The organism is Streptomyces sp. NPDC046303 (assembly GCF_055588085.1).
Window position 1 is genome coordinate 1 of record NZ_JBVJFA010000015.1, and the last position, 110,539, is coordinate 110,539.

Annotated in this window: 104 protein-coding genes and 3 pseudogenes (1 of these 107 cut by a window edge); 48 read left to right on the forward strand and 59 right to left on the reverse strand. The window is 72.3% G+C overall.

What is annotated here, in order from left to right; all coding sequences use genetic code 11:
- Window positions 1–203: 203 nt before the first annotated feature.
- Complete coding sequence (locus ACZ6I1_RS17350; protein ID WP_469287991.1) at window positions 204–437, reverse strand: hypothetical protein; 234 nt, start codon at window positions 435–437, stop codon at window positions 204–206.
- A 348-nt stretch (window positions 438–785) separates the two neighbouring features.
- On the opposite strand from ACZ6I1_RS17350, the gene ACZ6I1_RS17355 reads away from it, so the two are divergent.
- Both ACZ6I1_RS17355 and ACZ6I1_RS17360 read left to right on the forward strand, forming a co-directional pair.
- The gene (locus tag ACZ6I1_RS17355) at window positions 786–1,997 is read left to right on the forward strand and encodes a pyridoxal phosphate-dependent aminotransferase (RefSeq protein WP_469287992.1); all 1,212 of its coding nucleotides are present in this window, start codon (window positions 786–788) and stop codon (window positions 1,995–1,997) included.
- 100 nt (window positions 1,998–2,097) lie between these two features.
- On the forward strand, window positions 2,098–2,496 hold the full coding sequence (locus tag ACZ6I1_RS17360; RefSeq protein WP_469287994.1) for an SCO4983 family protein: 399 nt from the start codon (window positions 2,098–2,100) through the stop codon (window positions 2,494–2,496).
- A gap of 85 nt (window positions 2,497–2,581) precedes the next feature.
- Here the strand turns inward: ACZ6I1_RS17360 and ACZ6I1_RS17365 are convergent, their stop codons facing one another.
- The gene (locus tag ACZ6I1_RS17365) at window positions 2,582–3,013 is read right to left on the reverse strand and encodes a hypothetical protein (RefSeq protein ID WP_469287995.1); all 432 of its coding nucleotides are present in this window, start codon (window positions 3,011–3,013) and stop codon (window positions 2,582–2,584) included.
- Between the two features lie 137 nt (window positions 3,014–3,150).
- On the opposite strand from ACZ6I1_RS17365, the gene ACZ6I1_RS17370 reads away from it, so the two are divergent.
- The 4 genes from ACZ6I1_RS17370 (at window position 3,151) to ACZ6I1_RS17385 (ending at window position 7,760) form a co-directional block, all read left to right on the forward strand.
- Window positions 3,151–4,242, forward strand: a complete 1,092-nt coding sequence (locus ACZ6I1_RS17370) for a hypothetical protein (RefSeq protein WP_469287997.1) — start codon at window positions 3,151–3,153, stop codon at window positions 4,240–4,242.
- Window positions 4,239–5,459: a toxic anion resistance protein gene (locus ACZ6I1_RS17375; RefSeq protein WP_469287998.1), complete on the forward strand. Its 1,221-nt coding sequence runs from the start codon at window positions 4,239–4,241 to the stop codon at window positions 5,457–5,459. Before ACZ6I1_RS17370 ends, ACZ6I1_RS17375 begins: the two co-directional genes overlap by 4 nt.
- 95 nt (window positions 5,460–5,554) lie before the next feature.
- Complete coding sequence (locus ACZ6I1_RS17380) at window positions 5,555–7,153, forward strand: substrate-binding and vWA domain-containing protein (protein WP_469288287.1); 1,599 nt, start codon at window positions 5,555–5,557, stop codon at window positions 7,151–7,153.
- A complete protein-coding gene (locus tag ACZ6I1_RS17385) occupies window positions 7,140–7,760 on the forward strand; it encodes a hypothetical protein (RefSeq protein ID WP_469288000.1) in 621 nt (206 codons plus the stop codon). The genes ACZ6I1_RS17380 and ACZ6I1_RS17385 overlap by 14 nt, the downstream gene beginning before the upstream one ends.
- A 117-nt stretch (window positions 7,761–7,877) precedes the next feature.
- Here the strand turns inward: ACZ6I1_RS17385 and ACZ6I1_RS17390 are convergent, their stop codons facing one another.
- Window positions 7,878–9,701, reverse strand: coding sequence for a phosphoenolpyruvate carboxykinase (GTP) (locus ACZ6I1_RS17390; protein ID WP_469288002.1), 1,824 nt, complete (start codon window positions 9,699–9,701; stop codon window positions 7,878–7,880).
- A 218-nt stretch (window positions 9,702–9,919) separates the two neighbouring features.
- Here ACZ6I1_RS17390 and trhA point away from each other — a divergent pair, with 218 nt between their 5' ends.
- Complete coding sequence (gene trhA, locus ACZ6I1_RS17395; RefSeq protein ID WP_469288004.1) at window positions 9,920–10,621, forward strand: PAQR family membrane homeostasis protein TrhA; 702 nt, start codon at window positions 9,920–9,922, stop codon at window positions 10,619–10,621.
- 91 nt (window positions 10,622–10,712) lie between these two features.
- On the opposite strand, the gene ACZ6I1_RS17400 is transcribed toward trhA, so the two are convergent.
- The 6 genes from ACZ6I1_RS17400 to ACZ6I1_RS17425 form a co-directional block, all read right to left on the reverse strand.
- A complete protein-coding gene (locus tag ACZ6I1_RS17400) occupies window positions 10,713–13,130 on the reverse strand; it encodes a galactose oxidase-like domain-containing protein (protein WP_469288006.1) in 2,418 nt (805 codons plus the stop codon).
- Between the two features lie 23 nt (window positions 13,131–13,153).
- Window positions 13,154–14,356, reverse strand: coding sequence for a glycosyltransferase (locus ACZ6I1_RS17405; RefSeq protein ID WP_469288008.1), 1,203 nt, complete (start codon window positions 14,354–14,356; stop codon window positions 13,154–13,156).
- Between the two features lie 6 nt (window positions 14,357–14,362).
- The gene (locus ACZ6I1_RS17410; RefSeq protein ID WP_469288009.1) at window positions 14,363–16,111 is read right to left on the reverse strand and encodes a glycosyltransferase family 39 protein; all 1,749 of its coding nucleotides are present in this window, start codon (window positions 16,109–16,111) and stop codon (window positions 14,363–14,365) included.
- Window positions 16,108–17,385: a glycosyltransferase gene (locus ACZ6I1_RS17415; protein ID WP_469288011.1), complete on the reverse strand. Its 1,278-nt coding sequence runs from the start codon at window positions 17,383–17,385 to the stop codon at window positions 16,108–16,110. The genes ACZ6I1_RS17410 and ACZ6I1_RS17415 overlap by 4 nt, the downstream gene beginning before the upstream one ends.
- A gap of 261 nt (window positions 17,386–17,646) precedes the next feature.
- The gene (locus tag ACZ6I1_RS17420; protein WP_469288013.1) at window positions 17,647–19,701 is read right to left on the reverse strand and encodes a thioredoxin domain-containing protein; all 2,055 of its coding nucleotides are present in this window, start codon (window positions 19,699–19,701) and stop codon (window positions 17,647–17,649) included.
- Between the two features lie 27 nt (window positions 19,702–19,728).
- Complete coding sequence (locus tag ACZ6I1_RS17425; protein ID WP_469288015.1) at window positions 19,729–20,499, reverse strand: DUF4344 domain-containing metallopeptidase; 771 nt, start codon at window positions 20,497–20,499, stop codon at window positions 19,729–19,731.
- 170 nt (window positions 20,500–20,669) lie between these two features.
- Between ACZ6I1_RS17425 and ACZ6I1_RS17430 the strand changes: the two genes are divergently transcribed.
- Complete coding sequence (locus ACZ6I1_RS17430) at window positions 20,670–23,891, forward strand: tetratricopeptide repeat protein (protein WP_469288017.1); 3,222 nt, start codon at window positions 20,670–20,672, stop codon at window positions 23,889–23,891.
- A 158-nt stretch (window positions 23,892–24,049) separates the two neighbouring features.
- Here the strand turns inward: ACZ6I1_RS17430 and ACZ6I1_RS17435 are convergent, their stop codons facing one another.
- A complete protein-coding gene (locus ACZ6I1_RS17435; RefSeq protein ID WP_469288019.1) occupies window positions 24,050–24,274 on the reverse strand; it encodes a hypothetical protein in 225 nt (74 codons plus the stop codon).
- 2 nt (window positions 24,275–24,276) lie between these two features.
- Entirely contained in the window at window positions 24,277–25,158 is an 882-nt protein-coding gene (mca, locus tag ACZ6I1_RS17440) for a mycothiol conjugate amidase Mca (RefSeq protein WP_469288021.1), read from the reverse strand.
- 200 nt (window positions 25,159–25,358) lie between these two features.
- Here mca and ACZ6I1_RS17445 point away from each other — a divergent pair, with 200 nt between their 5' ends.
- Both ACZ6I1_RS17445 and greA read left to right on the forward strand, forming a co-directional pair.
- On the forward strand, window positions 25,359–25,766 hold the full coding sequence (locus tag ACZ6I1_RS17445; protein WP_469288023.1) for a DUF4307 domain-containing protein: 408 nt from the start codon (window positions 25,359–25,361) through the stop codon (window positions 25,764–25,766).
- Window positions 25,767–25,899: 133 nt separating this feature from the next.
- Window positions 25,900–26,397 (forward strand): transcription elongation factor GreA, encoded by a 498-nt coding sequence (gene greA / locus ACZ6I1_RS17450; protein ID WP_030765152.1) that lies wholly within the window; start codon window positions 25,900–25,902, stop codon window positions 26,395–26,397.
- Between the two features lie 80 nt (window positions 26,398–26,477).
- Here the strand turns inward: greA and ACZ6I1_RS17455 are convergent, their stop codons facing one another.
- From ACZ6I1_RS17455 to ilvA, 3 genes are all read right to left on the reverse strand, one after another.
- Window positions 26,478–27,317, reverse strand: a complete 840-nt coding sequence (locus ACZ6I1_RS17455) for an ABC transporter permease (RefSeq protein WP_469288289.1) — start codon at window positions 27,315–27,317, stop codon at window positions 26,478–26,480.
- A gap of 50 nt (window positions 27,318–27,367) precedes the next feature.
- Window positions 27,368–28,390: an ATP-binding cassette domain-containing protein gene (locus tag ACZ6I1_RS17460; RefSeq protein WP_469288026.1), complete on the reverse strand. Its 1,023-nt coding sequence runs from the start codon at window positions 28,388–28,390 to the stop codon at window positions 27,368–27,370.
- 180 nt (window positions 28,391–28,570) lie between these two features.
- Window positions 28,571–29,803, reverse strand: a complete 1,233-nt coding sequence (gene ilvA / locus ACZ6I1_RS17465; protein WP_469288028.1) for a threonine ammonia-lyase — start codon at window positions 29,801–29,803, stop codon at window positions 28,571–28,573.
- 282 nt (window positions 29,804–30,085) lie between these two features.
- Here ilvA and ACZ6I1_RS17470 point away from each other — a divergent pair, with 282 nt between their 5' ends.
- Genes ACZ6I1_RS17470 through ACZ6I1_RS17480 form a run of 3 tightly spaced genes read left to right on the forward strand, consistent with a single transcriptional unit; the run spans window position 30,086 to window position 31,325 of the window.
- Window positions 30,086–30,607: a MarR family winged helix-turn-helix transcriptional regulator gene (locus ACZ6I1_RS17470; protein WP_469288030.1), complete on the forward strand. Its 522-nt coding sequence runs from the start codon at window positions 30,086–30,088 to the stop codon at window positions 30,605–30,607.
- Between the two features lie 59 nt (window positions 30,608–30,666).
- On the forward strand, window positions 30,667–31,074 hold the full coding sequence (locus tag ACZ6I1_RS17475) for a sigma factor-like helix-turn-helix DNA-binding protein (protein WP_469288032.1): 408 nt from the start codon (window positions 30,667–30,669) through the stop codon (window positions 31,072–31,074).
- The gene (locus ACZ6I1_RS17480) at window positions 31,071–31,325 is read left to right on the forward strand and encodes a hypothetical protein (RefSeq protein WP_469288034.1); all 255 of its coding nucleotides are present in this window, start codon (window positions 31,071–31,073) and stop codon (window positions 31,323–31,325) included. Before ACZ6I1_RS17475 ends, ACZ6I1_RS17480 begins: the two co-directional genes overlap by 4 nt.
- A 102-nt stretch (window positions 31,326–31,427) precedes the next feature.
- On the opposite strand, the gene ACZ6I1_RS17485 is transcribed toward ACZ6I1_RS17480, so the two are convergent.
- Window positions 31,428–32,585 (reverse strand): cystathionine gamma-synthase, encoded by a 1,158-nt coding sequence (locus tag ACZ6I1_RS17485; RefSeq protein ID WP_469288035.1) that lies wholly within the window; start codon window positions 32,583–32,585, stop codon window positions 31,428–31,430.
- A 97-nt stretch (window positions 32,586–32,682) separates the two neighbouring features.
- Here ACZ6I1_RS17485 and ACZ6I1_RS17490 point away from each other — a divergent pair, with 97 nt between their 5' ends.
- From ACZ6I1_RS17490 to ACZ6I1_RS17505, 4 genes are all read left to right on the forward strand, one after another.
- The gene (locus ACZ6I1_RS17490) at window positions 32,683–33,789 is read left to right on the forward strand and encodes a hypothetical protein (protein WP_469288037.1); all 1,107 of its coding nucleotides are present in this window, start codon (window positions 32,683–32,685) and stop codon (window positions 33,787–33,789) included.
- A gap of 118 nt (window positions 33,790–33,907) precedes the next feature.
- Window positions 33,908–34,576 carry a peptide-methionine (S)-S-oxide reductase MsrA gene (gene msrA / locus ACZ6I1_RS17495; protein WP_469288039.1) on the forward strand — a complete coding sequence of 223 codons (669 nt, stop codon included), beginning with the start codon at window positions 33,908–33,910 and terminating at the stop codon, window positions 34,574–34,576.
- On the forward strand, window positions 34,573–35,190 hold the full coding sequence (locus ACZ6I1_RS17500; protein ID WP_469288041.1) for a DUF3885 domain-containing protein: 618 nt from the start codon (window positions 34,573–34,575) through the stop codon (window positions 35,188–35,190). The genes msrA and ACZ6I1_RS17500 overlap by 4 nt, the downstream gene beginning before the upstream one ends.
- A 163-nt stretch (window positions 35,191–35,353) precedes the next feature.
- On the forward strand, window positions 35,354–35,722 hold the full coding sequence (locus ACZ6I1_RS17505; protein ID WP_469288043.1) for a DUF6247 family protein: 369 nt from the start codon (window positions 35,354–35,356) through the stop codon (window positions 35,720–35,722).
- Window positions 35,723–35,744: 22 nt separating this feature from the next.
- Here the strand turns inward: ACZ6I1_RS17505 and ACZ6I1_RS17510 are convergent, their stop codons facing one another.
- Complete coding sequence (locus ACZ6I1_RS17510) at window positions 35,745–36,791, reverse strand: NAD(P)-dependent alcohol dehydrogenase (RefSeq protein WP_469288045.1); 1,047 nt, start codon at window positions 36,789–36,791, stop codon at window positions 35,745–35,747.
- A 162-nt stretch (window positions 36,792–36,953) separates the two neighbouring features.
- On the opposite strand from ACZ6I1_RS17510, the gene ACZ6I1_RS17515 reads away from it, so the two are divergent.
- A complete protein-coding gene (locus tag ACZ6I1_RS17515; RefSeq protein ID WP_469288046.1) occupies window positions 36,954–37,889 on the forward strand; it encodes a helix-turn-helix transcriptional regulator in 936 nt (311 codons plus the stop codon).
- On the opposite strand, the gene ACZ6I1_RS17520 is transcribed toward ACZ6I1_RS17515, so the two are convergent.
- From ACZ6I1_RS17520 to ACZ6I1_RS17530, 3 genes are all read right to left on the reverse strand, one after another.
- Window positions 37,879–38,841 carry a GNAT family N-acetyltransferase gene (locus ACZ6I1_RS17520; RefSeq protein ID WP_469288048.1) on the reverse strand — a complete coding sequence of 321 codons (963 nt, stop codon included), beginning with the start codon at window positions 38,839–38,841 and terminating at the stop codon, window positions 37,879–37,881. The two genes, ACZ6I1_RS17515 and ACZ6I1_RS17520, sit on opposite strands and share 11 nt — an antisense overlap.
- A 152-nt stretch (window positions 38,842–38,993) precedes the next feature.
- Window positions 38,994–40,262, reverse strand: coding sequence for a L,D-transpeptidase (locus tag ACZ6I1_RS17525; protein ID WP_469288050.1), 1,269 nt, complete (start codon window positions 40,260–40,262; stop codon window positions 38,994–38,996).
- A gap of 133 nt (window positions 40,263–40,395) precedes the next feature.
- Window positions 40,396–40,698 (reverse strand): hypothetical protein, encoded by a 303-nt coding sequence (locus ACZ6I1_RS17530; protein WP_469288051.1) that lies wholly within the window; start codon window positions 40,696–40,698, stop codon window positions 40,396–40,398.
- 146 nt (window positions 40,699–40,844) lie between these two features.
- Here ACZ6I1_RS17530 and ACZ6I1_RS17535 point away from each other — a divergent pair, with 146 nt between their 5' ends.
- A complete protein-coding gene (locus ACZ6I1_RS17535) occupies window positions 40,845–41,171 on the forward strand; it encodes a hypothetical protein (protein ID WP_469288053.1) in 327 nt (108 codons plus the stop codon).
- Window positions 41,172–41,236: 65 nt separating this feature from the next.
- Here the strand turns inward: ACZ6I1_RS17535 and hutH are convergent, their stop codons facing one another.
- From hutH to ACZ6I1_RS17560, 5 genes are all read right to left on the reverse strand, one after another.
- Entirely contained in the window at window positions 41,237–42,778 is a 1,542-nt protein-coding gene (gene hutH, locus ACZ6I1_RS17540) for a histidine ammonia-lyase (protein WP_469288291.1), read from the reverse strand.
- 98 nt (window positions 42,779–42,876) lie between these two features.
- Window positions 42,877–43,992: a GGDEF domain-containing protein gene (locus ACZ6I1_RS17545; protein WP_469288055.1), complete on the reverse strand. Its 1,116-nt coding sequence runs from the start codon at window positions 43,990–43,992 to the stop codon at window positions 42,877–42,879.
- Between the two features lie 100 nt (window positions 43,993–44,092).
- Window positions 44,093–44,893: an enoyl-CoA hydratase/isomerase family protein gene (locus tag ACZ6I1_RS17550; RefSeq protein WP_469288057.1), complete on the reverse strand. Its 801-nt coding sequence runs from the start codon at window positions 44,891–44,893 to the stop codon at window positions 44,093–44,095.
- 105 nt (window positions 44,894–44,998) lie between these two features.
- Window positions 44,999–46,150, reverse strand: a complete 1,152-nt coding sequence (locus tag ACZ6I1_RS17555; RefSeq protein WP_469288059.1) for an adenylate/guanylate cyclase domain-containing protein — start codon at window positions 46,148–46,150, stop codon at window positions 44,999–45,001.
- 130 nt (window positions 46,151–46,280) lie between these two features.
- Entirely contained in the window at window positions 46,281–47,144 is an 864-nt protein-coding gene (locus tag ACZ6I1_RS17560; protein ID WP_469288062.1) for a biotin--[acetyl-CoA-carboxylase] ligase, read from the reverse strand.
- Window positions 47,145–47,286: 142 nt separating this feature from the next.
- Between ACZ6I1_RS17560 and ACZ6I1_RS17565 the strand changes: the two are divergent.
- From ACZ6I1_RS17565 to ACZ6I1_RS17585, 5 genes and pseudogenes are all read left to right on the forward strand, one after another.
- A pseudogene (locus tag ACZ6I1_RS17565) lies at window positions 47,287–47,892 on the forward strand (RNA-guided endonuclease InsQ/TnpB family protein); the annotation flags it as partial.
- 49 nt (window positions 47,893–47,941) lie between these two features.
- Complete coding sequence (locus tag ACZ6I1_RS17570) at window positions 47,942–49,534, forward strand: acyl-CoA carboxylase subunit beta (RefSeq protein WP_469288064.1); 1,593 nt, start codon at window positions 47,942–47,944, stop codon at window positions 49,532–49,534.
- Between the two features lie 18 nt (window positions 49,535–49,552).
- Window positions 49,553–49,762 carry an acyl-CoA carboxylase epsilon subunit gene (locus ACZ6I1_RS17575; protein WP_469288066.1) on the forward strand — a complete coding sequence of 70 codons (210 nt, stop codon included), beginning with the start codon at window positions 49,553–49,555 and terminating at the stop codon, window positions 49,760–49,762.
- Window positions 49,763–49,854: 92 nt separating this feature from the next.
- Window positions 49,855–49,986, forward strand: coding sequence for a morphogenic membrane protein MmpB (mmpB, locus tag ACZ6I1_RS17580; RefSeq protein ID WP_469288068.1), 132 nt, complete (start codon window positions 49,855–49,857; stop codon window positions 49,984–49,986).
- Between the two features lie 43 nt (window positions 49,987–50,029).
- Window positions 50,030–50,635 carry a nucleoside triphosphate pyrophosphatase gene (locus ACZ6I1_RS17585; protein ID WP_469288069.1) on the forward strand — a complete coding sequence of 202 codons (606 nt, stop codon included), beginning with the start codon at window positions 50,030–50,032 and terminating at the stop codon, window positions 50,633–50,635.
- On the opposite strand, the gene ACZ6I1_RS17590 is transcribed toward ACZ6I1_RS17585, so the two are convergent.
- Window positions 50,616–51,086, reverse strand: a complete 471-nt coding sequence (locus ACZ6I1_RS17590; protein WP_469288071.1) for a hypothetical protein — start codon at window positions 51,084–51,086, stop codon at window positions 50,616–50,618. The genes ACZ6I1_RS17585 and ACZ6I1_RS17590 overlap by 20 nt on opposite strands.
- A 375-nt stretch (window positions 51,087–51,461) precedes the next feature.
- Between ACZ6I1_RS17590 and ACZ6I1_RS17595 the strand changes: the two genes are divergently transcribed.
- Window positions 51,462–53,222, forward strand: coding sequence for an acetyl/propionyl/methylcrotonyl-CoA carboxylase subunit alpha (locus tag ACZ6I1_RS17595; RefSeq protein ID WP_469288073.1), 1,761 nt, complete (start codon window positions 51,462–51,464; stop codon window positions 53,220–53,222).
- Window positions 53,223–53,351: 129 nt separating this feature from the next.
- Here the strand turns inward: ACZ6I1_RS17595 and ACZ6I1_RS17600 are convergent, their stop codons facing one another.
- Both ACZ6I1_RS17600 and ACZ6I1_RS17605 read right to left on the reverse strand, forming a co-directional pair.
- Entirely contained in the window at window positions 53,352–54,305 is a 954-nt protein-coding gene (locus tag ACZ6I1_RS17600; protein ID WP_469288075.1) for a DeoR/GlpR family DNA-binding transcription regulator, read from the reverse strand.
- A 175-nt stretch (window positions 54,306–54,480) separates the two neighbouring features.
- Window positions 54,481–55,920 (reverse strand): NAD(P)H-quinone dehydrogenase, encoded by a 1,440-nt coding sequence (locus tag ACZ6I1_RS17605; protein WP_469288077.1) that lies wholly within the window; start codon window positions 55,918–55,920, stop codon window positions 54,481–54,483.
- 197 nt (window positions 55,921–56,117) lie between these two features.
- Between ACZ6I1_RS17605 and ACZ6I1_RS17610 the strand changes: the two genes are divergently transcribed.
- The 5 genes from ACZ6I1_RS17610 to ACZ6I1_RS17630 all read left to right on the forward strand — a co-directional run bounded on the left by ACZ6I1_RS17610 (window position 56,118) and on the right by ACZ6I1_RS17630 (window position 60,425).
- Window positions 56,118–56,555: a gamma-glutamylcyclotransferase family protein gene (locus ACZ6I1_RS17610; RefSeq protein ID WP_069921661.1), complete on the forward strand. Its 438-nt coding sequence runs from the start codon at window positions 56,118–56,120 to the stop codon at window positions 56,553–56,555.
- Between the two features lie 156 nt (window positions 56,556–56,711).
- A complete protein-coding gene (locus tag ACZ6I1_RS17615; protein ID WP_362598392.1) occupies window positions 56,712–57,518 on the forward strand; it encodes a purine-nucleoside phosphorylase in 807 nt (268 codons plus the stop codon).
- Between the two features lie 92 nt (window positions 57,519–57,610).
- A complete protein-coding gene (locus ACZ6I1_RS17620) occupies window positions 57,611–59,215 on the forward strand; it encodes a phospho-sugar mutase (protein WP_469288293.1) in 1,605 nt (534 codons plus the stop codon).
- 276 nt (window positions 59,216–59,491) lie between these two features.
- Window positions 59,492–60,142 carry an RNA polymerase sigma factor gene (locus ACZ6I1_RS17625; RefSeq protein WP_469288079.1) on the forward strand — a complete coding sequence of 217 codons (651 nt, stop codon included), beginning with the start codon at window positions 59,492–59,494 and terminating at the stop codon, window positions 60,140–60,142.
- Window positions 60,114–60,425 carry a hypothetical protein gene (locus tag ACZ6I1_RS17630; RefSeq protein ID WP_469288081.1) on the forward strand — a complete coding sequence of 104 codons (312 nt, stop codon included), beginning with the start codon at window positions 60,114–60,116 and terminating at the stop codon, window positions 60,423–60,425. Before ACZ6I1_RS17625 ends, ACZ6I1_RS17630 begins: the two co-directional genes overlap by 29 nt.
- A gap of 70 nt (window positions 60,426–60,495) precedes the next feature.
- Here the strand turns inward: ACZ6I1_RS17630 and ACZ6I1_RS17635 are convergent, their stop codons facing one another.
- The 3 genes from ACZ6I1_RS17635 to afsQ1 are packed head-to-tail and all read right to left on the reverse strand — an operon-like array spanning window position 60,496 to window position 63,267.
- Window positions 60,496–61,125 (reverse strand): hypothetical protein, encoded by a 630-nt coding sequence (locus ACZ6I1_RS17635; protein WP_469288082.1) that lies wholly within the window; start codon window positions 61,123–61,125, stop codon window positions 60,496–60,498.
- A complete protein-coding gene (locus ACZ6I1_RS17640) occupies window positions 61,109–62,593 on the reverse strand; it encodes an ATP-binding protein (protein WP_469288084.1) in 1,485 nt (494 codons plus the stop codon). Before ACZ6I1_RS17640 ends, ACZ6I1_RS17635 begins: the two co-directional genes overlap by 17 nt.
- Window positions 62,590–63,267, reverse strand: a complete 678-nt coding sequence (afsQ1, locus tag ACZ6I1_RS17645) for a two-component system response regulator AfsQ1 (protein ID WP_063754818.1) — start codon at window positions 63,265–63,267, stop codon at window positions 62,590–62,592. Before afsQ1 ends, ACZ6I1_RS17640 begins: the two co-directional genes overlap by 4 nt.
- Before the next feature lie 194 nt (window positions 63,268–63,461).
- Here afsQ1 and ACZ6I1_RS17650 point away from each other — a divergent pair, with 194 nt between their 5' ends.
- Window positions 63,462–64,157 carry a SigE family RNA polymerase sigma factor gene (locus ACZ6I1_RS17650; protein WP_469288086.1) on the forward strand — a complete coding sequence of 232 codons (696 nt, stop codon included), beginning with the start codon at window positions 63,462–63,464 and terminating at the stop codon, window positions 64,155–64,157.
- A gap of 374 nt (window positions 64,158–64,531) precedes the next feature.
- Here the strand turns inward: ACZ6I1_RS17650 and ACZ6I1_RS17655 are convergent, their stop codons facing one another.
- The gene (locus ACZ6I1_RS17655; protein WP_469288295.1) at window positions 64,532–65,230 is read right to left on the reverse strand and encodes a uridine kinase family protein; all 699 of its coding nucleotides are present in this window, start codon (window positions 65,228–65,230) and stop codon (window positions 64,532–64,534) included.
- Between the two features lie 52 nt (window positions 65,231–65,282).
- Here ACZ6I1_RS17655 and ACZ6I1_RS17660 point away from each other — a divergent pair, with 52 nt between their 5' ends.
- On the forward strand, window positions 65,283–65,627 hold the full coding sequence (locus ACZ6I1_RS17660) for a hypothetical protein (protein WP_469288088.1): 345 nt from the start codon (window positions 65,283–65,285) through the stop codon (window positions 65,625–65,627).
- A gap of 78 nt (window positions 65,628–65,705) precedes the next feature.
- Here the strand turns inward: ACZ6I1_RS17660 and ACZ6I1_RS17665 are convergent, their stop codons facing one another.
- From ACZ6I1_RS17665 to deoC, 3 genes are read right to left on the reverse strand one after another with little or no spacing between them, the layout of a single operon-like run.
- On the reverse strand, window positions 65,706–66,602 hold the full coding sequence (locus ACZ6I1_RS17665; RefSeq protein ID WP_469288090.1) for an aldehyde dehydrogenase family protein: 897 nt from the start codon (window positions 66,600–66,602) through the stop codon (window positions 65,706–65,708).
- Window positions 66,595–68,031 carry an aldehyde dehydrogenase family protein gene (locus ACZ6I1_RS17670; protein ID WP_469288092.1) on the reverse strand — a complete coding sequence of 479 codons (1,437 nt, stop codon included), beginning with the start codon at window positions 68,029–68,031 and terminating at the stop codon, window positions 66,595–66,597. The genes ACZ6I1_RS17665 and ACZ6I1_RS17670 overlap by 8 nt, the downstream gene beginning before the upstream one ends.
- Before the next feature lie 5 nt (window positions 68,032–68,036).
- Window positions 68,037–68,999: a deoxyribose-phosphate aldolase gene (deoC, locus tag ACZ6I1_RS17675; protein ID WP_469288298.1), complete on the reverse strand. Its 963-nt coding sequence runs from the start codon at window positions 68,997–68,999 to the stop codon at window positions 68,037–68,039.
- Between the two features lie 254 nt (window positions 69,000–69,253).
- Here deoC and ACZ6I1_RS17680 point away from each other — a divergent pair, with 254 nt between their 5' ends.
- The 3 genes from ACZ6I1_RS17680 (at window position 69,254) to ACZ6I1_RS17690 (ending at window position 71,566) form a co-directional block, all read left to right on the forward strand.
- A complete protein-coding gene (locus tag ACZ6I1_RS17680; RefSeq protein ID WP_469288095.1) occupies window positions 69,254–70,204 on the forward strand; it encodes a hypothetical protein in 951 nt (316 codons plus the stop codon).
- Window positions 70,205–70,287: 83 nt separating this feature from the next.
- A complete protein-coding gene (locus ACZ6I1_RS17685; protein ID WP_469288096.1) occupies window positions 70,288–70,896 on the forward strand; it encodes a class F sortase in 609 nt (202 codons plus the stop codon).
- Window positions 70,897–70,921: 25 nt separating this feature from the next.
- Window positions 70,922–71,566 (forward strand): PH domain-containing protein, encoded by a 645-nt coding sequence (locus ACZ6I1_RS17690; RefSeq protein WP_469288098.1) that lies wholly within the window; start codon window positions 70,922–70,924, stop codon window positions 71,564–71,566.
- A gap of 57 nt (window positions 71,567–71,623) precedes the next feature.
- Here ACZ6I1_RS17690 and ACZ6I1_RS17695 read toward each other — a convergent pair whose 3' ends face one another.
- On the reverse strand, window positions 71,624–72,784 hold the full coding sequence (locus ACZ6I1_RS17695; protein WP_469288100.1) for a calcium-binding protein: 1,161 nt from the start codon (window positions 72,782–72,784) through the stop codon (window positions 71,624–71,626).
- Window positions 72,785–72,963: 179 nt separating this feature from the next.
- On the opposite strand from ACZ6I1_RS17695, the gene ACZ6I1_RS17700 reads away from it, so the two are divergent.
- The gene (locus tag ACZ6I1_RS17700; RefSeq protein WP_469288102.1) at window positions 72,964–73,536 is read left to right on the forward strand and encodes a VanZ family protein; all 573 of its coding nucleotides are present in this window, start codon (window positions 72,964–72,966) and stop codon (window positions 73,534–73,536) included.
- A 38-nt stretch (window positions 73,537–73,574) separates the two neighbouring features.
- Entirely contained in the window at window positions 73,575–73,775 is a 201-nt protein-coding gene (locus ACZ6I1_RS17705) for a PspC domain-containing protein (RefSeq protein ID WP_469288104.1), read from the forward strand.
- Window positions 73,776–73,792: 17 nt separating this feature from the next.
- Here ACZ6I1_RS17705 and ACZ6I1_RS17710 read toward each other — a convergent pair whose 3' ends face one another.
- The 3 genes from ACZ6I1_RS17710 to ACZ6I1_RS17720 all read right to left on the reverse strand — a co-directional run bounded on the left by ACZ6I1_RS17710 (window position 73,793) and on the right by ACZ6I1_RS17720 (window position 76,245).
- Window positions 73,793–74,575 (reverse strand): hypothetical protein, encoded by a 783-nt coding sequence (locus ACZ6I1_RS17710; protein WP_469288105.1) that lies wholly within the window; start codon window positions 74,573–74,575, stop codon window positions 73,793–73,795.
- Window positions 74,576–74,708: 133 nt separating this feature from the next.
- The gene (locus ACZ6I1_RS17715) at window positions 74,709–74,957 is read right to left on the reverse strand and encodes a hypothetical protein (protein ID WP_469288107.1); all 249 of its coding nucleotides are present in this window, start codon (window positions 74,955–74,957) and stop codon (window positions 74,709–74,711) included.
- 139 nt (window positions 74,958–75,096) lie between these two features.
- Window positions 75,097–76,245 (reverse strand): adenosine deaminase, encoded by a 1,149-nt coding sequence (locus tag ACZ6I1_RS17720; protein ID WP_469288109.1) that lies wholly within the window; start codon window positions 76,243–76,245, stop codon window positions 75,097–75,099.
- A 113-nt stretch (window positions 76,246–76,358) separates the two neighbouring features.
- Between ACZ6I1_RS17720 and ACZ6I1_RS17725 the strand changes: the two genes are divergently transcribed.
- Window positions 76,359–77,081 carry an alpha/beta hydrolase gene (locus ACZ6I1_RS17725; protein ID WP_469288110.1) on the forward strand — a complete coding sequence of 241 codons (723 nt, stop codon included), beginning with the start codon at window positions 76,359–76,361 and terminating at the stop codon, window positions 77,079–77,081.
- A 67-nt stretch (window positions 77,082–77,148) separates the two neighbouring features.
- Window positions 77,149–77,517, forward strand: a complete 369-nt coding sequence (locus ACZ6I1_RS17730; RefSeq protein ID WP_469288112.1) for a cupin domain-containing protein — start codon at window positions 77,149–77,151, stop codon at window positions 77,515–77,517.
- Here ACZ6I1_RS17730 and ACZ6I1_RS17735 read toward each other — a convergent pair.
- Together ACZ6I1_RS17735 and ACZ6I1_RS17740 are read right to left on the reverse strand one after the other, a co-directional pair.
- The gene (locus ACZ6I1_RS17735) at window positions 77,496–78,749 is read right to left on the reverse strand and encodes an ATP-grasp domain-containing protein (protein ID WP_469288114.1); all 1,254 of its coding nucleotides are present in this window, start codon (window positions 78,747–78,749) and stop codon (window positions 77,496–77,498) included. The genes ACZ6I1_RS17730 and ACZ6I1_RS17735 overlap by 22 nt on opposite strands.
- Window positions 78,750–79,417: 668 nt before the next feature.
- Window positions 79,418–79,837: pseudogene (locus tag ACZ6I1_RS17740) on the reverse strand (hypothetical protein); the annotation flags it as partial.
- Here ACZ6I1_RS17740 and ACZ6I1_RS17745 point away from each other — a divergent pair.
- Window positions 79,773–79,949 carry a hypothetical protein gene (locus ACZ6I1_RS17745; RefSeq protein WP_469288300.1) on the forward strand — a complete coding sequence of 59 codons (177 nt, stop codon included), beginning with the start codon at window positions 79,773–79,775 and terminating at the stop codon, window positions 79,947–79,949. The pseudogene ACZ6I1_RS17740 and the gene ACZ6I1_RS17745 overlap by 65 nt on opposite strands.
- A gap of 33 nt (window positions 79,950–79,982) precedes the next feature.
- Here the strand turns inward: ACZ6I1_RS17745 and ACZ6I1_RS17750 are convergent, their stop codons facing one another.
- Window positions 79,983–80,900, reverse strand: coding sequence for a LysR family transcriptional regulator (locus ACZ6I1_RS17750; protein ID WP_469288116.1), 918 nt, complete (start codon window positions 80,898–80,900; stop codon window positions 79,983–79,985).
- Window positions 80,901–80,971: 71 nt separating this feature from the next.
- Here ACZ6I1_RS17750 and ACZ6I1_RS17755 point away from each other — a divergent pair, with 71 nt between their 5' ends.
- Window positions 80,972–81,622, forward strand: coding sequence for a maleylpyruvate isomerase family mycothiol-dependent enzyme (locus tag ACZ6I1_RS17755; protein WP_469288118.1), 651 nt, complete (start codon window positions 80,972–80,974; stop codon window positions 81,620–81,622).
- 6 nt (window positions 81,623–81,628) lie between these two features.
- Here the strand turns inward: ACZ6I1_RS17755 and ACZ6I1_RS17760 are convergent, their stop codons facing one another.
- On the reverse strand, window positions 81,629–82,591 hold the full coding sequence (locus ACZ6I1_RS17760; RefSeq protein ID WP_469288120.1) for a LysR family transcriptional regulator: 963 nt from the start codon (window positions 82,589–82,591) through the stop codon (window positions 81,629–81,631).
- 98 nt (window positions 82,592–82,689) lie between these two features.
- On the opposite strand from ACZ6I1_RS17760, the gene ACZ6I1_RS17765 reads away from it, so the two are divergent.
- The 3 genes from ACZ6I1_RS17765 to ACZ6I1_RS17775 all read left to right on the forward strand — a co-directional run bounded on the left by ACZ6I1_RS17765 (window position 82,690) and on the right by ACZ6I1_RS17775 (window position 85,872).
- Complete coding sequence (locus tag ACZ6I1_RS17765) at window positions 82,690–83,973, forward strand: MFS transporter (protein WP_469288122.1); 1,284 nt, start codon at window positions 82,690–82,692, stop codon at window positions 83,971–83,973.
- Between the two features lie 123 nt (window positions 83,974–84,096).
- Window positions 84,097–84,789 (forward strand): L,D-transpeptidase family protein, encoded by a 693-nt coding sequence (locus ACZ6I1_RS17770; protein WP_469288302.1) that lies wholly within the window; start codon window positions 84,097–84,099, stop codon window positions 84,787–84,789.
- Between the two features lie 84 nt (window positions 84,790–84,873).
- Window positions 84,874–85,872 carry a sigma-70 family RNA polymerase sigma factor gene (locus ACZ6I1_RS17775; protein ID WP_469288124.1) on the forward strand — a complete coding sequence of 333 codons (999 nt, stop codon included), beginning with the start codon at window positions 84,874–84,876 and terminating at the stop codon, window positions 85,870–85,872.
- Here the strand turns inward: ACZ6I1_RS17775 and ACZ6I1_RS17780 are convergent.
- The 13 genes and pseudogenes from ACZ6I1_RS17780 to ACZ6I1_RS17840 all read right to left on the reverse strand — a co-directional run bounded on the left by ACZ6I1_RS17780 (window position 85,768) and on the right by ACZ6I1_RS17840 (window position 101,830).
- Window positions 85,768–86,109 carry an STAS domain-containing protein gene (locus ACZ6I1_RS17780; RefSeq protein WP_469288126.1) on the reverse strand — a complete coding sequence of 114 codons (342 nt, stop codon included), beginning with the start codon at window positions 86,107–86,109 and terminating at the stop codon, window positions 85,768–85,770. The genes ACZ6I1_RS17775 and ACZ6I1_RS17780 overlap by 105 nt on opposite strands.
- A gap of 64 nt (window positions 86,110–86,173) precedes the next feature.
- Window positions 86,174–88,480, reverse strand: a complete 2,307-nt coding sequence (locus tag ACZ6I1_RS17785) for a hypothetical protein (protein ID WP_469288127.1) — start codon at window positions 88,478–88,480, stop codon at window positions 86,174–86,176.
- A gap of 439 nt (window positions 88,481–88,919) precedes the next feature.
- Window positions 88,920–90,197 carry a thymidine phosphorylase gene (locus ACZ6I1_RS17790; protein WP_469288129.1) on the reverse strand — a complete coding sequence of 426 codons (1,278 nt, stop codon included), beginning with the start codon at window positions 90,195–90,197 and terminating at the stop codon, window positions 88,920–88,922.
- Window positions 90,198–90,285: 88 nt separating this feature from the next.
- On the reverse strand, window positions 90,286–90,684 hold the full coding sequence (locus ACZ6I1_RS17795; RefSeq protein WP_469288131.1) for a cytidine deaminase: 399 nt from the start codon (window positions 90,682–90,684) through the stop codon (window positions 90,286–90,288).
- Complete coding sequence (locus ACZ6I1_RS17800; protein ID WP_469288133.1) at window positions 90,681–91,946, reverse strand: ABC transporter permease; 1,266 nt, start codon at window positions 91,944–91,946, stop codon at window positions 90,681–90,683. Before ACZ6I1_RS17800 ends, ACZ6I1_RS17795 begins: the two co-directional genes overlap by 4 nt.
- Complete coding sequence (locus tag ACZ6I1_RS17805) at window positions 91,943–93,058, reverse strand: ABC transporter permease (RefSeq protein ID WP_469288134.1); 1,116 nt, start codon at window positions 93,056–93,058, stop codon at window positions 91,943–91,945. Before ACZ6I1_RS17805 ends, ACZ6I1_RS17800 begins: the two co-directional genes overlap by 4 nt.
- The gene (locus ACZ6I1_RS17810; protein ID WP_469288304.1) at window positions 93,055–94,722 is read right to left on the reverse strand and encodes an ABC transporter ATP-binding protein; all 1,668 of its coding nucleotides are present in this window, start codon (window positions 94,720–94,722) and stop codon (window positions 93,055–93,057) included. Before ACZ6I1_RS17810 ends, ACZ6I1_RS17805 begins: the two co-directional genes overlap by 4 nt.
- A gap of 166 nt (window positions 94,723–94,888) precedes the next feature.
- On the reverse strand, window positions 94,889–95,941 hold the full coding sequence (locus tag ACZ6I1_RS17815) for a BMP family lipoprotein (protein ID WP_469288136.1): 1,053 nt from the start codon (window positions 95,939–95,941) through the stop codon (window positions 94,889–94,891).
- Between the two features lie 242 nt (window positions 95,942–96,183).
- The gene (locus tag ACZ6I1_RS17820; protein WP_469288306.1) at window positions 96,184–97,428 is read right to left on the reverse strand and encodes an amidohydrolase; all 1,245 of its coding nucleotides are present in this window, start codon (window positions 97,426–97,428) and stop codon (window positions 96,184–96,186) included.
- Window positions 97,429–97,565: 137 nt separating this feature from the next.
- Complete coding sequence (locus tag ACZ6I1_RS17825; RefSeq protein ID WP_469288138.1) at window positions 97,566–98,699, reverse strand: hypothetical protein; 1,134 nt, start codon at window positions 98,697–98,699, stop codon at window positions 97,566–97,568.
- Between the two features lie 63 nt (window positions 98,700–98,762).
- Window positions 98,763–99,671, reverse strand: coding sequence for an N-acetylneuraminate synthase family protein (locus ACZ6I1_RS17830; protein ID WP_469288308.1), 909 nt, complete (start codon window positions 99,669–99,671; stop codon window positions 98,763–98,765).
- 408 nt (window positions 99,672–100,079) lie between these two features.
- A pseudogene (locus ACZ6I1_RS17835) lies at window positions 100,080–100,454 on the reverse strand (acylneuraminate cytidylyltransferase family protein); the annotation flags it as partial.
- Entirely contained in the window at window positions 100,451–101,830 is a 1,380-nt protein-coding gene (locus ACZ6I1_RS17840) for a DUF6716 putative glycosyltransferase (protein WP_469288140.1), read from the reverse strand. The pseudogene ACZ6I1_RS17835 and the gene ACZ6I1_RS17840, both read right to left, overlap by 4 nt.
- A gap of 176 nt (window positions 101,831–102,006) precedes the next feature.
- Here ACZ6I1_RS17840 and ACZ6I1_RS17845 point away from each other — a divergent pair, with 176 nt between their 5' ends.
- Both ACZ6I1_RS17845 and ACZ6I1_RS17850 read left to right on the forward strand, forming a co-directional pair.
- Window positions 102,007–102,990, forward strand: coding sequence for a glycosyltransferase family 2 protein (locus ACZ6I1_RS17845; protein ID WP_469288142.1), 984 nt, complete (start codon window positions 102,007–102,009; stop codon window positions 102,988–102,990).
- Window positions 102,990–104,324 carry a polysialyltransferase family glycosyltransferase gene (locus ACZ6I1_RS17850; protein ID WP_469288144.1) on the forward strand — a complete coding sequence of 445 codons (1,335 nt, stop codon included), beginning with the start codon at window positions 102,990–102,992 and terminating at the stop codon, window positions 104,322–104,324. Before ACZ6I1_RS17845 ends, ACZ6I1_RS17850 begins: the two co-directional genes overlap by 1 nt.
- A 20-nt stretch (window positions 104,325–104,344) precedes the next feature.
- On the opposite strand, the gene leuE is transcribed toward ACZ6I1_RS17850, so the two are convergent.
- Together leuE and ACZ6I1_RS17860 are read right to left on the reverse strand one after the other, a co-directional pair.
- The gene (gene leuE, locus ACZ6I1_RS17855; protein WP_469288146.1) at window positions 104,345–104,995 is read right to left on the reverse strand and encodes a leucine efflux protein LeuE; all 651 of its coding nucleotides are present in this window, start codon (window positions 104,993–104,995) and stop codon (window positions 104,345–104,347) included.
- Between the two features lie 44 nt (window positions 104,996–105,039).
- Window positions 105,040–106,623: an acyl-CoA mutase large subunit family protein gene (locus tag ACZ6I1_RS17860; RefSeq protein ID WP_469288147.1), complete on the reverse strand. Its 1,584-nt coding sequence runs from the start codon at window positions 106,621–106,623 to the stop codon at window positions 105,040–105,042.
- Window positions 106,624–106,795: 172 nt separating this feature from the next.
- Here ACZ6I1_RS17860 and ACZ6I1_RS17865 point away from each other — a divergent pair, with 172 nt between their 5' ends.
- Window positions 106,796–107,662 (forward strand): L,D-transpeptidase family protein, encoded by an 867-nt coding sequence (locus ACZ6I1_RS17865; protein ID WP_469288149.1) that lies wholly within the window; start codon window positions 106,796–106,798, stop codon window positions 107,660–107,662.
- A gap of 174 nt (window positions 107,663–107,836) precedes the next feature.
- On the opposite strand, the gene ACZ6I1_RS17870 is transcribed toward ACZ6I1_RS17865, so the two are convergent.
- Both ACZ6I1_RS17870 and ACZ6I1_RS17875 read right to left on the reverse strand, forming a co-directional pair.
- Window positions 107,837–108,943, reverse strand: coding sequence for a hypothetical protein (locus tag ACZ6I1_RS17870; protein WP_469288150.1), 1,107 nt, complete (start codon window positions 108,941–108,943; stop codon window positions 107,837–107,839).
- On the reverse strand, window positions 108,943–109,707 hold the full coding sequence (locus tag ACZ6I1_RS17875; RefSeq protein ID WP_469288309.1) for an RNA polymerase sigma factor: 765 nt from the start codon (window positions 109,705–109,707) through the stop codon (window positions 108,943–108,945). Before ACZ6I1_RS17875 ends, ACZ6I1_RS17870 begins: the two co-directional genes overlap by 1 nt.
- Before the next feature lie 358 nt (window positions 109,708–110,065).
- On the opposite strand from ACZ6I1_RS17875, the gene ACZ6I1_RS17880 reads away from it, so the two are divergent.
- Window positions 110,066–110,539, forward strand: the 5' portion of a protein-coding gene (locus ACZ6I1_RS17880; protein WP_469288152.1) for a 2-oxo-4-hydroxy-4-carboxy-5-ureidoimidazoline decarboxylase. 132 nt of this gene lie beyond the right edge of the window; only the first 474 of its 606 coding nucleotides appear in the window; the start codon lies at window positions 110,066–110,068; its stop codon lies off the right edge, out of view.

Genomic DNA, 110,539 nt, shown 5'->3' on the forward strand with positions numbered 1-110,539 from the left:
CTTCCGATCTGTCAGTCCCACTGTCTCTCCGGGGCGGGCCGCCCTGTCAAGGGTGGCCGAAGGCCATCGCGCAGCGACGCGACGAAGGAGCGCCCTTGACAGGCCGTCCCGCCCCGGAGAGACAGTGGGACTGACGGGAAACCCCCAAACCCTCCCTGACCAGGATGGTGGGGATCAGGCTCCCCGAAGCCCCGCCCGTCCCCTCACAGGTACTCCCGGGCGAACTCCACCGCCCACTCCACCGCCGCCACCGGAACGCTGCCCGACTGGGGGTCGATGGTGAGACGGGCCGTCTCCCAGCCTTGGCCGTGCTCGCGGTGGATCGCGAAGCACCCCTGGCCCATGGCCGCCGGTCCGGAGACCAGGAACTCGATCGCCCGGTCGTCGCCATCCAGGCCGACCGTGGTGATCGCCATGTCACCGACTACCAACTCCATCGCGCAGCGCCCTTCGGTAGCCCTTTGCAGATCACCACCCTCCACCCCGCCACCAGCCCACCGCATGAGCTCCCGTACTCAGCCACCTACTCACCCCCCCCCCCAACAACGCGCCCGCACCCGCTCCACGCACCCCCACCCCCACCCCCACGTGACGAGCGCAACATCCCCACCCCCCGCCCACCCCCCGCCCCACCCATTCCGCAGGCCCGGACGCGACCCCGGCCCCCGATTCCAAGGGTGGACCGCATCGACACCCGACCATTACCCGAAACGGGACATATCCCTCGCCGCCGCTCCCGCCCAAATGGCGCGCCACGCCCGCACCCGGGCCCGTAAGCTCCCGTCATGCAGGTGATCCAGTCAACGAAACTCGCCAATGTCTGCTACGAGATCCGCGGCCCCGTGCTCGAAGAGGCGATGCGGCTCGAAGCAGCAGGTCATCGCATCCTCAAGCTCAACACCGGCAATCCCGCGGCCTTCGGTTTCGACTGCCCGCCGGAGATCCTTGAGGACATGCTCCGCAACCTGGGCAACGCCCACGGTTACGGGGACGCGAAGGGGCTGCTCTCCGCGCGCCGCGCGGTCATGCAGCACTACCAGACCAAGGGCATCGACCTGGACGTCGAGGACATCTACCTCGGCAACGGGGTCTCCGAGCTGATCCAGATGTCGATGCAGGCGCTGCTCGACGACGGCGACGAGGTCCTCGTCCCCGCGCCGGACTACCCGCTGTGGACCGCCTCCGTCTCGCTCGCCGGCGGCACGGCCGTGCACTACCGCTGCGACGAGCAGGCCGACTGGATGCCGGACCTCGCCGACATCGAGCGCAAGGTCACCGACCGCACGCGCGCCATCGTGATCATCAACCCGAACAATCCGACCGGCGCCGTCTACGACGACGAGATGCTGCGGGGGCTCACGGACATCGCGCGCCGCCACAACCTGGTCGTCTGCTCGGACGAGATCTACGACCGGATCCTGTACGACGGGGCGACGCACACCAACACCGCCGCCATCGCGCCGGACCTGCTCACCCTCACCTTCAACGGGCTGTCCAAGAACTACCGCGTCGCCGGCTACCGGTCCGGCTGGATGGCGGTCTGCGGCCCCAAGAAGAACGCCTCGTCGTACATCGAGGGCCTGACGATCCTGGCCAACATGCGCCTGTGCGCGAACATGCCCTCGCAGCACGCCGTCGCCACCGCCCTCGGCGGCCGGCAGTCGATCAACGACCTGGTGCTGCCCGGCGGGCGGCTGCTGGAGCAGCGCGACACGGCCTACGACCTGCTGACGCAGATCCCCGGCATCACCTGCGTGAAGCCCAAGGGCGCGCTGTACCTCTTCCCGAAGCTCGACCCCGCCGTCTACAAGATCAAGGACGACCGGCAGATGGTCCTCGACCTGCTGCGGGCCGAGAAGATCATGGTGGTGCACGGTACGGGCTTCAACTGGCCCGAGCCCGACCACTTCCGGATCGTGACGCTGCCGAACGCGAAGGACCTGGCGGACGCGGTGACCCGGATCGGGAACTTCCTGGACGGCTACGGCCAGCCGTAGCGGCCGTGCCCGATCCGACTCGAGTACGGACAGGATTCAGCTCAACTTTAGATTGATTCCAATGTAGGATGGTCTCCTGACCCACGCAGGAGGCCTCCTCATGTACGAGCCGAGCCGCACCAAGCCGGTCGTCCACCGCATGGGCGCCGCCCCGGCCGACTACCCGCACCGCAGCCGCAGCGAAGCCCTGGACGTCCAGCTCGCCGGGCATCTCGCGGCCCTGCTCGCCGTCACCGACGAGCTCGGCCTCGACGAGGCCGCCGACCGCATCGCCGCGCAGGTCGCGCGGCTGCGGGGGGCGCAGCCCGCCCGCGCGTCCGAGGCCCACGCCGACGCCGCCGACCGCACGGCCCTGCACCAGCGTGCGCACGACCTCGCCGCCCGTGCGCTCCTCGTCGCCGCGTCCCGCGCCGACACCACCGTGGCGATCCTCGCCGCCGAGCGCATGGACGCGCACGCCGCCGCCCTCACGTCCCAGGACCTGGCCGGCGCCCTCTGACGGCCCCGGTCCGGGGCCGCGGAGGCTCCGGACCGGGCGCCATGATTGCCATGATCATGACCCTGTGGGGCTCGGGCGGCGGAACTCACGGCTCCAGCTCGTCCGCCGCGACCGCGGCGGCGACCCCGCACCACGGGACGGTGGCCACCGGCCAGACCGGGCCGACCGCCTCGGCGCGTTCCGTGGCCCCCGGGAGCACGCCCGGGATCTTGACCAGGGCCTGCGCGGCCCGCGTACCGGGACCCGGGTGCTCCTGGTCGCGGAACTCCACCGTGACGACGTAGGAGCCGCGGCCCGTCAGCTCCACCGCGGCCACCACCCGCCGGCTGGCCGGATCGACCCGGCACGCGGTGACCCGCGCCTGCGGCTCCACCCGTACCTCCACCGCCTCGCCGGGCGACGGGCCGCCGCTGGCCCACACGTACAGCCCCAGCGGGGCGAACACCAGCAGTCCGGCCAGCGTCACCAGGCCGACCAGCCAGCCCTGCCACTTCAACGCGCTCGTGCTCACGCCCATGACCAGATCCTCCCGGTCTGCGGCCCCTCCCACCAGCATCCACGGGTTCACACAGCATTTCGAAGTGGGACCGCCTGGACACCTGACGTTCACTCAACTCCTCGCGGAATGTGGGTTTCCGCGAGCACGCTGCACTCGTGAGACGCATCCTGGGAATCGTCCTGGGCCTCCTGCTGATCGGCGGCGTCGTAGCTGTCGCCCTCGTCAACGGGCAGGACCCGGAAACGCCGGCAACGAAGACCGTGCGTGGCGTCATCGGCTCGGAGAAGTCCGAATTCTTCCGTGATCCGGACGTCGTCAAGGCCCTTGCCGCCAAGGGCTACACCGTGAAGGCGGAGACCTCGGGCTCCTGGGCGATGGACCAGCTCGCCCTCAAGGAGTTCGACTTCGCCTTCCCCGGCAGCAGCGAGCCCGCCAAGGAGGTCGAGGCCGCCGCCGGGGTCAAGGGCGCCCAGCAGACCAAGCCCTTCTACTCCCCGCTCGTCGTCATCGCCCGCGCCAACGCCGCCAAGGTCCTGGCCGACAACGGCCTCGCGAAGACGACCGGCAAGAACGCGGGGACCCTCCTGATGGGCCCCTTCCTCAAGGCCGCCGGCGAGGACCGCACCTGGCAGCAGCTGCCGGGCGCCTCCGCCCACGCCGAGCTGACCGGCACGGTGTTCATCAAGACCACCGACCCGTCCACCTCGAATTCCGGCGCCCTCTTCCTCGCCGCCGCCTCCCACGTGGCGAACGGCGGCACGATCGTCTCCGACGACGCCGGAGTCGCCCGTACCGCGCCCCTGATGCGCAAGCTGATCTCCGTACAGGGCGCTTTGGAACCGAGCACCGACGACCCGTTCCGGGCCTTCATCAGCGGCAGCGGCGAACCGCTCATCCTGGTGTACGAGTCCCAGGTGGCGGCCCTCCTGCTACAGAACCAGGATCCGGGCGACATGGTGGTCCTCTACCCGGACACCACCGTCAACACGGCGCACACCTTCGTCCCGCTCGGCGACCAGGCGGCCGAACTCGGCACGCTCCTCGCGACGGACCCCACGCTGCGCGAGCTGGCCCTGCGCCACGGGTTCCGCCCGCAGGACGGCGTGCCCGAGTTCACCGCCGCGACCGCCCCGCACGCCGGCTACCTCAACCCCGCGCTGACCGGCATCCGCCAGGTCGGCACACCCACCGTCAAGATCCTGATGGCGCTGGCAGCCCGCGCCAAGGGCCAGGGGGACACACCGTGACACCGACACCGACACCGACACCGCCACCGCCACCGACCGCCGGCGGAAACGACTCCCCGCTCGTCCTCACCGCGCCCGAGCCGGTCGCCCCCGTCCGCAAGGAACAGGCCTCCGGACTGGTACCGCTCCAGGAGGGCGTCCGCGAGGAAATGGCGCGCCGGGCCGGGGAGTACGTCGGCTCGCTCGCCGGGATCGACGCCCGCTCCCCCGAGTTCGCGCAGCGCATCGGCGAGATCGCCGGGCTCGGCGCCGCCGACATCCGCTCCGCCGCCCAGCAGTCCAACCGGATGCTGGACCAGGCCGTGCGCGCCCTCGGCTCCGACGGCGGCGGCGAGGCCCAGGCCCGGGTGGCCGGCTCCCTCGTCGAACTGCGCCGCACGGTCGAGGACCTCGACCCGCGGGACACGCCCGCCAAGGGCTTCGGCAAGCTGATCTCGAAGCTCCCGGGCGGCAACAGGTTCCGCGACCACGTGGCGAAGTACGCCTCCTCGCAGGCGACCTTGAACCGGATCGTGGGCGCGCTGCGCAGCGGGCAGGACGAGCTGCGCCGCGACAACGCGGCCCTGCACACGGAGCGGGCCCGCCTGTGGGAGACCATGGGCAAGCTCCAGGAGTGCGCGGTCCTCACCGAGGCCCTGGACTGCGCCGTCGGGCAGCGGATCGCCGAGGCCGAGCGCTCCGATCCGCAGGCGGCGGACGCGCTGCGCGCGGACCTGCTGTTCCCGGTCCGGCAGAAGCACCAGGACCTGCTGACCCAGCTGGCCGTGTGCGCCCAGGGGTACCTGGCCATGGACGTGGTCCGGCGCACCAACGACGAGCTGATCAAGGGCGTCGACCGGGCCGCGACCACCACCGTCTCCGCACTGCGGATCGCGGTGATGCTGGCCTCGGCCCTCGACAGCCAGCGCAAGGTCGTCGAGCAGGTCAACACCCTGCGCAGCACCACGGAGGACCTGATCCGGGGCAACGCGGAGATGCTGGCCACGCAGAGCGGCGAGATCCAGCGGATCGCGGCCGATCCGGCGGTGGGGGCGGAGACCCTGCGGACGGCGTTCGCGCAGATCTACCGGACGCTCGACGCGATCGACACGTTCAAGGTGCAGGCCACCGAGAACATGGCCGCGACCGTGGAGTCGTTGACGGGGGAGCTCCGGACGGCGTCGGCGTATCTTGCGCGGACGCGGAGTGTCGGGGCGCTGGAGGGTGGTGCCCAGTGAGGCGGCCGCTGCGCGGAGCTGCTCTCCGCCCCGCCCTTTCTCCGTTTCCTGGGGCTCCGCCCCAGACCCCGCGCCTCAAACTCCTCCAGCGACCGCTGGGAGGGGCCCCCAGGCGGGGCTGGATTCTCGTACTCGCCGCGCTCGTCGCTGCCACCGCCTGTACCGCCGGCGCACCGGACAGTCCCCACCCGTCCGCGTACGAGGAGGGCACCCTGCGGGTGTTGGCCTCCAGTGAGCTGGCGGACATGCAGCCGGTGCTGGAGCAGGCCGAGAAGGCCACGGGGGTCGCCGTGGAGCTGACCTGGTCGGGCACGCTCGATGCCGCCGAGCAGGTCGCGTCGGGGCAGGCCGACGGGAAGTACGACGCGATCTGGCTGTCCTCCAACGACTATCTGCGGCTGCGTCCCGAGGCGGCCGGGAAGCTCGCCAACGAGACCCCGGTGATGTCCTCGCCCGTCGCGCTCGGCGTGCGGCCGGAGGCGCTGGCCCGGCTCGGCTGGAAGCCCGAGGAGGTTACCTGGCCGGCGGTGCACGAGGCCGTCGCGGGCGGCAGGCTCAGTTACGGCATGACCGACCCGGTGCGTTCCAACTCCGGTTTCTCCGCGCTGGTTTCGGTGGCTTCCGGCCTGTCGGGGGCGCAGGCGGCGCTGACCGGCGCGGACGTGAAGGCTGCCGGGCCGCGGTTGAAGGAGTTTTTCGCCGGGCAGCGGCTGACCTCGGGTTCCTCCGGCTGGCTGGCCACCGCCTACGCCCAGCGCACGGACGTGGACGCGCTGGTGAATTACGAGTCGGTGCTGCTGTCGGCGAACCGGGACGGGAAGTCCCCGCTGACGGTGATCCGGCCGCGCGACGGCGTGGTCACCGCGCACTACCCGCTGACCCTGCTGACCTCGGCGCCGGCCGGGGCCCGCGAGTCGGGCCGGGCGCTGACGGAGTACCTGCGCGGCGCGCAGGCGCAGCAGGCGATCACGGAGAAGACCTTCCGCCGGCCGGTCGCGGCCGGGGTGGCGCCGGCCGCAGGGCTGGGGGCGGACAAGCGGCGCGAGCTGCCGTTCCCCGGTTCGCTGGCGGTCGCCGACGGGCTGCTGGCCTCGTACGAGAACGAGCTGCGCCGGCCGTCGCGGACGGTGTACGTGCTGGACACCTCGGGGTCGATGACCGAGGGGAACCGCATCGGGCGGCTGAAGGCGGCGCTCACGGAGCTGACGGGTACCGGGAGTTCGGGGACGGGTCAGCGGTTCCGGGACCGTGAGGAGGTGACGCTGCTGCCGTTCGGGTCCAAGGTGAAGAAGGTGCGGACGCACGTCGTGGAGCCCGGCAATCCGGGGCCGGCCCTGGACGCGATCCGGGGTGACGTGACGTCGCTGGAGCCGGAGGGGGGTACGGCGATCTACAGCAGTCTGGAGGCGGCGTACGAGCAGCTCGGCAAGGGCGGCGGGGACGCGTTCACCTCGATCGTGCTGATGACGGACGGCGAGAACACGGAGGGCGTCGGGGCGCAGCACTTCGATGCGTTCTACGCCGCGCTGCCCGAGGGGCGCAGGCACACGCCGGTGTTCGCGGTGCTGTTCGGGGATTCGGACCGCAAGGAGCTCACCCACATCACCGAGCTGACCGGCGGGCGGCTCTTCGACGCCACCGGCGGGAACGGTTCGCTGAACGGAGCCTTCGAGGAGATCCGTGGCTACCAGTAGAGCGCTCGGCGCGCGTCTTGTGCGCTATGTGGAGTCGAGGAAGAACCTGGCAGGCTCCGCGTGCGGGGTGGCCGGGCTGGGCCTGGGCTTCGCGGGGGTCGGGGGCTCGTACTGGCCGGTGGTGGTGGCCGGGCTGTACGGCGCGGGCGCGCTGATCGCCCCGCCGGAGCGGGTGGATCCGCCGCATTGTCCGGATGCCGTCGAGCAGTTGGGCGTCGTACGGGGGGACTTCGGGCGGCTGCGCGCGTACCTGGCCGAGGTGGACTTGCCGCCGGCGGCGGGCGGCAAGCTGGCGGAGCTGGTGGAGCTGTACGCGGCCCTGCTCGATCCGGGCTGGGTGGCCGGTGCCCTGGCCGCCGATCCGGAGGCGGTGCACGCGCTGTCCCGGGCGATCCGGCTGGATGTGCCGGAGTGCGTGGACACCTACAACCGGACGCGCTGGTGGACGCGGCTGACGCCGGGGGGCGAGTCGCCGGAGCGGCACCTGGAGCGGCAGCTGACGGTCCTGTACGACGAGGCGGAACGCGTGACGGCGGGCCTCCGTGAAGCAGAGGCCCGCCGTCAGCAGACGCACACGACCTATCTGGAGGAGCGCGGACGCTCCTGACCTGACGGGTCACGTGCTGCGGTGGGAACCGCTTGGTCGGGGGCTCCCACAGCGGTGGGACGCCGCTTGGTCGGGGGCTCCCACGTTCATAGGCCCTTCTTCAGGGCGTGTCCTGGCTCAGCCCAGGCGCTTGACGAGCGCGTGGTACTCGTCCCACAGCTCCTTGGGAGTGTGGTCGCCGTAGGTGTTCAGGTGCTCGGGGACCAGGGCGGCCTCCTCGCGCCAGACCTCCTTGTCGACGGTGAGGAGGAAGTCGAGGTCCTCGGCCGGGAGGTCCAGGCCCTCGAGGTCGAGGGAGTCCTTGGTCGGCAGGATGCCGATGGGGGTCTCGACGCCCTCGGCGGTGCCGTCGAGGCGGCCGACGATCCACTTCAGGACGCGGCTGTTCTCGCCGAAGCCGGGCCACACGAACTTGCCCGCGTCGTTCTTGCGGAACCAGTTCACGTAGTAGATCTTCGGGAGCTTGGACTGGTCCTTGTCGGCCGCGACCTTGACCCAGTGGGCCATGTAGTCGCCCATGTTGTAGCCGCAGAACGGCAGCATGGCGAACGGGTCGCGGCGCAGCTCGCCGACCTTGCCCTCGGCGGCGGCGGTCTTCTCGGAGGCGATGTTCGAGCCGATGAAGACGCCGTGGTTCCAGTCGAAGGACTCGGTGACCAGCGGCACGGCGGAGGCGCGGCGGCCGCCGAAGAGGATCGCGGAGATCGGGACGCCCTTGGGGTCCTCCCACTCGGGGGCGATCGTCGGGCACTGGGAGGCCGGGACGGCGAAGCGGGCGTTGGGGTGGGCGGCGGGGGTCTCCGAGTCCGGAGTCCAGTCGTTGCCCTTCCAGTCGATGAGGTGGGCGGGGGCCTCTTCGGTCATGCCCTCCCACCAGACGTCGGAGCCGTCGGGGGTGAGCGCGACGTTGGTGAAGACGGTGTTCGCGTACATCGTCTTCATGGCGTTGGCGTTGGTGTGCTCGCCGGTGCCGGGTGCGACGCCGAAGAAGCCGGCCTCGGGGTTGATCGCGTACAGGCGGCCGTCCTCGCCGAAGCGCATCCAGGCGATGTCGTCGCCGACGGTCTCGACCGTCCAGCCGGGGATCGTGGGCTCCAGCATGGCCAGGTTCGTCTTGCCGCAGGCGCTCGGGAAGGCGGCGGCGATGTACTTCGACTCGCCCTGCGGCGGGGTGAGCTTGAGGATCAGCATGTGCTCGGCGAGCCAGCCCTCGTCGCGGGCCATGACGGACGCGATGCGCAGGGCGTAGCACTTCTTGCCGAGCAGGGCGTTGCCGCCGTAGCCGGATCCGTAGGACCAGATCTCGCGGGTCTCGGGGAAGTGCGAGATGTACTTGGTGGTGTTGCACGGCCACGGCACGTCCGCCTGGCCCTCTTCCAGGGGGGCGCCGAGGGTGTGGACGGCCTTCACGAAGAAGCCGTCGGAGCCGAGCTCGTCCAGGACGGCCTTGCCCATGCGGGTCATGGTGCGCATCGCGACGGCGACGTAGGCGGAGTCGGTGATCTCGACGCCGATCGCGGAGAGCTCGGAGCCGAGGGGGCCCATGCAGAAGGGGACGACGTACATCGTCCGGCCCTTCATGGAGCCGCGGAAGATGCCGTTCTCGCCGGCGAAGATGTTCTTCATCTCCGCGGGGGCCTTCCAGTGGTTGGTCGGGCCCGCGTCCTCCTCCTTCTCGGAGCAGATGAAGGTCCGGTCTTCGACGCGCGCGACGTCGGAGGGGTCGGAGGCGGCGTAGTACGAGTTCGGGCGCTTCGTCTCGTCGAGCTTCTTGAACGTTCCCTTGGCGACGAGCTCCTCGCACAGGCGCTCGTACTCGCCCTCGGAGCCGTCGCACCAGACGACGCGGTCCGGCTGGGTGAGGGCTGCGATCTCGTCCACCCAGGAGATCAGCTCCTGGTGAGTCGTCGGGATGGTGGGAGCCGCGTTGTCGCGCGCCACGATTGCTCCTTGTTGAGGGGTTGTTTGGTGTAGGCCCCGTGGGGGCTGCGACCCGGACGCTTCGCGCTCCGCTCATCCGGTGTCGACCGCACTCATCTGATCATCCGGTGCATGTGCGCATATGTCCAGGGGGCCTCTCACGTGAGCATCGCCACGTCCGTCAATCTTCCGTAAAGAGGACTAACGGAAACCTACGGACCCGTAGGTAGCATGTGGCCATGACTTCTGACGCCGCCGTCCCGGCCGCCATCCCGGCCGCCATCCCGGCCGCCGTCCCGGCCGCTCCGGAGGACAAGCCGCTGATGCGCGGCTGGCTGCACCTCGGAATGTTCCCCGCCGTGGTGGTCGCGGGCCTCGTGCTCATGGCCTTCACCGACTCGACCCGGGCCCGCGTGGCCTGCGGGGTCTACATCCTCACGGCCTGCCTGCTGTTCGGTGTCAGCGCGGTCTACCACCGCGGCACCTGGGGCCCCAGGGGCGAGGCCATCCTCCGGCGGCTCGACCACGCCAACATCTTCCTGATCATCGCGGGCACGTACACCCCGCTGACGGTCCTGCTGCTCCCGCCCTCCACCGGGCGCACGCTGCTGTGGGCGGTGTGGCTCGCGGCCGCGGCCGGCATCGCCTTCCGCGTCTTCTGGGTCGGCGCCCCGCGCTGGCTGTACACCCCCTGCTACATCGCCATGGGCTGGGCCGCCGTCTTCTTCCTGCCCGACTTCATGCGCACCGGCGGCATCGCCGTGCTGGTCCTGGTGATCGTCGGCGGGCTGCTCTACAGCGCGGGCGGGGTCATCTACGGCATGAAGCGCCCCAACCCCTCCCCCCGCTTCTTCGGCTTCCACGAGGTCTTCCACTCCCTGACCCTCGCGGCGTTCGTCGCCCACTACGTGGGCATCTCCCTCGCGGCGTACTCGCACTGACGGCGCACGGCGGCGCCGCGTGCCGCCCGGGGCGGCAACCGGGCGGGGCCCGGCCGCACTTCGCGGCCGGGCCCCGCCGCTCCACCCGCCGTCAGCAGGTGTAGCCGTCCTTGTCCTGGTCCAGGCGCAGCGGGTCGCTGCCGTTGACCTTCATGCGCTGGGGGTACTGGTGGGCGGCCAGCCAGTCGCAGCGGGCCTTCGTCGTCTCCTTCACCTCTGCCGGGAAGCGGGTCGGGACGCACACACTGGCCGTCCCGTAGTGCCGGTCGCAGCCGGCCACGGTCGGGGCCACGGGTACGGAGTCCCGCTGGGACGGGTTCGCCTTCGGCGGCGCCAGTTCGCCGGCGAAGGTGTGCTCGTGCGCGGAGGGCCGCTCCGCCGTCGCCGCCAGCGCCGACGGTCCGCCCAGGTGCACCCAGGTCGCGATCGACGGGATGCCGTTCGCGTCGACGGCGAAGAGCATGTACCAGCCGGGCGGCGCCAGGTTGGGGTTGCTGGTCACGTTCAGGTCGATGTTGTTCCCGTCCACGGTCATCGGCAGGTCCACGAACCGCTGGTTCGGGTCCGAGGAGTGCGTGACCGCCGCCGGACGGATCAGCTCCGCCTTGGCGATCGGCCGGTTGACCGTGATCCGCTGCGTGTCCCCGTACACCCACTGCGTGTCGATCACCGAGGTGATCTGCGGGCGCGCCCCCTTGAACAGGTAGGGCGGGGTGTAGATCGACACGTTGTGGTTGTAGGTGCCGTTGCCCGGGTTGTCGCCCACCGACATGACCCGGCCGTCGGGCATCAGGAACGACGCCGAGTGGTAGGTCCGGGGGATCGGGTCGGTGGCCAGGCCCGCCTGGTAGGTGTTGGTGGCGGGGTCGAAGAACGAGGCCTCGAAGACGGGGTCGGCTCGGTCGTGCAGGGCGCCGCCGGTCTCCAGCACCTTGCCGTCGGGCAGCAGCACGGCGGACACGTACATCTTGCCCTCGGCCCCGGTCTGGGGCCGCTTGCCGGCGCCGGTGTCCACCAGGCCCAGCGGAATGTCCGGGCCGGCCGTGTAGGCCGGGCTCGGCTTCTTCAGGTCGATGATGTCGGTGATCCGGTTCGCCGCCGGGTTGGTCTCGTTGTTGCCGCCGCCGATGGTCAGGACCCGCTGGTCCTGCGCCGGGGGCAGCAGCACGCTCGCCGACTCGTCGCGCTGGTCCTTGTTGCGCAGGCCCGGCACGTCGGTGATGGTGTTGGCGTCGTAGTCGTAGATCGACGCGCCCGTGCCCGGGGTGCCGTTGCCGAAGGTGTGGCTGCCCGAGTAGAAGAGCCGCCCGTCCTGCATGAGGATCATCGACGGGTACAGGCCCCAGTACGACCAGGTCTGGTTGACCTCGTTCATCGGCAGCCACTTGTTCTGCGCCGCCGAGAACTTCTCCGCGGTCACGTTGCCCGTCGAGTCCTCCTTCAGACCGCCGAAGGAGATGACATCACCGTTGCCGAGGATCGTCGCCGACGGGTACCAGTGCCCGCCGTTCATGTCGTTGGTCTTCGTGTACTTCTCGGTCGCCGGGTCGAAGGTGTACGAGTCCTTCAGCCCCTGGTAGCCGATCGTGCCGTCGGCCGACGGGTACCCCTTGTTGCCGCTCATCACCAGCACCCGGCCGTCCGACAGCTGCACGTGGCCCGAGCAGAACATGTCGACGGGGGTCGGGATGGTCTTGAACGATCCGTTCGCCGGGTCGTAGACGGCCGAGGTGAAGGTGCCCGCGTTGAACTGGGCGATGTCGTTGCCCGAGCCCGCGATCAGCAGCACCTTGCCGTTCTTCAGGACCACCGCGTGCATCGAGCGCACCGGGTTCTTGGCCGGGATCACCTCCCACTTGCCCTTGGCGCACTGCTCCGCCGTGCCCGAACAGGTCGGCTGCGGCGGCACCGCGCCCACTTCCTCCACCGCGTAGTCGTCGGTGGTGAGGGTGCCCACCCCGTACACCGACAGCCCCCACGCGATCTTGTCGGTGCCGGGCGGGACGGCGGGCGTACGGACCTCCGTGCGCGCCCATCCCGCGCTGACCGGCGGATTCTGCAGGTCGGTCCAGTAGTGCCAGGCCCCGGTCGCGGCCTCCCGCCGGAACACCGTCACCGAGACGTCCGGGGTGTTCGACTTGTACCAGGCGGACAGGTCGTACTGCTTGCCGGGCGCCACGGTCGGCGCGCAGGTGGCGCTCTCGGTGACCAGTGCCTTGCGGTCGCCGTCCACCCGGCGGGTGAGGGAGACCTGCATCGCCTTGGTGCCGCTGTGCGCGTCGGGGACGGTGGTGAAGGCGAAGTCGTTGTCGCCCCAGCCGGATTTGGACCAGCAGGACGGCATGTCGGCGCCGGGGGCGCCGGCGGTCTCGAAACCGGGATTGGAGAGCAGATTGGGCGGTCCGGCCGTGGCCTGCTGCGGTGCGGTGAGCAGCAGGCCGGCGGTCAGCGCCCCGACGGCCAGCAGGGCGGCACGCCGCCCGGCCCTCCGCCGGATCTTCAGACGCATGGAAAGGTTCCCTTCTGTGCGGCTCAGCTCCTGGGGTGACGCCCTGCCGTGCGCGCGGTGCGCGGCAGGTAGACGAGCGCCTCGGTCGCCGCGAAGCGCAGGACGAAGGTGGTGACCAGCGCGAGGGCGGTGGCGGGGAGCACGTCCATGCCGAGCTGGGCGACGAGCACCGCGATGAGCGGGATCCGCAGCAGCAGATCGGCGTTGGCGAGCAGTGCGAAGCGGCCGATGCGGTCCGCCCAGTGGCGGTGGCGGCGGCGGTCGCGGAAGAGCAGGGTCTCGATGAGGAGGAAGTTCCACAGGACGCCGGCCTGGTTGGCGACGATCTCGGCCGGGAGGTAGTGCATCCCGGCCCGCGTCAGCAGCCAGAGCGCGGCCAGGTTCGGTACGAAGCCGGAGAGGCCGATCAGGCCGAAGCCGATCATCCTGGCCAGCGGGGTCGCTGAGCGCAGCGAGACCAGGTGCGCCAGGAAGCGCATGCCCTCGCGGGCGGTGGACTTCGATGCGCCGGAGTAGCGGTCCTGGAAGACGAAGGGCACCTCGGTGACCTTCGCGGGCCGGCAGCGCACCGCCAGTTCCAGCAGGATCTTGTAGCCGAGCGGTTGGAGGGCGTCGGCCGCCTTGGGCGCGGTGACCGCCGAGCGGCGCATCGCGAAGAAGCCGCTCATGGGGTCGCTGATGCCGCGCAGGGCGCGCGGGAAGAGCCCCTTGGTGAGCCAGGTCGCGCCGCGGGACACGGCGATGCGGTAGCCGCCGGCGAGTCCGGCCCGGCTGCCGCCGCTGATGTAGCGGGAGGCGACGACGAGTTCGGCGCCGGTGCGCATGCCCGCGCCGACGAGTTCGGGTACCAGGTGGGGCGGGTGCTGGAGGTCGGCGTCCATGACGACGATCCAGTCGGTGTCCGTCCGCTTCATCCCTTCGACGACGGCGCCGCCGAGCCCGCCCTCGGCGACCTCCCGGTGCAGGACGGACACCGGGAAGGGGTGGTCGGCGGCGGCCTTCTCGATGACGGCAGGGGTGTCGTCGGTGGAGTCGTCCACGAACAGCACCTCGCAGCGCAGCTGCTCGGGGTCGGGCAGTGCGTCACCGAGCCGGCGCAGCAGCTCCGCGATGTTCCCCGCCTCGTTGAAGGTCGGGATGATCAGGGTGACGCTGCCCGTCACCGCCTGCGGAAGGGTGAGATCTGGATCGATCGGGGCAGGGAGGGACCACAGGTCCTCGCTCATGGCGGCTCAGCTCCCACTCTGGCGGTCGGTGCGGCGGATCTCGATGCGGTCCTCGCCCGAGCCGAAGACGGCGACCACCGTCGAATGCTCCAGCGCGGCCTTCACGTTGGGCAGGTCCACCGCGTCACGGCGGACCGTGGGCGAGGAGACGACGTAGTCGATGTCCCGCCACCCGCGCGGCAGGGTCTTGGTGACGGCCGGGTCGAGGTCCGCCTTGTAGAACCAGATCGCGCCGAGCCCCGGTTCGAACCCGTGGTGCACCGCGTCCAGCCACAGCGCGTCGTCGAGCAGCACCCGGGTGCGTGCCGGATCCTCGACCCCGCTGCCGAGCCAGGCCGCGGCCTGCCGGTACGGGCCGTTCGCGTCGACCGTGAGCGCCGTGCGGTTGCCGTCGTACCAGCGCGGCAGTACGTACACGCAGGCCGCCGCGGCCAGTACGCCGATCAGCGCCCAGCGCGCGTACACCAGTTGCCTGCGCTCCCCCGGCGAGCGGCGGCGGCGCAGCACGGCGTGGGTGACGCTGGCCGCGCCCCCGGCCAGCACCAGGGCGAGGAACGGCACCGCCTGGATCACGTACATCGCCGGGAGGTAGCCGGAGGGCCGCATCGCGACGAGGGCGAGGATGACCGCGGCGAGCGCGGGTCCGGCGAGCGCGCGGGCGGTGACCGACCAGCGCAGGGTGGCCAGCAGCAGGACGGCGCCGGCCAGGCCGCCGAGCGGCAGGACGGTGTCGTAGTACAGCCAGGACCGCAGGACGCCGTTCGAGCCGGACCCGGGGTCGAGGATGAAGCCGGATCCCTCGCGGCCCATCTGGTAGGTGATCCCGTCGATCAGGGACACGTGCCCGGAGCCGGGCAGCAGCTCGCCGTTGAGCAGCGCGAACAGCGGGTAGGAGAAGCCGATCAGGGTGCAGGCGGTGATGGCTCCGGTCACGGCGAACTTGCGGGTGTCGCGGTGGCTGTGGCGCCACATCGTCACCAGCAGTGCCGGCAGCACCACCAGCATCGTCTCCTTGGTCAGGACGGCGGTGGCGGCCGCGAGCCCGGACCCGAAGTGGTGCCACAGGTGGCGGCTGGGGGACGCGGCGAGGCAGAAGGCCAGCAGGATCCACATCACCGCGAGGTTGTCGAGGAAGATCTCCCGCTGGAGCACGACCGAGAGCGGGGAGAGCCCGAAGAGGGCCATCGCCAGACCGGCCGCCCAGCGCGGCAGCCACAGCCGGCGCGCGAGGACGTAGATCAGCACCGAGCTGGCGGCCGAGACGGCCAGCATCGAGAACCGCATCGACGCGACGGTCATGGAGTCGGGGACGAAGAGCGAGGGCAGCCAGGTGAGCCCGGCGATCTGTATCCAGCCGAGCGGCGGGTGGTCGTACCAGTACGTGTAGTGGGCGAGGCCGTCGCCCTGCTGGACCGCCCACGCCTGGGCGAGGTAGGTCCCCTCGTCGTCGCTCAGGGTCGGGAAGGCGGTGATGTTCCAGCCCTGCACGAGGAGGATCACGAGCAGCAGGGCCCCGCACAGCAGCAGGTCCGGGCGGGAGGAGCGGAAGCGCACGTGCGGCCGGACGGGCAGCGCGGACGGGCGGGCGCCGGTACCGGTGGGCGGGGCGGCGACGCGGGAAGCGGTGGCGGTCGCCGTGGCGGTGGCAGTCGGGGTCGCGGTCGCAGTCGCGGTCGCGGTGGCGGTCGCCGTCGCGGTGGCGGTCGGGGCGCCGCCGGGCTGGGGATCAGTGGCCGTGGGCAGGGTCGCGGTCACCGGTGGCTGTCCTCTCGGATCGCGGTGGCCGGCGCGCCGGTCAGGTGCGCGCCGGTGTGGCTGGTCAGTTCCCACTCGTTGCGGCCGCGCTGCTCGCGCCAGACCGCACGGATCGCCGCGCCCGCGAGCATCACCTGGTAGAACGGGCCGCCGACGACGAGCTTGACGTAGTGCACGAAGCGGACGCGCAGTCCGTACTGGCGGCCGAAGTCGTGCAGGCCGACGATCTCGAAGACGAACGTCACCATCGCCGTGATCATGGGGAGGAAGGTGATGATCGCGATGCCGACCGGCACGTCGAGGAAGACCGCGACGGCGAAGTTGACCGGGATGATCACCCCGGAGGCGGCCTGCATGAACGGGGTCATCAGCGTGTAGCGGGCGAGCCAGCGCTGCCCGCGGCCGGGCAGCTGCTGCCAGTCCTTCTTGCGGTACACCTGGAGGAAGCCCTGGTTCCAGCGGGTGCGCTGCTTGAGCAGGCTGACCAGGGAGCCGGGCGTCTCCTCCCGGGTGACCATGTCGGAGTCGTACGCGACGACCACCTTCTTGCCGACCGAAGAGAGCCGCACCCCGAGGTCGCAGTCCTCGGCGAGGCAGTCCTGGTCCCAGCCGCCGGCCTCGCGGAGCACCTCGGTGCGTACGAAGACCGTGTTGCCGCCCAGGGGGATGAAGCCCTTCTCGGCGTGCAGGTGCAGCCGGGAGCGGAACCAGAAGAAGTACTCCAGGCAGTTGCGCAGGCTGTACCAGCTGGAGTGGAAGTTGATGAGCTGGACCCCGCCCTGGACCACGTCGGCTCCGGTGGAGCGGAAGGCGTGGTCGACGTGGGCGAGCAGCTCGGGATGGACCTGGTCCTCGGCGTCGAAGACCCCGACGATGTCGCCCCGGCAGGACGGGAGGGCGGTGTTGAGGGCCTTCGGTTTGTTCTTGGCCTCGTGGTGGTCGACGACGACCCTGACCCGGGCCGGTTCCTTCGCGGCGGCGCGTTCGGCGACGGCGGCGGTCTCGGGGTCGTCGTGCCCGACGATCACGATGATCTCGTAGTCGGTGTGGCTCGACTCCAGGAGCCGGTCGATGGTGTGCTCCAGCACCGCCTGCTCGTGGCGGGCGGGCAGCAGGAGCGAGAACGCCAGCCGGCTGCCGCCGTCGGGCCGGTCGAAGCGGGTGGACGCGAGCACTTCCGGCGTCCGCCAGGCGTGCATCTGCCACCAGAGCGTGAAGGCGGCAATCCCGAAAAGTGCCAGCGAAATGACAGAAATGAACACAGAGGTGTACAAATTGTCCCCCACAGACATGCCGCAACCCCCGGCGGCGATCGTCAAACCCCCCGGAGGCTCACGGCGGGCCCCCCGGCCCGCCGCCTCCGCTTCCCCCTTGCGCGCACCCCCCCGGTGCGCCATCCCGGTGTCTCTCCGAAACGGTGTCTCTCGAACGACCTGAGACTAGATAGTGAACATGACACTCAGGCGCTGTGTAGATAAAAAACGGGTTTCTGAACTGATATGCGAGTAACCGGAATTGACGGTACTCCGGCCACTTCAGGGACGAAACGTACCCAACTGCTCCGCCAACTCGACCGGATCCGTCGTAGGCCGCGCGCAGACGAAATGTCGACACACATACGCCGTCGGAAGGTCGTGCACGAGTGTGCGCTCGGCCAGGAGGGGGAACTCCCCGCCGCTGCCGTCCGCCGCGAGCGGCAGGCCGGTCGCCACGACCGCCCCGGGAGCCGTCCCCAGCAACGCCGTCCGGTGCAGCGCCGCCCGCGCCGGATCGTCCGGGTGCCCGACGACCGCCACCTCGCGCGGCCCGTCCAGCAGGGCCTCGGCCACCGAAAGCCCGTGCCCGATGAAGCGCGGGGCGCGCGGCCCGAGGGCGTGCACCACCCCGAGCGCCCGCTCGGCCGCCGTGCGGTGGGCCTGCGAGCCGGTGTGCGCGGCGTACGAGAGCAGGGCTCCGGCGGCCGCGGTCCAGCCGGACGGCGCGGCCGTGTCGGTGGGGTCCTGCGGCCGGCGGATCAGCTTCTCCGCGTCGTGCGCGGTGTCGTACAGCGAGCCGTCCTCGGCGGTGAACCGGTCCAGCACCAGGTCGACGAGGAATCCGGCGAACTCCAGCCAGACCCCCTCCCCGGTGACCGACGCCAGCGCGAGGAACCCTTCGGCCACGTCGCCGTAGTCCTCCAGCACGCCCGCGTTCGCACCCGCGTGACCGTCCTTGCTGGTCCGCGCCAGCCGGGCCCGGCCGTCCATGTGCACGCGCACCAGCAGGTCGGCCGCCTCGGTGGCCCGCTCGATCAGGTCCGGCCGCTCGAAGAACGCCCCGCACTCGGCGAGGGCGGCGATCGCGAGCCCGTTCCACGCGGCCACGACCTTGTCGTCCCGCCCGGGCGCGGGCCGCGTCTGGCGCGCCGCGAACAGCCGTGCCCGGATCGACGCGATCCGCTCGGCGTCGGCCCCCGGACCGTCCTGCGGCAGCTGCAGTACGGACTTCCCGTGCTCGAAGGTGCCCTCCTCGGTCACCGCGAAGTACCCGGCGGCCAGCTCCCCGTCGTCCTCCCCGAGTACCTCGCGCAGCTCGGCGGGGGTCCAGGCGTAGTACGCCCCTTCCACGTGCCTGCCGCTGGCCGGGTCCTCGCTGTCGGCGTCGAGCGCGGAGGCGTATCCGCCCTGGTCCGTGCGCAGCTCCCGGACCATGAAGTCGGCGGTCTCCAGCGCGACGCGGCGCGCGAGGCCGGAGCCGGTGGCCCGCCACAGGTGGGCGTAGACGCGGCAGAGCAGCGCGTTGTCGTACAGCATCTTCTCGAAGTGCGGCACGACCCACTCCCGGTCCACGGAGTACCGGGCGAACCCGCCGCCGAGCTGGTCGTAGATCCCGCCCCGGGCCATGGCCTCGCACGTGTCGGCGGCCATCTGCAGCGCCCCCTCGGACCCGGTCCGGGCATGGTGGCGCAGCAGGAACTCCAGCACCATGGACGGCGGGAACTTCGGAGCCCCGCCGAATCCGCCGCGCGTGGCGTCGTACTCCCGCGTCAGCGCGAGCAGCGCCTGCGCGAGCTCCTCGGGGCCGGGCGTGCCGGCCTTCCCGTAGTCCAACTGCCGCCCGGCCAGCTCCCGTACGATCCGCTGCGCCACCTCGGCGACCTCCTCGGGCCGCCCCACCCACGCGGTCCGCACGCCTTCGAGGACCTGCATGAAGGAGGGCATCCCGTGCCGCGGCTCGGGCGGGAAGTACGTCCCGAAGTAGAACGGCTCGGCGTCCGGCGTCATGAAGACCGTCATCGGCCAGCCGCCCTGCCCGGTGGCGGCCTGCACGGCCTCCATGTAGACGGCGTCGACGTCGGGGCGCTCCTCCCGGTCCACCTTGATGTTGACGAAGTGCTCGTTCATGTAGGCGGCGGCCAGCTCGTCCTCGAAGGACTCGTGCGCCATGACGTGACACCAGTGGCAGCTGCTGTACCCGACGCTGAGCATGACGGGCACGCCCCGCTCCCGCGCCTCGGCGAACGCCTCCGGCGACCACGGCCACCAGTCCACGGGGTTGTCGGCGTGCTGGAGCAGATACGGCGAGGTCTCGTTCGCGAGGCGGTTCGGCATGGGGACATCCTGCCGCAAGAGAGCAGATCAGCGCCGAAGGAGCGGGGCCAGGTCGCCGGTCCAGGTGTCGCGGGTGCGGGCCCAGGCAGCGGCGGTGCAGCCGGCGCGGGACGGGGTCACAAGGTCGGGGTGGCGGGCGGGGGCCGCGCCGAGGACCGCGCAGCGGTGGGACTCCGCGCGGACGGCGTCCGCGGCGTGCTCGTCAGCCGGGTCGGGAGCAGGGTCGTCGGCGGCGGACAGGTCGTAGGCCCGGGCCGCGGTCAGCAGGGCCTGCTCGCCGTCGGGCAGGCCGCCGCGCAGGAGCATCAGCTGGGCGAAGCGGTCGGCGGCGTCCTCTTCGGCGCGGTCGTCGCCGGGCCGCAGGTCCAGTGCGTCCACCAGGGCGTGGCCGGCCTCGTGGTACAGCGTCTCCCGGACCACCTCGGCGAGCCGTTCCTCCGGCCGGGGTTCCCCCGCCCGCTCGAACAGGGCGCGCTCTTCGGTCAGGTCGTCGTAGCAGAGCTCGATGCGGCGCCGCGCCGGGTCGTAGCCGCTGCCCTCGCCGGAGCAGGAGCGGGCGACGACGGTGACGCGGTGCGGGATGTCGACGTAGCCGTTGAGGTCGGCGAGGGCGGACTCGACCGTCCTCCAGGCCTTCAGGGTGCGCGAGTTGTGCTCGTCGCTCGCCACGGGCTGCTCATAGTGCAGCACGAAACCCCGGCCTGGGGCCTTGGCCTCGCATCCGGCGGCCCCGCACACGAGCAGCGCCCCCGCCGCGCATCCGGCAAGGACCGCGGCCGCTCGCCTCACGGCGGTCACGCGCGGGTCTTTCGTACCGTCACCGGGTCTCCCGTCCAAGCCGGCGAGGGAGGGCTTCCGCACGGGCGCGGAACGCCAACTCCCTCTGAACTAGCTCAGATTCTCTCGCGCTCGCGGGCGTCCCGGCGGACACTTGGGGCACGTTGCCGGAGCTCTCCGAGGGGATGCCGATGCGGGACAGCCATCGCAGTGAGGCCGAGCGGCTGTTGGAGCGGGCCGTGGACGAGGAGGTCCGGCGGGCGGCGGCGGGGGCGCCGGTGGACGGGGCGGCGCTGCTGGCCCGGGCCCGGGAGGCGCTGGACGCGCTCGCCGTGAGCGCGGCTCCGGAGTACGAGGCGTACGTACGGGCCCTGGACGAGGCGGCGGCCGGCGAGCAGTCGCTCGGCGAGGCCTTCAAGCAGGGCAGCACCTCAACCGCCCTGCTGGTCACGGCGGTTGCGGCTGCGGCGGCCGTCGGGGCGGACCTGGCGCTCGGGGTCGCGGCCGGAACGGCACTGGCGGCGGGGGCGGTCACGGGCGTCGCGGGGGCGGTCGCGACCGTGGCGAGGGTGACGGCCCTGCACCTGCCGGCGGCGAACCGGCGGGCCGGGGAACGCGGCCGTCCGGGCGGGCCCGAGCAGCTGAAGCTGCAGTGGCTGTCGGCCCTGGAGGTGCGCGGCGTACGGCCCTTCCTGGAGCAGCAGCGCGCGGTGACCGCGGCGGCCCGCGCGCCCCGTACGGCACCCCGGGCCGCCCCGCAGCTGCGCGGCACCGACCGCAGTGCGGAGGCGCGGCGGCGCAACGCGCTGGAGCAGTCCTTCGGGCAGCTTCCGCAGCCGGCCGGGCCGTTCGCGGGCCGCAAGGCGGAGCTGACGCGGATCGCCCAGTGGGTGCAGGCGGCCCGCGCCAGCACGGAGACCCGCCCGGTCGTGGTGGTGCTGCACGGGGAGCCGGGGGTGGGCCGGACGGCTCTGGCGCTGCGGGCGGCGCACGGGCTGCGGGACCAGTTCCGCGGCGCGTGCGTGGTGGACCTGCGGGGCGGCGGCCCGCCGCGGGGCGGGGCCCCGCTGTCCACGCGGGAGGCGCTGCTGCACCTGCTGAACCGGCTGGGCGCACCGCGCGAGCAGCTGCTGTTCCGGGACGGGGCTTCGGCGGAGCAGCAGGTGCGGCGGCTGGGCGAGCTGTACCACCAGCACCTCCAAGGCCTGCCGGTGACGGTGGTCCTCGACGACGCGGTGGACGCGGCGCAGGTGCGGACGCTGGTGCCGGAGCGGTCGGAGAGCCTGGTGCTGGTGACCGCGCGGGAGCCGCTGGAGCTGCCCGCGGACCTGGCGGCCTGGGTGCATCAGCTGCCGGTGGAGCCGCTGTCCGACGCGGACGCCGGGGAGCTGGTACGGGCGGCCGCCCCGGCCGGGGACGCGGACGCGGCCGCCGTGGTGGAGCGCAGCGGCGGGCTGCCGCTGGCGCTGCGGATGCTGACGCCGCTGGCCCGCGAGGGCCTGGTGCCCGGGGCCGGGCCGGGCCACCCGGTGGAGCGGGCGCTGCGGGCCGCCGTTGCCCGCCTGGACGGGCCGGCCCGGCTGCTGCTGCGGCGGCTGCCGCTGGCCGGGCGGGCCTCGCTCGGCGGTGCGGCCGCCGGCGCGCTGGCCGACGTACCCGAGCAGGCGGCGCTGCGGGCGCTGGAGGAGCTGTACGAGGCGGGGCTGATCGAGCGGGTGCGGGGCCAGCGGTTCCGGATGCACGACGCGGTGCGCGCGTACGCGGCGGAGCGGCTGGAGGCGGAGGAGGACCGGGCGCAGGCGGCGGCCGCGCACGAGCGGCTGATCCGCGTGTACGCGGAGCTGGCGGACTCGGTGATCCGGATGGTCGACGGGAAGATGTCGACGCGCGCCCACACCCTGGGCAGGGGCCCGGTCGGCGTGCACGGTTTCACCTCGCTGGACGCGGCCCTGCGCTGGCTGGACGACGAGTCGAGCTTCATCACGGCGGCGCTGCGGCACTCGGAGGGCGTGGACCAGCAGGCGGTACTGGACCTGCTGGGCGCGCTGTGCGACTTCTGCCTGCTGCGCGGGGACCTGTACCGGCTCGGTGAGATCAACGAGCTGACGCAGGCGGTCGAGGCCGGCCGGCAGGGGGACGGGCAGGGGCGGCTGGGGCGGTCGGTGCAGTGGCGCACCGGTATCGCGGCGCGGCAGCTGGGCGAGCTGGACAAGGCCCGCACGACGCTGACCTCGGTGGTGGACCAGTACAAGGAGGCCCGGCAGGAGGCGGGGGCGGGCATGGCCCTGATCTCGCTGGGCATCACCCTGCACCACCAGGGCAGCCTGCCGGAGGCCGCGGCCCGCATCCGGGAGGCGCTGGTGCTCCAGGAGCCGCCGGAGCTGGCGGGCGACCGCGCGTGGGGCCTGCACGCGCTGGCGGCCGTGGAGCGGGACCGGGCGCACTTGGCGGAGGCGATGGCGCTGCTGGAGCGGTCCCTGGAGCTGCACCGGGAGAGCGAGAGCGTGCACGGTGAGGCGTGGGCGCACTTCCAGCTGGGCCAGGTGTTCCTGCGGCTGGGGGACGTGAAGCGGGCGGAGGCGGAGCTGCGGCTGGCCCTGGACCTGTACGGGCGCACGCGCGACGACCGCGGTGAGGCGTGGGCGCTGACCCAGCTGGGCCGGGCCCGGGTCGTGGACGGGGATCCCGGGCCGGCCCTGGAGCGGCTGCGCGAGGCGCTGGTCCGGCACCGGGAGGCGGAGGACGCCCGCGGGGAGGCGTGGACGCTGTACTACCTCGGGCAGGCGCTGGAGGAGGGCGGCGAGCGCGATCAGGCGGTGCGGGAGCTGGAGCGGGCCCGGACGATGTTCTCGCGGATGCGCGACGTGTACGGGCTGGCGCACGCACGGCACCATTCGGGCCGGGTGACGCGCGACCAGCGGGCGGCGCAGACGGGGAACCTGAAGAACTCCGGCTTCGCGCGGCAGCTGCTGGTGGACGCGCGGGCGGACTTCCGGCGGATCGGGCTGGCGCACGGCGAGGCGTGGACCTGCCTGGAGCTGGCGGTGGTGGACGCGGGCAACGCCAAGTTGTCGCAGGCGCTGGGCCTGTGCGAGGAGGCGGTGCGGCTGTTCATCTCGTACGGGGACCGGCGCGGGGAGGACTGGGCGCGGTTCCTGCGGTGCACGATGCTGCCGCACGCCGACTTCGCGGCCGTCGCCGGGCCGGCGGCGGCGGAGGAGGCGCGGGCCGAGCTGGACCGGCTGGCCGGGTCTCCGCATCCGGCGCGCGACGGGCGGCTGGAGGACTGCCTGGAGACGTACGCGGTGGTCCTGGGCCGCGGCGTGGACCCGGCGGAGGACTGGCAGGCGTGGCGGCTCGGCCTGGTGCCGAACCTCCACTCGCGGGAGATCATGGGCGTCCCGCTGGCGTGACGACGCCGGCCGCACGCGGGCGCGGTTCGGGGGTGCTCCCCGGTGGCGCCGCGCGCGGCGGTGCGCCGCCCCGCCGGGTGTCCGGCGGGGCGGTGCGGCGGTGCGGCCGGTGCGGCTCTCGGCGCGGGGCCGGGGCGCCGGGGCGCCGGGGCGGGGCCCTACGGGGCCCGGGAGGCTTCCGCGTTCGCGGGGCCCGGCTCCGGGGCCTCCTGGAAGTCCACCCGTCCCATGTGCCGGTTCATCGACTTCATCAGGGCCCACACGCCGAGGGCGAGGGCCGCGAACACGAGGAACCCCAGGATGCCGGGGGTCACCTTGTTCTTGTCGAAGGTGTCACCCGCCAGCGGGAGGAGCTGGGTCAGTGCTGCCTGCGTAGCGCTCATAGCTACGCATTCTCCCGGATGCCCGCGAAGAGGTCGGACTCGGGGAGGGAAGTGTCGACGAGCGACTTCGCGAGCTCGTACTCCTCCGTGGGCCAGACCTCCTTCTGGATGTCCATGGGGACGCGGAACCAGCCGCCGTCCGGGTCGATCTGCGTGGCGTGGGCGACGAGCGCCTTGTCACGGATCTCGAAGAACTCCGCGCAGGGCACGTGGGTGGTCAGGGTCCGCTCGGTCCGCTCGAACTCCTTCCACCGCTCCAGCCACTCCCCGTACGGGGATTCCATGCCGCGCGAGAGCAGCGCCTCGTGCAGGGCGATGGTGCGCGGCTTGTTGAAGCCCTGGTTGTAGTAGAGCTTCTGCGGCTGGTAGGCGGGGCCGAACTCGGCCTCCGGGTACTTCTCGGTGTCGGCCGCTCCGTCGAAGGCCACCATCGAGATCTTGTGCGTCATGATGTGGTCGGGGTGCGGGTAGCCACCGTTCTCGTCGTACGTGGTGACGACCTGCGGCCGGAAGGCCCGGATCTTCTTCACCAGGCGGCCGGCCGCCTCGTCGACGTCCTCCAGCGCGAAGCAGCCCTCGGGCAGCGGGGGCAGCGGGTCGCCCTCGGGCAGCCCGGAGTCGACGTAGCCGAGCCACTCCTGCTGGACCCCGAGGATCTCGCGCGCCTCGTCCATTTCCTTGCGGCGTACCTCGTGGATGTTCTCCTCGATGTACTTGTCGCCCTGGAGCTTGGGGTTCAGCACGGAGCCGCGCTCGCCTCCGGTGCAGGTCACGACCAGAACCGGCACCCCCTCGGACACGTACTTGGCCATGGTGGCCGCGCCCTTGCTCGACTCGTCGTCGGGGTGGGCGTGGACGGCCATCAGTCGAAGCTGCTCGGTCAAGACGGGATCCTCTGCAATTCGGCGTGACAGTCGGCTTCTATATTGACTCCTCCTTCAGCAATCGGATGACGCGGGGGATTCCTGGCCCCGCACGCGAAGTGGGGCGGTTTCTTCCCGGCCCGGCGGCCGTGACATGCTCGAGTGACCAGGTGGCCGGGCGCGAAGGAGAAGGCCTCGGCCCGCACGGAGAGGAACGATCGATGAGCGCGGTGCGCGAAGGGCTGCCCGAGGGTCGTTACGGCCGGTCGGCGGACGAGCGTGCGGACCGCAAGCTCAAGATCGTCGGCTCCGTGCTGGGGGCCCTGCTGCTGGGTGTGGTCGGGTGGATCGGCTGGGACTACGTCGCGGGGCAGAGCGTCAGCGCCGAGGTGATCAAGTTCCAGGTGGTGTCCGACAACGAGGTGCAGGTGCACCTGGAGGTCCGCAAGGAGTCCTCGGTCACCGGGGTCTGCACGCTCAGTTCCCAGGACAAGCAGCACGCCGAGGTGGGCCGGGCGGACTTCACGTTCGCGCAGGCCGAGACGCGCGTGGACGAGGTCGTCTCGCTGAAGACCACCAGCCGCGCCACAATGATCGAGCTGGTGGGCTGCCAGCCGGCGCCCCGCTGAGCGCACGGTCCGGGACACGGAGAACGGGCAAACGGACTCGCGGGTCCTCCCCCTTTTCTTCCCGAATTGTTAGGCTCGTGGTTTCGTCCGCCGCTGGCGGCCTTGTAGTCCCCTGTACCGACGAGGAGCACCCGTGACCCAGACGAGCGAAAGCGTCACCTGGCTGACCCAGGCGGCGTACGACCAGCTGAAGGCAGAGCTGGACTACCTCTCTGGTCCCGCCCGCACGGAGATCGCCACGAAGATCGCAGCCGCCCGCGAGGAGGGCGACCTGCGGGAGAACGGCGGTTACCACGCGGCCAAGGAAGAGCAGGGCAAGCAGGAGCTCCGCGTTCGCCAGCTGACGCAGCTCCTGGAAAATGCCAAGGTCGGGACCGCGCCCGCGTCCGACGGCGTGGTGGCGCCCGGCACGCTGGTCAAGATCGCCTTCGATGGCGACGAGGACGACACCATGGAGTTCCTGCTGGCCTCGCGCGAGTACGCGTCCTCGGACTTCGAGACGTACTCGCCGCAGTCCCCGCTGGGCAGCGGTGTGATGGGCAAGGCGATCGGCGAGGACGCCGAGTACGAGCTGCCGAACGGCAAGAAGGCCTCCGTCAAGATCCTCGACGTCAAGCCCTTCACCGGCTGATCACCCCCCTCTGTTCACACGCCGATGCCCGGCCGGATCCTCCCGGCCGGGCATCGGTGCGTACGGGGCCGCGTACCGGCCTACGCGGTCGCCGAGCGGTACTTGCGGACCGCCAGGGTCCGGAAGACCACGATGATCAGCAGCGACCAGAGCACGGACGCCGGCACCGGGTGCTGCATCGGCCAGGCCGCCGGGGCCTCGTAACCCGGCGGGAGGTTGCCGAAGAGCTCGCGGGCCGCCTGGACGGTGGCGCTGAAGGGGTTCCACTCCGCGATGTGCCGCAGGAAGGTCGGCATGTTGTCGGAGGGGACGAAGGCGTTCGAGATGAACGTCAGCGGGAAGAGCCAGATCAGCCCGCCCGAGGTGGCCGCCTCCGGGGTGCGCACGGACAGGCCGATCAGGGCGCCGATCCAGGAGAAGGCGTACCCGAGCAGGAGCAGCAGCGCGAAGCCGGCGAGCACCTCGCCGATGTTCGTGTGGGTGCGCCAGCCGACGATCAGGGCCACGATCGCGAGGACCACGATGGTCAGCGCGGTCTGGACGAGGTCGGCGAGGGTGCGGCCGGTCAGGACCGCGCCGCGGGCCATGGGCAGGGAGCGGAAGCGGTCGATGAGGCCCTTGTGCATGTCGTCCGCGATGCCGGCGCCCGCGCCGGCGGTGGCGAAGGTGACGGTCTGCGCGAAGATGCCGGCCATCAGGAACTCGCGGTACGCGGCGGGCGACGTGTTGCCGCCGACGCTGATGGAGCCGCCGAAGACGTAGCTGAAGAGCACGACGAACATGACCGGCTGGATCACACCGAAGATGATCATCTCGGGGATCCGGGACATGCGGATCAGGTTGCGCTTGGCCATCACCAGGGAGTCGTTGACGCCCTGGACGAGGCCGCCGCGCGGGCGGGGCGCCGCGAGGTTCCGGATCGGGGCGGAGCCCGGGGAGCCGGGGGATCCCGGGGTCGGGGAGGTGAGGGTCACTTGGCCTTCTCCTTCCGTGCCGCCTTGCGGCCCTTGGCGTCGGCGGCGGGCGCGCCGTCGCCGTTCTCCTCGGCGGCCCGTTCGGCCGCGTGCCCGGTCAGGGAGATGAACACGTCGTCGAGGGTCGGGCGGCGCAGCCCGATGTCGTCGATCTCGATGCCCCGGGCGTCCAGCTCGCGGATGACCTCGGCGAGCAGCTTGGCGCCGCCCGACACGGGCACGGTCAGCTTGCGGGTGTGCTCCTCGACGGTGGTCCCGCCCTTGCCGAACGCGGCGAGCACCTCGCTCGCGCCGGCCATGTGGTCGCGCTCGTGGACGACGACCTCCACGCGCTCGCCGCCCGTACGGGCCTTGAGCTGGTCGGAGGTGCCGCGGGCGATGACCTTGCCGTGGTCGACCACGCAGATGTCGTGCGCGAGGTGGTCGGCCTCCTCCAGGTACTGGGTGGTCAGCAGCAGGGTGGTGCCGCCGGCGACCAGTTCCTGGATGATGCCCCACAGCTGCTGGCGGTTGCGGGGGTCGAGTCCGGTGGTCGGTTCGTCCATGAACATCACGGGCGGGCTCACGACGAGGGCGGCCGCGAGGTCCAGGCGCCTGCGCATGCCGCCGGAGTAGGTCTTGGCGATGCGGTCGGCGGCGTCGGAGAGGTTGAAGCGCTCGAGGAGTTCGTCGGCCCGGGCCTTCGCGGCCTTGGCCTTCATCTGGTAGAGCTGTCCGACCATCTGGAGGTTCTCGCGGCCGGTGAGGTACTCGTCGACGGCGGCGAACTGGCCGGACAGGCCTATGGCGCGGCGGACCTCGTTGGGATGGGTGAGGACGTCTATGCCGGCGACGACGGCCTTGCCGCTGTCGGGGCGGAGCAGGGTGGTCAGAACGCGTACGGTCGTGGTCTTGCCCGCGCCGTTGGGGCCGAGCAGACCCAGGACGGTGCCCTCGGGGACATCGAGGTCCACGCCGTCCAGTGCCCGTACGTCGCCGAAGGTCTTGACCAGGCCTTCGGCATAGATCGCGCCTGGCATATGGATTCTCCCAGTGTGAATCGGGCCAGCTGAAATCCGGTCATTCTCCGCAAGCCTAGGGGCGCCGGACGTCCCTCGCCCGGCCCAGCGGGGAAACACGGCTCCGCCTCCCCGCCACCCGGCGCACGTTATCGCGTTATCGCGTTATATCGTTATATCGTGAGTAGCCATAGTGCAGCGCTAGCTCATCACCGTGTACCCCGCGCTGTGCAGCGAGCGCGCGACCTCGGCGCAGTGCTCCGGGCCCTTCGTCTCCAGGTGCAGCTCCACCTCCACCTCCGTGAGCCCGAGCCGCGGGTCGGTCCGCACGTGGCTCACGTCCAATACGTTCGCATCGACCACTGACAGCACCCCCAGGAGCCCGGCCAGGGCCCCCGGCCGGTCCGCCACGCGCAGCCGCAGCGACAGGTACCGGCCCGCCGCCGCCATGCCGTGGCGCAGGATCCGCTGGAGCAGCAGCGGATCGACGTTCCCGCCCGACAGGACGGCCACCACCGGTCCCCCGCCGTACCGTTCGGGCTCGCTCAGCAGCGCGGCGACCGTGCTGCACCCGGCCGGCTCGACCACCAGCTTGGCCCGCTCCAGGCACAGCAGCAGGGCGCTGGAGAGCGCGTCCTCGGACACCGTGCGCACGTCGTCGAGGAGCTCGCCGATGATTTTGAAGGGCACGTCGCCGGGGCGGCCCACCTTGATGCCGTCCGCCATGGTGTTCGGGTTGTCGATCGACACCGGGTGCCCGACCTTCAGCGAGGGCGGGTACGCGGCCGCGCCCGCCGCCTGCACGCCGATCACCTTCACGTCGGGGCGCAGCGCCTTCACGGCGACCGCGACACCGGCCGCCAGACCGCCGCCGCCGATGCCGACGAGGATCGTCCGCACCTCGGGGCACTGCTCGAGGATCTCCAGGCCCACCGTGCCCTGGCCCGCGATGATGTCGCGGTGGTCGAAGGGGTGGATGAACACCGCGCCGGTGCGGTCCGCGTACTCCTGGGCGGCGGCCAGGGTCTCGTCGACGACGTGCCCGTGCATGCGCACCTCGGCGCCGTACTCCTGGGTCGCGGCGACCTTGGGCAGCGGCGCGCCGACGGGCATGAAGACCGTGGACCGGACCCCGAGCAGGGAGGAGGCCAGGGCCACGCCCTGGGCGTGGTTGCCGGCGCTGGCCGCCACGACGCCCGCGGCCCGCTGCTCGGGCCGCAGGCCGGCGATGCGCACGTACGCCCCGCGCAGCTTGAAGGAGCCGGTGCGCTGGAGGTTCTCGCACTTGAGGTGGACCGGGGAGCCGGTGAGCGAGGAGAGGTGCCGGCTGCCCTCCATCGCGGTCACCCGGGAAACGCCGGAGAGCATCTTCTGAGCCCCCCGGACGTCGTCGAGGATGACCTGCGGGACGGGCTCGGGCACGCGGTAGTTCATGCCGCCAGTCTCGCAGCCCGCGGGCGGGCGGGCGCAGCGCGGCGGAGGGGGCGCGGGCTGGGGCGCGCGCCGGGTGCGGGAGCGCCGGGCGAGGGCGCGGCGGCGGGTTCGGGAGCGGTGCGCGAGGGGTGCGAGAGGGGCGAAATCCCGCCATCCGGGACGGCCTCGGAGCGGCGGTGCGGACGGGCCGTACCAGTTCTCGTACGAGCCGTACGAGCCGCCGCACGGCCGCGTACGCTGTCCCCCATCCTTGTCGGACCCATGCGAAGAGAGCCCACGGCCATGCCTTCATCCCCGGCCAATTCCGATCTGCCCGCGGTGGGCGAAGCGCCTGCCGGAGCGGGTCTCCTGGACGCGCTCCAGCACCAGGTGGCGGTCTTCGCGCGGCGCGCCGAGCAGACCCGCCTGGGCGGTGTCGGCCAGGCCCGCAACTCGATGGACCGGGCGGCGTACCTGCTGCTGAACCGGCTCGACCTGGAGGGGCCGATGGGCGTCAAGGCGCTCGCCGCCGGCATGGGCATCGACTCGTCCACGGTGACCCGGCAGGTCGCGCCGCTGGTCGACGGCGGTCTGGTCAAGCGGACCTCGCACCCCGAGGACGGCCGGGCCGTGGTGCTCGCGCTGTCCCCGCGCGGACTGGCCCGGCTGGAGGAGGTGCGGTCCTCGCGGCGCGAGCTGATGGCGCGCGTGACGGAGGAGTGGACCGAGGCGGAGCGCGAGTCGTTCACGAAACTGCTGACCCGCTTCAACCTGTCGCTGTCGGAGCTGATGTCGGCCGTGGCCGACGCCGGGCCGGCGTCCTGAATCCTGACCCGGACCGGACTCTTGACCTGGACGGACCCGCTGCCCGCACTATGTGAGACATGCGGGCGGTTGACCAACGGGCGGGCTCCTACACGGAGTTCCAGGCCTTCGTCGCGGGCGCGGCGGGGCGGCTGCTGCACGTCGCGATCCTGCTGACCGGTGAACCGGAGCCCGCGCGGCGGCTGCTGGCGGGCGCCCTGGCCCGTACGTACGCGAACTGGCAGCGGCTGCGCGGGGACGACCCGTACGACTTCACCCGTCAGGAGCTGTGCACCGCCTTCGCCCGCACCGGCCGGCGCTACCAGGGCGGCCACGGGGTACTGGCGCGGCTGAGCCCGCCGGAGCGGCTCGTACTCGTCCTGCGGATCTACGAGGGGGTCGCCGAGGAGGTCGCCGCGGCCCAGCTGGGGCTGCCGGCCGAGCGGGTACGGGTGCTGTGCAACCGGGCCGTGGCGGAGCTGCGGTGAGCGGGTTCCCGGACCGGAAGGAAGAGCGGGTCAGGCGGCTCCTGGAGGGCCCGTACCCGACGGTCCCGGCGGGTCTGGCGGCGGGCGCGGCGGCCCGCGGCGACCGTCTGCTGCGGCGCCGCCGGGTGCTCCGCACGGTCGGCTGGGCGCTGCTGTTCGCGGCGGCGGTGGCCTTCGCGGTGTGGGCCGTGCTGACCCAGCCGTGGGCCACGCCGCCCGCCGGCATCTCGCCGCCCCTGGAGGGCTGGTAGCCCCGGGCCCGGGCGGAGGCGGGGGCGGCTGCGGCGCGACGAGCCGCAGCCCGCGGAGCCGCGGCCCGCGGAGCTGCGGCTTCGCCGCGCCGCCCGGCCGTGCTAGCCCAGGGCCTGGGTCAGGTCCGCGAGGAGGTCGTCGGCGTTCTCGATGCCCACCGACAGGCGGACCAGGTCACCGGGGACCTCGAGGGCCGAGCCCACCACCGACGCGTGCGTCATGCGGCCCGGGTGCTCGATCAGGGACTCGACGCCGCCGAGGGACTCGCCCAGCGTGAACAGCTTGGCGCGGTTGCAGACCTCGACCGCCGCCTCCTCGCCGCCGGCGACCCGGAAGGAGATCATCCCGCCGAAGTTGCGCATCTGCTTGGCGGCGATGTCGTGGCCCGGGTGCTCCGGCAGGCCCGGGTACAGGACCTGGGTGACCTTGGGGTGGCGGGTCAGCATCTCGGCGACCTTGCCCGCGTTCTCCGCGTGCCGGTCCATCCGTACGGCCAGGGTCTTGATGCCGCGCAGCACGATCCACGAGTCGAACGGCCCGGCGACCGCGCCCATGGCGTTCTGGTGGTAGGCCAGCTCCTCGCCCAGCGCCGCGTCGGCGGTGACCAGCGCGCCGCCGACCACGTCGGAGTGGCCGCCCATGTACTTGGTCAGCGAGTGCAGGACCACGTCCGCGCCCAGCGCGAGGGGCTGCTGGAGGTAGGGGGACGCGAAGGTGTTGTCCACGACCAGCCGGGCGCCGGCCGTGCGCGCGATGTCGGCGACCATGGCGATGTCGGTGATGCCGAGCAGCGGGTTCGAGGGGGTCTCGACCCAGATGAGCTTGGTCTTGGGGGTGAGGGCGGCGCGGACGGCGGCCGCGTCGGAGGTGTCGGCCACCGACCACTCCACGCCCCAGCGGGAGACGACCTTCGCGAACAGGCGGAAGGTGCCGCCGTAGGCGTCGTTCGGGATGACCACGTGGTCGCCCGGGGAGAGCATCGCCCGCAGCAGGCAGTCCTCGGCGGCGAGCCCGGACGCGAAGGCGAGCCCGCGCCGGCCGCCCTCCAGCGCCGCGAGGTTCTCCTCGAGGGCGGTGCGGGTGGGGTTGGCGCTGCGGCTGTACTCGTAGCCGCCGCGCAGCCCCCCGACGCCGTCCTGCTTGTACGTGGAAACCTGGTAGATCGGCGGTACGACCGCGCCGGTCAGCGGGTCCGCCGTATTGCCCGCGTGGATCGCGCGGGTCTCGAAGCTCTGGTGCTCGTGGCTGTCGTCGCTCATGGGCAGAGCCTAAGCCCCGCCTGGGGTTCGCTCCTCTCGTGGCCCGGCAATCGACCGCCATTGGCCTGCGGCCCCCTCGGTCTGGTTCGCTTGAGGCATGGAGATTCTGTGGTTCCTGTTCGCGATCCTCATGGTCGTGTTCGTCATCAGCCCGTACATACGGCGCAAGCGCGGCGGCATCCGGCTGGTCGCGCCCGGCAGCCCGGACGCCGCCGACCCCGCGAACTACGGATTCGAGCGGCAGGAGGATCTCGACATCCGGATCCCGGGGCCTGACCGGGACCTGATGGACGCCCTCGACCACGTCCGCAGCACCGGCCGGTGGGAGGCGGCCTCGCAGCTGCTCGCCGGGACCCCGAAGGACGGCGAACAGCGCTGGCAGCGCGTGCAGGCCTTCGGCGGAGCGGCGGCGCTGGAGCTCGTCCGGCAGCCCGGTGTGGGCGCGCCGTGGCTGAAGGCGTGGCGGCTGGAAGCGGAGAAGGACGCGGGCGGCGCGCAGGTGCACGCGGAACTGCTGGTGCAGCAGGCGTGGCGCAGCTCGGGCGGGGTCGGCTCGCAGGACCACCGGATCATCCTGGAGGAGGCGCGGGAGGCGTGCCGCAAGGCGGCGCTGCTGTCGCCGGGCGACCCCGTCCCGTACGTCACGGAGCTGGCGATCGCGCGGGGGCTCGCGTACTCGGAGGCGGAGTTCGACGCGCTGTGGGCGAAGGTCATCGACCGGGCGCCGGCGCACATGGGCGCGCACCTGGCGGCGCTGCACTACTGGTGCGGGAAGTGGCACGGCTCGCGGGAGCAGGCGGACGCCTTCTCGCACGCGGCGGCGGCCCGCGCCCCGCAGGGCTCGCTGCTGGCGGCGCTGCCGCTGTTCGCGGTGTACGAGAACCTGCCGGACGTGGTGATGATCGGCAGCTTCTACCAGAGCGCGGTCGTGAACCGGGCGGTGGAGGGCGCGCTGTACGCGGTCCACACGGCCCGCCCGGACGACCCGATGCTGGCGCACGTACGGCACCTGCTGCTGCTCTTCCTGGTCAACATGGAGCGCTGGGCGGAGGCCATGGAGCAGGTCCGGCACGTGGACGGCTACGTGGGAGCCCTGCCGTGGTCGGCCTCGGAGGACCCGGCGGCGCAGTACGCGGTGTACCGGGCGCTGGCGGTGGCGGGCTACGAGGCGAACGGCGGCTCCCCGGCGACCCTGCCGCACTGACGGGCCGACGCCTCGACGGGCCGGCAGGGCGACGGGTCTTACGAAACGGGAACGCGCCGCCGGGCCGGGAATCCCGGCCCGCCCTCCCCCGTTGTCACCCATACCAAGGAGGGAATCCATGTTCTCGTACCGCCGCACGCCCGAGCTCCCCACCCGCGAGGAGGCCCTGAAGGGCCGCTCCGAGCCTCTCTTCGGCCTGCCCGACAAGCACACCGTGCTGGGCAACCCGCTGGCCGGCCCGTATCCGGACGGCCTGGAGGTCGCCGACTTCGGGCTGGGCTGCTTCTGGGGCGCGGAGCGCAAGTTCTGGCAGACCCCCGGGGTGTGGACCACGCTGGCCGGCTACCAGGGCGGCTTCACCGAGAACCCGACGTACGAGGAGGTCTGCTCGGGCCAGACCGGCCACACGGAGGTCGTCCGCGTGGTCTTCGACCCGGCGCAGGTCTCGTACGCCACCCTCCTGAAGCTGTTCTGGGAGTCCCACGACCCGACCCAGGGCTTCCGGCAGGGCAACGACGTGGGCACCCAGTACCGCTCCGCGGTCTACACCCACTCCCCGGCCCACCAGCAGGCGGCGGAAGCCTCCCGCGAGGCCTACCAGCAGGTCCTGACCGCCTCGGGCCACGACCGGATCACCACGGCCATCCTCCCGGCAGCCGACCGCCCGTTCTGGCCGGCGGAGGCCTACCACCAGCAGTACCTCGACAAGAACCCCGGCGGCTACTGCGGCATCGGCGGCACGGGCGTCAGCTGCCCGATCGGCGTGGCCCCGGCCCCCGGCGCGTGAGACCGGCCCTCCCGGATCCGGCGCACCCGGACCCGGCACACGCCCGGCTGACCCGGCTCTGGCAGGAGCAGTGGGCTCCCGTCCCGCTGCTCCCGCACGAGCTGAAGTCCACGTACGCCGACCGCTGGGTGCGTTTCCACAGCCTCCCGGGATCGAAGCGCTACGCGCAGGACGAGGCGGAGTACGGCATCGTCCTGGAGCGGTACAACACGGTCCTCGACGAGCTGTTCGCGGGCGGCGAGGTGTATGTGGTGACCACCTCCTGGGCCTACCTGGGCGAGCGCACCGACCCGTGGCCACGGCGCCGTGCCCGCCACCCGGAGGGCACGCTGTGGACCACCCTGGAGGACACCTCCGACGCCGACCCCGACCACCACAGCCGCTGGTACTTCTACGCCGACCGCCGCGTGTGGCGGCGCGGCTGCCTGGACGGGCTGCTGCGGTCGGTGGCCGACGACGAGCTGGCCGGCGTCTTCGTGACCGACACCGCCGCTGCCCGCATCCACCACCCCTATGACGGCGGCGCGGACGTCATCCTCCCCACCCCCGGGGAACGGGACCGCCTGCGCGAGCGCCACTCCACCTGGCTCTCGGCCCACCCTCTGGGCTACTGAGCGGGGGCGGCGTGGGCGCACACGGCCCTCACCGCCGCCGGTCGCCCCGCCGCAACGCCCCGGCCTCCGGCCGCCCGCACGGCTCGCCCGTTCGGGTGGGGGCCGGCACATTGCGGTGGGTACGCTGGCGCCGGGGCCCAGGATCTCGCCCAGGGGAGCAACCGTGACCACGTCCGCCGCCGGGCAGCCGCTCATCCCGCAGCCGCCGGCCACGGTGACCGCGCTGCGGCAGGCCGTCGCGCAGATCGCCCCGGCGGCCCTGCCCGCGTTCACCCGCGAGCTGGACGAGGCCGCGGACCAGGCCCGGCACGGCTCCGACCTGGCCCCCTTGCAACGGTTCATCGCCCAATGGGCGGCATACGTACACATCCAGCGCCAACCCCACCTGGCCGAGCGGTTGCGGCACTGGGAGGACACGGCCGGCACCGGTGACGCCATCCAAGTACGGCGGGCCGCTGCCGAGATCGGCGGAATTCTCGACGCCGCGCACTCCGCTCTGGACCGCCCGCCGACGGCACCGCGGGCCCGGTGAGGGCGGCACACCGCGCAGCGGGTCAGATCGTCGCCGTGTCGATCACGAAGCGGTAGCGGACGTCGCTCGCCAGGACGCGTTCGTACGCCTCGTTGATGCGGTCGGCGGGGATCAGCTCGATCTCGGCGCCCAGGCCGTGCTCCGCGCAGAAGTCGAGCATTTCCTGGGTTTCGGCGATTCCGCCGATCATCGAGCCCGCGAGGGACTTGCGGCCGTCGATGACGGAGAAGAGGTTCAGCGAGACCGGCTCCTCCGGGGCGCCGACGTTCACCAGCGCGCCGTCGACCTTCAGCAGGCCGAGGTACGCGTCCAGGCCCAGCGGCGCGGAGACGGTGGACAGGATCAGGTCGAAGCGGCCGGCCAGCTCCTCGAAGGTGGTCTCGTCGCTGGTGGCGTAGTAGTGGGTGGCGCCCAGCCTGAGGCCGTCCTCCCGCTTGCGCAGGGACTGCGACAGGACGGTGACCTCCGCGCCCAGGGCCGCCGCTATCTTCACACCCATGTGCCCCAGCCCGCCCAGGCCGACGACGGCGACCTTCTTGCCGGGGCCCGCCTTCCAGTGGCGCAGCGGGGAGTACACGGTGATGCCCGCGCACAGCAGCGGGGCGGCGGCGTCCAGGGCGAGGCCGTCGGGGATGCGGACCGCGTAGTTCTCGTCGACGACGATGTGCGTGGAGTAACCGCCGTACGTGGGCTCGCCGTTCCTGTCGAGGGTGTTGTACGTGCCGGTCGCGCCCTCGACGCAGAACTGCTCCTCCCCGCGCACGCAGTAGGCGCACGCACGGCAGGAGTCGACGAACACGCCGACGCCCACCCGGTCCCCGACCGCGAACTTCGTGACGCCCGCCCCGGCTTCGGCCACGACACCGGCGATCTCGTGCCCGGGGACCATGGGATAGATGCCCTCGTGCCAGCCGTCCCGGACCTGGTGGATGTCGGAGTGGCAGACACCGGCGTACTTGATGTCGATCAGGACGTCGTGCTCGCCGACGGGGCGGCGCGGGACGGTGGTGCGCTCCAGCGGGGCCTTGGGGGCCGGGGCGGCGTACGCGGCGGTGACGGTGACGGACATGGCGTGGTGCTCCTCGGCGGTGACGCTGGTGTGATGCGTGCCAGCCTGCCGGTCCGGGCGCCCCCCGCCCAGCCCCCTGCCCAGCCTAGGACTGGTGAACCTACCCCTGGCGGGGTCAGGAACACCGCCGCGCCGGACCGGGCCTCCGGCGATACTGACGCCATGGACCAGGGTGATCAGCGAGCCGAGCAGCGGGCCGAGCTCGGCGAGTTCCTCCGCAGCCGCCGCGCCCGGCTGCGCCCCGCGGACGTGGGCCTGCCCGACTACGGGCGCCACCGGCGCGTCCCGGGCCTGCGCCGCGAGGAACTGGCGCTGCTCGCCGGGGTGTCGGTCGCGTACTACACGCGCCTGGAGCAGGGCAGCGGGCACAACGTGTCCGCGGAGGTCCTGGACGCCATCGCGCGGGCCCTGCGGCTGGACGGGACGGAACGGGCGCACCTGGCCCATCTGGCGCGCCCCCGGGCCCGCCGGCGCCGCCAGAGCCACCGTCCGCAGCAGGTCCGTCCGGAACTGCGGACGCTGATGGACGCGATGGAGAACGTACCGGCGTACCTGGTGGGCCGACGGCAGGACGTGCTCGGCTGGAACCGGCTCGCGGCCGCCGTGTTCGGGGACTTCGGGGCGCTTCCCGTACAGGAACGGAACCTGGTGCGGCTGGTGTTCCTGGACCCGGCGACGGCCGAGCTGTACGCGGAGTGGGAGTGCCGGGCGTGCGAGGTGGTGAGCCACCTGCGGATGTACGCGGGCCGGCACCCGGACGACGAGCAGCTGTCGGCGCTGGTCGGGGAACTGTCCGTGAAGGACGAGGAGTTCGCGCGGCTGTGGGCGGCGCACACGGTGGCGGACAAGACGCACGGGCTGAAGAAGCTGCGGCATCCGCTGGTGGGCGAGCTGGACCTGTACTTCGAGAGGCTGGCGCTGCCCGACGATCCGGAGCAGTGCCTGGTCACCTTCCACGCGCCGCCCGGATCCCCGTCCGAGGACGCCCTGCGGCTGCTGTCGTCGTGGTCCGCCCGCGCGGAGGAGGCCGGGCCGGACGCCGGGGCGGGCGCCGGGCCGGGCGGCGGGGCGGACCGGGACCCCGCCGCTACAGCTTGAGCTGGAAGTACGCCGCGTCGCGCTCGTGCCGGTAGCCCAGGGCTTCGTTCACGGCGCGCATCGGGGTGTTCTCGTCCGCGACGGTCGTGGCGATCCGCCGCAGTGCGGGATAGCGGTGCGCGGCCAGCTCCAGCATGCGCAGCTTGACCGCGCGGCCCAGGCCGTGGCCGCGGTGGGCGGGCACGACGACCGTGTCGTACTGGAGGGCGCGGGCGCCGCCGGGATCCGGCAGCACCAGCTCCGTGTACGCGGCCACCTCGCCCGTACCGGTGACCGCGGCGACCGTGGTCACCTCCCCGCCCCGGTCCAGGATCAGCCGGTGCGCCGCGTGCAGCCGCTCGGCCGTCCAGGACTCGATCTTTTCGTCGACGTCCCCCATGGGCGCGTCCTCCATCGCGCCGTGGGCCCTGGCCACCGCGTCCGCCCAGTCGTCGTCCACCAGGCCGTGCCAGGCGCGCAGTTCGTACCCGGGCACGTCCGGGGCGGCCCCTGGGCCGGGCCCGCGCGGGACGTCCTGTACGTACCAGGCCATGGGCAGGACGTTCTCGAACCCGAGCGATTCCGCGAACGCCTGCCCCGGGCCTCCCAGGTCTGCGATCGTCCCGACCGAGGTGCGGCCCTGCGCGAGCAGTTCCTCGCGGACCCGCTGCCACAGGGCGGTGCCGATGCCCCGACGGCGGGCGTCCGGACGTACCGCCAGCACGTCCAGGTACGCGGTGTGGCGGTTGGCCTCGTCCGTGAACAGCAGCAGCCCCGCCACGCCCTGCGCCCCGTCCGCCGCCCAGAGCTTGGCGTAGCCGCGGGCGGGCGCCACGCACAGCCGGCCGGCGACCTCCAGCCGGGAGGGCGCGGGGAGCTGCGGCAGGTCGGCGGCCGTGGCGGCGGCCAGGACCGCCCGCCAGTCGTCCACCTGGGGGTTGGTCGGGGGTACGGGCAGTGCTCGGATCGTCATCCCCCGACCCTAGACACAGTCCGCGGCCCGCGGTCAGGCGTTTTCGGTCACCGTCACCCGCCCGCGGCCGGACGACGCGTGATGCGGCACGGGCGTGAAACGGCGGACGGCCGGGAACCCGTCGGGGTTCCCGGCCGTCCGCGCACGTACGGTCAGACGGCCGCGCCGGCCTTCCACTCCGCCCAGCTCATGTTCCAGCCGTTGAGGCCGTTGTCCGGCGTGATGGTCTTGTCCGGGGAGTTGACCACGGTGACCACGTCGCCGATGAGCGAGTTGTCGTAGAACCAGGCGGCCGGCTGGTTCGGGTCGCCCGCGCCCTTGGCGTCGTTCAGCCCGACGCAGCCGTGGCTGGTGTTGACGCTGCCGAAGATGGAGTCCGCACCCCAGTAGTTGCCGTGGATGAAGGTGCCGGAGGTCGACAGCCGCATCGCGTGCGGGACGTCCTTGATGTCGTACTCGCCCTTGCCGTCGTCGTCCGTGAAGCCGACGGTGGCGCCGTTCATCCGGGTCTCCTTGAACTTCTCGGAGATCACCATCTGGCCGTTGTACGTCGGGTTCTCCGGGGAGCCCGCCGAGATCGGGATGGTCTTGAGGACCGCGCCGTCCCGGGTGACCGTCATCTTCTTCGTCTTCGCGTCGACCGTGGAGACCTGGCTGCGGCCGATCTTGAAGGTGACGGTCTTGCTCTGGACGCCCTGGATGCCGGGCGCGCCCTGCACGCCCTCCAGTGCCAGCTTCAGCGTGACGGTGGAGTTCGCCTGCCAGTACTGCTCCGGGCGGAAGTCCAGACGCTGCGCGCCGAACCAGTGGCCGACGACTTCCTGGCCGCTGCTGGAGGAGACGGAGATGGCCGCCTGGACGGCCTTCTTGTCCTTGATCGGCTTGTTGAAGGTGATCGAGACGGGCATGCCCACGCCGACGGTCTGGCCCTCGTCCGGGACGAACGAGCCGACGAAGCTGTTCTCCGGGGAGACGGTGGTGAAGGAGGCGTTCTCGTGGGCCTCACGGCCGTCGGCGTCCTTGGCGGTCGCCGACAGGGCGTACTTGGTGGAGCGCTTGAGCGCGGCGTCCGGCTTCCAGCTCTTGCCGTCAGCTGCGATCTTGCCGGCCACGGCCGTGCCCTCGGCGGTCTTCAGCTCGACCTTCGTCAGCGTGCCGTCGCTGACGGTGACGTTCGCGGAGTCGTTCAGGCCGACGTTGGTGGCGCCGTCCTTGGGCGTGATGGCTATTCGGGCCTTGGAGGTGTCCTTGGCCGCCGCCGCGTCGACGTCCGCCTGGGATTTGCTGCTCTCGCTCGCGTTCGGCTTGTCACCGCCCCCGCCGTTGCAGGCCGAGAGCATCAGTACACCGCCGAGCACGGCGGATACGGCCACCAGGGACCTTCTCCGTCGCTTGCTGTCCGTCCTCACACGCCACTCCATCGTTGCCGGAAACCCCGCGGCTGCCGTCCCGGGGTTGGGCCGGGCAGGGGGCATGGCCCCCTGCCTCGTCCTGACAACGCGTGAACGCCGCGGATCGGTTCCACATTCCGTTGGAATGTGGGCAACCCCACGGTCAGGCGTTGTCGGTTTCTTCGTCGAACTCCCCATCTTCCCCGTCCAGGTCCCACTCCATGGACTCGGGGTCGTATTCGACGGGCTCGCTGCTCCAGGAGGCCTGCGCCAGCTCCACGCCCGGGATGTCGGCGACCAGGTCAGTGGGGTCGACCAGGTAGGCGAGCGCCTCCGACTCGTCCTCCCGCACGGCGGACTCGGCGTGGCCGCGCTCCTCGTCCGGCATGAACTCGTCGGCCTTGATGTGGGCGAGCGCTGCTCCCGTGAGTGCCTGCGGGTCCGGCACTTCGAGTACCAAATCCACCCGAAGCCGTACGTATCGTGATGTCTCAGAAGAGTTCATACGACGGAGAGTAAGCCCGCGGGAGCCCTGACTTTCCCACGACCCGCCCCTTTCCGTAGCATCACCGCACACGGCCAATTCGCTGCTGCCGCAAGGGGGATCGCACCGTGACCGCACGTCGACCGCTGCTCACCGCTCTCGGGGCGACCACCCTCCTCGCCGCCCTGTGGTTCGTCCCCTCGGCGGGCGCCACCGCACCGGAGCCCTCCCCGGGCAGCTCAGGGGTCCCCGCGGCCGCGAACGCGCCCCGTACCGCCGCGCACGAGGACGTACAGACCGCGCGAACCGTACGGACCCAGACGCAGTCGACGCCCGTCACGCTCGCGGACACCGGCTCCGTCGACACCACCCCCTACCTCCTGGGCGGCACGCTCTTCCTCGGCGTGGGGGCCGGCTTCGTGACCTTCTCCGTACGCCGCTCCCGCGCCGCGTAAACGCCCGCGACACGCCGAAGGGCCGCCCCCGTGGGGGCGGCCCTGAGAACAGCGGGTGCGCCGCGTCAGGCCAGCGGGCCCGTCACGGTCTCCACCGCGGCCACGAGGGCGCCCGTACGGACGAACGCGTCGGCGGCGGCCAGGTCGGGCGCGAGGAAACGGTCCGGCCCGGGACCCTGCACACCCGCCGCGCGGACGGCCTCGATCGCCGCGAGGCTGGCCGGGGCCGCCGTCAGCCCGTGCCGCAGCTCGATGGCACGGGTGGCCGCGTACAGCTCGATCGCGATGATCCGGGTGAGGTTGTCCACGGCGGTACGGAGCTTGCGCGCGGCCGACCACCCCATGGAGACGTGGTCCTCCTGCATCGCGGAGGAGGGGATCGAGTCCGCCGAGGCCGGCACCGCGAGCCGCTTCATCTCGCTGACCAGGGCGGCCTGCGTGTACTGGGCGATCATCAGGCCGGAGTCCACGCCGGCGTCGTCCGCGAGGAACGGCGGCAGGCCGTGCGAGCGGTTCTTGTCGAGCAGCCGGTCGGTGCGGCGCTCGGCGATCGAGCCGAGGTCGGCGGCCGCGATGGCCAGGAAGTCCAGCACGTAGGCGACCGGCGCCCCGTGGAAGTTGCCGTTGGACTCCACCCGCCCGTCGGGCAGGACCACCGGGTTGTCGACGGCGGCGGCCAGCTCGCGCGAGGCGACCAGGGCGGCGTGCGCCATGGTGTCGCGTCCGGCGCCCGCGACCTGGGGGGCGCAGCGCACCGAGTAGGCGTCCTGCACGCGCGGGGCGGACTCCTCCTGGAAGTGCCCGGTGAGCCCGGAGCCCTTCAGGACGGCGGCCATGTTGGCGGCGGAGGCGCCCTGGCCGGGGTGCGGGCGGATGGCGTGCAGCTCGGGCTGGAGCACCTTCTCCGTGCCGAGCAGCGCCTCGAGCGTCAGCGCGGCGGTGATGTCGGCGGAGGTGTACAGCCTGCCGAGGTCGGCGAGGGCCATGACCAGCATGCCGAGCATGCCGTCGGTGCCGTTGAGGAGGGCCAGGCCCTCCTTCTCGCGCAGCTCGACGGGCTCGATCCCGGCTTCGGCGAGCAGTTCCCCGGCGGGGCGCACGACCCTGTCCGGGCCCTCGGCGTCGCCCTCGCCCATCAGCGCGAGCGCGCAGTGGGACAGCGGCGCGAGGTCGCCGGAACAACCGAGGGAGCCGTACTCGTGGACGACGGGGGTGATCCCGGCGTTGAGCACGTCGGCCATGGTCTGGGCGACGGAGGGCCGTACGCCGGTGTGCCCGGAGGCGACGGTCTTGAGCCGCAGGAACATCAGCGCGCGGACGACCTCCCGCTCGACCCGCGGGCCCATGCCGGCGGCGTGCGAGCGGACGATGTTGCGCTGGAGCTGGGCGCGCAGCTCGGGGCTGATGTGCCGGGAGGCCAGCGCGCCGAAGCCGGTGGACACCCCGTAGACCGGCTCGGGCTTGGCGGCGAGCGCGTCGACGATCTCCCGGGAGCGGGCGAGCGCGCTGAGCGCCTCGCCGGACAGCTCGACCCGCGCGTTGCCGCGGGCGACGGCGATGACGTCCTCGGCGGTGGTCCCGGACGTCCCCACCACGACAGTGTGCATATCCATATTCAGCACCCTACGGATTGAATCGCTCCATGTCACTAGGAGGAATTGTCACGATCACGCGGTACGAGGGCCCCTTACGGCCCGACGGGTCGTCACGGCCGGCCGCGGAAGCGGCGCCGCTCCCCCGGAGCCTCCTGCGCGGCGGCGTCCGCGAGCCGCACCACGGCGGTGTCCCGGCCCGCCACCACCGGCTTCGACGAGCGCGCTGCCTTGGCCTTGTACTGGGCGGCGTCCGCGAGCCGGAACAGCCGCCGGGAGGACTTCACCAGCCCGATCGGGTCCCCGGTGGAGGCCACCCCGCAGGCCACGCCCTCACCCAGCTCCAGCTCGGCGGCCCGGGTGCACAGCTCCTCGGTGACCCGCACCACCTCGTCCGCCGTCGGACCGACCCCGACCAGGCAGAACTCGTCGCCGCCCAGTCGGGCCACCAGCGCGCCCGGCAGCATGGCCCCGCACAGGCTCAGCACCGACCCGAACCGCTCCAGCAGCCGGTCGCCCATGGCGTGGCCCAGGGTGTCGTTGACCTTCTTCAGCCCGTTCAGGTCGCAGACGACCAGGCTGACCACGGCACCGGTCCGCCGGTGCTCCTCCAGGGCCTCGTCGAGCCGCATGTCGACGGCCCGCCGGTTGGCGAGGCCGGTCAGCGGGTCGGTGAAGGCGAGGCGCCGGGCCTCTTCCAGCCGTTCGTTCTGCGCGAGCCCGGCCGCGATCACGGCGGCCAGGACGGTCGCGAACTCGGCGTCGTCCTCGTCGAAGTCGGGCAGCCCCTCGTCCCGGGCCACGTACAGCTCACCCCAGGCCCGCCCGCTGAGCACGACCGGCGCGACCACGCAGGTGCCGCGCCCGCGGCGGCGCAGGGCCTCGCCGCGCCGTCCGGGCCGGTCGCCGACCGCGCTCTCGACCCAGGCGTGCGGGCCCCCGCCGCCCACCCAGCGCTCGTGCAGGAACTCGGTGATCTCGGGGAAGTCGTGCACGGGATAGGACTCGTCCTCGGGGAACTCCTCCTCCCCCGGCCGCCGCTCCCCCTCGTTCACGAGCACCCGCAGGCTTCCCCGCTCGCGCTCCCACGCGGAGATCGCGGCGAACGAGCCGTCCAGCGCCACGCGCGCCCCCCGAGCGGCCGCCCGCACACTGTCCCGCGGCGCGCACGCCGCGGCCATCGCCTGCGCCAGGCCCACCACGGCTCGCAGCCGCCCGTCGACTCCCATCACCCCAGGTTAGGGAGTTTTGTCCGATTTGGTGATAATCGGCGCGACTTTCGGTCGCAGCAAGATCACGAACCGTGACGACCGCGCCCCGACCGGCCCGCTACTCCCCCGGCCAGTTCGGCTTGCGCTTCTCGTTGAACGCCGCCACGCCCTCGGCCCGGTCGCCCGAGAAGGCCACCGTCCGCCAGGCCGCGTCCTCGATCTCCAGACCGGCGGCCAGGTCCATCCCGTGCCCCAGCCGCAGCGCCCGCTTGGCCGCCCGCAGGCCCACCGGGGAATTCGCCGCCATCCGGGACGCCAGGGCCAGCGCCTCGGCCGTGTCCTGCCCGGCCGGGACCACCGAGTCCACCAGCCCCAGCGACAGCGCCTCGGCCGCCTCCACCCGCCGCGCCGTGAAGATCAGCTCGGCCGCCCGCGCCGCACCCACCCGGCGCGGCAGCAGCTGCGTGCCCCCGCCGCCCGGGATCACCCCCACCGACACCTCGGGCAGCCCGACCACCGCCGACTCGTCGGCGACGATCACGTCGCAGGCCAGGGCCAGCTCGAACCCGCCGCCCAGCGCGAAGCCGTGCACGGCGGCGATCGTGGGCACCGGCAGCTCCAGTACGCCCCCGTACGCCCCGCGCGTGGTCGGCCGCTGCCGCACCAGCTCGGCGTCCGACAGCGCGTTGCGCTCCTTGAGGTCCGCCCCGACGCAGAAGGCCCGCTCCGCGGTGGACGAGAGCACGACCACCCGTACCGACGGGTCCGCCGCGAGCGCCGCGCAGGCCGCGCCGATGGACCGGGCCATTTCCGTGGACACGGCGTTCATCGCCTTGGGGCGGTCCATCGCCAGCTCCGCGACGTGCCCGTCGCCTTCCCGGCGTACCGCGACGAACTCTCCGAAGCGCTGCTCAGACATGCCTGCGACCCTCTCGGTTAACGAGCGTTATCGCCGCACTCTAGTGCGCGGGGCAGCCGTCCGGTCAAGGTCCCCGGGCAGCTCCCCCATCCGCCCGGCCGGGACTCAGGCGGGGTGCTTGGGCTTCCTGCGGGTCAGCGACCAGGGCTCCACGACGCCCAGCCCGCGCACCGGCCGCTGCCACATCGGCTGGAGCGCGAAGCGGTACGCGCCGCCGCCCTCCGCCTCGGCCTCCTTCTCCGAGACCGGCGCGGCCCCGGTCCGGCCCAGCTCCTCCGCCATCGCGCCGTCCACCAGCACCGCGTCCTTCGGCGCTATGGACGTCAGCCGGCTCGCCAGGTTCACCGTGGTCCCGAAGACGTCGCCCATCCGGGTCGTCACCGTGCCGAAGGCGATCCCGACCCGCAGCTCGGGCATCTGGGGATCGGCCTCCATGGTCTCGATCAGCCGCAGCGCGATCTCGGCGGCGGTCGCCGCGTCGTCGGCGCAGTACAGCACCTCGTCACCGAGCGTCTTGATCAGCCGGCCGCCGTGCGCCGCGACCAGGTCAGCCGACGTGGTCTCGAAGGACTCGACGAGCTCGCCGAGCTCCTCCTCCTCCAGCCGCCGCGTCAGCCGGGTGAAGCCCACCAGGTCCGCGAAGCCCACCGCGAGGCGCCGGTCGACCATCTCCTCGTCGTCCGCCACCTGCACGACGCGCCCGGTGGCGGCCGCCAGCTGGCGCCGCCACACGTAGACGAGGAACTCCTCCAGCTCCGGCAGCAGCAGCTCGACCAGCGGATACGTGACCTCCGTACGGGTCATCCCCGGCTCCGGCGGCTCCGTCAGCCCCTCCAGGAAGGAGTCGATCTGCCATTCCGCCAGCCGGGCCGTGGTCTGGCCGGTGGACCGGGCCACCTGCACCGCCATCGGCTCGGAGAGCAGCCCGGCCTCCACCAGACCGGCGAGGCGGCGCAGCGCCAGTACGTCCGCCTCCGTCAGGGCCTTGGCCTGGCCGATGTCCGCGAAGCCCATGGCCCGCCAGAAGCGGGAGGCGAGCTCCATCGAGACCCCGGCGCTGCGGGCCGCCTGGAAGGGGGTGTACCGGCGCTCGGCGCCCAGGATCAGCTGCTCGAGCCGGATGGCGAGGGGGTCCGCGGTGGGCTGGGCCGTGTGGTCCACCTCGTGGTGCGGGGTGTGCTGGTCACGCCCGATCGGGGTGCCCGGACCCGAGGGCCCGGGGGCGGACGCGCTGGACGTAGGGTCGTCGACGGTCAAGGGCCGCCTCCTGTCCATTCCGTGCGCACTGCCCTGCCGAACCGGTTGATCACCACGAGTACCGGGGTCGCCTAAACCATACGGCAGGTGTGCCGTAGCTCACTCCCCCTCCCGGTCTTTGAACGGGGGGTCAGTGCACCGACCGCAGGTGCACCACGTCGCCCGCGCCCACCGCTTCGTGCTCGTCGGCGGCGGTACGGATCACCAGGCGGCCTTCGGCGTCCACGGCTTCGGCCGTTCCGGTGAGCGTGCGTCCCCCCGGGAGCTCGGCGCGGACGTGGCGGCCGAGGGTCGCGCAGCCGGCCGCGTAGGTCTCCTGGAGGCCGCTCGACGCGGGGTCGCCGCCGGCCGCCCGCCAGTTCCCGTACCACTGCTCGAGCGACCGCAGGACGGCCTTGAGCAGCGGGTCCCGGTCGGTCACGGTGGCCTTGGCCAGCGCCAGGGAGCCGGCGGTCGGCACCGGCAGCTCGTCCTCGGTCAGGGTGACGTTGAGCCCGATGCCGATGACGACGCCGTCGGCGACCCGCTCGGCGAGGATCCCGCCGGTCTTGCGCTCCTCACCCTCCACGGTGACCAGCAGGTCGTTGGGCCACTTGAGGCCGGTGTCCACGCCCGCCGCCCGGGAGAGCCCGGTCGCGGTGGCCACCCCGGCCAGCAGCGTCAGCCACCCCCACCGCTCCTGCGGCACGGCCCCGCCCGGCTTGAGCAGGACGGAGAAGAACAGCCCGGACCGGGGCGGCGCGACCCAGCTCCGGTCGAGCCGCCCGCGCCCGGCGGTCTGCTCCTCGGCGACGAGCACGGCCCCCTCGGGCAGCTGCGCCGCCCGGGCCGCGAGATCGGAATTGGTCGACCCGGTGGCGGGCACCACCTCGAGGGAGGTCCACAGCCCGTCCCCGGTGACGAGGCCCCGCTGAAGGGCGGCGGCGTTGAGGGGCGGCCGGTCCAGGTTCGACCAGCGACCCGCGGAAGCACCTGCTGAGGCATCTGATGACATGATCGGATTCCTTATGTCGCCGTGTGTGATCCTCTGACCCGGAATTGCGTTCGGATCTTGACTGACCCTAGCGTCCAGGGCTGTGGGGAATTCTGCGGTAAAGCGGGCATTCAGGTTCCGTTTCTACCCTGACGACGCGCAGGCGATGGTCACCCTGTCCACCGGAGAGAAGATCACCAACCCGAAGCCTGGACGCAAGGACCGGGAGCGCCTGGCCCGTGCGCAGCGAGCGCGGTCGCGCAAGGACAAGGGCAGCAAGGACCGGGCCAAGGCACGGACCCGGGTGGCGCGGATCCACGCCCGGATCGCCGACCGCGGTGAGCTGCGGAACATGCTGGAGTACAAGGCAGCCTGGTACGGACGTGAGCTGATCACCGTCGACCGGTGGTTTCCCAGCTCCAAGCTGTGCTCGGCCTGCGGGGCCATCGCTGAGAAAATGCCCCTGAACGTACGCCGGTGGACCTGCGTGCACTGCGGTGCGGACCATGACCGCGACGAGAACGCAGCGATCAACCTTCTGGCCGCCGGGCCGGCGGTGTCAGCCTGTGGAGCGGGCGTAAGACCTCAGCGGGATCCCTCCCTGCCGGGGCAGCGCGTGACGAAGCAGGAAGCCCCGCCCGCAGGAGCGGGGGGACACCCTCCCCTTAGGGAAGGTGGCGAGGCCAAGCAACCCACAGTAGGTGTGTCAAACGCCGCACTGCCGAGCGCCATGCCCGCCGATACGCTACGCACCAGTAGCCAGCAGTAGTCAATCAATTGACCAGGCAGTTGACACCACGCAGGGAGCCGCGACCCCGATGTCACAACCGTCAGAGCCGATCGACATGCACACCACCGCGGGGAAGATCGCGGATCTGCAGCGCCGCATCGACGAAGCCACCCACGCCGGATCCGCGCGTGCCGTGGAGAAGCAGCACGCCAAGGGCAAGCTGACGGCGCGTGAGCGGGTGGCCCTGCTGCTGGACGAAGGTTCCTTCGTCGAGCTGGACGAGTTCGCCCGGCACCGCTCCACCAACTTCGGGCTGGAGAAGACCCGCCCCTACGGCGACGGCGTCGTCACCGGCTACGGCACGGTGGACGGCCGCCCGGTGGCCGTGTTCTCGCAGGACTTCACCGTCTTCGGCGGGGCCCTCGGCGAGGTCTACGGCCAGAAGATCATGAAGGTGATGGACTTCGCCCTGAAGACGGGCTGCCCGCTCGTCGGCATCAACGACTCCGGCGGCGCCCGCATCCAGGAGGGCGTCAGCGCCCTGGGCATGTACGGGGAGATCTTCCGCCGGAACGTCCACGCCTCCGGGGTCATCCCGCAGATCAGCCTGATCGTCGGGCCCTGCGCGGGCGGCGCCGTGTACTCGCCCGCCATCACCGACTTCACGGTCATGGTCGACCAGACCTCGCACATGTTCATCACCGGCCCGGACGTCATCAAGACGGTCACCGGCGAGGACGTGGGCTTCGAGGAGCTGGGCGGGGCCCGGACCCACAACAGCACGTCCGGCGTCGCGCACCACATGGCGGGCGACGAGAAGGACGCCATCGAGTACGTGAAGTCGCTCCTCGCGTACCTGCCGTCGAACAACCTCTCCGAGCCGCCGGCCTTCCCGGAGGACCAGTACACCGATCTCGAGGTCAGCGACACCGACCGCGAGCTCGACGTGCTGATCCCGGACAGCGCGAACCAGCCGTACGACATGCACACCGTGATCGAGCACGTGCTCGACGACGCGGAGTTCCTGGAGACGCAGTCGCTGTTCGCGCCGAACATCCTGACCGGCTTCGGCCGGGTCGAGGGCCACCCGGTGGGCATCGTCGCCAACCAGCCGATGCAGTTCGCCGGCTGCCTGGACATCAACGCCTCCGAGAAGGCGGCGCGGTTCGTCCGGACGTGCGACGCCTTCAACATCCCGGTGCTGACGTTCGTGGACGTACCGGGCTTCCTGCCGGGCACGGACCAGGAGTACAACGGAATCATCCGGCGCGGCGCGAAGCTGATCTACGCGTACGCGGAGGCCACCGTGCCGCTGATCACCGTCATCACCCGCAAGGCCTTCGGCGGCGCGTACGACGTCATGGGCTCCAAGCACCTCGGCGCGGACCTGAACCTGGCCTGGCCGACCGCCCAGATCGCCGTCATGGGCGCGCAGGGCGCGGTCAACATCCTGCACCGCCGCACCATCGCGGAGGCGGAGAATGTGGAGGAGACCCGGGCGCGGCTCATCGCCGAGTACGAGGACACGCTGCTGAACCCGTACACGGCCGCCGAGCGCGGTTACATCGATGTGGTGACCATGCCGTCCGAGACCCGGGCGCACGTCGTGAAGGGGCTGCGGCAGCTGCGCACCAAGCGGGAGTCCCTGCCGCCGAAGAAGCACGGCAACATCCCCCTCTAGGCCCTCCAGGAGGTCTCTGTGGTGATCAAGGTCCTCAAGGGCAATCCGACCGCGGAGGAGCTGGCCGCCGCACTGGCGGTGGTCCAAGCGCGCGCGGCGGCGCTGGCTTCGGCGCCGTCGGGCGCGCCCCGGGTGGCGGACGAGTGGTCGACGCCGGCCCGGGTGGCGCGGCGCCGGCTGCCGCAGCCGGGGCCGCGCGCGTGGGGCCGTACGTACTGGCCCGGCTAGGCCGCTCGCGGCGGAAGATGGCGCGAACGGACGGGGGCGCCTGAGTACCCGTACTCAGGCGCCCCTCCTGTCCCCGGGGCGAGGATCGGAGCATGCTCTGGTCCGATCCTGAGAACGAGCCGCCGAAGGACATGCGCGACGCGCAGGCGATGGTCCGGCGGATGACCGTGGTGCTCGCCCTCGCCATGCTCGTGGTGGTGTACGTCCTGGGCGGGCACTTCTGAGAGTGCCGGCAGGGGTGCCCCGGGCCGCCCCTACGATGGCGGCATGACTGCCGAACCGCGCCCTCTCGTCCTCGCTTCCGCCTCCCCCGCCCGGCTGAACCTGCTGCGGCAGGCCGGCCTCGCCCCGCACGTGATCGTCAGCGGTTTCGACGAGGACACGCTGGACCACGACGAGCCGGCCGAGCTGGCGCTCGCCCTGGCCGAGGCGAAGGCGGGCGTCGTGGCGGCCCTGGAGGAGGCCGCGGGCGCCCTGGTGATCGGCTGCGACTCCGTGCTGGAGCTGGACGGGGAGGCGCTGGGCAAGCCGGAGGACGCCGAGGAGGCCACGGCCCGCTGGAAGGCGATGCGCGGACGCTCGGGCATCCTGCGCACGGGGCACTGCGTGATCGACACGGTCAGCGGCCGTCAGGTGTCGGCGACGGCCTCGACGACGGTCCGCTTCGGCGAGCCGACGGACGCGGAGGTCGCCGCGTACGTGGCGAGCGGCGAGCCGCTGCACGTGGCGGGGGCGTTCACCCTGGACGGGCTGTCGGCGCCGTTCATCGAGGGCATCGACGGGGACCACGGCAACGTGATCGGGCTGTCGCTGCCGCTGCTGCGCTCCCTGCTGGGCGAACTGGGTGTATCCATCACGGATTTGTGGGCTTGAGCTCCCCGAGCGGTGGCGGGGCGTCCGGAGCATCCGGAGCACCCTGGGCGCCCGCACCGCGCGGGGCGGCGTAGAGCATCAGGGTGAGCACCAGCAGGGACAGGATCAGCATCGTCACGGCGAAGGCTCCCCACCCGACCAGGACGACGGAGAGGACGCCCAGCACCCCGTGGGTGACGGCGGCGCCGACGAGCACGGCCCGGGCGAAGCCGCCGGGTGCGCGGTCGCGGACCGCGGCGAGGGCGGCGAACACGGCACACAGCACGAGGAAGGCGCCCATGCCCGCCCCGAGCGCATATGTTGCCTTGGACATGACATCCGGATCGCTGCCGGCGATCGACATCGACTGGTTCGCGGTGGTGGCGCCCAGCACGATGTGGACGAACACGAGTACGCCCGCTTCCGCGACAAGTACGATCGCCGCCAGTCCGGCCACGAGTCTTCGCAGCACGATGCCCCCACCCCCCACGCGTCACAAGCCTGTTCGACGCCTGGAGGCTACTAACGGGTAAACGTGCGGACAAGGGGTGCGGGCCGCTTCGTTACGGGAGCGGCCGCGCACAGCGATCAAGCAAAGAAGCAGTGGGCCGTTCGTAGGGACTCGACAAAGAATCACCCGGGGCCGCTGACCGGCATGACAGAGACCCAGGCTGTAATACGGGGTTACTGTGCAGTCGGGGATCCCCCTGACCTGGGGCGCCATAAGGGTTCCCCAGTGGAGCGAACCTCGAATCACACTCTGTGTGGGCAAGCTCACCACTGGGGAAGGGTCGAAAGGCCGTGTGGGCTGTCCCTAAACTCAGCTTGTTTCAAGGAGGGAGCCATCGTGCGCAAGGTGCTCATCGCCAACCGTGGCGAAATCGCTGTCCGCGTTGCTCGGGCCTGCCGGGACGCCGGGATCGCGAGCGTAGCCGTCTACGCCGATCCGGACCGGGACGCTCTGCACGTCCGCGCGGCAGACGAAGCTTTCGCGTTGGGCGGTGACACCCCGGCCGCCAGCTACCTGGACATCTCCAAGGTCCTCCAGGCCGCAGCCGATTCCGGCGCGGACGCCATCCATCCCGGATACGGCTTCCTCTCCGAGAACGCCGACTTCGCGCAGGCCGTCATCGACGCGGGCCTGACCTGGATCGGACCGCCGCCGCAGGCGATCCGCGACCTCGGTGACAAGGTCGCCGCCCGGCACATCGCCCAGCGCGCCGGTGCGCCGCTGGTCGCCGGTACGCCGGACCCGGTCTCGGGGGCCGACGAGGTCGTGGCCTTCGCCAAGGAGCACGGCCTGCCCATCGCCATCAAGGCGGCCTTCGGCGGCGGCGGCCGCGGCCTCAAGGTCGCCCGCACACTCGAAGAGGTGCCGGAGCTCTACGACTCCGCCGTCCGCGAGGCCGTCGCCGCCTTCGGCCGCGGCGAGTGCTTCGTCGAGCGCTACCTCGACAAGCCGCGGCACGTCGAGACCCAGTGCCTCGCCGACAGCCACGGCAACGTGGTCGTCGTCTCCACCCGCGACTGCTCCCTGCAGCGCCGCCACCAGAAGCTGGTCGAGGAGGCCCCCGCGCCGTTCCTCACCGAGGCGCAGAACGCGGAGCTGTACGCCGCCTCCAAGGCGATCCTGAAGGAAGCCGGCTACGTCGGCGCCGGCACCGTCGAGTTCCTCGTCGCCGCCGACGGCCTCATCTCCTTCCTCGAGGTCAACACGCGCCTCCAGGTCGAGCACCCGGTCACCGAAGAGGTCTCCGGCATCGACCTGGTCCGCGAGATGTTCCGCATCGCCGACGGCGAGGAGCTCGGCTACGGGGACCCCGTCCTGCGCGGCCACTCCTTCGAGTTCCGCATCAACGGCGAGGACCCGGGCCGCGGCTTCCTGCCGGCCCCCGGCACGGTCACCAAGTTCGCCCCGCCGAGCGGTCCCGGTGTCCGCCTCGACGCGGGCGTGGAGTCCGGCTCGGTCATCGGCCCGGCCTGGGACTCCCTCCTCGCGAAGCTGATCGTCACCGGCGCCACCCGCGAGCAGGCGCTCCAGCGCGCCGCCCGCGCGCTCGCCGAGTTCGAGATCGAGGGGATGGCCACCGCGGTCCCGTTCCACCGCGCCGTCGTCGCCGACCCGGCCTTCGCCCCCGCGGAGGGACCCTTCACGGTCCACACCCGCTGGATCGAGACCGAGTTCGTCAACGAGATCCCGGCGTTCACGGCCCCGGCCGCGGAGGACACCGAGGAAGAGCCGGGCCGCGAGACGGTGGTCGTCGAGGTCGGCGGCAAGCGCCTCGAGGTCTCGCTGCCGTCGTCCCTGGGCATGACCCTGGCCCGCACGGCCGCCGCGGGCGGCGCCAAGCCGAAGCGGCGCGCGGCCAAGAAGTCCGGCCCGGCCGCCTCCGGCGACACCCTCGCCTCCCCGATGCAGGGCACGATCGTCAAGGTCGCGGTCGAGGAGGGCCAGCGGGTCGAGGAGGGCGAGCTGATCGTCGTCCTCGAGGCCATGAAGATGGAGCAGCCGCTCAACGCGCACCGCTCCGGCACGATCGTCGGCCTCACCGCCGAGGTCGGCGCCTCCCTCACCTCGGGCGCCACCATCTGCGAGATCAAGGACTGATCCCGGCAGCACCCCGCACGACGCAATCGGCCCCCAGGACCCGCTCGGGTCCTGGGGGCCGACGCCATGTGCGGGGCGGCCGCGCCGCCCGGTGCGGGGACCGCCGTCTCCGCGGCTCGCCTATCGGCGCTACCGGCGCCGCATGTCCGCGACGCGGGCCCGCTCGCCCGGCTGCGGGTCCGGGATCATGCCCGCGCTGCGGAGCTGGGCCGTCGGGCCGCCGCGGCGCTGGACCGGGAGCGGCGAGTCGCGGCGGGGGCGGCGGCCGCCCATGCCGTCCAGGCCGCCGGAGGCGGCGGTGGGGCCGCCCGCCACCGTGATCTGGACGCCCTGGTCGGCCAGGGCCTGGAGCTCCGTCGCCGCGCGGTCGTCGTGCGGCGGGGGCTCGTCCGTGACCAGGCGGGTCATCACGTCCGTCGGCACCGTCTGGAACATGGTGTCCGTGCCGAGCTTCGTGTGGTCGGCCAGGACCACCACCTCCGCCGCGGCCTGGACCAGGGCGCGGTCCACGCTCGCCGACAGCATGTTGGACGTGGACAGGCCGCGCTCGGCCGTCAGGCCGCTGCCCGACAGGAAGGCGCGGGAGACCCGCAGGCCCTGGAGGGACTGCTCGGCGCCACTGCCTACGAGGGCGTAGTTGGAGCCGCGCAGGGTGCCGCCCGTCATGACGACTTCCACACGGTTGGCATGGGCCAGCGCCTGGGCGACCAGGAGGGAGTTGGTCACGACGGTCAGGCCGGGCACCCGGGCGAGCCGGCGGGCCAGCTCCTGGGTCGTGGTGCCCGCGCCGACGACGACGGCCTCGCCCTCTTCGACGAGGGAGGCCGCGACATCGGCGATGGCGGTCTTCTCCGCCGTCGCGAGATGGGACTTTTGCGGGAAGCCGGATTCACGGGTGAAACCGCCCGGCAGCACCGCACCGCCGTGCCGGCGGTCGAGGAGTCCTTCTGCCTCCAGTGCCCGCACGTCCCGCCGTACGGTCACTTCGGAGGTCTGGACGACGCGGGCGAGCTCCCGGAGCGACACCGCTCCGTTGGCCCGCACCATTTCGAGGATCAATTGGCGACGTTCTGCAGCGAACACGAAACTGACAGTAACCCCAACGACCGTCTGCTTTCAGCTCCTTGCGCCGGAATACCGAAGTTGTCCATATGGCGGGGCGACTAGTGGTATACGCGGCCCGAGGTCTGGGTGAACAACCCGCGACACGTCCCCGTACCGCCCCAACCCCGTTGCGGATCGGGGCGGTTGGGGCGGTTCAGCCCTCGCCGCCCGCCTTGCGGGTGTGCAGCTGGCGGGCCACCTCGGCGATCGAACCCGACAGGGAGGGGTACACCGTGAACGCGTTTGCGATCTGCTCGACCGTCAGGTTGTTGTCGACCGCGATCGAGATGGGGTGGATCAGCTCGCTGGCGCGCGGGGAGACCACCACACCGCCCACCACGATCCCGGTGCCCGGGCGGCAGAACAGCTTCACGAAGCCGTCCCGGATGCCCTGCATCTTGGCACGCGGGTTGCGCAGCAGCGGCAGCTTCACCACGCGGGCGTCGATCTTGCCGGCGTCCACGTCGGCCTGGGTGTAGCCGACGGTCGCGATCTCGGGGTCGGTGAAGACGTTCGAGGAGACCGTCTTGAGGTTCAGCGGGGCCACCGCGTCGCCCAGGAAGTGGTACATCGCGATGCGGCCCTGCATGGCCGCGACGGAGGCCAGCGCGAAGACGCCGGTGACGTCACCCGCGGCGTACACGCCGGGCGCGGAGGTACGGGAGACTTTGTCCGTCCAGATGTGCCCGGAGTCCTTCAGCCGGACCCCGGACTCCTCCAGGTTCATGTCCTTGGTGTTCGGGATCGCGCCGACCGCCATCAGGCAGTGCGTGCCGGTCAGCACCCGGCCGTCGGAGAGGGTGACCTCGACCCGGTCGCCGACGCGCTTGGCGGACTCGGCGCGGGAGCGGCCGATGACGTTCATGCCGCGGCGCCGGAACACGTCCTCCAGGACGGCGGCGGCGTCGGGGTCCTCGCCCGGCAGCACGCGGTCGCGGGAGGAGACCAGCGTGACCCGGGAGCCGAGGGCCTGGTACGCGCCGGCGAACTCGGCGCCGGTGACGCCGGAGCCGACCACGATGAGCTCCTCGGGCAGCTCGTCGAGGTCGTAGACCTGGGTCCAGTTCAGGATGCGCTCGCCGTCGGGCTGGGCGTCCGGGATCTCGCGGGGGTGCCCGCCGGTGGCGATCAGCACGGCCTCGGCGGTCAGGATCGTCTCGGTTCCGTCGGCGGCCGTGACGATGACGTCACGGGTGCCGTCGATGCCCTGCGGGCCGCCCAGCTTGGCGCGGCCCCGTACGACGCGGGCACCGGCCCGGGTGACGGACGCGGTGATGTCGTGCGACTGGGCGAGGGCGAGGCGCTTGACGCGCCGGTTCACCTTGCCGAGGTCCACGCCGACGACGCGCGCGGCCTGCTCGATGTGCGGGGTGTCGTCCGCGACGACGATGCCGAGCTCCTCGTACGACGAGTCGAAGGTCGTCATGACCTCGGCGGTCGCGATGAGGGTCTTGGAGGGTACGCAGTCGGTCAGGACCGAGGCCCCGCCCAGACCGTCGCAGTCCACGACGGTCACCTCCGCGCCGAGCTGGGCCCCCACCAGGGCCGCCTCATACCCGCCGGGTCCGCCGCCGATGATCACGATCCGGGTCACGAAAAGTCCGCCTCACGTCTACCCGGCCGGCTGCCGCCCCGGCCGGTGTTCCGGGGGGTCTCCCCGGGGGATGCATTCCGTGCCCCATTGTCCCGCACGCTTCAAGGTGCTTCGCGCACGGTCCCGCCATCCGGGACGGAGGCTCGGCGTACGGCCGGGAGCGCCGCCACCGCCGCCCCTCCCGTACCCTCGACCTCATGTCGCTCTACGCCGCGTACGCCGGCAACCTCGACCCGCGGCTGATGACGCGCCGCGCACCTCATTCGCCGCTGCGCGGAACGGGCTGGATCAACGACTGGCGGCTGACCTTCGGCGGCGAGCAGATGGGCTGGGAGGGCGCGCTCGCGACGATCGTCGAAGCCCCGCGCCACCAGGTCTTCGTCGCCTTGTACGACATCGCGCCGCTCGACGAGGACTCGATGGACCGCTGGGAGGGCGTCGGGCTCGACATCTACCGCCGGATGCGGGTGCGCGTGCACACGCTGGACGGCGAGGAGGCGGCCTGGGTGTACGTCCTCAACGGCTACGAGGGCGGCCTGCCCTCGGCACGCTACCTGGGCGAGATCGCCGACGCCGCCGAGTCGGCGGGCGCTCCGCACGACTACGTGATGGAACTCCGCAAGCGGCCCTGCTGAGCGGTTCCGCGAGCGGCCCTGCCGGGCGGTCCCGGCGTCCCCGGCGCGCTCCGGCGGTCTCCGGGGACGATTCGGTGGAAACGACAAGGCAACGATCCGAACACCGTGAGCTGTGCCATCTACGCGCGTAGGCCAGGAGCGGCTACGCTCTTCCGCGTGAACGCATCTGTTACCGACCCCTTCGCCGCCGCCGACGCCGCAGCCGCCCGCCTCCGCGAGCTGACCGGCGTGGAATCCCACGATGTCGCCCTCGTCATGGGCTCCGGCTGGGCCCCCGCCGCAGAGGCGCTCGGCGCCCCCGAGGCCGAGTTCCCGGTCACCGAGCTGCCCGGCTTCCCGCCCCCCGCCGTCGAGGGCCACGGCGGCAAGATCCGCTCGTACAAGATCGGCGACAAGCGCGCGCTGCTCTTCCTCGGCCGGACCCACTACTACGAGGGCCGCGGCGTCGCCGCCGTCGCCCACGGCGTGCGCACCGCCGTCGCCGCGGGCTGCAAGACCGTCGTCCTCACCAACGGCTGCGGCGGCCTGCGCGAGGGCATGAAGCCCGGCCAGCCGGTCCTGATCAGCGACCACCTCAACCTGACGGCCACCTCGCCGATCGTCGGCGCGAACTTCGTGGACCTCACCGACCTGTACTCGCCGCGCCTGCGCGCGATGTGCAAGGACATCGACGAGACCCTCGAAGAGGGCGTCTACGTGCAGTTCCCCGGCCCGCACTACGAGACCCCGGCCGAGATCAACATGATCCGCGTCATGGGCGCCGACCTGGTCGGCATGTCCACCGTGCTCGAGGCCATCGCCGCCCGTGAGGCCGGCGCCGAGGTGCTGGGCATCTCCCTGGTCACCAACCTGGCGGCGGGCATCTCCGGCGAGCCGCTGAACCACGAAGAGGTGCTCCAGGCCGGCCGCGACTCGGCCGCGCGCATGGGCAAGCTGCTGACCCAGGTCCTCGCCCGCATCTGAGACGGCACAGGCACGGGCACCGGCACCGTACGAGAGACAAGGCGGAAGTAGTGCAGGAACAGGACGACCTGATCACCCGGGCTCAGGCCTGGATGGCGGAGGACCCGGACCCGGAGACGGCGGCCGAGCTCGCGGCGCTCATCGAGGCGGGCGACACCGCGGAGCTCGCGGACCGGTTCTCCGGCACGCTGCAGTTCGGCACCGCCGGGCTGCGCGGCGAGATCGGCGCGGGCCCGATGCGGATGAACCGCTCCGTGGTCATCCGCGCCGCGGCGGGCCTCGCGGCCTACCTGAAGGCGCAGGGCCACGACGGCGGCCTGGTCGTCGTCGGCTACGACGCGCGCTACAAGTCGGCCGACTTCGCCCGCGACACCGCGGCCGTGATGACCGGCGCCGGGCTGCGTGCGGCCGTCCTGCCCCGCCCGCTGCCGACGCCCGTCCTCGCGTACGCCATAAGGCACCTGGGCGCCGTCGCCGGCGTCGAGGTGACCGCGAGCCACAACCCGCCCCGGGACAACGGCTACAAGGTCTACCTCGGCGACGGCTCGCAGATCGTCTCCCCGGCGGACGCCGAGATCGCGGGGCACATCGCCCGCGTCGAGACGCTCGCCTCCGTACCCCGCCCGGCGGACGGCTGGCTGCAGCTCGACGAGGAGGTCCTGGAGGCCTACCTGGCGCGTACGGACGCGGTCCTGACTCCTGGGTCCCCCCGGAGCGTGCGGACCGTCTACACGGCCATGCACGGCGTCGGCAAGGAGGTCGTCATGGCGGCCTTCGCCCGGCACGGCTTCCCCGAGCCGGTGCTCGTCGCCGAGCAGGCGGAGCCGGATCCGGCCTTCCCGACGGTGGCCTTCCCCAACCCGGAGGAGCCGGGCGCGATGGACCTGGCCTTCGCGAAGGCCGCCGAGGTCCGCCCGGACATCGTGATCGCCAACGACCCGGACGCGGACCGCTGCGCGGTGGCGGTTCCCGACAACGGCGGCTGGCGGATGCTGCGCGGCGACGAGGTCGGCGCGCTGCTCGCGGCCCACCTGGTGCACAAGGGCGCGCAGGGCGTCTTCGCGGAGTCCATCGTCTCCTCCAGCCTCCTGGGCCGGATCGCGGAGGCGGCGGGCGTCGGCTACGAGGAGACCCTGACGGGCTTCAAGTGGATCGCCCGCGTGCAGGGCCTGCGCTACGGGTACGAGGAGGCGCTCGGCTACTGCGTGGACCCCGAGGGCGTCCGCGACAAGGACGGCGTGACCGCCGCGCTGCTCGTGGCCGAGCTGGCCTCGGAGCTCAAGGAGCAGGGCCGTACCCTGACCGACCTGCTGGACGACCTGGCGATGGCCCACGGCCTGCACGCCACCGACCAGCTGTCGGTCCGCGTCTCGGACCTGTCGGTCATCGCCTCGGCGATGGCGGCGCTGCGGGCGGAGCCGCCGGTGTCCCTGGCGGGGCTGCGGGTGGTCTCGGCGGAGGACCTGACGCGGGGCACGCAGTCGCTCCCGCCGACGGACGGCCTGCGGTACTACCTGGACGGCGCGTACAAGGCCCGGGTGATCGTGCGGCCCTCGGGCACGGAGCCGAAGCTGAAGTGCTACCTGGAGGTCGTGGTCCCCGTGGCCGAGGCCTCCGACCTGGCGCCGGCCCGCGCGCGGGGCCAGGAGGTCCTGGACGCGATCAAGAAGGACCTCGCGGCAGCCGCCGGCATCTGACCCTTCCGGCACCGGCCGGCCACCGCCGTCCTCCGGCCCCCCGAGCCCCAGTCGGCTCGGGGGGCCGTCGGCTGTCCGCCCGCCCGCCGACGCCTGCGGAAATTTTTCCGGGCGCGGGCCGAATCCTTTCGGCGGCCCCCCGCCTCCTATACATGTGCCGACAGACGTCGGGACGGAACCAGGAGGTCTTCATGATCGTGGGCATCGCCATCGCCGCCGGCGCCGTGCTGCTCTGCACGTGCAGCTACTTCGTCCTGCGCAAGCGCAGGCAAGCCCGTGGCTGACCCGTCCTGGCCCGGTGAACAGCTGATCGTCGCCGCCCAGCGCGGCGACGTCGACTCGATCACCGCGCTGGTGTCCGGCTCGCACCCGAACGTGCAGCGGTTCGCCCGCTCGCTCTGCGCCACTCCCGAGGATGCCGAGGACGCGGCACAGGAAGCCCTGATCATCCTGTACCGCAAGATCGGGATGCTCCGGGCGTCCGGGGCGCTGGCGTCGTGGATGTTCCGCATCGTCCGCAACGAGTGCCTGCGGCGCGCGCGTGCGGTGCGGGCCCGGGCGCCGCTGCCCGACGCCTCGGACACCTGGGACACCTCGCACACCTCGCACACCTCGCACGCCTCGCACGCCTCGCACGCCTCGCACGCCTCCGTGCGCTCGGCCGAGGACGTGGTGCTGGAGCGCATCGAGGCGGGCAGGGTGGCGGCCGCCATCGCCGCCCTGCCGGCCGAGCAGCGCCGCGTACTGATCATGCGGGACATCCAGGGTCACAGCGGACGCATGGTCGCCGAGGCGCTCGGCCTCAGTACCGCCGCCATGAAATCGCGGCTGCACCGCGCCCGCGCCGCGGTGCGGCAGTCCCTGCGCGCCCATCCCGAACCTGCGTCTGGAGATGCCCATGAGGACGACCAAGGCCGACGGCCCTGATTTCGCGAGTCCCTCCCTGCCCCGCCACCTGGTCCGGGGAGTGATCGGCTTCGGCAGCCTGATCGTCTCGATCGCACTGCTCCCGGCCGTCGGCCCGGTCAGCCTGCTGCTCCTGCCGGTCGGCGTACTGGCCCTGCGCGGCTGCCCGATGTGCTGGGCCATCGGCCTGGTGCAGACCGTCTCGCGGGGCCGGCTGCAGCGCAGCTGCGAGGACGGCCGGTGCACGCTGAGCGTCGCGGACCGGGCCCACGCGGAGCGGACGACCGAACCGGTCCCGCGGTAGCCGAGCCACCGGGGCGGGCCGACGTCCGGCCCGCCCCGGAAGCCCGCCCCGGAAGCCCGGCCCGCCCGGCTCAGGAAGGCTTGGCGGACGGGCGGACGATCTCGCCCAGCGTCGGCACCGACTCCGGCCGCGAGCGGACCGCGTCCGTGCACTCCCACGCCCGCGGCGGATCCGCGTCCGGCCCGCCCAGGACCACCGGCCCCGGCCCTGCCGACACCGCCTCGCTGTCCGCCAGCGTGCACACGATCTGTGAGAGGGCCACCGGCGGCAGGTCCTCCGGCTTGCGGCTCAGCCGCACCGTGCCCGCCGGATCGCCCGGCCTGGGCGCTCCCGCGGTGAGCCCGGTCGGCACGCCGGTGGTGAACCCGGCATCCCGCTCCTCCCCGGACGGCGTCTTCTCGAGCACCTCCAGCAGCGCCTGCACGGCCAGCACCACCGGGTCCCGCAGCGGCCGCTTCTCCGGTACCGGTACGACCCGTTCCACGCCCACCAGCTGCGATCCGCAGACCAGCTCCACCGTGGCCCGGAACCCCTGCACACCGCTCTGCCCGGACGGCTGCGCCGGGGTGTCGCAGGACACCCGCGAGGGCGCCGGGCCCACGTCCACCGGCACGGTCGTCGCCCTGATCCCGCATCCGGACACGGCGGACAGCGCCAGCAGCGCCCAGCCCGCCGACAGGGTCCTACGCGTCCTGGTCACGCGCGATCACCTTCCCCACGTCCACCGGCAGCCGCAACGTGAACAGCGCCCCGCCGCCGGGCCCGTTGGCGGCGGTGATGTCGCCGCCGTGGATGTGCGCGTTCTCCATGGCGATCGACAGGCCGAGCCCGCTCCCGTCCGATTTCGGGCGCGAGGCGCTCGCCTTGTAGAACCGGTCGAAGACGTGCGGCAGGACGTCCTGCGGGATGCCCGGACCGTTGTCCTGCACCGCGATCACCAGCCACTCCCCCTCCACGACCACCTTGACCCGCACCGGCGAGCCGCCGTGCTTGAGGGCGTTGCCGATCAGGTTGGCCAGGATCACGTCGAGGCGGCGCGGGTCGAGCCGCGCCACGATGCCCCGCTCGGCGTCGAGTTCGACCGCGTCCAGCCAGGCCCGTGCGTCGATGCAGGCCGTGACCTGGTCGGCGACGTCCACGTCGTCCAGCACCAGCCGGGCCGTTCCCGCGTCGAAGCGGGTGACCTCCATCAGGTTCTCCACCAGGTCGTTGAGGCGCCGGGTCTCGCTGACGACCAGCGCCACCGCCGGTGCGATCATCGGATCGAGGTCGTCGACCTCCTCCTCCAGCACCTCGGCGACCGCCGTCAACGCCGTCAGCGGCGTACGCAGTTCGTGCGACATGTCCGCGACGAAGCGCCGGCTCGACTCCTCCCGCGCGCTCATGTCGGCGACCTTCTTCTCCAGCGCCTCGGCCGTCTTGTTGAAGGTGTGCGACAGGTCCGCGAGTTCGTCCGTCCCCGACACGTCCAGCCGGTGGTCGAGTTCGCCCTCGCCGAGCCGCCGCGCCGCGTCGCCCAGCCGCTGCACGGGCTTGAGCACCGTACGGGCCGCGGCCTGCGCGAGCAGCGCGGAACCCAGCAGCGCCAGGCCCGTCGCGATCGTCAGCGACCAGGCCAGCGCGTTGAGGTCGTCCCGCTCCTGCGCGAGCGATTTGTACATGTAGCCGGTGAGCCCGCCGCCCACGATCCGCGTCCCGCCGACCAGGTACGGATTGCCGCCGGGCTTCGTCCGCTGCCAGTACATGTGGTACTCGGCGTCGTTCGCCGCCGTCGTCTTCTGCCGGTCGTCGACCGCGTCCCGCAAGGACTTCGGTACGTCGTCCAGCCCGAAGGGGTCGGGTCCGGCCGCTCCGGAGATCTGGCCCTCCGCGCCCTCCTGCACCAGCAGCACGCTGTAGCCGGGGCTGCTGCCCGCCATCAGCTCGGCGGTGCGCTGGATCTCCTGCGCCGTCGGGTCGGCGGGCAGCGCCGCGGCCCGGTTCTGCATCTCCTGCCGGAAGTCGCCCAGGGCGGCGTCCTGGGTACGGGTGAGGACCGCCTCCCGGTTGAGCCAGTACGCGATCCCCGAAGCGGAGACCGCGGCCGTCAGCGCGACCAGGGCGAACACGATGAGGAGCCGCAGCCGCAGGCTGGTCCAGCGCCGGCCCGCGAGCAGCGCCGGGATCACTGCGGGGAGTCCAGGCGGTAGCCGACGCCGCGGACGGTCCGGATCAGGGTCGGCGAGGACGGCACGTCCTCGACCTTGGCCCGCAGCCGCTGCACGCAGGCGTCCACCAGCCGCGAGTCGCCGAGGTAGTCGTGCTCCCAGACCAGGCGGAGCAACTGCTGGCGGGAGAGCGCCTGTCCGGGACGGCGGCTCAGCTCCAGCAGCAGCCGCAGCTCGGTCGGCGTGAGCTGGAGGTCCTCGCCGTTCTTCGTCACCGTCATGGCGGCGCGGTCGATGACCAGGGAGCCGAAGCTCGCCGAGTCGCTGGACTCGCGTTCGCCGCGGCGCAGTACGGCCCGGATGCGGGCGTCGAGGACCCGCCCCTGGACGGGCTTGACCACGTAGTCGTCGGCACCGGACTCCAGGCCGACGACGACGTCGATGTCGTCGCTGCGCGCGGTGAGCAGGATGATCGGCAGCTGGTCGGTGCGGCGGATCCGCCGGCACACCTCGAAGCCGTCGATCCCGGGCAGCATCACGTCCAGCACGATCAGATCCGGCCGCTGCTCGCGCAGCAGTTTCAGGCCGTCCTCGCCCGTCGCCGCGGTGGCCACACGGTGGCCCTGGCGAGACAGGGAGAGTTCGAGGGCCGTGCGGATGGCGTCGTCGTCCTCGATCAGCAACAGGAAAGGCACGGGCTCATTCTGTCCCATCGGCAGTCGGGAGTTCGACCGGCAGGGGCAGCGGATCCGGCCGGGACGCGCCGCAGGTCGCTGTGACAGGGCTGTGACAGTCGGCGGACACGCCGGTTAAGTCGGCCGGGCAGGCTTCTACCAACAACCCGAGCACAGCAACGGACCGAAGCAGACTCCACGACGGGGGGCGCGAGATGAACACGCTGCACAGCACCACCACCAGCGCGGTTGTCACGCGGCTGCACGATGTGAACCGCCGGGCGGGTGTCCGTAACGTCGCGGTAGCCCGGCCCCGGCCGGCACACGTCGTAGCCATTGACGCGAAGCAGTACCAGGCGGTTCCCGCCCAGGGCACCCCGTCCTCCACGTCCGAGGCGGAGTTCACGGCGTACGTCCAGGAGCGCCGGGCGGCCCTGTACGCGACGGCCTTCCACCTCACCGGCGACCGCCACGAGGCGGAGGACCTGCTGCAGAGCGCGCTGTTCTCCACGTACCGCGCCTGGGACCGGATCACCGACAAGGCAGCCGTGGGCGGGTACCTGCGCCGCACGATGACGAACCTGCACATCAGTGCGTGGCGCCGGCGGAAGCTGAACGAGTACCCGACGGAGGAGCTGCCGGAGACGGCCTCGGACACGGACGCGATGCGCGGTACGGAGCTGCGCGCGGTGCTGTGGCAGGCGCTGGCCCGGATCCCGGAGCCGCAGCGCACGATGCTCGTCCTGCGGTACTACGAGGGCCGCACGGACCCGGAGATCGCGGAGATCCTCGACATCAGCGTCGGCACGGTGAAGTCGAGCATCTGGCGGTCGCTGCGGCGGCTGCGGGAGGACGAGGCGCTGAGCTTCGGCGCCGACGAGGCGGAGTCCTTCGAGGAACTCGTCGCCTGAGAGACCAATGGCCGGGGGGCCGTCCTACGGGGGTGGGGCGGAGGCCATGTGGGGGGAAAGGGCGGGATCAGTCGGCCGGGGGTCCGACTGATCCCGCCCTTTCGCGTCCGCGGGTGCGGGCAGTCCCCTCGCGGATGCCGGGCTCCGACCGGACCGGTTCGGCTCCGCTGGGACCTCCCGGGGCTCCGCCCCGTACCCCGCGCCTCAAACGCCGGCGGGGCTGGATGTGGCCGGCAGGCGGCATCAGCCAAGATCAGCCCCGCCGGCGTTTGAGGCGCGGGGGTCCGGGGGCCGGCCCCCGGCAACGGCGGCGCGGCCGACCGCGGGACCGTCGGGCCCCGCCGGGTCTGGGGCGGAGCCCGCAAGGAGCGGGGCTACGCCGGGGTGGCCGTGCGGTGGCGGCCGGCTGCGGCGGCGGCCAGCCGGCCCAGGGCTTCGTCGCGGCCGCAGGCGTGTGCCCCGAGTGCGGTGTGCCGGGCCACGATGCCCCGTTCGGCACGCATCAGCCGGTACCCCCTGCGCAGCAGGAACAGCACCGACTTGCGCCCCTCGCGCAGGTCCCGGACGAGCCTCCGCCGGAACGTGGTCGAGGGCCGGCCCCGCAGGCAGATCGCATCGGCGAGCAGCCCCAGCTCCTGGCACCGGGCGACGATGTCCGCCGCGAAGATGCCCTCCGCGATGAACAGCGGCGTCCGGGAGATGTCCAGCGCCTCCGTCCCGGTCCGGGAGGACGACGCGATGTCGTAGACGGGGACGTCGGTACGGCCCGCCGCGCACAGCTCCTCGATCGCCGCGACGGCGGCGTCCGCGTCCCAGGAGAGCGGAGAGTCCCAGTCGATGTCCGAACTCCCCTCCACCAGCGGGAGGGTCGGGTCGTCCCCCTCCTTGTAGAAGTCGTCCAGGCGCAGCACGGGCAGGCCCGAGCGGGCCGCCAGCGAGGACTTGCCGGAGCCCGAGGGCCCGGTCAGCAGCACGACGCGCGTCGGCAGGGGAGAAGAACAGCTCACGGGACACCAGTCTGAAGCATTAACCCCTGCAGGGGATCCCTCCGGTGGCCGGTTGGTATCCAGGATCACACGTCGATTACGCTGCGTGCGCACGCGACTACGACCTCAGGCGGGAACCATGGCACGTCACGCAGCTCCGCACAGCTCCGCGCTGCGCTCCGCAGGCCTCACCCTCTCGATGGCGGGCGCCGCGCTCGCGATGGCCGCGGGCGGCGCCCAGGCCGGCGAACTCGATGTCCCGGCGGCGCTGGCCGGGGTGACCGACCCGATCGCGAACCTCAAGGTGAACCCGTTGGCCCACACCGGCGTGGACCCGCTGGACAACGGCATCGCCACCAAGGTCGCGGACTTCCCGGCCGTCGGCACCGGCATGGTCACCGGGGTCCTGACGCAGGGGCCCTCCGTCGGCGAGCTGCCCGCGGCGGCCGTCGGCTCGCTGCTCGGGCCGGTCCTGCCCGCGTAGGCGGGGCGTAGGCGGGGGGCGGACACGGGAAGGCCCCGGCAGCATGGGGACGCTGCCGGGGCCGGTTCCGGGGGGCTTCTAGTACGAGGATCCGCCCGAGCCCAGCGAACCCGTCGGGTGCCAGACCGTCTTGGTCTCCAGGAACGCCGTCATGCGGTGCGTGCCCGGGTCCGCGGTCCAGTCGTCCACAGGCTGTGGACGAAGGACGCGCTTGAGGTTGTCCGCCGCCGCGATCTCCAGCTCCTTGGCCAGTGCCGCGTCGGCGCCCGCCAGGTCGATCGCGTTGACGTCCTGGTGGGAGGCCAGGTGCGGGCCCATCTCGCCGGCCTTGCCGGACAGGATGTTGACGACGCCGCCGGGCAGGTCGGAGGTCGCCAGTACCTCGCCCAGGGAGAGGGCGGGCAGCGGGGACTTCTCCGAGGCGATCACGACGGCGGTGTTGCCGGTGGCGATCACCGGGGCGATCACCGAGACCAGGCCCAGGAAGGACGAGTCCTGCGGGGCGAGGACCGTGACGACGCCGGTCGGCTCGGGGGTGGAGAGGTTGAAGAACGGGCCGGCGACGGGGTTGGCACCGCCGACGATCTGGCCGATCTTGTCGGTCCAGCCCGCGTACCAGACCCAGCGGTCGATGGCCGCGTCCACGACGGCGCCGGCCTTCGACTTGGACAGGCCCTCCGCCTCGCCGACCTCGCGGACGAACTGGTCGCGCCGGCCCTCGAGCATCTCGGCGATGCGGTAGAGGATCTGCCCGCGGTTGTAGGCGGTGGCGCCCGACCAGCCGCCGAAGGCCTTGCGGGCCGCGACGACCGCGTCCCGCGCGTCCTTGCGGGAGGACAGCGGCGCGTTGGCCAGCCAGTTGCCCTTGGAGTCCGTCACCTCGTACACCCGGCCGCTCTCGGAGCGGGGGAACTTGCCCCCGACGTACAGCTTGTAGGTCTTGAAGACGTTCAGACGGGTCGACGACTCAGACATCGAGGTAGCCCTCCAGGCCGTGGCGGCCGCCCTCGCGGCCGAAGCCCGACTCCTTGTAGCCGCCGAAGGGCGAGGTCGGGTCGAACTTGTTGAACGTGTTGGCCCAGACGACACCGGCGCGGAGCTTGTTGGCGACCGCGAGGATGCGCGAGCCCTTCTCCGTCCAGATGCCGGCGGACAGGCCGTACTGGCTGTTGTTGGCCTTGGCGACGGCCTCGTCGGGGGTGCGGAAGGTCAGCACCGACAGGACCGGGCCGAAGATCTCGTCGCGGGCGACGGTGTGCGCCTGGGTGACGTTCGTGAAGAGCGTCGGGGCGAACCAGTAGCCGGCGGACGGCAGCTCGCACGCCGGGGACCAGCGCTCGGCGCCCTCGGCCTCGCCGGTCTCCGCGAGCGCGGTGATCCGGGCGAGCTGTTCGGCGGAGTTGATCGCGCCGATGTCGGTGTTCTTGTCGAGCGGGTCGCCCAGGCGCAGGGTGGACAGCCGTCGCTTCAGGCTGTCCAGCAGCTCGTCGTGGATCGACTCCTGGACGAGGAGACGGGATCCGGCGCAGCAGACCTGGCCCTGGTTGAAAAAGATGCCGGTGACGATGCCCTCGACGGCCTGGTCGAGGGGGGCGTCGTCGAAGACGATGTTGGCGCCCTTGCCGCCCAGCTCCAGGGTGACCTTCTTGTCGGTGCCGGCGACGTGGCGGGCGATCTTCTTGCCGACCGCGGTCGAGCCGGTGAAGGCGACCTTGTTGACGTCCGGGTGCTCGACGAGGGCCGCGCCCGCGTCGCCGTAGCCGGTGAGGATGTTGACGACGCCCTTGGGCAGGCCGGCCTGGCGGCAGATGTCCGCGAAGAACAGCGCCGACAGCGGGGTGGTCTCGGCGGGCTTGAGGACGACCGTGTTGCCGGTGGCGAGCGCCGGGGCGATCTTCCACGCGAGCATGAGGAGCGGGAAGTTCCACGGGATGACCTGGCCGGCCACACCCAGCGGGCGCGGGTTCGGGCCGTAGCCCGCGTGGTCGAGCTTGTCGGCCCAGCCCGCGTAGTAGAAGAAGTGCGCGGCGACCAGGGGGAGGTCCGCGTCGCGGGTCTCCTTGATCGGCTTGCCGTTGTCCAGGGTCTCCAGGACGGCGAGCTCGCGGCTGCGCTCCTGGATGATCCGGGCGATGCGGAAGAGGTACTTGGCGCGCTCGGAGCCGGGCAGCGCGGACCACTTCTCGAAGGCCTTGCGGGCGGCCCTGACGGCGCGGTCCACGTCGGCGGCACCCGCCTGCGCGACCTCGGCCAGCACCTCTTCGCTGCTCGGCGAGACGGTCTTGAAGACCTTGCCGTCGGCGGCGTCGGTGAACTCGCCGTCGATGAAGAGCCCGTAGGAGGGGGCGATGTCGACGACCGAGCGGGACTCGGGAGCCGGTGCGTACTCGAATACAGATGCCATGGTGATCAGTCCACCGTCACGTAGTCGGGACCGGAGTAACGGCCGGTGCTCAGCTTCTGGCGCTGCATCAACAGGTCGTTGAGCAGGCTGGAGGCGCCGAAGCGGAACCACTGGTTGGTCAGCCAGTCCTCGCCCGCGGTCTCGTTGACCAGGACCAGGAACTTGATCGCGTCCTTGGTGGTCCGGATGCCGCCGGCCGGCTTCACGCCGATCTGGATTCCAGTCTGCGCCTTGAAGTCGCGGACGGCTTCGAGCATGAGCAGCGTGTTGGCGGGGGTGGCGTTGACCCCGACCTTGCCCGTCGACGTCTTGATGAAGTCGGCGCCCGCGAGCATGCCGATCCAGGAGGCGCGGCGGATGTTGTCGTACGTCGACAGCTCGCCGGTCTCGAAGATGACCTTGAGGCGGGCCGCGGTGCCGTCGGGGCGGACGCAGGCCTCCTTGACGGCCTTGATCAGCTCGTACGTGTCGAGGTACCGGCCGGCGAGGAAGGCGCCACGGTCGATGACCATGTCGATCTCGTCGGCGCCGGCGGCGACGGCGTCACGGGTGTCGGCGAGCTTGACGGGCAGTGCGGCGCGGCCGGCCGGGAAGGCGGTCGCGACGGAGGCCACCTTGACGTCGGCGCCGTTCAGGGCGGCCTTCGCGGTGGCCACCATGTCGGGGTACACGCAGACCGCGGCGGTCATGGGCGTCGTACGGTCGGTCGGATCGGGGTTGACGGCCTTGGCGGAGAGCGCCCGGACCTTGCCCGGGGTGTCCGCGCCTTCCAGCGTCGTCAGGTCGATCATCGAGATGGCCAGATCGATGGCGTACGCCTTGGCCGTCGTCTTGATCGAGCGGGTGCCGAGGGCGGCCGCGCGGGCCTCCAGTCCGACTGCGTCGACGCCGGGCAGCCCGTGCAGGAAGCGGCGCAGCGCACTGTCGGACGTCGTCACGTCAGCGAATGCGGTGAGGGTGGTGGGCATGGTCACCACATGAGCATATCTACGCGCGTAGCGACCTGTCACCCCCTCCCCCGGATTCAGGCGCTTCCGGTACGGAATCGACACCTCCGGTCACCGTTACACGTCGATGACAGGAGCCGGATCCTCCGCACGCACAAGATCAATAGCCTTCTTCTCAGCAGCCCGCCACACCTGACCCGGTGAACCAGACCGAACAGACTCGACGCGGCATGCGACTCTCCTCCACTTTCCTCACCCACGCTCCAGGAGTCGTTATGCGTACCGCCCTCGCCCTCCGCACCTCGATCGTCACCGCCGCCCTCGCGGGCGCGATACTCATCCCGGCCGCCGGCGCCGCGTTCGCGGCGCCCGCCACGGCCCCGCGGACGACCGCGGTGTCGGACAACAGCCGGTACGAGGGCAAGCCCGTCTACATCGGCGAGGGCCTGGTCGCGGTGCTGCGCAACAAGGCGGAGGGCCCCGAGGCCTGGATCCGCGAGGTCGGCCCCCACTGGAAGCCGGGCGACACCTACATGGTCCACGTCGTGACGAAGCTGGACCGGACCCTGCCCCACGACAAGGCCAAGGGCCTGTCGCTCGAACTCACCAAGGCCGCGAGCGCCCACCCCGTGCTCGTCGTCACCGCCAAGGACGGGAGCACCACGTCCTACCCGCTGCCCGCGGGCGCGGCCGGCTCGGACTGCAGGGTGGGTCCGGTAGGGCAGTCCTTGGGCGCGGGCGTAAAGGCCGAGCTGTACGTTTCCGAGAACGGCCCGAAGGCGGTCCTCTTCCACTCCGGCGACGATCGCGGCTGGGCCCAGTTGGACCGCACCCACCCCACGCTGCCCGAGTCGGAGGGCATCGTGGTCCGAATCGTGAACCCCAGCAGCGCCAAGCCCGTCCTCGAGTGGAAGACGCAGGGCGGCAACAGCGGGATCGGCCGGGCTCCGTTCCCCGCGTTCCCCAAGGGCTGCAAGCCGGGCTACAAGTTCACCGACTCCGCGCCGGTGGTGAAGCCCACGACCCCCGCCCCGGCGAAGCCGCAGATCGCGGGCCAGACGACGGTGGTTCCGAAGGGCCCGGTCGCCGCCGGCGCCGAACTCCCGGTCGAGACCGCAGCGGACACCGACAACAGCACCACCATGGCGGCCGGCGCCGGCCTGATCGCTGTGTTCGGCGCGCTGGGCGCCAGCGTGGCTCTGCGCCGCCGCCGCGCCCAGGGCTGATACACCCCTCCTGCGCGCATTCTCGCCTTCCGGCGGGCCACCATCCCGGTGGCCCGCCGCAGCCCGTTCCCGGAGTGTCCCCCATGGCCCACCGTGCCGCCCGCCCGCTGCTCGCCGCCGTCCTCCTGACCGCCGCCCTGACCGGCTGCGGCGCCGCCCCCACCCCTCCCGCGGACGCCGCCCCGCCCACCGTCGCCCCCACGGCCGTCCCCGCGGCCCCGGCCGCGAGCGCCACCCCGCTGCCCGCCTCCGCGCCCGTACGCGTACGGATCCCCGCGGCCGGTGTGGACGCCTCGCCGGTGCTGACGCTGGGGCTGGCCGCCGACGGCACAGCCGAGGTGCCCTCCGTGGCCGACGCGGACAAGATCGGCTGGTACGGCAAGGGCGTCACCCCCGGCGAGACCGGCCCAGCCGTGCTGATCGGCCACTTCGACACCGCCCGCGGCCCGGCCGTGCTCAAGGACGTCTCGCGCGTCCGCACCGGCGACGAGATCACGGTCTTCCGGGCGGACGGCGCCGCCGCCGTCTTCCGCGTCCGCGAGCTGGAGCAGGTCGACAAGAAGCGGTTCCCGACCGACAAGGTCTACGGGGACACCGCACGTCCGGAGCTGCGCGTCATCACCTGCGGCGGCGAGATCACCGACGGCCACCGGCCGGACAACATCATTCTGTACGCCGATCTCGTGGGGTGAGACGGCGTGGGGCAGAATCGACCGCATGAGCAGCCAGCAGCCACCGGCCGACGAGCCGGTCTACGACGACCGGGTCTACCGCTCCTCCTCGGCCGTGGTCACCGGGGTGCTGCTGCTCGCGCTGACCGCGTGGCTCTGCGGGGACGCGGTGGTGCGCGGCTCGGGGAACACCCCGTGGGTCGCCCTGGCGCTGGCGCTGTGCGTGGTGCCGCTGATCGTGGCCTTCACGATCCGCCCCGCCGTCTTCGCCAATGACGACCGGATGCGCGTGCGGAACCCCTTCCGCATCATCGAGCTGCCCTGGGCTGCCGTGGACGCGGTGCGCGCCGGATACTCGGCGGAGGTGCTGGCGGAGGGCTCGAAGTACCAGCTCTGGTCCGTTCCCGTCTCGCTGCGGGAGCGGAAGAAGGCGAGCCGGGGCCGGCTGAGCCGCCGCGGCGGGCTCACCGGCCGGGGCATGTCCTCCTCCGGCGCCGAGAACCCGGCCGCACCGGCCGGGCCGCAGCGGGCCGGCGCCGACAAGGTCGTGGACGAACTGCGGGAGCTGGCCGAGCGCGGCGCCTCGCGGGCCGGTGCCCAGGGCAGCGTGCGCGTGCAGTGGTCGTACGAGATCATCGCGCCGGCCGTGGCCGGCGCGGTCCTCCTGATCGTGCTGTTCGCGACGCGCTGACCGCGGGCGCGCCCGGGGCCCGAGCGGTTCCGGGCCCCGCACCCGCCGCGGTCCGGGTCAGACCTCGCAGTTGAACTGGACGTCCGCGCCGCCTTCGCCGTCGCAGTCGTCGGTGCCCGGGCCGCCGTTGAGGGTGTCGGCGGCCGGGCCGCCGCGCAGGACGTCGTCGCCGTCCCCGCCGCTGAGGAAGTCGTTGCCGCCGGCGGCGCCGATCGAGTCGTTGCCGGTCTGGCTGTTGACGTTGTCGCCGAAGAGGTGGTCGCTGCCGCCCCGGCCGTCGATCAGGTCGTTCCCCGCGGTGGCCCCGACCGGATCACCGAGGGCGCTGTCGCCGACGAGGGCGATCTCGTCCGCGCTGCCGCCCAGGATGCGGTCGTTGCCGGAACCGGTCGCCCGGCCCGTGAACGTCTGGTGGTCGCCCCAGGCGCCGAAGCCGCCGTCCGTACCGAGGTCGATGTAATCGTCGCCGCCGCTGCCGCTCACGTTGCCCGCGAGCACCACGCTGTCGCCGGTCGCGTCACCGAACTCTCCGGGGCCCTCCAGCAGGACGTCGTCCCCGGCCCCCGTGGCCTCGTAGAAGCCGATGGAGTCCCCGACGAGTCCGTCGCTGCCGAGGCCGCCCTCCAGCCGGTCGTTCGCGCCGCCGGTCACGCGGTCGCCGCGGCTGTCGCCGGTCAGGGAGTCCTCGCCGTCGCCGCCGGCCAGCAGGTCGGAGGCGGCGCCCTGGGCGGTGCCCTGGACGGCGTAGTGGTCGCCCACGATGCCGTCCGCGCCCGCGCCGCCCGTCAGCCGGTCGCGGCCGGCGGGGCCGGTGGCGTCGCCCGTGTACGCGAAGTCGTCGCCGACCAGGGTGTCGTTGCCCTCGCCGCCTTCGATCTGGTCGTCACCCGGGCCCCCGGAGACCGAGTCGTCCCCGGCGCCGCCGAGGAGGGTGTCGCTGCCGCCCGCGCCGCAGATCTTGTCGTTGCCGCCCAAGCCGTCGATGACGTCGCGGCCGGGCGTGCCGATGATGACGTCGTCATCGGGTGTGCCCACGGTGCCCGTGGTCGTGGCGACGGCGTTGAAGCAGGTGTCCGCCGCGGCACGGGCCGGGCCGGCCGCGCCGAGTCCGGTCAGGGCGGCGGCCAAGGCGGCGGCCAGCGCGTACGCGCCGGCGGTGGCGGTGATCCGGCGGGCGGGACGGGCGCGGCCCCGTACGGCGGGGCGGTGTTCGGGCATGGGTGTTTCCCTTTCCCTGGCTCCGGGCGTCAATCGCGCTCACTGTGCGTGGTGATGTGGTCGCGGAGAAGCGGATGCGCGGCCGGGTCCGGTGATTTCATCCGATCGGATTCTCATCGGCCTTTCGCTGGCACCGGCAGACCGGAACCGCGGCTGCCGCACGCCGCGTCATCGCAGGTGTGCAGCGTCAAGAGGCCGGCCACAGCGCCGCCACCGCCATTCATCTCCGGTTCCGGCTCCTGAGCGGCGCCCTCCTGGCCGCCCACCTCCTGGTCGTCGGCTGGCTGACGCTGCGACCACTGGACGTGCCCTGGGCCGCGGCCGCGAACCTGACCCCGCTGGAGGGGATCCGGGGGGACCTCGCCTACGGGCCGCTGGAGGCCGCCCGCCGGATCGGCGAGGGGCTGGCGCTGCTGGCCCCGCTGGGCGTGCTGCTGCCGCTGGTCGGCGGGCGGCTCGCGCCGTCGGCGCTGTCCGCCTGGTCCTCGCTGGCCCGGACCGCGGCCGCGGGCGCACTGGCCTCGGTGTGCATCGAGATGCTCCAGACCGCCGTACCGGGACAGGTCGTCGACGTGGACTCGGTCCTGTTGAACACCGTCGGCGTGGTGCTCGCGCACGCGGCCGTCGTACCGGCACTGCGCGCCCGGCTGCGGCGTTCACGCACCGCTTATCAGGGACCCACCCCGAGAATTACCAGGGTCGGGCTCGGTCCGTGGACCGAGGTTCTTTCGGCGGTTCCCCGCGAGTATTGAGGTATCGCACAAGAGCGATCCCGATGAAGGAGAACCCCATGAGCGCCCTTGTCCGCCCCCGTGACGGTCGATGGATCGGCGGCGTTTGCGCCGGACTGGCCCGGCGTTTCGGAATGTCCGCGACCACGATGCGCGTCATATTCGTCGCCTCGTGCCTGCTGCCCGGCCCGCAGTTCCTGATCTACCTGGCGCTGTGGCTGCTCCTGCCGAACGAGAAGTCCGCCACCGCCGCCTGGTAGGCCCGTCCGGTCCTCACTCACCCGGCCCGCTGGACCTTTTCCAGCTGCTTGTCGGCGACCTCCTGCGGCACCCGCGCCTTCTGGTCGGCCGCGGCCACGTTGAGGGCCATCAGCCGCACGATGGTGTCGCCCTCGCGCACGACGACCAGGTGGACCTGCGCCGAGACGCCCTGGGCGGCCGCGGTCGTGGTCCAGCTGACGCTCTCGTCGCCGCCCGTGCGGTACTCGGCGGCGCGCACGTCGCGGTAGCTGCCGGTCTGCTTCTCGACGGTGGCGGTGAAGCCCGTACCGCAGGCGGGCACGGCGGCCTTGAGGCGGGCGATCAGCGCCTTGGCGTCGCTCTCGGCGTACGAGCTGACGGAGGCGGAGACGGCGAGTCCGACCTGCTTCTGGGAGCCGATGCCCCGGTTGACTGTCTCGCGCGCGGCCGGGTCCGGCTTGTCGCCCATGATGTCGGCGAGTGGCTGGCAGGCCTTCTTGTCGGCCTGGGGCTGGCCGTCGGGCGCGTTGGGGTTCTTGCCCTGCGCCGAGATCTGGTAGCCGGGCAGGTCGCCCTGTTCCAGCGCGGACCGCTGCGCCTTGCTGCCGCCGGACTTGGGCGCGGCGGATCCGCCGGGGGCGGTCCCGCCGGGGGCGGTCCCGCCGGGGGCGCCGGGTGCTCCGGAAGCCTGGCTCGCCGAGCCCTTGGGGTCCGGGCCCTTGCCGGGCGGGGCGCTGTCGGGGCTGTTCGAACCGCCGCATCCGACCGCCGCGAGCAGCAGGGCGGGGACCAGCGCGACCACGGTCGCTCGTACCTTCATGCGCATGACCAAAGACCTCATACCGCTTGCGTCGGCGGGCAGTTGGTGGCGATCGTGACACACCGCACGGCGGCACACACACTCCGTGGAAGAGGTGTGCGACCGCCGTGGGCGTGTTCGCATCGCGACGGCGTCAGCCGTTGAGGGCTCCGGTGACCGGGCCCAGCAGGCCGGTGACCGCGGCGGTGGGGTCGCTCGGCTGACCGCCCTCCTCGGAGTTCATCTGCTGCGGGCTGGTGACGCCCTGGAGCGCACCGGTGGCCGTGCTCAGCGTGTCGGCGAGGCCCACGGCCGGAACGGCGGAGGCGGTACCGGCGGCGACGGCGGCGAAGGCGGCACCCAGAGCGGCGGTACCGAGGATCTTGGCAGCTGACTGCTTCATGAAAACGTGTCCTTGCGACGGGGAATTGAGCGGCTCCGCAAACTAGTCACTTCAAACCCCCGCCCGCAAACATCCTTAAATATGAGAAAGGGCCCGGGAATTGCTCCTCCCGGACCCTTTCAGTACGTCATGCCATGGCCTAGGCCGAGACAGAACCGCTGGTGGAAGCGGTCTGCTGGAAAAGCCACTCCGACTTCAGCTCCGCATAACCCGGCTTGATGACCTCGTTGATCATGGCCAGTCGTTCATCGAAAGGAATGAACGCGGACTTCATCGCATTGACGGTGAACCACTGCATGTCGTCCAGCGTGTAGCCGAAGGTGTCCACCAGGTGCTCGAACTCGCGGCTCATGCTGGTGCCGCTCATCAGGCGGTTGTCGGTGTTGACCGTGAGCCTGAAGTGCAGCTTGCGCAGCAGACCGATCGGGTGCTCGGCGTACGAGGCGGCCGCGGCGGTCTGCAGGTTCGAGGTCGGGCACATCTCCAGGGGGATGCGCTTGTCCCGGACGTACGAGGCCAGGCGGCCCAGCGTCACGGAGCCGTCCTCGGCGACCTCGATGTCGTCGATGATCTTCACGCCGTGACCGAGGCGGTCGGCGCCGCACCACTGCAGGGCCTGCCAGATCGACGGCAGGCCGAAGGCCTCGCCCGCGTGGATCGTGAAGTGGTTGTTCTCGCGCTTGAGGTACTCGAAGGCGTCGAGGTGGCGGGTGGGGGGGAACCCGGCCTCGGCGCCGGCGATGTCGAAGCCGACCACGCCGTTGTCGCGGTAGCGGTTGGCCAGCTCCGCGATCTCCAGCGCACGGGCGGCGTGGCGCATCGCGGTCAGCAGGGCGCCCACGCGGATGCGGTGGCCGTTGGCCTTCGCACGCCGCTCGCCCTCGCGGAAGCCGTCGTTCACGGCCTCGACGACCTCTTCGAGGGTCAGGCCGGCTTCCAGGTGCTGCTCGGGGGCGTAGCGGATCTCGGCGTACACGACGCCGTCCTCGGCCAGGTCCTCGGCGCACTCGGCGGCGACCCGGAAGAGGGCCTCCTTCGTCTGCATGACCGCGCAGGTGTGCGCGAAGGTCTCCAGGTAGCGCGGGAGGGAGCCGGAGTCGGCGGCCTCCCGGAACCAGATGCCGAGCTTGTCGGCGTCGGTCTCGGGAAGGTTCTCGTAGCCGGCCTCGCGGGCCAGCTCGATGATGGTCCCGGGGCGCAGTCCACCGTCGAGGTGATCATGCAGGAGCACCTTCGGGGCGCGGCGGATCTGATCCGGGGTCGGCAGGTTGGGGGTCTCGCTCGTCATCTGGGCACTCTAACTCCTACGCGCGTAGAGCGGGTGTCGGCCGCGAGCGCCGATATGTAACAGAGACCGCGGAGACGGCTGTCGTACACCTCGGCGTCTGAGACTGTTCCGCCATGGCACAGCATGCGCCGCCGGCGCGCGGGGCCCGCCTGGGGCGGGCAGCCGGCGCGAACGGCTTGGGGTCGACGGTCAGTGGTGTGGTGCTCCTGCTTCCCGGAGCGTCCAGATTCTCCCCCGGTCCGCTGCGTCCGCTCGGGCGGGCGCTGGCCCGGGCGGGCGGGACGGAGGGGCTGGTCGCGCACACCGTCATCCACGGCGGGGACGCCTCCCGCGAGGAGCAGGCGGGGTGGGCGGCGGACGAGGCGGTACGGCGCTACGGGGACGTGCCCGTGTGCCTGGCCGGGTACGGTGCGGGCGGCCTGGCCGCGCTGCGGGCGGCGGGCCACGACGCCGTCAACTCGGTGGTCTCGCTGGCCCCTTGCCTGGGAGCGGCGGCGGGGACGGCCTCGCCCGAACCGGTGAAACAGCTGTCGGGGCGGCAGGTGCTGATCGTGCACGGCACGAACGACGCGCGCAGCGACCCTGAGGCATCGTTTCAGCTGGCGGCCCGGGCCAAGAAGGCGAATCGTTCCACGTGCCGGTTCGAGGTCCACTCGGACGGGCACGGGCTGCGCGAGCACCAGCCGGAAGTCGTCGCGCTGGTGGTGGACTTCGTCCTCGGCGCGGTGTGCTCGGGACGGTATTCGCGGCCGGTGACGGACGCCCTGGCCGCTCCCCCGCCGCTGGGCCTGCGGATGCCGCTGGCCTCGGGTTTCGGGCGCTCGCTCCGGCGGTGAGGCGCGGCCGTCGCGCGTAACGTGAGGAGTGGACTCGGGGCGTTTTCCCTCCCGGAGGCGATGGATCATGGGCGGAATGGTGTCCAGGAGCTTCGACCAGCCCGACGAGACCCGGCCGTTTGCCGACGGCAAGGGCCGGCTGGATCTGCTGGAGGCGGGCGGCACCGGCGTCGGGCGCTCCACCTTCGAACCGGGCTGGAAGTGGTCGGAGCACGTCAAGCCGCTGGCCGGGACGGACAGCTGCCGGGCCGACCACACCGGATACGTGGTGAGCGGCCGCATCAAAGTGGTCATGGACGACGGCGAGAGCGCCGAGTTCGGCCCCGGCGACTTCATGCGGGTGCCTCCGGGACACAACGCGTGGGTGCTGGGCGACGAGCCCTGCGTGACGCTGGACTGGACCGGCTTCGCCGACTACGCGAAGCCCTCCGGCTGACGGATCCGCCGGCCGCGGTCCACGGGCCGCATCAGACCGCCGGCCCGGTCCAGGGTGCGGGCCAGCGCACCGGCCGTCGGGGCGGTGGCCAGGACGTACGCGTGGTGCAGGCCGCCCGTCGGGGCGCACCGGACCGTCGCCCCCACCGGGATCTCCAGCTGGACCCGGACCACCCCGGGCACGGCCCGCGCCGCCGCGATCCCCGGCCGGACCGCGCCGGGGCCGCGGCCGGGCGGGAAGTCCACGTACCGCAGCCCGGCGTGCGCGGTCCGCGGGCTGCGTACCGGCTCGGGCAGGCCCAGCCCGGCGGCGAGCGCGAGGCCGAGCACGTCGGTGCCGTGGGCGGCCCGGAGCAGGCGGCCGAACTCCTCGCGGCCGGGGCGGGCGTGGGCCTCGACGAGGCGGGGGCCGTGCGCGGTGAGGATGACCTCGGTGTGGGAGGGGCCGTCGTGGTGTCCGGCGAGGTCGAGGACCCCGCGTACGAGGGCCCGTACGGCCTGCGCGGTCGCCGGGTCCAGGGCGACGGGCAGGTCGTGGCCGGTGGCGGTGAGGCGGGGGCCGGTGATCCGGCGGGACCAGCCCAGGATGCGGTGGCGGCCGTCGCGGGAGAGGGCCGCGACGGTGAGCTCCGGGCCTTCGAGGTACTCCTCGACGAGGAGGTCGGTGATCTCGGGGTAGCCGTCGGCGGCGGCCCGCGCCCCGGCTTCGTCGTGGACGAGCCGGACCCCTTCGCCGTCGGTGCCCGACCGGGGTTTGACCACGCAGGGGTAGCCGATGAGGGTGGCGACGAACGGGAGGGTCTCGGCCCGTCCGCAGCGGGCGAAGGAGACGGGCCGGCCGGGGTGCAGGGTGTTGGAGCGGGCGCGGAGGGCGGCCTTGTCCATGAGGGCGGTGACGGCGGCGGCGGGAGTGCCGGGCAGGCCCAGTTCCTCGTTGGCGCGGGCAGCGGCGAGGGCTCCCGCGGCGTCGAAACCGAAGACGGCGGCGCGGCCGTGCCGCACCGCCTCCAGCCGGCCGACTGCCCCGACCAAGTGCCGGTGGTCGCGCCAGTCCGTCCGCACCCGCCGCTCCGCCCCCTCACGGTCGGATGGCGCCGATGGATCAGGCGCGACCACCACGGTGCGGGCGCCCGCACGGCGGGCGGCCGCCACCACGGCGGGCCGCGGACTCAGCAGGACGGCCACGGGCTCCCGCCCGTTCCCGGCCCACTCCTGACCACGTCCCTGCCGCACACCGCGCTCCCGCCTCACGCCGTGCAGCCACTCTGCCCGCTTCGGCATATGCCGATAGCCGCCTGACAGGGGTCGTCTTGCCGCCTTGCGGGAATACGAGGGGTTTACGAACTGACACAGGCCGGGACGAATAGGCATATGCCAGCCGATCAAGCCGATGAACTGAGCCCCGCGGCCCGGCGCCTCTACGCGTACGCCGTCGAGCGGCACGCCTTTGACGCGGGCGAGGCCACGGAGGCCCTGGGCGTGCGCGCGGCCGCCGCGATCACCGAACTGGCCGCGGCACACCTCCTGCAGCGGGCGCCCGGCGCCGGACCCGACCGGTGGTGCGCGGTCGCACCCCGGGCGGCGGCCGCCCGGGCGCTGGCCCCGCTGGCCGTGCGCGTACGGGAGACCCACGACGAGATGGACCGGCTGCGGGGGCGCCTGGAGGCGCTGGTGCCGGCGTACGAGGCGGGGACCGCGCAGCGGGACCTGAGCGGTGCGGGCCGCCTGGAGCTGGTGACGGACCTCGGCGCGGTACGGGGGCTGATCGCGGAGCTCGTCGCGGCGTGCGAGCAGGAGCTGCTGACCTCGCAGCCGGGCGGGGGACGGCCGCTGGAGACGCTGGAGGAGTCGATCGGACGTGACGAGTCGCTGCTGGCGCGCGGGGTCCGGATGCGGACCCTCTACCAGCACACGGCGCGGTACTCGCGCCCCACGGCGGCGTACGTCGAGCGCGTGACGGCCCTGGGCGCGCAGGTGCGGACGCTGGGCGACGGGCTGATGCGGATGCTGGTCTTCGACGGCCACACGGGTCTGATGGCGGTGCCGGACCGCAGCGGGGCGGCGCTGGTGGTGCGCGAGCCGAGCGTCGTGCACTTCATGACGGCGGCCTTCGAGCGGTCCTGGCTGGGCGCGGAGCCCTTCCCGACGACGGTGAGCCCGGTGGCGGCCCGGTCGATCTCGGACGAGCTGCGGCAGACCATCGTGCGGTTGCTGTCGGAGGGGCTGGAGGACAAGGTCATCGCGCGGAGGCTGGGCATGTCGGAGCGGACGTGCCAGCGGCACATCGCGGAGATCATGCGGGCCGTCGGGGCGAAGTCCCGCTTCCAGGCGGGGTACTTGCTCTCCGCGCAGCCGGCACAGTCCGCGGAGCCCGCGGAGCCCGCGGAGCCCGCGGAGTCGAAGCGGGGGGCGTCCGGCGTCGCGGGCGGCTGAGGCGCCTCGTCCCTGAGCGGCCGGGCCGGGCCGTCAGCCCCCGGGCGGCGCGGGCAGGACCTCGCGCAGGGCGTCGAGGAGCGCCCGGGCGGCGGGGCTGGTGGGTCCGGTGGCCGGCCAGGCGAGGACGATGCGGGCACGCATCGGGGGCTGGACGATCCGCAGGGTGCGCAGGTGTCCGCCGCGGTCCGGCCCCTCCTCGCCGAGGGGCAGTACGGCGGCGCCCAGACCCCGGGCGGCGAGCTGCGCGAGCACCTGGGGGGCTGCCGCCTCGAAGGCGACGCGGGGCCGGAACCCCGCCTGGGCGCAGCCGCGTTCGAGCGCCGCCCGCACCCCCGTACCGCGCGGCAGGCAGATCAGCGGGCGGTCGCGCAGCTCGGCCAGGGGGACGCTGGTGCGGTCGGCGGGGGTCAGGAGCGGGTCGCCGGGTGCGACGGCGGCGCCGAGCGGGACGTCGATGACCGTCCGGTGGGTGAGGCCGGGCGGGGGCTCCTCGGCGGTGGGTCCGAGCAGGGCGATGTCGATCTCGCCGGCCAGGAGCGCGGCCTGCATCCGCTCCGAGGTGTCCTCGGTCAGGGCGATCTCCAGGGCCGGGTGGGCGGCGTGGAAGGCGGCGAGGAACGAGGCCGCGTCGAAGGCGCGGCCGGTGGCGCCGGAGACCAGCCCGAGCGTGACCCTGCCGCGCAGCAGTCCGGTGTGCTCGTCCACGGTCTGCCGCACCGCGTCCGCGGCGGCCAGTGCCGCCCGCGCGTACGGCAGGACGGCCCTGCCCACCTCGGTCGGCGTCACCGACCGGCCGGACCTGTCGAGCAGGCACTGCCCGAGTTCCTTCTCCAACTGGCGGATCTGCGCGCTGAGTCCCGGCTGGCTCAGGTGGAGCCGGGCGGCGGCGCGGGTGAAACCGCCCTCCTCGACGACCGTGACGAAGTAGCGCAGTTGGCGAAGCTCCATAAGCCGTGATTCTAGGCAGCAGCACATCTATCTATTTCCCCTATGGGGCCGTTGGCCGCAGGGTGGGACCCATGGATGACGCGATGTCCCGCAAGGACAGGAAGGCCGCGGTCAGGGCCCTGATCGCGGCGGAACGGCAGGAGCTGGCCGACCTGCTCGACGGGCTGCGGGCCGATCAATGGGACGAGCCGAGCCTGTGCACGGGGTGGCGGGTCCGCGAGGTCGCGGCCCACATGTCGATGGGCTTGCGGCTCTCCCTGCCCGCGACGCTGGGCGAACTGGCCAGGGCCCGGGGGAACCTGCACCGGATGACCGACCGCGTCGCGCGCAGGGACGCGGCCGGCCGTTCCACCGCCTCGCTCGCCGCGTTCCTCCGGGAAGGCGCGCACCACCCCTGGACGCCACCGGTCGGCGGGTTCGCGGCGGCGCTCGGGCATGACGTGGTGCACGGGCTGGACATCACGGTCGCCCTCGGCCTCGGCCGGCGCGTCCCCGAGGACCGGCTGCGCGTGCTGCTCGACGGGATCCGGCCCAGCGGCCTGAGGTTCTTCGGAGCCGACGTCGACGGAGTGCGGCTGTGCGCCGAGGACCTGGACTGGTCGTACGGATCCGGGTCCCCCGTCTACGGCGACGCCCAGGACCTGCTCCTGCTCGCCTTCGGCCGCACGCTCCCGCCCGGCCGGCTCCGGGGCGAGCGGAGCAGCCGCTTCACCCGAACCTGAGGACGCTCAGGAGACGGCCTGGTCGCCGGCGGGGACCGGCGGTTCCAGTTCCGGAATCAGGCGGCCCCGGCGGGAGAGCAGGAAGCGCTTGAACTCCGCGACCGGCGGGGTGTCGGGGTGGCCGTCGAGCCAGGCGACGCCGATCTCGCGGACGGCGCGCGGGGCGGTCACCGTCAGCTCGACGACGCCCGGGCGGGCCACGGCCGGTGGCGGCAGCAGGGCCACGCCCAGACCGGCGGCGACCAGGCCGCGCAGGGTTTCGGCCTCCTCGCCCTCGAAGGCGACACGGGGAGTGAACCCGGCCTCCGCGCACAGGTCGTCGGTGATGCGGCGCATGCCGTAGCCGGGCTCCAGGGTGACGAAGGTTTCCTCCGCGGCCTCGGCGAGGCGGATGCGCTTGCGGCCGGCGAGGCGGTGGTCGTCGGGGACGACCAGGCGCAGCCGCTGTTCGTCGAGGCGGCGGGCGACCAGGTCGGGGGCGTCGGGGAGGGGCGAGGTGAGACAGAGGTCGAGTTCGCCGGAGCGGAGCTTTTCCAGCATGGCCTCGCCGTAGTTCTGGACCAGGGAGAAGCGCACGCGCGGGTGGTCGGCGCGGAAGGCGCGGATGAGACCGGGTACGGTCTCGGGCCCCAGGGTGTGCAGGAAGCCGAAGGCGACCTTGCCGAAGGCCGGGTCGGCGTCCTGCTGGACGGATTCCGCGGCGCGGGCGATGCCCTCCAGGGCCTGTTCGGCGGAGGCCAGGAAGGTCCGGCCCGCCGTGGTGAGGGCGACCGTGCGGCCCTTGCGGGCGAACAGCGTGACGCCGAGGTCCTGTTCGAGGCGGACCATGGCCCGCGACAACGTCGACTGGGGAACGCCGAGTTCGTGGGCGGCGCGGGTGACGTGCTCGTGCCGGGCGACCGCCGCGAAGTACGCCAGGCGCGGGGCCAGCAGACGTGTCACGGCCATGTCTTCTTCGTAACGGTTCATCGACGTGCGCCCCCCTGAGCTGTGCTGATGCGTGAGTGGATCGATTATCGCGATTCTGTGCATTGGACGCATCAAAAACACCGGCCTACCTTCGACGTATGCCTCCCGTTCATACCGGGGCACCCGTCACCCCGGGTGCCTCCACCCCGTCGTTGCCGCAGCCCGAACCCCGCTCCCCCGGCCGCCCCGGCTACCGCCGGATGAGCCTCGCGCTCTTCGCCGCCGGACTGGCCACCTTCGCCCTCCTCTACTCCACCCAGGCGCTGCTGCCCGCGATCTCCGACGGGTTCGGGGTGACGGCGGGCCAGGCCAGCTGGACGGTGTCCGCGGCCACCGGCGCCCTCGCCCTGTTCGTGCTGCCGCTCAGCGCGCTGTCCGAGCGGTTCGGACGCACCCGGATGATGACCTGGTCGATGGTCGTGGCCGTGGGCATCGGCCTGCTGGTGCCCTTCGCGCCGAACCTGGAGTGGCTGGTGGCCCTGCGCGCCGTCCAGGGCGCGGCGATCGCCGGGATCCCGGCCTCCGCGATGGCGTACCTGGCGGAGGAGGTCCAGCCGAAGGCGCTGGTCGGGGCGATCGGGCTGTTCGTGGCGGGCAACTCCATCGGCGGCATGAGCGGCCGCCTCGTCACCGGCTGGGCGGCGCAGCTCGGCGGCTGGCGGGCGGGTCTGCTGACCGTCGGGCTGATGTCGCTGGCCTGCGCGGCGGCCTTCCTGGTGCTGCTGCCCCGGGCGCGGTTCTTCCGCCCGGCCTCGCTGAACCCGCGCGCGGTGGGCCGTACCGTCGCCGGCCACCTGCGCGATCCGCTGCTGCTGCGGCTGTACGGGATCGGCGCGCTGTTCATGACCGTCTTCGGGGCCGTGTACACGGTCATCGGCTACCGGCTGGTGGACGAGCCGTTCTCCCTCGGGCAGGGCGTGGTCGGGTCGGTCTTCCTGATCTACCTGGTGGGTACGGTCTCCTCGGCGGCGGCCGGTCGGCTGGTGGCCCGGACGGGGCGGCGCGGCGCGCTGTACCTGGCCGTGACCACCACCGCGCTCGGGCTGCTGCTGTCGCTGTCCGAGTCCCTGGCGGCGATCCTGCTCGGGCTGGTCCTGATCACGGCGGGCTTCTTCGCCGGGCACGCGGTGGCCTCCGCGGCCGTGAGCCGGACGGCGCGGACGGGCCGGGCGCAGGCCTCCGCGCTCTACCAGTCCGCCTACTACCTGGGCTCCAGCGCGGGCGGCACCCTGGGCGCGCTCGCCTACCACTCGGCGGGGTGGGCGGCCACGGTGGGCATCGCGCTGCTGGCCGTGCTCGGCGTCGTCACGATCACGCTGTACGGGTCGCACGCGGCCCGCGCGCAGCGGCGCATGCCGGCTTCGGCCGCTGCCGCCCGCTGAGCAAGTCGCCGGACCGGTCGGGAAATACGTCTCCCCCGCAGGCAACTCGCGTCGTTTTCCGGGCATTCAACACGGTGAACGGTTGCGGGGCGAGCAGGGGAGGACGCGATGGGGACGACGCGGATGCGCAGGGGGCGGCGGGCGGCGGTGGTGTTCGGCGCGGCGGTGGCGCTGGCGCTGCCGCTGGTGGTCGCGGGAGGCGGGCCCGCGGGCGCCGCGTCCTGCAACCTCACCACCGGGCCGTACCAGCGGCAGGTCGAGCGGTTCCTGGGGCGGCCGGTGGACGGCCGGCAGTCGGCGGCCGACTGCACGGCGATCAGGTCGTTCCAGGCGACGCACGGGATCACCCCGACGCAGGGGTACGCGGGGCCGCTGACCTGGCGCACGATGAGCACGATGCTGGACCAGCGGGCCGCCGGCACCACTCCCAACAAGGCCGGCACGTGCCCGGTGAACCGGGGGCGGATCGCCTGCGTCGACCTGACCCGGCAGCTCAGCTGGATCCAGGACGGCGCCGCGCTGAAGTACGGCCCGGTCCCGGTCCGCACCGGCAAGGACGGCACGGAGACCCGCACCGGCCTGAAGAAGATCTACTACCGCAGCATCGACCACTGGTCGACGATCTACGACGTCTCGATGCCGTACGCGCAGTTCTTCGACGGCGGCATCGCCTTCCACTCGACGACCAAGAGCATGTGGAACCCGCCCGGCTCGGCAGGCTGCGTGAACATGCGGTCCGCCGACGCGAAGGCGTACTGGAACCTGCTGCGGAACGGCGAGGACGTCTACGTGTACGGGCGCAAGCCGGGCACGTGACACGCGCCTGAGGCCGTTCCGGCTGCCGTTGTCAGACCCCTCCGGTAGGTTCCGAAGGAGTGGACCTACCTGGGGGCGACAGCCATGAGTGACCTCGCGACGACACCGCCGGACCTGGATTCCGCGCTGGACCGCTACCGGGTCGAGCTGACGGGATACTGCTACCGGATGCTGGGCTCGTCCTTCGACGCCGAGGACGCGGTGCAGGAGGCGTACATCCGCGCCTGGCGCAGCTTCGAGAAGTTCGAGGGCCGCTCCTCGCTGCGCTCGTGGCTGTACCGGATCGCCACCAACGTCTGCCTGGACCTGCTGAAGGCGGGGAACAAGCGGGCCCGGCCGATGGACCTGACGGCTCCGCAGCACCAGGCCTCCGCCGTGCTCAACGAGCGGCCCGAGGTGACCTGGCTGGAGCCGGTCCCCGACGGCCGGGTGCTGCCGCAGACCGCCGACCCGGCGGAGATGGCCCTGGCGAAGGAGTCCGTCCGCCTGGCGTTCGTCGCGGCCCTCCAGCACCTGCCGGCGAAACAGCGGGCGGTGCTGATCCTGCGCGAGGTGCTGGCCTGGAAGGCCGACGAGGTCGCTACGCTGCTGGAGACCACGGTGGCCTCGGTGAACAGCGCACTGCAGCGGGCACGGGCCACGCTCGCCGATCACGGGATCCGCGACAGCGACCCCGCGGACCCGCTGGACGCGGACCAGGCGAAACTGCTGGAGCAGTACGTGTCGGCCTTCGAGGCGTACGACATCTCGCGGCTCACGACGCTGCTGCACGAGGACGCGGTGCTGTCGATGCCGCCGTACGACCTGTGGCTGCGCGGCCACGAGGACATCGCGGCCTGGCACCTGGGCCAGGGCATAGGCTGCAAGGGTTCGCGCCTGATCCCGACGACGGCGAACGGGATGCCGGCCTTCGGCCAGTACCGGCCGTCGGCCACCGGGAAGGGGCACAGCCCGTGGGCGCTCCAGGTCCTGGAGATCTCAGAGGGCAGGATCGTCGGGCTCAACGCCTTCCTGGACACCGCCCGGTGGTTCCCCCTCTTCGGACTCCCCGAGCAGCTCGACGAGGCCTACGAGGTGCAGTAGGGCCCGCAGCGCGGGGGGTGCGCCGGTGACGGCGAAGCCCCCGCCGTATCCGCGGGCGGTCAGGCGCAGCCGGGCCAGCAGCTCCACGGCGGCCAGCCCGGGCGCGGTGACGGCCCCGGCATCGCACTCCACCGCCGCGGCCCCGTCCTCGTACAGCCGGGCCAGGCGGGCGCACAGCCGCGCCGCGTCCCGTTCGGTCGGGCCGGGTCCGGGCAGCACGAGTCGGGTGATCTCCACAAGGGGGTGACTCCCCCACCGCCCGGAACTCATCGGACGGAACTCATCGGCGCGCGGCCGGGCGTCAGACCTTGATCTCCCACACGCCGCGGTTGCGGGTCCCGGCGCGCAGCACCCGGGCGTTCGGGTGCAGCACGAGGTCGCCGACGAGCGCGTTGGGCAACTGGTCGGAGAAGGCCTGCCAGGTCGCTCCGGCGTCGGTGCTCTCGTAGACGCCCAGGTCCGCGGCGACCCAGATCCGGTCGCCGTCGAGCGGGTCGACCACGACCGCGTTGAGCGGCAGCGGCGGCAGTCCCGCGGAGCGGTCGCTCCAGCCGGCCCCTCCGTCGACGGAGCGCCAGATACGGCCGCCGCCGATCGAGCTGTGCGTGACCCAGACGCGGTCGGTGTCGGTGGGATCGACGTGGATGTCGCTGACCCATGCCCCCGTCCGGGGCGTCGACAGAGCGGTGAGCGCGCTCCACGAGCCGCCCGCGCCGCCGGAGAACGTGGTGCGGTACAGGGCGCCCTTGACGGTGCCGACCAGGATCTCGTCGGCGTGCGGGATGTACATCGCGCCGGCCACACCGGCGGTGGGGAACGCCAGCCGGGTCCAGTGGCCGCCGTTGTCGCGCGAGACGTACAGCGCCCCGCCGCCGAGGGCGATCGTACGGCCGTTGGTGGCACTGCTCTCCAACGGCGGGTAGAAGAGCGAGCGCTCGCCCGCCAGCACCCGCGGCGAGACGTCCTGCCACGTGCCGAAGTCGCCCCGCTTGTCGGAGCGTTCCAGGTTCATCTCGAAGAAGGTGTGGAAGACGCTGCGCGGATCGGCGTGGCAGACCGCGCAGTCCCCGCCGTCGCCGTCCTGGACGTGGGTCCAGCTGGGGGATCCGGTCCAGCGGTTGGTGCCGTTGTCCTGGGTTCCGCCGAGCACCCACCGCGGGTCGGTGAAGTCCTGTGCCAGGTACTCGAATTCGGTGATCTCCAGCCCGTTGTTGAGGTGCTGCCAGCGGGTGCCCCGGTCGGGGCTGCGGAACAGCCCGCCGTCGTTGCCGATGTACACCGTGTCGGCGTCGTCGGGGTCGAAGGCGATGGCGTGCTGGTCGGGGTGGATGGAGTCGCCGCCCGTTTCCCTGGTGGAGATGTCCTCCCAGGTCCAGGTGGTCCCCGACCGGTCCCCGCGGTACGCGTCGATGGCGCCGACGTACACCTGGTCGACGCGGTCGGGAGCGACGCCGAGGAACCAGTCGTACCAGGCCTGCTCGGTCTCCAGACCGGCGGGCGGTGCCACTTTCGTCCAGGCCCCGCCGGCCCTGCGCCACAGCCGCGCCTTCTCTTCGGCGTCGGCTGCCCAGGCGTAGGCCACGGTGGGGTCGGACGGGGCGATCGCCACGGCGAACCGGACCAGGGGCAGGGCGCCCGGGGTGGGCAGCGCGACGGCGCTCCAGGCGTCTCCGCCGTCGGTCGAGCGGAAGAGCCCGTCCTTGCAGGCGGCCAGTGCCTCGCCGGTGGCGGACACCGAGACCGACCAGGTGGTGACGGCCCTGCGGCGGGTCCAGTGGGCCCCGCCGTCGGTGGAGGCGTACAGGCCGCCGGTCGTCGCGGCGAGGACCGTGCCCGCACGGGTGGGGTCGAACACGAGGTCATAGAAGCCCTGCCCGACGAACGGGTCGGTGCACAGGGGCGCCCACTTCGTGCCGTTGTCGGTGGACTGGAGCACTCCGGTGCCCAGTCGGGCCCAGAAATTGCCCTCTCCCGTGCCCGCGAGCACCCTTCCCGCGGACGCGGGGTCGAAGGCGACGGCCCCGACGGTGAGCGTCGCGGCGTCGTCGGTACGGGGCGCCCAGGAGGCGCCACCGTCCTCGCTCTCCCAGATCCCGCCGCCCGCGGACCCGGCCAGCAGGTGCGCGGAGTCTCCGGGATCCACGGCGATCGAGGAGATCCGGCCCGATACGTTGACCCGGCTCCGCCCGTACGTCTGCCCGTTCGGCACGGTCACCGGGCCGAGGGACTGCCACTGGGGGCCCGGTGCGCCCGGCGGCCGGGCGAGCATCTCCGCGACCGCCCCGTACTCGGCGGCAAGGCTTTCGGTGTCCGGGGCGGCGGCCTCGGCGCGGCCCTCCTCGCCCTCCACGCCCTCCTCACCCTCCTCGCCCTGCCGTGGCGGCCTGGCCTGCGGCGGCCGGGCTTCCGGCGGCCCCACGGCCCGGGTGATCAGGTCGTCCTGCTGCTCCGTCCCGAGCGCGGGCGCCGCCTGCTCGACCGCGGCGGCGGCCTCCTCGCCGAGCCCGGTGCGTTCGAGCTCCTGCAGCAGCCGGGTCAGGGCCTTGCCGCCGGGTGGGCGGTCGTACGTCCGTTCCGCACGGTCCTCTGAAGCGTTGGGTCCCTGCATGGCTGCACCGCCGAGGTTGGTTCGGACCTGCCTGGACGCCCCAGGCCGCTCCGCTCCCCCGGTCGGCGCTCAGTCGGTCTCGGGGCGCGAGGGATGTGGGGGGCGTGCGGGGCGTGGGGGGCGTGCGGGAGTGGAATCCTGGGAAGGGGCCGATGACGAGCCGGGCCGGTCCGCGCTCTCGTCGCCGTCTGCGGTGGGCTCTGCCACCGGCTCGCGCGCGGCGAGGAATTCCTTCAACCGCCGTGCCGCCCGGCCGCCTTGATCACCCGGCTCGGATCCGCCGGAGGGCGTACGGGGCGGTCCCTCACTCACACGGCCACGATACTGCCGGCCCCCCGGCCCCGCACCCGCGGGCATGACATGACGCCGGCGCGGCTCCGGACGTGACGCCGGCGCGGCTCCGGACGGGGAGCCGCGCCGACGGGACGAGGGTCCTGGATCAGGCGATGCGGTCCAGGACGATCGGGGACGCCGTGAAGGCCGTGCCCGCCGGGGCGACGTCGTACGAGCCCTCCAGGGAGGCCAGGGCGTAGTCGAACTTCTCCGGGGTGTCCGTGTGCAAGGTCATCAGCGGCTGGCCCGCGGTCACCGTGTCGCCCGGCTTCGCGTGGAGCTCGATGCCCGCGCCCGCCTGCACCGGGTCCTCCTTGCGGGCGCGGCCCGCGCCCAGGCGCCAGGCACCGACGCCCACCGCGTACGCGTCGAGGCGGGTCAGGACGCCCGAGGCCGAGGCGGTGACCACGTGCTGCTCGCGGGCCACGGGCAGGGCCGCGTCCGGGTCGCCGCCCTGGGCCGCGATCATCCGGCGCCAGTGGTCCATCGCGGAGCCGTCGGCCAGGGCCTTCGCCGGGTCGGCGTCCTTGATGCCGGCGGCGTCCAGCATCTCCTTGGCCAGGGCGATGGTCAGCTCGACGACGTCGGCGGGGCCGCCGCCCGCGAGGACCTCGACCGACTCGCGGACTTCGAGGGCGTTTCCGGCGGTCAGGCCGAGCGGGGTGGACATGTCGGTGAGCAGGGCGACGGTCTTGACGCCCGAGTCGGTGCCCAGGCCCACCATGGTGCGCGCGAGCTCGCGCGCGTCCTCGATGTTCTTCATGAAGGCGCCGCTGCCGACCTTGACGTCCAGGACGAGCGAGCCGGTGCCCTCGGCGATCTTCTTCGACATGATCGAGGAGGCGATCAGCGGGATGGCCTCGACCGTGCCCGTCACGTCGCGCAGGGCGTAGAGCTTCTTGTCCGCCGGGGCCAGGCCGTCGCCCGCCGCGCAGATGACCGCGCCGGTGGTGTCCAGGACGTGCAGCATCTCCTCGTTGGACAGCAGCGCGCGCCAGCCCGGGATGGACTCCAGCTTGTCGAGGGTGCCGCCGGTGTGGCCGAGACCGCGGCCGGACAGCTGCGGCACGGCCGCGCCGCACGCGGCGACGAGCGGGGCCAGCGGCAGCGTGATCTTGTCGCCGACGCCGCCGGTGGAGTGCTTGTCGGCGGTGGGGCGGGAGAGGGAGTCGAAGTTCATGCGCTCGCCGGAGGCGATCATCGCGGCGGTCCAGCGGGCGATCTCGGCCCGGTTCATCCCGTTGAGCAGGATGGCCATCGCCAGGGCCGACATCTGCTCGTCGGCCACGACACCGCGGGTGTACGCGTCGATGACCCAGTCGATCTGCTCGGGGCTCAGTTCACCGCGGTCCCGCTTGGTCCGGATGACGGAGATGACGTCCATGTGGTGCTTCCTTCTACGCGCATAGAGAGAGGGGTTTTCGGAAGGACGACGGCCCTCCGCCCGGGCAGGCGGAGGGCCGTCGGCACGGCTATCTCAAATGGTCGGGCCCGAAGGCCTGCGGCAGCATCTCCGCCAGCGGGAGGATCCCCTTCGGGGTTTCCACCAGCAGGTCCGGTCCGCCGAACTCGAAGAGCAGCTGTCGGCAGCGGCCGCACGGGACGAGGATCTCGCCGCGGCCGTCGACGCAGGTGAAGTGCGTCAGCCGGCCGCCTCCCGTGGCGTGGAGGGAGGACACCAGGCCGCACTCGGCGCACAGCCCGAGGCCGTAGCTCGCGTTCTCCACGTTGCAGCCGGTGACGGTCCTGCCGTCGTCGACCAGCGCGGCGACACCGACCGGGAAGCCCGAATACGGGGCGTAGGCCCGGGACATGGCGTCCCGGGCGGCCTCGCGCAGGGCCTCCCAGTCGACGGCGTGCGCGCTCGTCACTTGCCCTGGCCCTTGCGGTACGGCATGCCGTCCGCCTTCGGCATCCGCAGCCGCTGCGCCGACAGCGCGAGCACCAGCAGGGTGGTCACGTACGGGGCGGCGTCCACGAACTGGCTGGGCACCGAGTCGGTGAACACGTACCAGAGGAAGAGCAGCGCCGCGCAGACCGCCGAGATGCCGGCCTGGAGGTACTTCTTCTTGTACAGCTGCCACACGCAGACGAGCACCAGCAGGATCGCGATCAGCAGGAGCATCGCGTGGACGTTGGTGGCGCCACCGCGCAGCTTGAGGCTGTCGATGAAGCCGAACAGGCCCGCGCCCAGCGCCATGCCGCCCGGCATCCAGTTACCGAAGATCATCGCGGCGAGACCGATGTAGCCGCGGCCGCCGGTCTGGCCCTCCTGGTAGATGGGGCTGGCGACCTCGGACAGGTACACGCCGCCGAGGCCGGCCAGGGCGCCCGAGACGACCACGGCGATGTACTTGTACTTGTAGACGTTGACGCCGAGGGACTCCGCCGCGATGGGGTTCTCACCGCAGGAGCGCAGCCGCAGACCGAAGGTGGTCCGCCACAGCACCCACCAGGTGGCCGGGATCAGCAGCAGGGCGACGACGGTCAGCAGCGACAGCTCGGTGACCAGGCCGCCGATGACGCCGGCGAGGTCCGAGACGAAGAACCAGTGCTTGCCCTGGAGGTCGGACATCCAGTCGGACAGCCCCGGCACGGTGATCTTGTAGATCGCTTCGACCTGCGGCGACTGCTTGGAGGAGCCGCCCGGCGCCTCGGCGAAGGTGAAGTTCGACAGGTACTGGGTGAAGCCCAGCGCCAGGATGTTGATGGCCACACCGGAGACGATGTGGTTGACGTTGAACGTGACGGTGATGATCGCGTGCAGCAGGCCGCCGAGGGCGCCGCCGGCGATGCCGACGAGCACACCGGTCCACGGGCCCCACTGGTAGCCGGCCCAGGCACCGAACCAGGTGCCGAGGATCATCATGCCCTCGAGGCCGATGTTGACGACACCCGCGCGCTCGGCCCACAGGCCGCCGAGGCCGGCGAGGCCGATCGGGACGGCGAGGGAGAGCGCGCCGGAGACCTGGCCGACCGAGGTCAGGTCGTTGGCGCCGCTGATCAGCCGGACCAGCGAGACCAGCGCGAGGCCGCCCGCGATGATCAGCATGATCCAGGGGAGAGTGAGTTTCTTGCGGCCGGCCGACTTCTTCGGGGCGGCAGCCGTCGCGGAGACAGTGCTGGTGCTCACGCCGCGACCTCCTTGTCGGTCTTGATGGCGTGCCCGGCGGCGAGCTCCTCGCCGACCTTCTGCTGCTGGCGCCGGATGCCGTAGCGGCGGACGAGTTCGTACGAGACGACGACCGCGATCACGATCAGGCCCTTCATGATCGTGCCGATCTCCTTCGCGTACCCGGCCTGGTCGAGCGAGGCCGAGGCCTTGTCGATGAAGGCCATCAGGAACGCGGCGAAGAGGATGCCGACCGGGCTGTTGCGGCCGAGCAGCGCGATGGTGATGCCGGTGAAGCCCACACCGACGGGGAAGGCCAGGTTGTAGGTGTGCGTCTCGCCCAGCAGCTGCGGCATGCCGGCGAGACCCGCGACCGCGCCGGAGATGAGCATCGAGGTGATGATCATCTTCTTGGCGTCGACGCCGGAGGCCTGCGCGGCGGACTCACTGGCACCGGTGGCGCGCAGGTCGAAGCCGAAGCGGGTCCGGTTCAGCGCGAACCAGTAGACGATGCCGAGGGCGAAGGCCACGAACGTGAAGCCGTAGATCTCCAGCCCGTCGCCGAGGGACACGGCCGGGAACCAGCCCGACTCGGCGATGTCGCCGGTGGTCAGGTCATTGGAGCCCTCCAGCTGGACGCCGAGGTTCTTCGGCAGCATCAGCCAGGCGATCAGGGCGGTCGCGATGGCGTTCAGCATGATCGTGGAGACGACCTCGCTCACGCCGCGCTTCGCCTTCAGGACACCGGCGATACCGGACCAGGAGGCACCGACCAGCATGGCCACAAAGATGATCAGCAGCAGGTGCAGCGGGCCCGGCAGAGTCACGGCCGCACCGACCACGGCGGAGAGCATCGCCGCGAGGCGGTACTGGCCGTCGACGCCGATGTTGAACAGGTTCATCCTGAAGCCGATGGCCACGGCCAGGGCCGCCAGGTAGTACGTACCGGCCTGGTTCACGATGAGGACCTGGACGTCCTCGTAAGCGGCGTTCTCCACCATGAGGCGCAGCGGCTCGATCGGGTCGATGCCCGTCGCCGCCAGCACGATCACGGTCAGCAGGAAGGCGCTGACCAGGGCGAGCACGGGCCCGGCCAAGCCGAGGAGCAGCCGGTCCTTGTCGAATTTCTTCATCGGGCCTCGTCCTCCGGTGCATCGGTACCGGGCTCGGTACCGGCGGCGGAGTGGTTGTCGGTTGCTTCCAGGTGCCCGGTGGCGGCGCCCGTCATGGCGGTGCCGAGCTCCTCCGGGGTGACGGTCGCGGGGTCGGCGTCCGCGACCAGGCGGCCGCGGTAGATCACCCGCAGGGTGTCGGACAGGCCGATGAGCTCGTCCAGGTCCGCGGAGATGAGCAGGACGGCCAGGCCCTCGCGGCGGGCCTCGCGGATCGCGTCCCAGATCTGCGCCTGCGCACCGACGTCCACACCGCGGGTGGGGTGCGCGGCGATGAGGAACTTCGGGTTGTGGCTCATCTCGCGGCCGACGATCAGCTTCTGCTGGTTGCCGCCGGAGAGCGAGGCCGCGGTGACCTCGATGCCGGGCGTGCGGACGTCGTACTCGCGCACGATCCGCTCGGTGTCCTTGCGGGCCGCCTTCGGGTCGAGGATGCCGCGCTTGGAGTTGGGCGCCTCGGTGACGTGGCCGAGGATGCGGTTCTCCCACAGCGGGGACTCCAGCAGCAGGCCGTGCCGGTGGCGGTCCTCGGGGATGTAGCCGATGCCGCCCTCGCGGCGCTTGCGCGTCGCGGCCGTGGAGATGTCGCTGCCGTCCAGCGTGATCGTTCCGCCATCGGGGATGCTCATGCCCATGAGGGCCTCGATGAGCTCCGTCTGGCCGTTGCCCTCGACGCCGGCGATGCCGAGCACCTCACCCTTGTGGATGGTGAAGTCGATGCCGGCGAGCACCTCGCGGACGATGCCGTCCGGGTCGACCGCGGCCAGCCGCAGGTCTTCCACCTGGAGCATCGGCGTGGTGGTCACCGTGGACTCGCGGGTCTCCGGCGAGGGGAGTTCGGAGCCGACCATCAGCTCGGCGAGCTGCTTGGTGGTGGCCGTCTTGGGATCGGCCGTGCCGACGGTGGTGCCGCGCCGGATCACCGTGATGTCGTCGGCGACCTTCAGCACCTCGCCCAGCTTGTGCGAGATGAAGATGACGGTCAGGCCCTCGGCCTTGAGCTCGCGCAGGTTGTCGAAGAGCGCGTCCACCTCCTGCGGCACGAGCACGGCGGTCGGCTCGTCGAGGATGAGGATCTTGGCACCGCGGTAGAGGACCTTGAGGATCTCCACCCGCTGGCGGTCCGCGACGCCGAGGTCCTCGACCAGGGCGTCGGGACGCACCCCGAGGCCGTACGCGTCCGAGATCTCCTTGATCTTCTTACGGGCCTTGGCGCCGATGCCGTACAGCTTCTCGCCGCCGAGAACCACGTTCTCCAGGACGGTGAGGTTGTCGGCGAGCATGAAGTGCTGGTGCACCATGCCGATGCCGCGGGCGATGGCGTCGCCGGGGCTGTGGAAGGAGACCTGCTCCCCGTCGATGGCGATGGTGCCCTCGTCCGGCTTCTGCATGCCGTAGAGGATCTTCATCAGGGTCGACTTGCCGGCGCCGTTCTCGCCGATCAAGGCATGGACCGTGCCCTTGCGGACGGTGATCGCGATGTCCTTGTTGGCGACGACGCCGGGGAAGCGCTTGGTGATGCCGTGCAGTTCTACGGCGGGGGGCGGGCTGGACGCGTTGATGACGCACTCTCCTTGGCGCGGAAGGAGCGGGAGGCAGGGGGACAGGGCGGGTGGTGAAAGTATCGCGTCCACGATGCTTCTACGCGCGTAGCACTGTCGGAAGTGAAAACTTGAGGCCAACTGGCCACAAGCTCACGGATTGCTGCTGAAAGAACGTGGTGCGGGGCCCGGGAGCGATAGAGACCGCTTCCCGGACCCCGGAGACCAGAACTACATGTCAGAGACTGCCTTACGGCGCGGTCTTGACGGTGATCTTCTTGGCGATGATGTCGGCCTTGGCCTTCTCCACCGCGGCGATGACGTCGGCCATCTCCTTGTACTTCGGGTTGGAGTCGGCCAGGCCGACGCCGTCCTTGTCCAGGCCGTAGCGGATCTCACCGGTGGTCGGCTTGCCGTCCTTGACCGACTTGATCAGGTCGAAGACGGAGTCCGAGACGTCCTTGGTGACCGAGGTCAGGATGGCGTCCTTGTACTTCGACAGACCGGCCTGGTTGTACTGGTCGGAGTCGACGCCGATGGCCCACTTGCCCTTGGCCGAGGCGGCCTCGATGGCACCGGAGCCGGCCAGACCGGCGGCGGCGTAGACCACGTCGGCGCCCGCGTCGAGCTGGCCCTGCGCGGCGGCCTTGCCGAGGTCGGGCTTGGCGAAACCGTCGAAGTTCGGCGGCTGGGTCAGGTACTGGGAGAGCACCTTGGCGTTCGGGTTGGTGTCCTTGACGCCCTGGGCGAAGCCCGCCTCGAACTTCTTGATCAGCGGAACCTCGACGCCGCCGATGAAGCCGACCGTGCCGGTCTTGGACACCTTGGCGGCGGCGACGCCGGCCAGGTAGGAGCCCTGCTCCTCGTTGAAGACGAGGTTGGCGATGTTCGGGCCGGTCACCGAGGTGTCGTCGATGATGCCGAACGTGGTGTCCGGGAACTTCGGCGCGACCTTCTTGATGGCCGGGGCGTACGCGAAACCGACGCCGATGACCGGGTTGTTGCCCTTGCGGGCCAGCTCGGTGAGGCGCTGGACCTTGTCGGCCTCGCCCTCGCCGTCCGTGGGCTCCGCCTCGGCGCCCTTGATCTTCAGCTCCGACTCGGCCTTCTGCAGACCGGCGTACGCGGCATCGTTGAACGACTGGTCGCCGCGGCCACCGATGTCGTACGCGATGGCGGCGCTGGCTTCCTTCGAGTCCGAGGATCCGGTGTCCGACGACTTCTTACCGCCACAGGCGGTGGCCGAGAGGGCCAGCGCAGCGGACGCGAGGCCCACGGTGGCGATCCTGGTGATCCGGCGCAAGGGGAGGCTCCTTCAAAACCTGACCGAAGCGCCACGACCGGCGCTGGTTTCGCGGCGATCGTAACGCGCGTAGATGTCAGTTAAAGGCCCGTTCATGAGTCGTTATCGGATCGTCGCGAACCGGACAGTGACCGATCGGTAACTGCTGATGTGCCCAGCCCTTGTGTACCAAGGGCTGGACACGTCCGCCACGCGGCGCGCGCATGCTGTACCGGGTTTTCCTCCGCGCGCCCCTGTGGCGGCTACCTGACGGTCCCCGCGCGCCGCCCGTCCAGGAGGGCGGCGGCCGTGAAGAACTCCACGCCGACGGCGATCGCGGACTCGTCCACGTCGAAGTCGCCCCGGTGCAGGTCGTGCTTGGAGGTGTCGCCCGGCCGGCGGACGCCCAGGCGGGCCATGGCCCCCGGGACGTGCTCGAGGTACCAGGAGAAGTCCTCGCCGCCCAGGCTCTGCTCGGTGTCCTCGACCGCCCCGGCGCCGCAGCGGATGGTCATCGCCTCGCGCAGCAGCTCGGTGATCACGGGATCGTTGACCACCGGGGGCACTCCGCGGACGTGGTTGATCTCGAACTTGGCCCCGTGCATCGTCGCGACCTCGTCGATCGCCGCGTGGATCATGTCCGGCGCCTCGTGCCAGGCGTTCAGGTCCAGGCACCGTACGGTCCCGGACAGCTCGGCGTGCATCGGGATGACGTTGCAGGCGTGCCCGGCCTCGATCCGGCCCCAGGTGACCGACATGCCCGCACGGGCGTCCATCCGGCGGGTCAGCAGCGCCGGGACGTCCACGGCCACCCGGGCGGCGGCCGTCACCAGGTCGGTGGTCAGGTGCGGGCGCGCGGTGTGCCCGCCGGAGCCGGAGAGGGTGACCTCCAGCCGGTCGCACGCCGAGGTGATGGGGCCGGGCCGCAGCCCGATGCGCCCGGCGTCGACCCGCGGGTCGCAGTGCACGGCGATCATCTTCCCCACGCCGTCCAGCACCCCGGAATCGATGGCCTCGGTCGCTCCGCCCGGGAGCACTTCCTCCGCGGGCTGGAACAGCAGGCGCACGGGGCGGGGCAGCTGGCCCTGGCGTTCCAGCTCGGCGAGGACCAGCCCGGCGCCGAGGACGATCGCGGTGTGCACGTCGTGCCCGCAGGCGTGGGCGCGGTCCGGGAAGGTGGAGCGGTACGAGACGTGCGTCTTGGCATCCGGAATGGGAAGGGCGTCGATGTCCGCGCGCAGGGCCAGCATCGGCCGCATGCCGTCCCAGACCCCCACGTCACAGACGAGGCCGGTACCGGACTTCAGCACCCGTGGTCGCAGGCCGGCTTTTTCGAGCCGGGCCTTGATCGCCGCCGTGGTGCGGAATTCCTGGTGTCCGAGTTCCGGGTACATGTGCAAGTCCCGGCGGAAGGCGATCAGTTCGGCACTCAGGTGATCCGGAAGTTTGCCGGGCAGCTCGGGCCGCTCGGACACGGCGGGCTGGGCGGTCTGGGACTCGCGGGACATCAACTGGTTCACCTGTTGAAGGGTAGGCGCACCAATGGCCCAACTGGCTGAGGATCACGAAAAGTTCATGCCGTTAGGGGAAAGAAACCCGGCCTCTGGACGCATGACCGGATGCACGCGGGGGTACACTCGCCCGCTCATCCGGCCGCGGGAGCCGCCTGAGCGGGGAGTCTGCGGACGTCGCGGGCGCTGTCGGTGACCCCCGCGAGGAAGCCGCGGGCGCGCGGGGACGCGGACCCGGTGAGCCAGTCGGGGTCGATATCGCATACGGCGACCGTCACACCGGTGCCGGTCAGCGCGTACGGCAGGGTGTGGACGACGGTGGACGGAAAGCTGACGATCGTCCGGCCGACCGGACCGCGCCGGGCGATCAGCTCCAGCGGCAGGTCCGGACGTACGATCTCCAGCCCGGTCGCCTCGCTCAGCGCGCGCAGCTTCTCCGGGGACTCCCGGCGGTGCGCGAAGTAGCGGGTGGCTCCGTGCACGCGGGTCAGGGTGCGCACGGCTTCCCGGTAGCAGGCCGGGTCCACCACGCCCGTCTCCACGAGCGAGGTGCCGACCAGGTCGGTGCCCTTGGTCAGGCGCGGCGGGCCGAAGCGGGCCCGGGTCCAGGCGAAGTCGTTGAGCCGGAGCGTCATGGCGCCGTGGGCGGTCACGGGCATCGAGCTGAACACCTCGACGCGCCGGCCGCTGCCTCCGGTGGGTGTGAAGCGGCGCCGGGCGGTCGCCGACACCGGTGCGTACGCCAGTTCGCGCAGCCGTCCGGCCGGCCCGCCGCCTCCCACGCGGTGCCAGCGGACCAGGCGCTCGCCGCGGGCGGTCTGGGCGATGAACTCCATGGTGGCGGTGCCGTCGTCGACCACCACGAGCCGCTCGGCCCGGACCAGGGTGAGCAGCAGCTGCACGTAGCGGGAGAAGGGGTCGCCGACGACGACGGTGCGGGCCGCGCGCACGTCGCCCGCCAGGGCGGCCAGCGCCTTCAGCGGCGCGAGCCGGCCCCCGCGGGCTTCCTGCCAGCGGACCTCGTGCCCCTCGTCGCGGGCGAGCGCCGCCATCCGGCGCAGCTGGCCACGGGACATGGGGTCGGTGGGCGGCAGGACGACGATCCGGATCCGCTCCGGCGGCGCGGCAGCGCCCGTGCCGCGGGCCGGCTGGCTCGGGAGTCCGTCCAGCAGCGGGACGGACTCGCCGGGCGCGTACGCCCACTCCAGCACGTTCAGGAGCTGGACCGGGCTCTCGACGAACGCCAGGGTGAGGGCTGGAGCGGGCATCACGTACTCCTCGGCAGGGGACGGATCTCGTACACGGCGGCGGACCGGGGGCCCGGACCGGGGTCAGACGGCTGCGAGCTCGCCCTGCACGCGGCGGAGCTTCTTCATGGGGCCGAGCTCGGAGTCGTAGACCCGCTTGACGCCGTCACCGAGGGCGGTCTCGATGGTGCGGATGTCGCGGACGAGTCGGGAGAGGCCGCCGGGCTCGACGGAGGCGGCCTGGTCGGAGCCCCACATCGCGCGGTCGAGGGTGATGTGGCGCTCGACGAAGGCGGCGCCTAGGGCGACGGCGGCCAGGGTGGTCTGCAGGCCCGTCTCGTGGCCGGAGTAACCGATCGGGACGTTGGGGTACTCCTCCTGGAGGGTGTGGATGACCCGCAGGTTGAGCTCCTCGGCCTTGGCCGGGTACGTCGACGTGGCGTGGCACAGCAGGATGTTGTCGCTGCCGAGCACCTCCACCGCGTGGCGGATCTGCTTCGGGGTGGACATGCCGGTGGACAGGACGACGGTGCGGCCGGTGGCGCGCAGGGCGCGCAGCAGCTCGTCGTCGGTCAGCGAGGCGGAGGCCACCTTGTGGGCGGGGAGGTCGAACTTCTCCAGGAAGGCGACGGCCTCGGTGTCCCACGGGGAGGCGAACCAGTCGATGCCGCGGGTGGCGCAGTGCTCGTCGATGGCGCGGTACTCGTCCTCGCCGAACTCCACCTTGTGGCGGTAGTCGATGTAGGTCATCCGGCCCCAGGGGGTGTCGCGCTCGATGTCCCACTGGTCGCGCGGGGTGCAGATCTCGGGGGTGCGCTTCTGGAACTTCACGGCGTCGCAGCCGGCTTCGGCGGCCGCGTCGATGAGGGCGAAGGCGTTGCCGAGGTCTCCGTTGTGGTTGATGCCGATCTCGCCGACGACGTACACCGGCCGGCCGGGGCCCGCGGTGCGCGATCCGAAGGTACGCAGGCGGCTGTTGGGGGAGGCGGTCATGACAGGTGGCGTCCTTCGGTGCGGGGGTACGAGAGCGGGTGGGGCGGGTGTGGGTGTGGCGGGTGCTGCGTGGGGTGTGGGCTGCGGGTCGGGTCGTACGTCGAGCAGCGGGGCGAGGAGGCGGGCCCGCTCCAGGTCGTGCGGGTCGTCGATCTCCAGGACCCGCGCGGGGTCGGTGGGGACGGGGAGCGTGCGCCCGAAGAAGCGGTGGCGGGCGCTGCGGAAGCCGGCGGCGTCCATGGCGTAGGCGGCGCCGGTCTCCAGCAGGTCCTGCGGCCGGTCCTGGCGCCGGGGGCGGTACGTCGTCTCGTGGTTGACCCCGGTGCCGAAGCCGTCGGGGTCCTCCCGCCACAGGAACCCGTGGAAGGGGGCCACGGTCAGGGCGGAGTCGGCGGCGCCGGAGGCCACGGCCGCGGCCACGGACTCGACGTCGGAGGCGGCCAGGAACGGGCTGGTGCACTGGACGAGGAGGAGCACGTCCACGCAGACGGAGCGCAGTTCCTCGAAGGCGGTGAGGGCGTGCAGGAGGGCGGCCTCGCTGCTCGCGGTGTCGCCGGAGAGGGCGGTGGGGCGGAAGACCACCTCGGCGCCCGCGGCGCGGGCGGCGCCGGCGATCGCCGCGGAGTCGGTGGAGACCACCACGTCGGTGACGGTCGGCGCGGCGAGGCAGGCCCGGACGGCGCGGGCGACGAGCGGGGTGCCGGCGACCTCGGCGAGGTTCTTGCCGGGGACGCCCTTGGAGCCGCCGCGCGCCGGGATGACGGCGAGGACGCGGGGGCTCACAGCTCGCCCATCCGGCGGATCACGGGGGCCACGCGCTGTACGCCGTGCCGGTAGGCGCCGCGGGCGGCGTCGCGCAGGTGGGCGCGGAGCGTGCGGCGCAGCCGGGACTCGCGCGCCGCCGGGCGGGCGGCGGCGGGCAGGGGCGTGCCGTCCGGGGCGAGATGGTGCCGGGCCAGGATCCCGGGGAGGTACCGGGGGGCGGTGGTGAGCGTGTAGTAGGGCGCGGGTGCCGGGAGCTCGGCCTCGGCCGCCAGTGCGGCGACCTTCGCCCGGGCGAGGGCGTAGGCGTCCGCGCCCCCGGCGTGGGCGACGCCGGCCTGCGCGGCGCCCGGCGCGGCCGGAGCAAGCGTGGCAGGCTCCGGCGCGGCCCGGACCGGCAGGACGCCCTGCGCCGCCAGCCATTCCCGGTCGGCCCGCGGCAGCAGCCCCGCGTCGAGCTGGTCCCACGAGGCCAGGCAGCCGGAGCCCAGGAAGTGGTGGTTGCCGAGGGCTTCGCGGATGCCGAGGTCGGTGAGGACGGCCGTCGGGATGGAGCGGTGCAGGGACTCCAGGGCGGCGGTGGAGGAGACGGTGACCAGCAGGTCGGTGCCGTCCAGGACCTCGCCCATGTTCCCGTACACCAGCCGGCAGTTGGGCGGGAGTCCGCCGGGGAGCCTGGCGGCGAGCCGCTGGTACGGCTGCTCCTCCAGGTGCGTGGTGTGTTCCCCGGGGCGGCTGCGCAGTTTGATCAGCACCTCCCGCTCCGGGTGCAGCCGCGCGTGCCCGGCCGCCCGCTCCAGCAGGTACGCGCGGTCGGCGCGGCCGTCGGGCACGGAGGGCTGGACGGCGAAGACGACCGTGTGCGTCCCCGATCCGGCGGGCTCGTACGGCGCCCCGCCGAGGAAGGGCAGTGCGGTCTCGGTGACCGCGCCGGTGTCCGCGCCGACTCCCTCGTACACGGCGCGGAACCGCTCCGCGTCGTGCCGGGAGTTGGCCAGGACGAGGTCGGCGCCGTGCCGCAGCAGCAGCCCGTCGGCGAGCTTCTCGTATACGACGCCCACGTACCCGGTGACCAGGACGGGGCGGCTCGACGGCGCGGGCCACAGGGCGCGGGCCCCGTGCAGGACGGCCTGGACGGCCCCGCCGACCAGCGCGAGGACGATGACGTCGTAGCGCTCCCGCCCGATCTCGGTCAGGAACTCCGCGCAGGTCACCTCGGCCGGCCGGACGTCGCGGACCCCCACCTCGCCGAGCTGGCGCGCGGTGGGTGTGGCACGTCCGCGCAGCAGGAATCCGGCGAGCTGGTGGTCGGGCACGAGACGGCGGGCGGTGAGTGCGCCCCATTTCCATCGCGTGTCGGAATCGGCGATAACGGCGACGCGTTTGCGTTCTGGCACGCGGCAGAAGCTATTCCGCGAATTCGGTGATCGGCCCAACGAGCGCACAACAGCCGGTTAACAACGCGACTACGGAATGCGAAAGCGCGCGGGTTAACGCGCCCGCCGCACGCCGTTCACATGGAATCCGTGTCGGGGTCACGGTGAATGCCGGACGGCGTCCTAATGTCTCACGGGTGCCCAAGCTCTCTGTTGTCGTGCCGTTCTACAACGTCCAGACATATGCACCAGACGCCCTGAAGAGTCTCGAACTCAACGCCCGGGACGATTTCGAGTTCCTGCTCGTCGACGACTGCTCGACGGACGGGACGCCCGGCCTGCTGGAGCGGGCGGCGCGCCAGCTGCCGGGGGCGGTGCACCTCAGACACGGGAGCAACGGCGGCCTGGCCACCGCCCGGAACACCGGTCTGGACGCGGCGAACGGCGAGTACGTGGCCTTCCTGGACGGGGACGACTGGCTGGCCCCCGGCCACCTGGCCCGGACCCTGGCCGCCATCGAGGCCCTGAACTGCGATTTCGTCCGCACCGACCATGTGAAGTGCACCGGCAGGACGCGCAGCGTGCAGCGCGTCCCGTACGGCCCGCAGTCGGTCGTCGCCGATCCGCGCACCGCGATCCTGCCCGCCGACCGGGCCACCTCGGTGGACTATCCGTACGCCTGGGCCGGGATGTACCACCGGCGGCTGCTGGACCGCGGGCTGCTGCACTTCACCGACGGTCTGCGGACGGCGGAGGACCGGCCGTGGATCTGGCGGCTGCACCGGGAGGCGAAATCCTTCGCCGCGGTCGGAATGCCCGGAATCTTCTACCGGCGCGGGGTCGCCACGTCCTTGACGCAAATCGGCGACGAACGACAGCTCGATTTCATTCGCGCATTTGATCAAGTGCTCTCGGATACGGCAGCCGACGTAGAATCGGAGCTACTGCTCCCGAAAGCCGTCCGAACATATTGCGCGATTATCGCGCACCATTTCGGATCCATCGAGAGGTTCGAACCGGATGTGGCCAGAAAACTCCGCTCCATGAGCACGGCAGCGTTGGCCCGCATGCCCCAGGACGTGCTGGACCTGGTCCTGGACTCGATGGACGCGGAGCGCTCCACGCTGCTGCGCCGCGTGCGCGGCCGCCGCCGTACGACCGCCGCGGGGGCGAACGCCTGATGCCCGTCCAGATCTTCCTGGCCTCCACCCTCTACGGAGCCGCCACCCTCGCCGCCGGCATCGACGCGGGCGTCTTCCCGCCCTCCGGCCGCCGGATCCTGCTGACCAGCAACCACGCCGTCACCGCCGAGGTCAGCCCCGGGGTCGCCGACATGCCGGGCTTCGAGGCCCTGCGCCCGCGCTTCGACGAGGTGCTCGACTGGAACCGCGTCATCGAACCGCAGCACCCGAGCACCTGGACCCCGCGCGCGGAGGACGTCCCGCTGTGGGAGCGGCAGCTGCGCGCCCTGTGGGACCTGGGCGGGGAACGCGTCGAACTGATCGTGGAGTCCCTCCAGGTGCCGCCCGCCCAGGCACTGTGCCGGGTCTTCCCGGGCGCCGCCGTCGACGTGTACGCCGACGGGCTGATGAGCTACGGCCCCACCCGCATCCGCCTCGACCCGCAGCTGGGGATGCGCGTGCGGCGCGTCCTGCACCTGGACCTCGTACCCGGACTGGAGCCGCTGCTCCTGTCGGAGTTCGGCGTGCGGGTCGAAGTGGTGCCCTCGGAGGCCTTCCTGAAGGTGCTGGCGGAACTGCCCGCGCCGGACACCGCCCCGGACGGCATCGGCGAGTCCCCCGCCCTCCTGCTCGGCCAGTACCTTTCGGCGCTCGACCTCATGACCCCGGAGCAGGAGGAGGAGCTCCACGTCTCGATGGTCCGCGGCGCGCACGCCCTGGGCCACACCGAGCTGGTCTTCAAACCGCACCCCAGCGCCCCGGCGGCCTACTCCCGCCGCGCGGAGCAGGAGGCCGAGCGGCTCGGCGCCCGCATAACCGTGATCGACACGCCGTTCCTGGCCGAGACCCTCTACCAGCGGCTGCGCCCGGCGCTGGTCGTCGGCTGCTTCTCCACCGGTCTGCTGACCGCCGCGACGCTGTACGGACTGCCGGTGGCGCGGACCGGCACCGACGCCATACTGGCCCGCCTGACCCCGTACCCCAACAGCAACCGCGTCCCGCTCGCCCTCGTGGACGCCCTGCTCCCCGACCTGGCGGACCGGGACGCCGTACGCGCCTGGACTCCCCCGACGCCCGAGCGGGTCCGGGCCGAGCCCGCCGGGCTCCTGACGGCCGTCGGCTTCACCATGCAGCCGCAGATCCTCGCCGCGCGCCGGCCGATGGCCGAGGCCTACCTGTCGAGGCACCTGACCGACCGCACCTGGCGGTACTTCACCCGCCGCCGGCTGACGGCACTGGGCCTGCCGGGCGGCATCCCCGCCCAGCTGTCCTTCCTGCCCCGCAGCCGGACGGTGCGGCGCATGGCCCGGCGGCTGCGCCGCGTTCTCAACTGAGGGGTCTCAGCTGAGGTGTCTCAGCTGACGGCCAGCTTCGCCGCGAACCCCAGGAACAGCACGCCCGCCGCCGAGGTGGCCCCGGCCGACAGCCGCTTGCGGCGGCGGAACGCGGCGGACAGCCGGGTCCCGGTGAAGATCAGCGTCGACAGGTACAGGAAGCTCGCCAGCTGGGACAGTGCGCCCAGCAGCAGGAACGACAGGGCCGGGTAGGCGTAGCCGGGGTCCACGAACTGCACGAAGAAGGACAGCAGGAACAGGATCGCCTTCGGGTTGAACAGGCTCACCACCAGCGCCCGCCGGTACGGCCGCTCCATCCCGCCGGCCGGCTCCTCGCCGGTGAGCAGCTCCTCCTGCCGGGCCCTGCGGGTCCGCCACATCCCCCAGGCGGCCCGCATCATCCCGACGGCCAGCCACGCCAGGTAGCCGGCGCCGAGGAACTTCACCAGGGTGAACAGCAGCGGGCTCGCCTGGAGCAGCGCCCCCGCGCCCGCCGCGGTCAGCACCATCAGCACGGTGTCGCCGGTGAACACCCCGGAGGCGGCCTTGTAGCCCTCCTTCACCCCGCGGCGGGCGGCGACGGACAGCACGTAGAGCGAGTTCGGCCCCGGCAGCAGAACGATCAGCACCAGGCCGGCGAGATAAGTAGGAAGATCTGTCACACCCAGCATGGGCAGGAGTGTCCCATAAGGACACACCTGTCAGGACCTGGATTTCACCACGTGGAATCGGCCGGGGCGTACGTCCCCCACACCTCCCGCAGCGCCCCGCAGACCTCCCCCACCGTGGCCCGCGCCCGCAGCGCCTCCTTCATGGGGTAGAGCACGTTCTCCGCCGTCCCCGCGGCCGCCTCCCGCAGCCGCGCCAGCGCCGACCGCACCGCCTCCCCGTCCCGCTCCGCCCGCAGCCGCGCCAGCGCGGCGCACTGCCGCGCCTCGATCTGCGGGTCCACGCGGAGCGGTTCGTACGGCTCCTCCTGCTCCAGCGCGAAGCGGTTGACCCCGACCACCACCCGCTCCCCCTCTTCGGTCTCCCGCGCGATGCGGTAGGCGTTCCGCTCGATCTCCGCCTTCTGGAAGCCGGCCTCGATCGCCGCGACCGCCCCGCCCCGGGCCTCGACCTGCGCCATCAGCTCGAGGGCGGCCGCCTCCAGGTCGCCGGTCATCCGCTCCACCGCGTAGGACCCGGCGAAGGGGTCCACGGTGTGCGGCACGTCCGTCTCGTACGCCAGGACCTGCTGGGTGCGCAGGGCGAGGCGGGCCGACTTCTCCGTGGGCAGGGCGATCGCCTCGTCGAAGGAGTTGGTGTGCAGCGACTGCGTGCCGCCCAGTACGGCGGCCAGCGCCTGCACGGCCACCCGTACGAGATTCAGCTCCGGCTGCTGTGCCGTCAGCTGGACCCCGGCCGTCTGGGTGTGGAAGCGCAGCATCAGCGACTTCGGGTCCCGCGCGCCGAACTCCTCGCGCATGACCCGGGCCCAGATCCGCCGGGCCGCGCGGAACTTCGCGACCTCCTCGAGCAGCGTGGTGCGGGAGACGAAGAAGAAGGAGAGCCGGGGCGCGAACTCGTCGACCGCCATCCCCGCCTCGAGCGCCGTACGGACGTACGCGATGCCGTCCGCGAGGGTGAAGGCCACCTCCTGGGCGGGCGAGGCCCCCGCTTCGGCCATGTGGTAGCCGGAGATGGAGATGGTGTTCCACTTGGGGATCTCGGCGCGGCAGTAGCGGAAGGTGTCGGCCGTGAGCCGCAGCGAGGGCCCGGGCGGGAAGATGTACGTGCCCCGGGCGATGTACTCCTTCAGCACGTCGTTCTGGATCGTGCCGGTCAGCTGTGCGCCCGAGATGCCCTGTTCCTCCGCGACCAGTTGGTAGAGCAGCAGGAGCAGCGCGGCGGGCGCGTTGATGGTCATGGAGGTGGAGACCCGGTCCAGGGGGATCCCGTCGAACAGCGCCCGCATGTCGTCGAGGGAGTCGACGGCCACCCCGACCTTGCCCACCTCGCCGTGGGCCAGGGGCGCGTCGGAGTCGTGGCCCATCTGGGTCGGCAGGTCGAAGGCGACGGACAGCCCGGTCCCGCCGCCCTCGATGAGCTGCCGGTACCGGGCGTTGGACTCGGCGGCCGTGCCGAAGCCGGCGTACTGGCGCATGGTCCATGGCCGACCGGTGTACATGGTCGGATAAATCCCCCTGGTGTAGGGGAAATCCCCCGGCTCCCCCAGCTCGACACGGGGGATCCACCCCGTCAGGTCGCGGGGCCCGTAGACCGGTTCGATCGGAATTCCGCTCTCGGTACGTGCCATGTGACGAAGTCCTCCGTAGAGCAACCGGGCCCGGGACTGGTAGAACCGTCCCGCTTCGCAAGGCTGCGGACGGCTGCTGGTCACAATGGCGCAACATCCGGGAGCCCAGCGCAACTCTCCACGCGTGCGAGGCATCACCTAGATACACGACGTAGAAATCGGGGGACTGCTAATGCACCGCCAGAGAGTCATATTCCGCACGCTCGGGGTGGCCACCGCCGTCGCGCTCGCCGCGACCGCCTGCGGACCGGAGAAGTCGGAGTCCGCGGGCTCCCCTTCCCCGGCCTCCGCTTCGCCCACGGCGGGCACCTCCCCCGAAGCCTCCCCGTCCACCGACAACAAGCCGGCCTCGCCCTCCGCGTCGGCCTCCGCCTCGGCCTCCAAGTCCGCCTCTCCTTCGCCGACGGTGAAGCAGATCATGGCCAACGGCGACGACAGCGACCAGGTGCGCGAGCTCCAGGCCCGCCTGAAGCAGCTCAAGCTGATGTCGGTCGCGCCCACCGGCTTCTACGGGACGAAGACCACCGCGGCCGTGAAGGCCTTCCAGGCGAAGAACGGGCTGAACGCCACCGGTTCGGTCGATGAGGCCACCTGGAAGAAGATCCAGAGCTCCACGAAGAAGCCCACCGCCGCCGAGCTGAACCCGCCGACGGTCAACGAGGCGGACGCGCCCGACCCGCGCTGCATGGAGGGCCGGGTCATGTGCATCAGCAAGGAGAGCCGCACCCTCGCCTGGATGATCGACGGCAAGATCATCTCCACCCTGGACGTCCGCTTCGGCTCGGAGAACACCCCGACCCGCGAGGGCGTCTTCAAGGTGGACCGCAAGGAGAAGGAGTGGACCTCCACGCTCTACCACACGGCCATGCCGTACTCGATGTTCTTCAGCGGCGGCCAGGCCGTGCACTACTCGGCCGACTTCGCGGCCCGCGGCTACGCCGGCGCCTCGCACGGCTGTGTGAACGTCCGGGACAAGGGCAAGCTGGCGGAGATCTTCGGCCAGGTGAACGTCGGCGACAAGGTCGTCGTCTACTGGTGAGCCCGGAGCGGCACGGGCGACGCGGTCTGAAGATGAGAGGCGCGGGCAGGGCCGGGGGAACGTGCCCCGCCCGCGCCGGTTGCGCAGAGCCCAGGGGTACGGGGGGAACCCCGGCTCATGCGCGGCCGATGACCAGTCGGCTCGTTGTGTACTGCGCCGCGGATTCGAAAAGTGTTACAGGCGGGACGAGACCGGGCCCGGAGCGGCGCCCGGGGTCCTGAAGATCCCGTCACTCGTACCGCCGTCCGCCGGTGCGCTCGGGCTGTTCAGGCGCCCGTCGTCGTGGACGACGCCGTCGAGCAGCGCCTCGCAGTAGTACGGGATCCGCGCCACGCCCTGCGCCAGGCGGGACAGCCGCTCGCGCCGGTCGTCGTTGAGGTGCCCGGCCCGGTAGTCCTCGCAGAGGTCCACGGCCCGGCGCTGGTTCTCCCGGTCGCGGTCGCGGTCCCGGCTGGTGGTCCCGTCGCCGGAGCCGTCGGGGGTGCCGTCCACCCGGAACGTGCCGTCCTCGGTGCCGCCGTCCTTGGTGCCCTTGTCCGCGCCGCCGGTGGCGGAGCCGCCGGACGAGGTCCCGCCGAGGATGCCGCCGCCGGACACCGTGTACCCGTCCGCGCCCGGCGGCACGGAGGTGCCCGCGGAGGCCGTCGGACCGGTGCCGTGCGGCAGCGGGGTGGGCCGCAGCTGCGGGTCGAGCGTCGAGCGGCCGCTGCCGCCGGGCGTCGGTTCCCCGTTGGCGCTGACGGACATCGCCGGTCCCGGCCCCGCGGTGTCGCGCCGGGGCTGGTCCAGCAGACCGGCGCCGGCCGCCGCGGCGAGACCGCCGACCGCGACGCTCGCCAGGGCCGCCGCGAGGCCGAACCGCACCGGCCGGGCGCGGCGGGGCGCGGGCACCCGCAGGCGGGTGGTGTGGCCGAGGGCGACCAGGGGTTCGCCGGAGCGGGCCGTCGTCGCGGAGGAGGCGAACGCGGTGGACGCGGTGGACGCGGTGGACGCGGTGGACGCGGGCACGGAGGAAGAGGAAGGCGCGGAGGCCGAAGCCACGGAGGGCGAGGACGAGGGCGCGCGGTGCGCCGCGCGGAAGGCGGCCACGGCCGCTGCTTCACCGGGCAGTTCGCCGGCGGCCGGAGCCGCCGGGGCGAGGCTGTCGAGGGCGGCCCGCAGCCGGGCGGCTTCGCGCTGGACCCGCGGATCTGCGGCCGGTCCCACGGGTTCCACCGGTTCGCCGCGCAGCAGTCTGTCCGCGGCGGCACTGTCCAGCCACCTGTCGCGCTCGTCGGCCATCACATGTCCTTCTGCGTCCGCCAACGTGAATGCGTCACACCGGTTTGTTCTACGAGTCCCCCGCCGTGGCCGCGCTGCGCGGGTACGGCGTCGAGATCCCTCCCGCCCCTGCCGCCCCGTGCCTGGCCACCGGCATTATGGCCGACGCGCGCACCCGGGTCCGAGCCGCGGTCCCCTTCGCGGTCCGACTCCGGCTCGAAGCCGCCCTCCGCGGCCTCCGGACCGAGCAGTTCGGCGAGCTTCTTCAGACCCCGGTGCGCGGCGGTGCGTACGGCGCCGGGCCGCTTGCCGAGGGTCTCGGCCGCGCTCTTGGCGTCCAGGCCGACCACGACGCGCAGGACGACGGCCTCCGCCTGGTCCTGCGGCAGCTGGGCGATGAGCGCCATGGCGCTGCCGGTGGACAGGGACTCCATCGCGGCGCCCGCGGTGTCGCAGTCGGCGGCCCAGCTCGTGAGCTCGGTGTCGTCGCCGCCGATGGCGGGGCGGCGGCCGCGCATGCGGATGTGGTCGAGCGCCCGGTTGCGGGCGATGCGCGCGGCCCAGCCGCGGAAGCGGTCGGCGTCGCCGGTGAAGGAGGCGAGGTCGCGGGCGATCTGCAGCCAGGCCTCCGAGGTCACGTCCTCCGCGTCGCCGTCACCGACGAGCGTGCGTACGTATCCGAGCAGGCGTGGGTGCACGGCGCGGTACACAGCACGGAACGCGTTCTCTTCACCGTCCTGTGCCGCGAGCACCGCGGCGGTCAGCTCCGCGTCGTCCCCCAGCAAAGTCCCCAACCCGTTCACTGTCCTGTACGTCTGGCGCAAATCAGCACGTTACGGCTTTCCCGCACCTTCGTCCACGAGTTGTACAACGAGCAACCATTCCTGCGCGGAGCGAGGTGTGACACAAAACGCACTCGAGGCGCTGACAGGGGTACGGGCTTGTCGCACGAGCCCGTGACGGATGGTGGCCGGGGCCTCTCCTGTGGGGGGTGGCGGCCTCGGCCGCCCTCCCCTTCTCGGAGAGTCTCCGACTCCCGGCCCCTCTTCGGTGCGTATCCATGGTGCCTCCCGTCATCCTTTCGGCTCACTTCCGGGTGAATTCCCCGAATGCGTACGACACACCCCGCCCCGCGTCGCTAGCGTGGCAGGACACCCGCGCCACGCCCCGAGGAGCCCCCCGCTGTCCAGCCACCTTCCGGCACAGGCCCGCGGAGACTCCGGCCCCTCGCACGACTCCGGGCTGGCGCGGTTCAACACGCTGTCCCCCGAGGTCGCCGAAGCGGTCCTGATGCAGTGCTGCGGCAGCAGGCGCTGGGCCCACCGGGTCGCCGCACACCGCCCGTACCCCGATTCCGAGTCCTTGCTCGCCGCCGCGGACGAGGCTTCGTACGACCTCTCTCAGGCGGACCTGGCCGAGGCGCTGGCCGCCGAGTGCTCGGCGGAACTGGAGCACGGGGCCCCGTACGCCGCCGTACTGGCCCTCGACGCGGGCCACGCGGAGTACGAACGCAAGTTCGGCCACGCCTTCGTCATCTGCCTCGAAGGGCGCACACCGGAGGAGCAGGCCGACCAGCTGCTGGGCGCGATCCGCCGCCGGATGGGGCACGACGTGGAC

What these genes read in the sequence shown, in the direction of transcription:
- ACZ6I1_RS17350 (WP_469287991.1), bottom strand. Translation starts at nt 437, where the DNA reads ATGGAGTTGGTAGTCGGTGACATGGCGATCACCACGGTCGGCCTGGAT.
- ACZ6I1_RS17355 (WP_469287992.1), top strand. Translation starts at nt 786, where the DNA reads ATGCAGGTGATCCAGTCAACGAAACTCGCCAATGTCTGCTACGAGATC.
- ACZ6I1_RS17360 (WP_469287994.1), top strand. Translation starts at nt 2,098, where the DNA reads ATGTACGAGCCGAGCCGCACCAAGCCGGTCGTCCACCGCATGGGCGCC.
- ACZ6I1_RS17365 (WP_469287995.1), bottom strand. Translation starts at nt 3,013, where the DNA reads ATGGGCGTGAGCACGAGCGCGTTGAAGTGGCAGGGCTGGCTGGTCGGC.
- trhA (WP_469288004.1), top strand. Translation starts at nt 9,920, where the DNA reads ATGACTTCTGACGCCGCCGTCCCGGCCGCCATCCCGGCCGCCATCCCG.
- ACZ6I1_RS17400 (WP_469288006.1), bottom strand. Translation starts at nt 13,130, where the DNA reads ATGCGTCTGAAGATCCGGCGGAGGGCCGGGCGGCGTGCCGCCCTGCTG.
- ACZ6I1_RS17405 (WP_469288008.1), bottom strand. Translation starts at nt 14,356, where the DNA reads ATGAGCGAGGACCTGTGGTCCCTCCCTGCCCCGATCGATCCAGATCTC.
- ACZ6I1_RS17420 (WP_469288013.1), bottom strand. Translation starts at nt 19,701, where the DNA reads ATGCCGAACCGCCTCGCGAACGAGACCTCGCCGTATCTGCTCCAGCAC.
- ACZ6I1_RS17430 (WP_469288017.1), top strand. Translation starts at nt 20,670, where the DNA reads ATGCGGGACAGCCATCGCAGTGAGGCCGAGCGGCTGTTGGAGCGGGCC.
- ACZ6I1_RS17435 (WP_469288019.1), bottom strand. Translation starts at nt 24,274, where the DNA reads ATGAGCGCTACGCAGGCAGCACTGACCCAGCTCCTCCCGCTGGCGGGT.
- ACZ6I1_RS17445 (WP_469288023.1), top strand. Translation starts at nt 25,359, where the DNA reads ATGAGCGCGGTGCGCGAAGGGCTGCCCGAGGGTCGTTACGGCCGGTCG.
- ACZ6I1_RS17460 (WP_469288026.1), bottom strand. Translation starts at nt 28,390, where the DNA reads ATGCCAGGCGCGATCTATGCCGAAGGCCTGGTCAAGACCTTCGGCGAC.
- ilvA (WP_469288028.1), bottom strand. Translation starts at nt 29,803, where the DNA reads ATGAACTACCGCGTGCCCGAGCCCGTCCCGCAGGTCATCCTCGACGAC.
- ACZ6I1_RS17470 (WP_469288030.1), top strand. Translation starts at nt 30,086, where the DNA reads ATGCCTTCATCCCCGGCCAATTCCGATCTGCCCGCGGTGGGCGAAGCG.
- ACZ6I1_RS17475 (WP_469288032.1), top strand. Translation starts at nt 30,667, where the DNA reads ATGCGGGCGGTTGACCAACGGGCGGGCTCCTACACGGAGTTCCAGGCC.
- ACZ6I1_RS17485 (WP_469288035.1), bottom strand. Translation starts at nt 32,585, where the DNA reads ATGAGCGACGACAGCCACGAGCACCAGAGCTTCGAGACCCGCGCGATC.
- ACZ6I1_RS17490 (WP_469288037.1), top strand. Translation starts at nt 32,683, where the DNA reads ATGGAGATTCTGTGGTTCCTGTTCGCGATCCTCATGGTCGTGTTCGTC.
- msrA (WP_469288039.1), top strand. Translation starts at nt 33,908, where the DNA reads ATGTTCTCGTACCGCCGCACGCCCGAGCTCCCCACCCGCGAGGAGGCC.
- ACZ6I1_RS17510 (WP_469288045.1), bottom strand. Translation starts at nt 36,791, where the DNA reads ATGTCCGTCACCGTCACCGCCGCGTACGCCGCCCCGGCCCCCAAGGCC.
- ACZ6I1_RS17515 (WP_469288046.1), top strand. Translation starts at nt 36,954, where the DNA reads ATGGACCAGGGTGATCAGCGAGCCGAGCAGCGGGCCGAGCTCGGCGAG.
- ACZ6I1_RS17520 (WP_469288048.1), bottom strand. Translation starts at nt 38,841, where the DNA reads ATGACGATCCGAGCACTGCCCGTACCCCCGACCAACCCCCAGGTGGAC.
- ACZ6I1_RS17525 (WP_469288050.1), bottom strand. Translation starts at nt 40,262, where the DNA reads ATGGAGTGGCGTGTGAGGACGGACAGCAAGCGACGGAGAAGGTCCCTG.
- hutH (WP_469288291.1), bottom strand. Translation starts at nt 42,778, where the DNA reads ATGCACACTGTCGTGGTGGGGACGTCCGGGACCACCGCCGAGGACGTC.
- ACZ6I1_RS17545 (WP_469288055.1), bottom strand. Translation starts at nt 43,992, where the DNA reads ATGGGAGTCGACGGGCGGCTGCGAGCCGTGGTGGGCCTGGCGCAGGCG.
- ACZ6I1_RS17550 (WP_469288057.1), bottom strand. Translation starts at nt 44,893, where the DNA reads ATGTCTGAGCAGCGCTTCGGAGAGTTCGTCGCGGTACGCCGGGAAGGC.
- ACZ6I1_RS17560 (WP_469288062.1), bottom strand. Translation starts at nt 47,144, where the DNA reads ATGTCATCAGATGCCTCAGCAGGTGCTTCCGCGGGTCGCTGGTCGAAC.
- ACZ6I1_RS17570 (WP_469288064.1), top strand. Translation starts at nt 47,942, where the DNA reads ATGTCACAACCGTCAGAGCCGATCGACATGCACACCACCGCGGGGAAG.
- mmpB (WP_469288068.1), top strand. Translation starts at nt 49,855, where the DNA reads ATGCTCTGGTCCGATCCTGAGAACGAGCCGCCGAAGGACATGCGCGAC.
- ACZ6I1_RS17585 (WP_469288069.1), top strand. Translation starts at nt 50,030, where the DNA reads ATGACTGCCGAACCGCGCCCTCTCGTCCTCGCTTCCGCCTCCCCCGCC.
- ACZ6I1_RS17610 (WP_069921661.1), top strand. Translation starts at nt 56,118, where the DNA reads ATGTCGCTCTACGCCGCGTACGCCGGCAACCTCGACCCGCGGCTGATG.
- ACZ6I1_RS17620 (WP_469288293.1), top strand. Translation starts at nt 57,611, where the DNA reads ATGGCGGAGGACCCGGACCCGGAGACGGCGGCCGAGCTCGCGGCGCTC.
- ACZ6I1_RS17630 (WP_469288081.1), top strand. Translation starts at nt 60,114, where the DNA reads ATGAGGACGACCAAGGCCGACGGCCCTGATTTCGCGAGTCCCTCCCTG.
- ACZ6I1_RS17650 (WP_469288086.1), top strand. Translation starts at nt 63,462, where the DNA reads ATGAACACGCTGCACAGCACCACCACCAGCGCGGTTGTCACGCGGCTG.
- ACZ6I1_RS17660 (WP_469288088.1), top strand. Translation starts at nt 65,283, where the DNA reads ATGGCACGTCACGCAGCTCCGCACAGCTCCGCGCTGCGCTCCGCAGGC.
- ACZ6I1_RS17665 (WP_469288090.1), bottom strand. Translation starts at nt 66,602, where the DNA reads ATGTCTGAGTCGTCGACCCGTCTGAACGTCTTCAAGACCTACAAGCTG.
- ACZ6I1_RS17670 (WP_469288092.1), bottom strand. Translation starts at nt 68,031, where the DNA reads ATGGCATCTGTATTCGAGTACGCACCGGCTCCCGAGTCCCGCTCGGTC.
- deoC (WP_469288298.1), bottom strand. Translation starts at nt 68,999, where the DNA reads ATGCCCACCACCCTCACCGCATTCGCTGACGTGACGACGTCCGACAGT.
- ACZ6I1_RS17680 (WP_469288095.1), top strand. Translation starts at nt 69,254, where the DNA reads ATGCGTACCGCCCTCGCCCTCCGCACCTCGATCGTCACCGCCGCCCTC.
- ACZ6I1_RS17685 (WP_469288096.1), top strand. Translation starts at nt 70,288, where the DNA reads ATGGCCCACCGTGCCGCCCGCCCGCTGCTCGCCGCCGTCCTCCTGACC.
- ACZ6I1_RS17690 (WP_469288098.1), top strand. Translation starts at nt 70,922, where the DNA reads ATGAGCAGCCAGCAGCCACCGGCCGACGAGCCGGTCTACGACGACCGG.
- ACZ6I1_RS17695 (WP_469288100.1), bottom strand. Translation starts at nt 72,784, where the DNA reads ATGCCCGAACACCGCCCCGCCGTACGGGGCCGCGCCCGTCCCGCCCGC.
- ACZ6I1_RS17705 (WP_469288104.1), top strand. Translation starts at nt 73,575, where the DNA reads ATGAGCGCCCTTGTCCGCCCCCGTGACGGTCGATGGATCGGCGGCGTT.
- ACZ6I1_RS17710 (WP_469288105.1), bottom strand. Translation starts at nt 74,575, where the DNA reads ATGAAGGTACGAGCGACCGTGGTCGCGCTGGTCCCCGCCCTGCTGCTC.
- ACZ6I1_RS17715 (WP_469288107.1), bottom strand. Translation starts at nt 74,957, where the DNA reads ATGAAGCAGTCAGCTGCCAAGATCCTCGGTACCGCCGCTCTGGGTGCC.
- ACZ6I1_RS17720 (WP_469288109.1), bottom strand. Translation starts at nt 76,245, where the DNA reads ATGACGAGCGAGACCCCCAACCTGCCGACCCCGGATCAGATCCGCCGC.
- ACZ6I1_RS17725 (WP_469288110.1), top strand. Translation starts at nt 76,359, where the DNA reads ATGGCACAGCATGCGCCGCCGGCGCGCGGGGCCCGCCTGGGGCGGGCA.
- ACZ6I1_RS17730 (WP_469288112.1), top strand. Translation starts at nt 77,149, where the DNA reads ATGGGCGGAATGGTGTCCAGGAGCTTCGACCAGCCCGACGAGACCCGG.
- ACZ6I1_RS17745 (WP_469288300.1), top strand. Translation starts at nt 79,773, where the DNA reads ATGTCGGAGCGGACGTGCCAGCGGCACATCGCGGAGATCATGCGGGCC.
- ACZ6I1_RS17750 (WP_469288116.1), bottom strand. Translation starts at nt 80,900, where the DNA reads ATGGAGCTTCGCCAACTGCGCTACTTCGTCACGGTCGTCGAGGAGGGC.
- ACZ6I1_RS17755 (WP_469288118.1), top strand. Translation starts at nt 80,972, where the DNA reads ATGGATGACGCGATGTCCCGCAAGGACAGGAAGGCCGCGGTCAGGGCC.
- ACZ6I1_RS17760 (WP_469288120.1), bottom strand. Translation starts at nt 82,591, where the DNA reads ATGAACCGTTACGAAGAAGACATGGCCGTGACACGTCTGCTGGCCCCG.
- ACZ6I1_RS17765 (WP_469288122.1), top strand. Translation starts at nt 82,690, where the DNA reads ATGCCTCCCGTTCATACCGGGGCACCCGTCACCCCGGGTGCCTCCACC.
- ACZ6I1_RS17770 (WP_469288302.1), top strand. Translation starts at nt 84,097, where the DNA reads ATGCGCAGGGGGCGGCGGGCGGCGGTGGTGTTCGGCGCGGCGGTGGCG.
- ACZ6I1_RS17775 (WP_469288124.1), top strand. Translation starts at nt 84,874, where the DNA reads ATGAGTGACCTCGCGACGACACCGCCGGACCTGGATTCCGCGCTGGAC.
- ACZ6I1_RS17785 (WP_469288127.1), bottom strand. Translation starts at nt 88,480, where the DNA reads ATGCAGGGACCCAACGCTTCAGAGGACCGTGCGGAACGGACGTACGAC.
- ACZ6I1_RS17790 (WP_469288129.1), bottom strand. Translation starts at nt 90,197, where the DNA reads ATGGACGTCATCTCCGTCATCCGGACCAAGCGGGACCGCGGTGAACTG.
- ACZ6I1_RS17805 (WP_469288134.1), bottom strand. Translation starts at nt 93,058, where the DNA reads ATGAAGAAATTCGACAAGGACCGGCTGCTCCTCGGCTTGGCCGGGCCC.
- ACZ6I1_RS17820 (WP_469288306.1), bottom strand. Translation starts at nt 97,428, where the DNA reads ATGTCCCGCGAGTCCCAGACCGCCCAGCCCGCCGTGTCCGAGCGGCCC.
- ACZ6I1_RS17825 (WP_469288138.1), bottom strand. Translation starts at nt 98,699, where the DNA reads ATGCCCGCTCCAGCCCTCACCCTGGCGTTCGTCGAGAGCCCGGTCCAG.
- ACZ6I1_RS17830 (WP_469288308.1), bottom strand. Translation starts at nt 99,671, where the DNA reads ATGACCGCCTCCCCCAACAGCCGCCTGCGTACCTTCGGATCGCGCACC.
- ACZ6I1_RS17850 (WP_469288144.1), top strand. Translation starts at nt 102,990, where the DNA reads ATGCCCGTCCAGATCTTCCTGGCCTCCACCCTCTACGGAGCCGCCACC.
- leuE (WP_469288146.1), bottom strand. Translation starts at nt 104,995, where the DNA reads ATGCTGGGTGTGACAGATCTTCCTACTTATCTCGCCGGCCTGGTGCTG.
- ACZ6I1_RS17860 (WP_469288147.1), bottom strand. Translation starts at nt 106,623, where the DNA reads ATGGCACGTACCGAGAGCGGAATTCCGATCGAACCGGTCTACGGGCCC.
- ACZ6I1_RS17865 (WP_469288149.1), top strand. Translation starts at nt 106,796, where the DNA reads ATGCACCGCCAGAGAGTCATATTCCGCACGCTCGGGGTGGCCACCGCC.
- ACZ6I1_RS17870 (WP_469288150.1), bottom strand. Translation starts at nt 108,943, where the DNA reads ATGGCCGACGAGCGCGACAGGTGGCTGGACAGTGCCGCCGCGGACAGA.